Source organism: Enterococcus sp. DIV2385 (genome assembly GCF_051711925.1).
Taxonomy (GTDB): domain Bacteria; phylum Bacillota; class Bacilli; order Lactobacillales; family Enterococcaceae; genus Enterococcus; species Enterococcus faecalis.
In genome coordinates, this window is the sequence record NZ_JBIONV010000001.1 from 1955758 (window position 1) to 2071100 (window position 115343).

General features: G+C 36.4%; 113 protein-coding genes, 1 tRNA gene, 4 pseudogenes, 1 riboswitch and 2 other annotated features (2 of these 121 only partly in view). Of the genes and pseudogenes, 18 read left to right on the forward strand and 100 right to left on the reverse strand.

Features of this window, described 5'->3' with window-relative positions; all coding sequences use genetic code 11:
- The 3 genes in view from IGM04_RS09425 to IGM04_RS09435 are tightly spaced (at most 18 nt apart) and all read right to left on the reverse strand, a layout consistent with a single transcriptional unit that may run on beyond the window.
- Nucleotides 1–542, reverse strand: the 5' portion of a protein-coding gene (locus IGM04_RS09425) for a ChbG/HpnK family deacetylase (protein ID WP_002378549.1). 244 nt of this gene lie to the left of the window's left edge; only the first 542 of its 786 coding nucleotides appear in the window; its start codon is at nucleotides 540–542; the stop codon falls past the left edge of the window.
- 18 nt (nucleotides 543–560) lie between these two features.
- Complete coding sequence (locus IGM04_RS09430) at nucleotides 561–1184, reverse strand: DUF47 domain-containing protein (protein WP_002378551.1); 624 nt, start codon at nucleotides 1182–1184, stop codon at nucleotides 561–563.
- Nucleotides 1185–1196: 12 nt separating this feature from the next.
- Complete coding sequence (locus IGM04_RS09435; protein WP_086318054.1) at nucleotides 1197–2231, reverse strand: inorganic phosphate transporter; 1035 nt, start codon at nucleotides 2229–2231, stop codon at nucleotides 1197–1199.
- A gap of 210 nt (nucleotides 2232–2441) precedes the next feature.
- Here IGM04_RS09435 and rpsT point away from each other — a divergent pair, with 210 nt between their 5' ends.
- Complete coding sequence (rpsT, locus tag IGM04_RS09440) at nucleotides 2442–2693, forward strand: 30S ribosomal protein S20 (RefSeq protein ID WP_002356703.1); 252 nt, start codon at nucleotides 2442–2444, stop codon at nucleotides 2691–2693.
- Between the two features lie 86 nt (nucleotides 2694–2779).
- On the opposite strand, the gene IGM04_RS09445 is transcribed toward rpsT, so the two are convergent.
- Nucleotides 2780–3337: an acyl-CoA thioesterase gene (locus IGM04_RS09445; RefSeq protein ID WP_002391984.1), complete on the reverse strand. Its 558-nt coding sequence runs from the start codon at nucleotides 3335–3337 to the stop codon at nucleotides 2780–2782.
- Nucleotides 3338–3505: 168 nt separating this feature from the next.
- Here IGM04_RS09445 and IGM04_RS09450 point away from each other — a divergent pair, with 168 nt between their 5' ends.
- Complete coding sequence (locus IGM04_RS09450) at nucleotides 3506–4447, forward strand: 2-dehydropantoate 2-reductase (RefSeq protein WP_086318053.1); 942 nt, start codon at nucleotides 3506–3508, stop codon at nucleotides 4445–4447.
- A gap of 51 nt (nucleotides 4448–4498) precedes the next feature.
- On the opposite strand, the gene holA is transcribed toward IGM04_RS09450, so the two are convergent.
- From holA to IGM04_RS09545, 19 genes and pseudogenes are all read right to left on the reverse strand, one after another.
- A complete protein-coding gene (gene holA, locus IGM04_RS09455) occupies nucleotides 4499–5527 on the reverse strand; it encodes a DNA polymerase III subunit delta (RefSeq protein ID WP_086318052.1) in 1029 nt (342 codons plus the stop codon).
- Nucleotides 5528–5584: 57 nt separating this feature from the next.
- Complete coding sequence (locus IGM04_RS09460; RefSeq protein ID WP_179189154.1) at nucleotides 5585–7849, reverse strand: DNA internalization-related competence protein ComEC/Rec2; 2265 nt, start codon at nucleotides 7847–7849, stop codon at nucleotides 5585–5587.
- Nucleotides 7850–7883: 34 nt separating this feature from the next.
- Nucleotides 7884–8387: a ComE operon protein 2 gene (locus IGM04_RS09465; protein ID WP_002395327.1), complete on the reverse strand. Its 504-nt coding sequence runs from the start codon at nucleotides 8385–8387 to the stop codon at nucleotides 7884–7886.
- A gap of 122 nt (nucleotides 8388–8509) precedes the next feature.
- Nucleotides 8510–9187 carry a helix-hairpin-helix domain-containing protein gene (locus IGM04_RS09470; protein WP_179189149.1) on the reverse strand — a complete coding sequence of 226 codons (678 nt, stop codon included), beginning with the start codon at nucleotides 9185–9187 and terminating at the stop codon, nucleotides 8510–8512.
- 62 nt (nucleotides 9188–9249) lie between these two features.
- Complete coding sequence (locus tag IGM04_RS09475; protein WP_002382735.1) at nucleotides 9250–10320, reverse strand: SepM family pheromone-processing serine protease; 1071 nt, start codon at nucleotides 10318–10320, stop codon at nucleotides 9250–9252.
- Complete coding sequence (gene coaD / locus IGM04_RS09480) at nucleotides 10307–10798, reverse strand: pantetheine-phosphate adenylyltransferase (RefSeq protein WP_002356693.1); 492 nt, start codon at nucleotides 10796–10798, stop codon at nucleotides 10307–10309. Before coaD ends, IGM04_RS09475 begins: the two co-directional genes overlap by 14 nt.
- A 1-nt stretch (nucleotide 10799) precedes the next feature.
- Nucleotides 10800–11393: a 16S rRNA (guanine(966)-N(2))-methyltransferase RsmD gene (gene rsmD / locus IGM04_RS09485; protein WP_002414371.1), complete on the reverse strand. Its 594-nt coding sequence runs from the start codon at nucleotides 11391–11393 to the stop codon at nucleotides 10800–10802.
- A gap of 59 nt (nucleotides 11394–11452) precedes the next feature.
- Complete coding sequence (locus IGM04_RS09490) at nucleotides 11453–11803, reverse strand: YlbG family protein (RefSeq protein ID WP_086318049.1); 351 nt, start codon at nucleotides 11801–11803, stop codon at nucleotides 11453–11455.
- Nucleotides 11793–12227, reverse strand: coding sequence for a YlbF family regulator (locus IGM04_RS09495; RefSeq protein WP_002356689.1), 435 nt, complete (start codon nucleotides 12225–12227; stop codon nucleotides 11793–11795). The genes IGM04_RS09490 and IGM04_RS09495 overlap by 11 nt, the downstream gene beginning before the upstream one ends.
- The gene (locus IGM04_RS09500) at nucleotides 12224–13348 is read right to left on the reverse strand and encodes a CAP-associated domain-containing protein (RefSeq protein ID WP_002362648.1); all 1125 of its coding nucleotides are present in this window, start codon (nucleotides 13346–13348) and stop codon (nucleotides 12224–12226) included. The genes IGM04_RS09495 and IGM04_RS09500 overlap by 4 nt, the downstream gene beginning before the upstream one ends.
- Before the next feature lie 16 nt (nucleotides 13349–13364).
- Nucleotides 13365–16793, reverse strand: coding sequence for a pyruvate carboxylase (locus IGM04_RS09505; protein WP_086318048.1), 3429 nt, complete (start codon nucleotides 16791–16793; stop codon nucleotides 13365–13367).
- 32 nt (nucleotides 16794–16825) lie between these two features.
- Entirely contained in the window at nucleotides 16826–18034 is a 1209-nt protein-coding gene (locus tag IGM04_RS09510) for an FtsW/RodA/SpoVE family cell cycle protein (RefSeq protein ID WP_002356686.1), read from the reverse strand.
- A gap of 3 nt (nucleotides 18035–18037) precedes the next feature.
- Nucleotides 18038–18343, reverse strand: a complete 306-nt coding sequence (locus tag IGM04_RS09515) for a YlaN family protein (RefSeq protein WP_002356684.1) — start codon at nucleotides 18341–18343, stop codon at nucleotides 18038–18040.
- 226 nt (nucleotides 18344–18569) lie between these two features.
- Nucleotides 18570–20339: a DNA helicase RecQ gene (recQ, locus tag IGM04_RS09520; RefSeq protein WP_002368957.1), complete on the reverse strand. Its 1770-nt coding sequence runs from the start codon at nucleotides 20337–20339 to the stop codon at nucleotides 18570–18572.
- Nucleotides 20340–20656: 317 nt separating this feature from the next.
- Nucleotides 20657–22492 (reverse strand): translational GTPase TypA, encoded by a 1836-nt coding sequence (gene typA / locus IGM04_RS09525; RefSeq protein ID WP_002356682.1) that lies wholly within the window; start codon nucleotides 22490–22492, stop codon nucleotides 20657–20659.
- Between the two features lie 220 nt (nucleotides 22493–22712).
- Nucleotides 22713–23495 carry an inositol monophosphatase family protein gene (locus tag IGM04_RS09530; protein WP_010823057.1) on the reverse strand — a complete coding sequence of 261 codons (783 nt, stop codon included), beginning with the start codon at nucleotides 23493–23495 and terminating at the stop codon, nucleotides 22713–22715.
- On the reverse strand, nucleotides 23496–23774 hold the full coding sequence (locus IGM04_RS09535) for a UPF0223 family protein (protein WP_002356679.1): 279 nt from the start codon (nucleotides 23772–23774) through the stop codon (nucleotides 23496–23498). It lies immediately after the preceding gene.
- A gap of 49 nt (nucleotides 23775–23823) precedes the next feature.
- Nucleotides 23824–25089, reverse strand: coding sequence for a voltage-gated chloride channel family protein (locus IGM04_RS09540; RefSeq protein ID WP_010823058.1), 1266 nt, complete (start codon nucleotides 25087–25089; stop codon nucleotides 23824–23826).
- Between the two features lie 76 nt (nucleotides 25090–25165).
- A riboswitch (Fluoride riboswitch) is annotated at nucleotides 25166–25235 on the reverse strand.
- Between the two features lie 64 nt (nucleotides 25236–25299).
- A pseudogene (locus tag IGM04_RS09545) lies at nucleotides 25300–25624 on the reverse strand (hypothetical protein).
- Between the two features lie 93 nt (nucleotides 25625–25717).
- Here IGM04_RS09545 and IGM04_RS09550 point away from each other — a divergent pair.
- On the forward strand, nucleotides 25718–26050 hold the full coding sequence (locus tag IGM04_RS09550; protein ID WP_002408770.1) for a helix-turn-helix domain-containing protein: 333 nt from the start codon (nucleotides 25718–25720) through the stop codon (nucleotides 26048–26050).
- Nucleotides 26051–26131: 81 nt separating this feature from the next.
- On the opposite strand, the gene IGM04_RS09555 is transcribed toward IGM04_RS09550, so the two are convergent.
- From IGM04_RS09555 to pbp4, 7 genes are all read right to left on the reverse strand, one after another.
- Nucleotides 26132–26632, reverse strand: coding sequence for an HD domain-containing protein (locus IGM04_RS09555; protein WP_002356666.1), 501 nt, complete (start codon nucleotides 26630–26632; stop codon nucleotides 26132–26134).
- A gap of 155 nt (nucleotides 26633–26787) precedes the next feature.
- Nucleotides 26788–28479, reverse strand: coding sequence for an arginine--tRNA ligase (gene argS / locus IGM04_RS09560; RefSeq protein ID WP_010823060.1), 1692 nt, complete (start codon nucleotides 28477–28479; stop codon nucleotides 26788–26790).
- Nucleotides 28480–28551: 72 nt separating this feature from the next.
- Nucleotides 28552–28755, reverse strand: a binding site (T-box leader).
- 42 nt (nucleotides 28756–28797) lie between these two features.
- The gene (gene tsaD, locus IGM04_RS09565; RefSeq protein WP_086318047.1) at nucleotides 28798–29844 is read right to left on the reverse strand and encodes a tRNA (adenosine(37)-N6)-threonylcarbamoyltransferase complex transferase subunit TsaD; all 1047 of its coding nucleotides are present in this window, start codon (nucleotides 29842–29844) and stop codon (nucleotides 28798–28800) included.
- Nucleotides 29841–30305 (reverse strand): ribosomal protein S18-alanine N-acetyltransferase, encoded by a 465-nt coding sequence (gene rimI / locus IGM04_RS09570; RefSeq protein WP_002356662.1) that lies wholly within the window; start codon nucleotides 30303–30305, stop codon nucleotides 29841–29843. Before rimI (IGM04_RS09570) ends, tsaD begins: the two co-directional genes overlap by 4 nt.
- Before the next feature lie 7 nt (nucleotides 30306–30312).
- Complete coding sequence (gene rimI, locus IGM04_RS09575; RefSeq protein WP_002385747.1) at nucleotides 30313–30867, reverse strand: ribosomal protein S18-alanine N-acetyltransferase; 555 nt, start codon at nucleotides 30865–30867, stop codon at nucleotides 30313–30315.
- Nucleotides 30839–31558, reverse strand: coding sequence for a tRNA (adenosine(37)-N6)-threonylcarbamoyltransferase complex dimerization subunit type 1 TsaB (tsaB, locus tag IGM04_RS09580; protein WP_002356660.1), 720 nt, complete (start codon nucleotides 31556–31558; stop codon nucleotides 30839–30841). Before tsaB ends, rimI (IGM04_RS09575) begins: the two co-directional genes overlap by 29 nt.
- A gap of 115 nt (nucleotides 31559–31673) precedes the next feature.
- Nucleotides 31674–33716: a penicillin-binding protein PBP4(5) gene (gene pbp4 / locus IGM04_RS09585; RefSeq protein WP_002356658.1), complete on the reverse strand. Its 2043-nt coding sequence runs from the start codon at nucleotides 33714–33716 to the stop codon at nucleotides 31674–31676.
- 207 nt (nucleotides 33717–33923) lie between these two features.
- Between pbp4 and IGM04_RS09590 the strand changes: the two genes are divergently transcribed.
- The 4 genes and pseudogenes from IGM04_RS09590 to IGM04_RS09605 form a co-directional block, all read left to right on the forward strand.
- Nucleotides 33924–35156 carry an SPFH domain-containing protein gene (locus IGM04_RS09590; RefSeq protein ID WP_002356656.1) on the forward strand — a complete coding sequence of 411 codons (1233 nt, stop codon included), beginning with the start codon at nucleotides 33924–33926 and terminating at the stop codon, nucleotides 35154–35156.
- 103 nt (nucleotides 35157–35259) lie between these two features.
- Entirely contained in the window at nucleotides 35260–36405 is a 1146-nt protein-coding gene (locus tag IGM04_RS09595) for a hypothetical protein (protein WP_033597286.1), read from the forward strand.
- Nucleotides 36402–37211: a TPM domain-containing protein gene (locus tag IGM04_RS09600; protein WP_086318046.1), complete on the forward strand. Its 810-nt coding sequence runs from the start codon at nucleotides 36402–36404 to the stop codon at nucleotides 37209–37211. The genes IGM04_RS09595 and IGM04_RS09600 overlap by 4 nt, the downstream gene beginning before the upstream one ends.
- Before the next feature lie 10 nt (nucleotides 37212–37221).
- Nucleotides 37222–37416, forward strand: a pseudogene (locus IGM04_RS09605) (SHOCT domain-containing protein); the annotation flags it as partial.
- A gap of 23 nt (nucleotides 37417–37439) precedes the next feature.
- Here IGM04_RS09605 and IGM04_RS09610 read toward each other — a convergent pair.
- The 16 genes from IGM04_RS09610 to IGM04_RS09685 all read right to left on the reverse strand — a co-directional run bounded on the left by IGM04_RS09610 (nucleotide 37440) and on the right by IGM04_RS09685 (nucleotide 55919).
- Nucleotides 37440–38171, reverse strand: coding sequence for an HAD family hydrolase (locus tag IGM04_RS09610; RefSeq protein WP_002390007.1), 732 nt, complete (start codon nucleotides 38169–38171; stop codon nucleotides 37440–37442).
- Nucleotides 38172–38318: 147 nt separating this feature from the next.
- Nucleotides 38319–38546 carry a hypothetical protein gene (locus IGM04_RS09615; RefSeq protein WP_002362220.1) on the reverse strand — a complete coding sequence of 76 codons (228 nt, stop codon included), beginning with the start codon at nucleotides 38544–38546 and terminating at the stop codon, nucleotides 38319–38321.
- An 87-nt stretch (nucleotides 38547–38633) separates the two neighbouring features.
- A complete protein-coding gene (locus IGM04_RS09620) occupies nucleotides 38634–39284 on the reverse strand; it encodes a diphthine--ammonia ligase (RefSeq protein ID WP_086318045.1) in 651 nt (216 codons plus the stop codon).
- A gap of 763 nt (nucleotides 39285–40047) precedes the next feature.
- On the reverse strand, nucleotides 40048–40848 hold the full coding sequence (locus tag IGM04_RS09625; RefSeq protein ID WP_002359680.1) for a phosphatidate cytidylyltransferase: 801 nt from the start codon (nucleotides 40846–40848) through the stop codon (nucleotides 40048–40050).
- The gene (locus IGM04_RS09630) at nucleotides 40845–41660 is read right to left on the reverse strand and encodes an isoprenyl transferase (protein ID WP_002362225.1); all 816 of its coding nucleotides are present in this window, start codon (nucleotides 41658–41660) and stop codon (nucleotides 40845–40847) included. Before IGM04_RS09630 ends, IGM04_RS09625 begins: the two co-directional genes overlap by 4 nt.
- A 347-nt stretch (nucleotides 41661–42007) precedes the next feature.
- Complete coding sequence (locus IGM04_RS09635) at nucleotides 42008–42826, reverse strand: MetQ/NlpA family ABC transporter substrate-binding protein (RefSeq protein WP_086318044.1); 819 nt, start codon at nucleotides 42824–42826, stop codon at nucleotides 42008–42010.
- A 14-nt stretch (nucleotides 42827–42840) separates the two neighbouring features.
- Nucleotides 42841–43527, reverse strand: a complete 687-nt coding sequence (locus IGM04_RS09640) for a methionine ABC transporter permease (RefSeq protein ID WP_002362617.1) — start codon at nucleotides 43525–43527, stop codon at nucleotides 42841–42843.
- Nucleotides 43520–44557 carry a methionine ABC transporter ATP-binding protein gene (locus IGM04_RS09645; protein ID WP_002396218.1) on the reverse strand — a complete coding sequence of 346 codons (1038 nt, stop codon included), beginning with the start codon at nucleotides 44555–44557 and terminating at the stop codon, nucleotides 43520–43522. The genes IGM04_RS09640 and IGM04_RS09645 overlap by 8 nt, the downstream gene beginning before the upstream one ends.
- A 113-nt stretch (nucleotides 44558–44670) precedes the next feature.
- Nucleotides 44671–44918 (reverse strand) — a binding site (T-box leader).
- 53 nt (nucleotides 44919–44971) lie between these two features.
- A complete protein-coding gene (locus IGM04_RS09650) occupies nucleotides 44972–45286 on the reverse strand; it encodes a glycine cleavage system protein H (RefSeq protein WP_011109554.1) in 315 nt (104 codons plus the stop codon).
- A gap of 5 nt (nucleotides 45287–45291) precedes the next feature.
- The gene (locus IGM04_RS09655) at nucleotides 45292–45651 is read right to left on the reverse strand and encodes an arsenate reductase family protein (protein ID WP_002359675.1); all 360 of its coding nucleotides are present in this window, start codon (nucleotides 45649–45651) and stop codon (nucleotides 45292–45294) included.
- 24 nt (nucleotides 45652–45675) lie between these two features.
- Nucleotides 45676–46863 carry an FtsW/RodA/SpoVE family cell cycle protein gene (locus tag IGM04_RS09660; protein ID WP_002367107.1) on the reverse strand — a complete coding sequence of 396 codons (1188 nt, stop codon included), beginning with the start codon at nucleotides 46861–46863 and terminating at the stop codon, nucleotides 45676–45678.
- A 243-nt stretch (nucleotides 46864–47106) separates the two neighbouring features.
- Nucleotides 47107–48543, reverse strand: coding sequence for a helix-turn-helix domain-containing protein (locus tag IGM04_RS09665; RefSeq protein ID WP_002380625.1), 1437 nt, complete (start codon nucleotides 48541–48543; stop codon nucleotides 47107–47109).
- The gene (locus tag IGM04_RS09670) at nucleotides 48544–49245 is read right to left on the reverse strand and encodes a hypothetical protein (RefSeq protein WP_077932778.1); all 702 of its coding nucleotides are present in this window, start codon (nucleotides 49243–49245) and stop codon (nucleotides 48544–48546) included.
- A 198-nt stretch (nucleotides 49246–49443) separates the two neighbouring features.
- The gene (locus tag IGM04_RS09675) at nucleotides 49444–53748 is read right to left on the reverse strand and encodes a bacterial Ig-like domain-containing protein (protein WP_086318043.1); all 4305 of its coding nucleotides are present in this window, start codon (nucleotides 53746–53748) and stop codon (nucleotides 49444–49446) included.
- A 175-nt stretch (nucleotides 53749–53923) separates the two neighbouring features.
- Nucleotides 53924–55255 (reverse strand): hypothetical protein, encoded by a 1332-nt coding sequence (locus tag IGM04_RS09680; protein ID WP_086318042.1) that lies wholly within the window; start codon nucleotides 55253–55255, stop codon nucleotides 53924–53926.
- Between the two features lie 112 nt (nucleotides 55256–55367).
- Entirely contained in the window at nucleotides 55368–55919 is a 552-nt protein-coding gene (locus tag IGM04_RS09685; protein ID WP_002376638.1) for a helix-turn-helix domain-containing protein, read from the reverse strand.
- Between the two features lie 213 nt (nucleotides 55920–56132).
- On the opposite strand from IGM04_RS09685, the gene IGM04_RS09690 reads away from it, so the two are divergent.
- Both IGM04_RS09690 and IGM04_RS09695 read left to right on the forward strand, forming a co-directional pair.
- Nucleotides 56133–56840: an AzlC family ABC transporter permease gene (locus tag IGM04_RS09690; RefSeq protein WP_086318041.1), complete on the forward strand. Its 708-nt coding sequence runs from the start codon at nucleotides 56133–56135 to the stop codon at nucleotides 56838–56840.
- Entirely contained in the window at nucleotides 56827–57153 is a 327-nt protein-coding gene (locus IGM04_RS09695; RefSeq protein WP_077932774.1) for an AzlD domain-containing protein, read from the forward strand. The genes IGM04_RS09690 and IGM04_RS09695 overlap by 14 nt, the downstream gene beginning before the upstream one ends.
- 320 nt (nucleotides 57154–57473) lie before the next feature.
- On the opposite strand, the gene IGM04_RS09700 is transcribed toward IGM04_RS09695, so the two are convergent.
- Both IGM04_RS09700 and IGM04_RS09705 read right to left on the reverse strand, forming a co-directional pair.
- Nucleotides 57474–57743: an AAA domain-containing protein gene (locus IGM04_RS09700; RefSeq protein WP_010828910.1), complete on the reverse strand. Its 270-nt coding sequence runs from the start codon at nucleotides 57741–57743 to the stop codon at nucleotides 57474–57476.
- 76 nt (nucleotides 57744–57819) lie between these two features.
- Nucleotides 57820–58002 carry a hypothetical protein gene (locus tag IGM04_RS09705; protein ID WP_143345911.1) on the reverse strand — a complete coding sequence of 61 codons (183 nt, stop codon included), beginning with the start codon at nucleotides 58000–58002 and terminating at the stop codon, nucleotides 57820–57822.
- Nucleotides 58003–58263: 261 nt separating this feature from the next.
- On the opposite strand from IGM04_RS09705, the pseudogene IGM04_RS09710 reads away from it, so the two are divergent.
- Nucleotides 58264–58536: pseudogene (locus IGM04_RS09710) on the forward strand (transposase); the annotation flags it as partial.
- Between the two features lie 937 nt (nucleotides 58537–59473).
- On the opposite strand, the gene IGM04_RS09715 reads toward IGM04_RS09710, so the two are convergent.
- Nucleotides 59474–60133, reverse strand: coding sequence for a transposase (locus tag IGM04_RS09715; protein WP_438792735.1), 660 nt, complete (start codon nucleotides 60131–60133; stop codon nucleotides 59474–59476).
- 682 nt (nucleotides 60134–60815) lie between these two features.
- Nucleotides 60816–64163 carry a bacterial Ig-like domain-containing protein gene (locus IGM04_RS09720; RefSeq protein WP_438756892.1) on the reverse strand — a complete coding sequence of 1116 codons (3348 nt, stop codon included), beginning with the start codon at nucleotides 64161–64163 and terminating at the stop codon, nucleotides 60816–60818.
- A gap of 609 nt (nucleotides 64164–64772) precedes the next feature.
- On the opposite strand from IGM04_RS09720, the gene IGM04_RS09725 reads away from it, so the two are divergent.
- Both IGM04_RS09725 and IGM04_RS09730 read left to right on the forward strand, forming a co-directional pair.
- Nucleotides 64773–65099 (forward strand): transposase, encoded by a 327-nt coding sequence (locus IGM04_RS09725; protein ID WP_010828914.1) that lies wholly within the window; start codon nucleotides 64773–64775, stop codon nucleotides 65097–65099.
- A gap of 31 nt (nucleotides 65100–65130) precedes the next feature.
- Nucleotides 65131–65238 (forward strand): annotated as a pseudogene (locus IGM04_RS09730) (transposase); the annotation flags it as partial.
- A 296-nt stretch (nucleotides 65239–65534) separates the two neighbouring features.
- Here the strand turns inward: IGM04_RS09730 and IGM04_RS09735 are convergent.
- The 18 genes from IGM04_RS09735 to IGM04_RS09820 all read right to left on the reverse strand — a co-directional run bounded on the left by IGM04_RS09735 (nucleotide 65535) and on the right by IGM04_RS09820 (nucleotide 80724).
- Nucleotides 65535–65648, reverse strand: coding sequence for a putative holin-like toxin (locus tag IGM04_RS09735; RefSeq protein WP_080113493.1), 114 nt, complete (start codon nucleotides 65646–65648; stop codon nucleotides 65535–65537).
- A 159-nt stretch (nucleotides 65649–65807) separates the two neighbouring features.
- Entirely contained in the window at nucleotides 65808–66344 is a 537-nt protein-coding gene (locus tag IGM04_RS09740) for an EF0163 family protein (RefSeq protein WP_025191370.1), read from the reverse strand.
- Nucleotides 66344–67339 (reverse strand): phage tail tip lysozyme, encoded by a 996-nt coding sequence (locus IGM04_RS09745; protein WP_086318105.1) that lies wholly within the window; start codon nucleotides 67337–67339, stop codon nucleotides 66344–66346. Before IGM04_RS09745 ends, IGM04_RS09740 begins: the two co-directional genes overlap by 1 nt.
- Nucleotides 67340–67479: 140 nt before the next feature.
- Entirely contained in the window at nucleotides 67480–67869 is a 390-nt protein-coding gene (locus IGM04_RS09750) for a hypothetical protein (RefSeq protein WP_010828917.1), read from the reverse strand.
- A gap of 66 nt (nucleotides 67870–67935) precedes the next feature.
- Nucleotides 67936–69906 (reverse strand): CD3337/EF1877 family mobilome membrane protein, encoded by a 1971-nt coding sequence (locus tag IGM04_RS09755; RefSeq protein ID WP_086318039.1) that lies wholly within the window; start codon nucleotides 69904–69906, stop codon nucleotides 67936–67938.
- Nucleotides 69907–69921: 15 nt separating this feature from the next.
- Nucleotides 69922–72444 carry an ATP-binding protein gene (locus IGM04_RS09760; protein ID WP_010828919.1) on the reverse strand — a complete coding sequence of 841 codons (2523 nt, stop codon included), beginning with the start codon at nucleotides 72442–72444 and terminating at the stop codon, nucleotides 69922–69924.
- A gap of 39 nt (nucleotides 72445–72483) precedes the next feature.
- Nucleotides 72484–72936, reverse strand: a complete 453-nt coding sequence (locus IGM04_RS09765; RefSeq protein ID WP_010828920.1) for a TcpE family conjugal transfer membrane protein — start codon at nucleotides 72934–72936, stop codon at nucleotides 72484–72486.
- An 8-nt stretch (nucleotides 72937–72944) separates the two neighbouring features.
- The gene (locus IGM04_RS09770) at nucleotides 72945–73298 is read right to left on the reverse strand and encodes a TcpD family membrane protein (protein ID WP_010828921.1); all 354 of its coding nucleotides are present in this window, start codon (nucleotides 73296–73298) and stop codon (nucleotides 72945–72947) included.
- Nucleotides 73295–74311 carry a conjugal transfer protein gene (locus IGM04_RS09775; protein ID WP_010828922.1) on the reverse strand — a complete coding sequence of 339 codons (1017 nt, stop codon included), beginning with the start codon at nucleotides 74309–74311 and terminating at the stop codon, nucleotides 73295–73297. Before IGM04_RS09775 ends, IGM04_RS09770 begins: the two co-directional genes overlap by 4 nt.
- Entirely contained in the window at nucleotides 74298–74732 is a 435-nt protein-coding gene (locus IGM04_RS09780; RefSeq protein ID WP_025191371.1) for a hypothetical protein, read from the reverse strand. Before IGM04_RS09780 ends, IGM04_RS09775 begins: the two co-directional genes overlap by 14 nt.
- Nucleotides 74660–75007: a hypothetical protein gene (locus IGM04_RS09785; RefSeq protein ID WP_010828924.1), complete on the reverse strand. Its 348-nt coding sequence runs from the start codon at nucleotides 75005–75007 to the stop codon at nucleotides 74660–74662. Before IGM04_RS09785 ends, IGM04_RS09780 begins: the two co-directional genes overlap by 73 nt.
- 3 nt (nucleotides 75008–75010) lie before the next feature.
- Nucleotides 75011–75565, reverse strand: coding sequence for a hypothetical protein (locus IGM04_RS09790; protein WP_075583064.1), 555 nt, complete (start codon nucleotides 75563–75565; stop codon nucleotides 75011–75013).
- 88 nt (nucleotides 75566–75653) lie between these two features.
- Entirely contained in the window at nucleotides 75654–75848 is a 195-nt protein-coding gene (locus tag IGM04_RS09795) for a hypothetical protein (RefSeq protein WP_010828926.1), read from the reverse strand.
- A gap of 23 nt (nucleotides 75849–75871) precedes the next feature.
- Nucleotides 75872–76606 (reverse strand): class A sortase, encoded by a 735-nt coding sequence (locus IGM04_RS09800; RefSeq protein WP_086318038.1) that lies wholly within the window; start codon nucleotides 76604–76606, stop codon nucleotides 75872–75874.
- 1 nt (nucleotide 76607) lies between these two features.
- Nucleotides 76608–78608, reverse strand: a complete 2001-nt coding sequence (locus IGM04_RS09805; RefSeq protein WP_025191372.1) for an isopeptide-forming domain-containing fimbrial protein — start codon at nucleotides 78606–78608, stop codon at nucleotides 76608–76610.
- 107 nt (nucleotides 78609–78715) lie between these two features.
- Nucleotides 78716–79264, reverse strand: a complete 549-nt coding sequence (locus IGM04_RS09810; RefSeq protein ID WP_010828929.1) for a hypothetical protein — start codon at nucleotides 79262–79264, stop codon at nucleotides 78716–78718.
- Between the two features lie 6 nt (nucleotides 79265–79270).
- Nucleotides 79271–79531, reverse strand: coding sequence for a hypothetical protein (locus tag IGM04_RS09815; protein WP_010828930.1), 261 nt, complete (start codon nucleotides 79529–79531; stop codon nucleotides 79271–79273).
- A complete protein-coding gene (locus tag IGM04_RS09820; RefSeq protein ID WP_010828931.1) occupies nucleotides 79525–80724 on the reverse strand; it encodes a replication initiation factor domain-containing protein in 1200 nt (399 codons plus the stop codon). Before IGM04_RS09820 ends, IGM04_RS09815 begins: the two co-directional genes overlap by 7 nt.
- Before the next feature lie 80 nt (nucleotides 80725–80804).
- On the opposite strand from IGM04_RS09820, the gene IGM04_RS09825 reads away from it, so the two are divergent.
- Nucleotides 80805–81539, forward strand: coding sequence for a hypothetical protein (locus IGM04_RS09825; protein ID WP_010828932.1), 735 nt, complete (start codon nucleotides 80805–80807; stop codon nucleotides 81537–81539).
- Between the two features lie 573 nt (nucleotides 81540–82112).
- Here the strand turns inward: IGM04_RS09825 and IGM04_RS09830 are convergent.
- The 8 genes from IGM04_RS09830 to IGM04_RS09865 all read right to left on the reverse strand — a co-directional run bounded on the left by IGM04_RS09830 (nucleotide 82113) and on the right by IGM04_RS09865 (nucleotide 86772).
- Complete coding sequence (locus IGM04_RS09830; RefSeq protein ID WP_029677185.1) at nucleotides 82113–83444, reverse strand: FtsK/SpoIIIE domain-containing protein; 1332 nt, start codon at nucleotides 83442–83444, stop codon at nucleotides 82113–82115.
- Between the two features lie 40 nt (nucleotides 83445–83484).
- A complete protein-coding gene (locus IGM04_RS09835; RefSeq protein WP_256924918.1) occupies nucleotides 83485–83613 on the reverse strand; it encodes a hypothetical protein in 129 nt (42 codons plus the stop codon).
- A gap of 22 nt (nucleotides 83614–83635) precedes the next feature.
- Nucleotides 83636–84058, reverse strand: coding sequence for a hypothetical protein (locus IGM04_RS09840; RefSeq protein WP_010828936.1), 423 nt, complete (start codon nucleotides 84056–84058; stop codon nucleotides 83636–83638).
- Nucleotides 84059–84066: 8 nt separating this feature from the next.
- Nucleotides 84067–84558 (reverse strand): hypothetical protein, encoded by a 492-nt coding sequence (locus tag IGM04_RS09845; RefSeq protein WP_025191373.1) that lies wholly within the window; start codon nucleotides 84556–84558, stop codon nucleotides 84067–84069.
- A gap of 67 nt (nucleotides 84559–84625) precedes the next feature.
- Nucleotides 84626–85078 carry a DUF961 family protein gene (locus tag IGM04_RS09850; RefSeq protein WP_010828938.1) on the reverse strand — a complete coding sequence of 151 codons (453 nt, stop codon included), beginning with the start codon at nucleotides 85076–85078 and terminating at the stop codon, nucleotides 84626–84628.
- Entirely contained in the window at nucleotides 85078–85422 is a 345-nt protein-coding gene (locus IGM04_RS09855) for a DUF961 family protein (protein ID WP_010730220.1), read from the reverse strand. The genes IGM04_RS09850 and IGM04_RS09855 overlap by 1 nt, the downstream gene beginning before the upstream one ends.
- Before the next feature lie 39 nt (nucleotides 85423–85461).
- Nucleotides 85462–85725, reverse strand: coding sequence for a hypothetical protein (locus tag IGM04_RS09860; RefSeq protein ID WP_010828939.1), 264 nt, complete (start codon nucleotides 85723–85725; stop codon nucleotides 85462–85464).
- A gap of 867 nt (nucleotides 85726–86592) precedes the next feature.
- On the reverse strand, nucleotides 86593–86772 hold the full coding sequence (locus IGM04_RS09865) for a transcriptional regulator (protein ID WP_010707259.1): 180 nt from the start codon (nucleotides 86770–86772) through the stop codon (nucleotides 86593–86595).
- Between the two features lie 168 nt (nucleotides 86773–86940).
- Here IGM04_RS09865 and IGM04_RS09870 point away from each other — a divergent pair, with 168 nt between their 5' ends.
- Genes IGM04_RS09870 through IGM04_RS09880 form a run of 3 tightly spaced genes read left to right on the forward strand, consistent with a single transcriptional unit; the run spans nucleotide 86941 to nucleotide 88988 of the window.
- Complete coding sequence (locus tag IGM04_RS09870) at nucleotides 86941–87312, forward strand: helix-turn-helix domain-containing protein (RefSeq protein WP_010707258.1); 372 nt, start codon at nucleotides 86941–86943, stop codon at nucleotides 87310–87312.
- A gap of 3 nt (nucleotides 87313–87315) precedes the next feature.
- Nucleotides 87316–87831, forward strand: a complete 516-nt coding sequence (locus tag IGM04_RS09875) for an ImmA/IrrE family metallo-endopeptidase (RefSeq protein WP_010828940.1) — start codon at nucleotides 87316–87318, stop codon at nucleotides 87829–87831.
- A gap of 17 nt (nucleotides 87832–87848) precedes the next feature.
- A complete protein-coding gene (locus IGM04_RS09880; protein ID WP_010828941.1) occupies nucleotides 87849–88988 on the forward strand; it encodes a tyrosine-type recombinase/integrase in 1140 nt (379 codons plus the stop codon).
- A 126-nt stretch (nucleotides 88989–89114) separates the two neighbouring features.
- On the opposite strand, the gene IGM04_RS09885 is transcribed toward IGM04_RS09880, so the two are convergent.
- Nucleotides 89115–89187 (reverse strand) — tRNA-Thr (locus IGM04_RS09885).
- A 158-nt stretch (nucleotides 89188–89345) separates the two neighbouring features.
- Here IGM04_RS09885 and IGM04_RS09890 point away from each other — a divergent pair.
- Nucleotides 89346–89582, forward strand: a complete 237-nt coding sequence (locus IGM04_RS09890) for a hypothetical protein (protein WP_002381528.1) — start codon at nucleotides 89346–89348, stop codon at nucleotides 89580–89582.
- Between the two features lie 73 nt (nucleotides 89583–89655).
- On the opposite strand, the gene IGM04_RS09895 is transcribed toward IGM04_RS09890, so the two are convergent.
- From IGM04_RS09895 to IGM04_RS09930, 8 genes are all read right to left on the reverse strand, one after another.
- On the reverse strand, nucleotides 89656–89928 hold the full coding sequence (locus tag IGM04_RS09895) for a membrane protein (protein ID WP_002356625.1): 273 nt from the start codon (nucleotides 89926–89928) through the stop codon (nucleotides 89656–89658).
- A 105-nt stretch (nucleotides 89929–90033) separates the two neighbouring features.
- The gene (gene upp, locus IGM04_RS09900; protein ID WP_002356624.1) at nucleotides 90034–90663 is read right to left on the reverse strand and encodes a uracil phosphoribosyltransferase; all 630 of its coding nucleotides are present in this window, start codon (nucleotides 90661–90663) and stop codon (nucleotides 90034–90036) included.
- 131 nt (nucleotides 90664–90794) lie between these two features.
- Nucleotides 90795–92033: a serine hydroxymethyltransferase gene (glyA, locus tag IGM04_RS09905; RefSeq protein WP_002356623.1), complete on the reverse strand. Its 1239-nt coding sequence runs from the start codon at nucleotides 92031–92033 to the stop codon at nucleotides 90795–90797.
- A 75-nt stretch (nucleotides 92034–92108) separates the two neighbouring features.
- Nucleotides 92109–93131: an L-threonylcarbamoyladenylate synthase gene (locus IGM04_RS09910; protein WP_077932769.1), complete on the reverse strand. Its 1023-nt coding sequence runs from the start codon at nucleotides 93129–93131 to the stop codon at nucleotides 92109–92111.
- A gap of 43 nt (nucleotides 93132–93174) precedes the next feature.
- A complete protein-coding gene (prmC, locus tag IGM04_RS09915) occupies nucleotides 93175–94008 on the reverse strand; it encodes a peptide chain release factor N(5)-glutamine methyltransferase (protein WP_002362237.1) in 834 nt (277 codons plus the stop codon).
- Nucleotides 94001–95074: a peptide chain release factor 1 gene (prfA, locus tag IGM04_RS09920; protein WP_002356619.1), complete on the reverse strand. Its 1074-nt coding sequence runs from the start codon at nucleotides 95072–95074 to the stop codon at nucleotides 94001–94003. Before prfA ends, prmC begins: the two co-directional genes overlap by 8 nt.
- A gap of 11 nt (nucleotides 95075–95085) precedes the next feature.
- The gene (locus tag IGM04_RS09925) at nucleotides 95086–95670 is read right to left on the reverse strand and encodes a thymidine kinase (protein WP_002356618.1); all 585 of its coding nucleotides are present in this window, start codon (nucleotides 95668–95670) and stop codon (nucleotides 95086–95088) included.
- Between the two features lie 226 nt (nucleotides 95671–95896).
- Nucleotides 95897–97414, reverse strand: coding sequence for a flavocytochrome c (locus IGM04_RS09930; protein ID WP_002356617.1), 1518 nt, complete (start codon nucleotides 97412–97414; stop codon nucleotides 95897–95899).
- A 369-nt stretch (nucleotides 97415–97783) separates the two neighbouring features.
- Here IGM04_RS09930 and IGM04_RS09935 point away from each other — a divergent pair, with 369 nt between their 5' ends.
- The gene (locus IGM04_RS09935) at nucleotides 97784–99199 is read left to right on the forward strand and encodes a TrkH family potassium uptake protein (RefSeq protein ID WP_010712710.1); all 1416 of its coding nucleotides are present in this window, start codon (nucleotides 97784–97786) and stop codon (nucleotides 99197–99199) included.
- A gap of 35 nt (nucleotides 99200–99234) precedes the next feature.
- Here the strand turns inward: IGM04_RS09935 and nifJ are convergent, their stop codons facing one another.
- The 15 genes from nifJ to IGM04_RS10010 all read right to left on the reverse strand — a co-directional run.
- Nucleotides 99235–102768 (reverse strand): pyruvate:ferredoxin (flavodoxin) oxidoreductase, encoded by a 3534-nt coding sequence (gene nifJ, locus IGM04_RS09940; protein WP_086318037.1) that lies wholly within the window; start codon nucleotides 102766–102768, stop codon nucleotides 99235–99237.
- A 20-nt stretch (nucleotides 102769–102788) separates the two neighbouring features.
- Complete coding sequence (gene gltA / locus IGM04_RS09945; protein WP_086318036.1) at nucleotides 102789–104207, reverse strand: NADPH-dependent glutamate synthase; 1419 nt, start codon at nucleotides 104205–104207, stop codon at nucleotides 102789–102791.
- Nucleotides 104200–105057: a sulfide/dihydroorotate dehydrogenase-like FAD/NAD-binding protein gene (locus tag IGM04_RS09950; protein WP_002370486.1), complete on the reverse strand. Its 858-nt coding sequence runs from the start codon at nucleotides 105055–105057 to the stop codon at nucleotides 104200–104202. The genes gltA and IGM04_RS09950 overlap by 8 nt, the downstream gene beginning before the upstream one ends.
- A gap of 37 nt (nucleotides 105058–105094) precedes the next feature.
- Nucleotides 105095–105559, reverse strand: coding sequence for a flavodoxin (locus IGM04_RS09955; protein WP_002384174.1), 465 nt, complete (start codon nucleotides 105557–105559; stop codon nucleotides 105095–105097).
- Between the two features lie 235 nt (nucleotides 105560–105794).
- The gene (gene yqeB, locus IGM04_RS09960; protein WP_164978396.1) at nucleotides 105795–106625 is read right to left on the reverse strand and encodes a selenium-dependent molybdenum cofactor biosynthesis protein YqeB; all 831 of its coding nucleotides are present in this window, start codon (nucleotides 106623–106625) and stop codon (nucleotides 105795–105797) included.
- Nucleotides 106589–107344, reverse strand: a complete 756-nt coding sequence (yqeC, locus tag IGM04_RS09965; RefSeq protein WP_002362599.1) for a selenium cofactor biosynthesis protein YqeC — start codon at nucleotides 107342–107344, stop codon at nucleotides 106589–106591. Before yqeC ends, yqeB begins: the two co-directional genes overlap by 37 nt.
- Nucleotides 107332–107589, reverse strand: a complete 258-nt coding sequence (locus IGM04_RS09970; RefSeq protein WP_086318035.1) for a DUF3343 domain-containing protein — start codon at nucleotides 107587–107589, stop codon at nucleotides 107332–107334. Before IGM04_RS09970 ends, yqeC begins: the two co-directional genes overlap by 13 nt.
- Before the next feature lie 19 nt (nucleotides 107590–107608).
- Nucleotides 107609–108196 (reverse strand): sulfurtransferase-like selenium metabolism protein YedF, encoded by a 588-nt coding sequence (yedF, locus tag IGM04_RS09975; protein ID WP_002356602.1) that lies wholly within the window; start codon nucleotides 108194–108196, stop codon nucleotides 107609–107611.
- Between the two features lie 15 nt (nucleotides 108197–108211).
- Nucleotides 108212–109234: a selenide, water dikinase SelD gene (gene selD, locus IGM04_RS09980; RefSeq protein ID WP_002413288.1), complete on the reverse strand. Its 1023-nt coding sequence runs from the start codon at nucleotides 109232–109234 to the stop codon at nucleotides 108212–108214.
- A gap of 15 nt (nucleotides 109235–109249) precedes the next feature.
- Entirely contained in the window at nucleotides 109250–110398 is a 1149-nt protein-coding gene (sclA, locus tag IGM04_RS09985) for a selenocysteine lyase SclA (protein ID WP_086318034.1), read from the reverse strand.
- Nucleotides 110399–110411: 13 nt separating this feature from the next.
- Nucleotides 110412–110993 (reverse strand): molybdenum cofactor cytidylyltransferase, encoded by a 582-nt coding sequence (gene mocA, locus IGM04_RS09990; protein WP_002359652.1) that lies wholly within the window; start codon nucleotides 110991–110993, stop codon nucleotides 110412–110414.
- A 13-nt stretch (nucleotides 110994–111006) separates the two neighbouring features.
- A complete protein-coding gene (xdh, locus tag IGM04_RS09995) occupies nucleotides 111007–113580 on the reverse strand; it encodes a selenium-dependent xanthine dehydrogenase (RefSeq protein ID WP_086318033.1) in 2574 nt (857 codons plus the stop codon).
- A 120-nt stretch (nucleotides 113581–113700) separates the two neighbouring features.
- Nucleotides 113701–114708, reverse strand: coding sequence for an XdhC family protein (locus tag IGM04_RS10000; RefSeq protein ID WP_002378593.1), 1008 nt, complete (start codon nucleotides 114706–114708; stop codon nucleotides 113701–113703).
- The gene (locus tag IGM04_RS10005) at nucleotides 114705–115064 is read right to left on the reverse strand and encodes a winged helix-turn-helix domain-containing protein (protein WP_002356595.1); all 360 of its coding nucleotides are present in this window, start codon (nucleotides 115062–115064) and stop codon (nucleotides 114705–114707) included. Before IGM04_RS10005 ends, IGM04_RS10000 begins: the two co-directional genes overlap by 4 nt.
- Nucleotides 115065–115157: 93 nt before the next feature.
- A protein-coding gene (locus IGM04_RS10010) for a nucleobase:cation symporter-2 family protein (RefSeq protein ID WP_002356594.1) crosses the window boundary here: on the reverse strand, nucleotides 115158–115343 show its 3' portion. 1134 nt of this gene lie beyond the right edge of the window; 186 of the gene's 1320 nt are visible here — the last part of the coding sequence; its start codon lies off the right edge, out of view — the gene reads right to left on this strand; the stop codon is at nucleotides 115158–115160.

Here is a 115343-nt window from a genome sequence, read left to right on the forward strand (position 1 = left end):
TAAGATAACGCCCCAGACTCTAACAAATGTGTCACCTGGAAATAACCTTGTTGCGGTGGATATTCTTTTTCCCCACTATATTTCAGGGTTGTATGAAGTCCGTACTCTTCTGCTAATTCTAAAAATACTTGATCAACCACTTCATCCCCAATCGAATGGCAATCAAAATGTTGTGGATAATGTCCAGTTAGTTCCTTAAAGCGCGTCAATTGCGCAATCGTTTCAAGTCGTACTTCTTCATATACGAAGGTTACTTGCTTTTGTTGACGATAATAAGAAGAGCGATGAAAATTGCCTTGTTCATCTACCAGTGAAGGAATCATACATGGGTCCGCACAAGGTTTCCCTAACAAAAAATTCGTATGCTGACCTACAAATAAGCCTGGATAATTTTTTGCTAACGCAACGGCGTGTTCTGCTGTTGGTAAATTGGGCATCAAAAGTGTCGACGTTGTTAAACCATCGACATAACTTTTGATAATGCCATGATTAATCGCTTCTGACATCCCAAAATCATCAGCATCAACAATTACTTTAACCAACAGCTCCCCCTCTTTTCTTTACGTATTTTTAATGACAATTCCGACAATAATATTAACAGCTGATTCACAATCATTAATTGTGCGCTCAAGCTGATCGTAAACATCTTTCCACTTGATAACTTTTAATAAATCTTTTTCGTTAGTCATCAAATCTTTCATGGCGCTACTGTATAATTTATCGCCTTGAGATTCAATCGTATTCACTTCATCAATCAATGAAACTAACGTTTTAGAATTCTTAAATTTTGCAAATTCCTTCGTTGCTGATTTAACGCCTTCTGTCGCTTTAACAATATAAGCAGTTAATTCTAGCGCGGGCGTAATCATTTCTTCGACAACTAAATGATCAAGTAAATAAGACAAACTATTAATGCTATCGATAATGTTATCTAAGTGATCCGTAATATCGACAATATCTTCTCGATCAATCGGCGTAATAAAGGAAATATAGAGTTCATTTAAAATTTTGCGAACAATTTCATCATTCTCTTTTTCCAATTGATGAATCACTTCTGATTTTTTTACTAAGTTTTCTAATGAATAATTGTCTACAATTTCTTGCAAAACCTTTGCCGCTTCATAAGCATTTGTTGCTAACTGGTTTAATTCTCCAAAATAATCAAATTGTTTTTTACGTGCCATGTTTTTCTCTCCTTAAAAAATTGCAATAAATAATTTTGACATCACATAAGCGATCAGCCCACATCCTGGGAAAGTTAAAATCCATGCTATCAGCATTTCTTTCACAATACGCCAGTCAACACTTGAGATTCGCTTAGAAGCACCTACTCCCATAATCGCTGTCGTTTTTGTATGAGTAGTTGAAACTGGAATCCCAAAAGCCGATGCTAAAAATAAACAAATAGCCGTGCTTAAATCTGCAGTGAAGCCTTGATAGCGTTCAAGTTTTACCATATCCATCCCGACTGATTTAATGATTCTCATGCCGCCCACAGAAGTTCCAATGCCCATTGTAATGGAACACAGAACCATAACCCATAACGGAATCACAAAACCGCCACCTGTTTTTTCGACTAAATTATTATAAAAAAGCACTAACATGAACACTCCCATAAATTTTTGCCCATCTTGCGCACCATGTAAAAAAGCATTAGCTCCTGCACCAAAGGCTTGCCCTACTGTAAAAAATTTGTTGGCTTTTCTTCTAGGCACAGCCGAGAAAGCTTTCACAACAAGTTTGGCAATCAAATAACCGCCGCCAAAGCCCATAACGGTAGAAACAACTAGACCAACAAGCACTTTGATCCATTCCGAGCCATTGACTGCACCCAAACCACCTAATGCCATAGCCGAACCAGTCAAACCGGCAATTAACGCATGGCTTTCACTCGTGGGAATACCAAAATACCACGCAGCAACTGCCCAAACCACAATTGAAAAAAGCGAAGCAGCCAAAGCCACCTGTGAAGCGTTTCCATTTGCGTCAAAACTAACAATGTTGCTAATCGTTTCAGCTACTTGGGCATTAAAAAAGGTCATGACTAATGCACCTAAAAAGTTCATCACAACAGCCATCCAAATTGCGACATTCGGTTTTAACACCCGAGTCGAGACAGCGGTTGCAATTGCGTTCGGCGCATCCGTCCAACCGTTAACAAAAATTACACCCATTACCAAAGTAATCGTTACCAATAATGCAATACTCACAAAGGCACCACCATTTTTCATTTATCTATTTTATCATAGCATGTTTTAAAAAAAATGTATGCTTTTTTCTTAAGGCTCTGGCAAATTTTCTTATTTTTTTCTTGAAATTGTCTGTTAAGGAAAAAAACTTGTCGTCTTTTATTGCAATGGAACAATGGATTAGGTATAATGATTACTGTTGAATTACATTGGCTGACCAGTGTAAAACCTAAATCATCGGAGGTGAAACAAATGCCAAATATCGAATCTGCAATCAAACGCGTACGTACAAGTGCTAACGCGAATGCGAAAAATTCATCTCAAACAAACGCAATGCGTACAGCAATCAAGAAATTTGAAGAAGCTGTAGCTGCTGGAGCTGATAACGTCGATGCTTTATACAACGAAGCTGTTAAAGCTGTTGATATGGCTGCAACTAAAGGTTTAATCCATAAAAACAAAGCTAACCGCGATAAAATTCGTTTAAGCAAATTAGCTAAATAATGTGAGATAGAAGTTAGCATTCATGTTAGCTTCTTTTTTCATCAAAAAATGTCCAAGTCTGTTTTCACAAAGACTCGGACATTTTTTTATAAAGGTGAATCAATCCACGGTAAATCTGTTGTGAGATGTTGACTAAATAATTTAGTCTCTTCTCGCAAAGCTAAACGTTGTTGTCGTCTCGTTTCATAATTGGAACAAATCAACTTTTCTTCTGCAGTTTCTGGGACGACTGCCGCTAATTGGAAGTCACTTTCAGGATTCATATGAGACGGAATGGCTACAAAAGTTGTAAAACAAGTCGCCGCTAAATAACGCACTCCAGTTGTTAAATCTTCTCCTACAACTTTAACAAATACTTCCATCGATTTATGATGCACGCCAGAAACAAACGTTTCAACACACACTGAGTGATTTTCTTTTAAAGGTTTTAAAAAATTCAAGTTATCTAAAGATGCTGTAACTGCCCCTCTCCGACAATGTCGTGAAACGGAAATGGATGCGGCGTCATCAATTAAAGACATTAATTTCCCACCAAATAGTGCACCAAAGGGATTTAAATCAAAGGGAAATACACGATGTGTTTGAATCACTCGTGATTCTCGACAAAATTTTTCTTTCGTCATTAACGATTCCTCTACTTTCATTTATAAACTTTTCCACGCTTTACTTTAGCTTACTTTACCATTTGATGCAATCCTTACTTTTTAGGAAACATTTAAAAAATAACAAATTTGCAAGTCCCATTTATTCATTTTTAGGAAAGTTGCTGTATAATAATAACGGTTAAAGAACTTTTAAGGAGATGGATACACATGAAAATTGCAATTGCTGGTGCTGGCGCTATGGGCAGCCGTTTAGGAATTATGTTGCATCAAGGCGGAAATGATGTAACTTTAATCGATCAATGGCCCGCGCACATTGAAGCTATTCGTAAAAATGGTTTAATCGCTGATTTTAATGGAGAAGAAGTTGTCGCGAACCTACCAATCTTCTCACCAGAAGAAATTGACCATCAAAATGAACAAGTAGATTTAATTATCGCTTTAACTAAAGCACAACAATTAGATGCAATGTTTAAAGCGATTCAACCAATGATTACTGAAAAAACGTATGTACTATGTTTATTAAATGGCTTAGGTCATGAAGATGTACTAGAAAAATATGTGCCAAAAGAAAACATCTTGGTTGGCATTACCATGTGGACAGCTGGTTTAGAAGGACCGGGACGTGTTAAACTTTTAGGTGATGGCGAAATTGAATTAGAAAATATTGATCCTTCTGGTAAAAAATTTGCTTTAGAAGTCGTTGATGTCTTCCAACAAGCTGGTTTAAATCCAAGCTATAGTAGCAATGTTCGCTACTCTATTTGGCGGAAAGCCTGTGTCAATGGCACGCTAAACGGTTTGTGTACAATCCTTGATTGTAATATTGCCGAATTTGGCGCACTACCTGTTAGTGAATCCCTTGTTAAAACATTAATCAGTGAATTTGCAGCAGTCGCAGAAAAAGAAGCCATTTATTTAGATCAAGCAGAAGTCTATACACATATTGTTCAAACTTATGATCCAAATGGCATTGGCTTGCACTATCCGTCTATGTATCAAGATTTAATTAAAAATCATCGTCTCACAGAAATTGATTACATTAATGGTGCCGTTTGGCGCAAAGGACAAAAATACAACGTAGCAACACCTTTCTGTGCCATGTTGACACAGCTTGTTCACGGAAAAGAAGAACTATTAGGAGCTAAATAATAAGAAAGTGCCAGAGACAATCGTTGTATGACGATTGCCTCTGGCATTTTCTTATTTTGCTTGTGCAGTCAATTTTAAAATAAATAATTGGAATAGTAATTCTTTATCCATTTGGCCCGTTTTCATGCGGTAATCATTTTCAACTAATTCATCATAAAGTCTTTCTAATCGAGACAATTCAAATCGTCGGACTTGTTGTAACGCTAACTTGACTCGATAAGGATGAACCTTTAATGTATCAGCAATATTCGCTTGTTGATAGCCCATCTTAGCCAAAATTTTTGTTTGCAGAAAAAGGCGAATCTGATTCAATAAGATTGCATTTAACTTAATGGTTTCTTCTCCTTGTAAAAGTAAATCTTCATACAATTGAACAGCTTTTTCACTGTTTCCAGAAAGTACTTCGTTGGTTAAGTCAAAAACATTATGTTCCAAAGACTTAGGGACTAATTCTTGAACCGCACCTCGTGTAATTGTCTTCGTTTCAAGGGCATATAAATACAGCTTCTGTAATTCTCCCATAATTTTTGATAAGTTCAAGTCTGTCAATTGAAGTAATAAATCAAAAGCATCGGAGCGAATAGTGTACCCTTCGCTCTCAATTGTTTGAGAAATATACTGACGAACAGCCTTTTCATCCATTGGATTGACGTCAACTACTGTGGCATTTTTTTTCAATGCTTTGGTAATTTTTTTGCGTTCATCTAATTTTTCATAAGAGGCCATAAAAACAAGAACAGTTGTTGGTGATGGACTTTCCAAATAATTCAATAAAAGATTGACATCATGTTCCACACCGTTTGTTTTTCTTTCGGCAGTTAAAAAGTAAGGATTTTCCACAAAGACAAGGCGATAATCACCAAAAAACGGAATTGTTTCCGCTTCAGCAATCGCTGCACTTAAAGGTGTTTCCTCCATATCAAATGAGAAAAAGTTAAATTGATCATCCTCTTCCGTCAACAATTCTTTCATCAATGTTGTTTTAAATAATTCAGTTAAATAAAGTTCTGTTCCTATTAATAAATACACTGGAGCGATTTTTTGCTCTCGCACTTCTTTCAAAGTTTTTTGTAACTCCATTGGCTCGCTCCTTTTCTCGTTTCTCTTGTTTATCCTATCATGTTACTTCTGGAAATACTAGTCTTGTTCTTTAACAAATTTGGCTTTAGAAAGCCCTTGCCAGGGTAACCATTGATAATAAATCATTCCTTGAAGATCGGTCCGATAATAATTTATTTTTTGCTCCTCCAGCGTCGCTAATGTCTCCTGATGAGGATGTTTAAAACGATTATTCAGTCCAGCTGAAATCAATGCTTCTCGCGGATTAAGCTGTTTGATAAATCTTTTAGTAGACGACGTTTTACTACCATGATGACCGACTTTCAAGATGTCGATTTTCAACTGGGGATAGCGAGCCAACACTTGTTCTTCTCCTTCGGCTTCCAAGTCACCAGTAAATAAAAAATGCCGTCCGCCTAATTGTGTGGAAAACACTATCGAGTCATTATTGCCCCCAATACTGCTCTTATTTGGTGATAAAATTTGAAAAGAAACGGGCCCATTAATTCGCTTGGGCGCTAAAATTGGCCGACAGTCTGTCCCGCTTTTTTGGAGTTGTTTCAAGACTTGGCGAAACGAAAAATTGGCTTCAGCTGCTCCTTTAGGAAAATAAAGAACAGAAATTGGAACCTTCTGCGCAATGGCTAATAAATCGCCAAAATGGTCTTCATGTGCGTGTGTGATGATCACTTCATCTAAACGTTTGACCCCTTGACTTTTGAGAAAAGGAATCACTGAATATTCCGCTCCTGATCGACTATTTTTCCGTTGCCGCCAAGCTTCTTTGTCAAAAGACAACCGACCACCTGTATCGATTAGTGTATTTTTTCTGTGAAAAGGCGCTTGGATAAACAAACTATCCCCTTGGCCTACATCGATCATTGCAACAATGCCAATTGGCGAAAGGTATTTACTATTTATCAAAACAATTAGTAGTCCGATTGAGAAAAAAATTTTTTTAGACTTGTCTGCTAAATAAATCATTGAAAGTCCGATTAGTAATAACAAACTAATTTGTATCCAAGAATTTAAATAGCCGATGGTCAGCTTCGGATTTAAGTGAACTAGCACCCACTCAAATAAGCCATTCATTGTTAAAAATAGTGGTTCGAGCAAGGCTGCTAAATAACGTGCTGGCATAATAATCACTAGAAAAAAGCTCAACGTCAAAAGCGGTAACAAGAACCGTTCAAAAATTGGTAACAAGAGAAATGTTAAGAAACTTCCTAACAAGGGCCATTCATAAAATGATTGGACTAAAATAGGTAAGGAAGCCACAGCCAATAGGAAAGAGCCTAAACAATTTTTAATGAAAGGCGAAGAATAACCAACCAATGTTTGCTCTAAAAACAGCAGAACAAAGGAAAGTAAATAACTAAATTGACCGCCGACTGAAAAAAAAAGGGTTGGCTGAACAATCAAGTGCACTAAGAGAGTTAAACTCCAACAATCGAGGGCCGGTACCTGCCAATTAAACCGTCGATTGAACGTATTGAGGTTTGTTTGTAAAAGCGCCCGCATGACACTGACTGAGAATCCTGTTAAACCAGCATATATCAGTGAAAAACCGCATTGCCACAAAAAATAACTTTCTTGCGTTCGGCGAGCAATTCTTAGCATTAGCAAGCGAAATAAACGAAGGAAAAAAGAAACATGCATCCCTGACAAACTAAAAAGATGCAAAATGCCTAATGCTGAAAATTTATCGCTTATTTCAGCAAATTCTTCATTACGAAAACCTAAGAGCAACGCATTCATGTACATTGCACTAGTATCAGCAAAATTTTTCTGAATATGTACCATCGCCCACTTCCGCCAGCCGCTAATGATTTCTTTAAACCGCCAAGAAAAAAAAGGACGCGGTTGTCCTATCTCCTCAATGAATAAAATAGCTTCGATTCCTTGATTCTTTAAAAATAGTTGATAATTGAAGCCATTTTTGTTGGTTTGACCTTGGGGCGAGTCTAAAATACCTACAGCGGTTGCCTGAATGGTTGTGGTTAGTTGTTGCCATTGCTGTTTTTCTTTCACACTTTTTAATTGATAAAATGCCATCACTTTCTGCCTTTTGCCTTTTACGATCCAATTGGCAGGAAATTTTACTTGATCACCATCGACTTGTATTTCATCTGGTAATATCGTTAGCTGTCCTGACAAGCGGACTTCTTTAGGCAACAAAGAGACTGGCTTTAACCACTGGAAAATCAATATGCCCCCTACTATTAAAAAACTGCACAAAAAACCTCCCAATATAACAGGAAAACTTTTTGTACAGACAATACGGATAACAGTGATAGAAAGAAGAAGAGCTCCTAATAGACTAGGTGCGAAAAAACACCACAGCCCACAACTAGTCAGCAGAGCTATGAAGAACCAATTATTCCTCAGCTGAGGAAGGATTGTCCTCAAGTGTGGCAAATTCTTCTCCCCATTGTAATTCGGCAAAATATTTTGGTACTAAAGTCACTTTTTCAACCGTGGCTCCTACTTGTTCAATTAAATTTAGGGCGTACTCATCATTACGGTAATCCTTTAAATAATAAATCTTTTTAATCCCTGCTTGTAAAATCATCTTTGTACATTGCAGACAAGGGAAATGTGTCACATAAATTTCTGCCCCTTCTGTAGGGACGCCAAACTTCGCACATTGTAAAATTGCATTCATTTCTGCGTGGATTGTTCGAACGCAATGATTATCAACAACATAGCATCCTTCATCAATACAATGCGTTCCGCCACTGACTGAACCATTGTAACCTCCTGCAATAATTCGTTTGTCGCGAACAATGGTTGCTCCGACAGTTAACCGTGTGCAAGTACTTCTTAATGATAATAAGACGCTTTGTCCCATAAAATATTGGTCCCATGGAATTCGTTCCATAATAAACCTCCTTTATTTTTAATGACTCCTGTTTTCGATTTGCCAAATCATTTAATCTTATTACAAATAGTATGTTATCCGCATCCCATAGTCAAGAATTCTCAGGAATTTTCTGTTAAAAGTTAGCCAGTCACTGTCAACATGTCTTTTAAACGTTCTACTGTTTTCTCTCCAATACCTGGAACATTTTTCAGTTCCTCGACGGTTTTAAACGGTCCTTGTTCGTCACGAAAACGAATAATCTCTTGTGCTTTTTTCGCACCGATTCCTGAAATCGTTTGTAGCTCTGCTTCTGTTGCCGTATTAAGGTTGATTTTTTCCTCCTGATTTTGCTGAGAAGGTGCTGATTCCTGCAGCGTTTTTAACGACTGTGCCACTGCTTCTCCTTTTTTGGGCACGTAAATAATCATTTGATCTTTTACTTTTTGAGCGTAATTGACCTGGGCAGTATCAGCTTCCTCGCTCACACCTCCAGCTAAAGCTAAAGCATCCCAAATCCGCTGCTGATTTTTTAGTTGATAGATTCCTGGTACTTTCACTGCGCCTTTAATATCAACATAGATCATTGTTTCTGCCCTTTCTTTTGTGGCATCTGTGGCGACCTCTGCCGTAGTGGTCAGACTTGTCTCCTCCCACATTGTGGTGTCTACTCGTGGCTCCTTATTAACCATCAAATAAATGCCCACTAATAGAGTTATCAAAATAACTATAGACGCGCCACTACCTAGCAATAGCCACTTTTTGGGTAACTGTTTCAACCAATCCATCGTTTGTCCTCCCTTCAAAATATAATTACGCATTTTTTAACAAAAAAATGCGCCTGGACCAAAAATCACTAGTAATTTTTGGTCCAGGCACACTTTTATTTTAATTTTTCTAGATAGTTCAAGGCATCTTGAACCGTTTTTACTGGGACAATTTTCATTTTTGTCCCAATTTTTTTCGCAGCTTCTTGTGCTTCTTGATAATTTGATTTGATTTTCGGTTCAACTTTTTTCATTTCTGAAGTTATTTCATCATCGGGTGCAAAGAAAATTTCTGCACCGTTCTCACTGGCAGTTACAACTTTTTTGTCAATACCACCGATTCTACCAACGATTCCTTGACTGTTCATCGTACCTGTTCCAGCAATTTCATGACCTTTACGTAAATCTTTATGACTTAATTGTTCATAGGTCTGCAAAGTAAACATTAACCCAGCCGATGGCCCACCAATATCACCCGCTTCAATAGATACTGGGATAGAAGAATCAATTTCTGTATGATCGGTCAAACCAATACCAATCCCCGCTTTTTTATCTGTTGGCAATTCAATTAATTTGCCGGTCGCTTCTTTTGCTTTGCCATCTTGAATAAATTGAACAGTGACTTTTTGATTCACTTTTTGTGCTTTAATGTAATTCATTAATTCTTCACTGCTTTTAAAAGATTTGCCATCCACGCCTGTCACGGTATCGCCAACTTCAATTTTTCCTTTAAAACTTGAGTTGTCTTCCATCGCTAACACATAGACGCCTTTAAATTTCATCTCATATGGAACCTTCGCTAATTTTAAGGCTTGCTCAATTGCGGCGTTTTTTGAGGAATCCATATAGTATTGTTGAATTCGATTATATTCGCTATTACTACTATCTCCCATTAATTCTTTTTTGGACATAACTTCTTGAAAATCCGAAAAGTTTGCTTTTATGGCAGAAAAAATAGTGGCCGAACGAATGCCCACCGTTGTTAAATAAAAAGCACCAGACTGCGTATCTTTTTTTCCATCAACAGTTACAAACTCTTTTAAATTTTCTGTCGTTCCTGGTCCTTCAATATAATAAGGAATTGGGACGATAAACAAACCAATTAGCAGCAATGCCAATACCATTGGAATGAGTGATTTAAACGAAAATTTTTCTGTTTTTTTATTCATTATTTTAGCTCCAGTCATTCTTCTTTTGTTTTAACGCATGATAAATATTGGGAGGAAGATAGTCAGACACATCGCCCCCAAAACGTAAAACTTCTTTTAGTAAACTGGAGCTTACATGTGCATATGGTTCTTCTGCTAATAGAAAAACCGTTTCAATTTCTGGCGCCAGATGTTGATTCATTTTAGCAATGTCTTTCTCGTACTCGTAGTCTTTGACGTTTCTAATGCCACGAATCAAAAAATTAGCCCCTAATGATTTTGCACTTTCCACAGTTAACTGGGTTTCTTGCATAATAACACGCACATTTGGCATTTCTTTAGTTGCTTCTTCAATTAAATATTTTTTCTCTTCTGGCGTAAATAATGTTTGCTTACTTGTATTTATAAAAACGCCAATAATGACTTCGTCAAATAACTTCGCACTGCGTTCAATCAAATTTAAATGACCATTTGTCATCGGATCAAAACTTCCGGGAAATAGAGCAATTTTACGCATCTTACGCCTCCTGACGATAAATCGTTACTTGAGTGATTCCGTAAACGGTTTCTCTTGTTTTTTCTAGTGTACCAATCGTTTCCGGTAATTTGACAGTTTTATCTGTTTCACAAACGATAACGGCTTCGTTTGTTAATAACTGCCGTTCTAACATCTTTTCTAATTGTGAAACAATTTCTTGTTTGGCATAGGGCGGATCCAATAAGACCAAATCAAATTGTAGCTTCTCTTCATAAAACTGTTCTAAGGCACGATTAGCATCCATTTTTCTAACTTCAAATTTTTCTGGTTCTTTTGTAATCGCAATATTTTCTTTAATTACTTTTAGTGCAGCAAAATTCTTTTCAATACAAATACTTTTGTCCATTCCACGAGAAACGGCTTCAATCGCTAACCCGCCACTTCCTGAATATAAATCCAGCGCCATTCCACCATCGAAATATGGACCAATCATATTAAAAATAGATTCTTTTACTTTATCTGTTGTAGGCCTAGTATTGTCGCCATCTAACGCTTTCAGGCGCCGGCCACCATATTCTCCAGAAATAACACGCATTGTTTCGACTCCTTTATCAATCATTCTTTTATAATTCATTATAACAAAAAGAGTGAAAAATGTTTGAAATTTCTCATAACATTTCTCACTCTTTTGCATTAGATATTCTCTGCTAAGCGAATCTCTGTAGATAATTCCTCTACTACATAGCCGTCGTCTTCTTGTTCTTGATAAGCCGCTTTGGTACCAATTTTTTCAGCAAAATTCATTTCGACATCTGGTCGATACGATTTATCGACACTACGAACAAAATGTAACTGATTAATTTTTTCCATGTTACTTTCAATATTTTCTTCATTCATGTAAATCACCACATATTTCATTTTTCGTGAAACATAGTGAATCAGTCCATATCGGCGTAACTGTTTTAACGGTTTTAATGTGTATACCCAAACAATTAGGCAACGACGCTCTTGAAGCGTAAATTCTTTTTCTTCTTTAGCTTGCATGGCAGCTTCCTCCACAACCTGAATGTTTCTTTCCTCGTTCAAAGAAAGGATTTCCAGCATCTACTTTAATATCTTCAGAAATTAGTTGCGCAATCTTTAAACCAATTGTATCTAGCAACGTTTGAACGTTTGTCTCAGCAAAACGATAATTTGCAACGATTTCATTTAAATCAAGCGCCCGCTTCGCTTTACGTAGGGCTCGCTGTTTCTCCCGAAAATCGGGTGCATGAATTCCATAAGCCTCTACTCGTTCAAAGGCTGACTTAGCTTCTAAAAATGCTTTTTGTAACTGAGCAACTTCCGCCGAAGCATACATAGCTTTTTTTGTTTCTTTATAGTTTTGAACAGCATCACTTTCTAAAAGTGCTGAAATTAAGCATTCTGTTTGATCTTCAATTGCAAATAAATGTTCTGTCACAATCATAACTTTTCACTACTCTCCGTGATTTGCCTATTTTCTGGTCGTTTCTCTAATAAGACTAACACACCTTCATTGGAAAAGGCAACGCCCAATTCTGTCGTTTCTGACTCAGCAAAATAGCTATCATATTGCGGGTCCGAAAACCATGACAAAATAGTAAAGGTACTATCATAAACAGGTTCTTGGAAAATACCTGCTGGTTCTCTCAACGAAAGTTTGCTCGTTTTAACTAATAAAGAAAATTCGTCCTTAGTCAAATGAAAGGGATGAATGGCTGTATGTTCCTCTCTCGTTTGTAACAATTCTGCTTGTCGATTTGCCGACAAAATTGTTGGTGTATGGTTAGCCAGCGTTTGATACAATGTTTGGGCATCTTTTTGGCTTTGTGTAGAAACTGAAAAAGCAGCTTGATTTTCTTGCTGTTTAACCAGATTCATGACATAAATCGCTTGGTTACTTTGAACAGGATCGAAGGTCATTGACTGCGTTATATCAACTGGCAAAGGAGAACCTTCATTTAATTGATACGGCATTTCCGTGAGCAACGTTTCTTTATTGACATAATTGACTGCCATTAAACCGCCTGTCCGCTGATTAAAAAATAACACTGCAAAACTGCCATTATCAAAAGCAACCAGTGGTCGATAGTTCATATCTTCTTCCATCAGCTCGACATCGTAAGCTTCATGATGAAAATTAAATGCAAAATTCGAATAAATCGTCATTAAATCAGACAAGTCTGCAAGCTTCATATCTATCTTAAACGGTTCTATCATTTTGTCATTGTTAAAGACCTTAATTGCGATGACTTTATTTTCTCGAACGTTGACTTCTAAGTAATCATTCATCGTCAAACCGAACGTCCATAATTCATACGTACGACCTGTTTTAATTTTTTCTTTAGGATTGCCAAACTGGCGGATAAAGGTTTCCACATCTTTCCCTATGTATGCTGCGTAGCCAGAAGCTGGCAATTCTTCATGAGGAACAGCGGTGTGAGCGCTGGATAAGCGCCCACTTTGAGCTGTTTCGGTTGGTTTTTCAGCAGGGAAAAAAACTGGCTCTAAATATCCGATGAGTAGAACTGTTAAAAAAACAGCAGTAAAGGCCCAAAATCGCTTCATTTTTTCCCCTCTCATCTTATTTTTCTTTCACTTCTAATAACAAATCACCTGAGCTGATTGCTTCGCCTTCTTCAACATAAATGTGATCTACCGTGCCCGCAAAACGTGCTTCGATAGTCGTTTCCATTTTCATGGCTTCAGTAATCAGCAACGGCTGACCTTTTTCTACTTTATCGCCACGTTTGACCAATACTTGTAGAACAGAACCAGACATCGTTGCGCCGATTTGTTCTTTATTAGTTGGTTCCGCCTTTTGTTTAACTTGAACAGCTGACTTAATAGAGGCATCTTTAACTAAAACCTCACGACGTTGCCCATTCAAATTGAAGAACAAGACACGGTTTCCGTCAATATCAGGTTCGCCAATTTCATCTAAACGAATAATTAACGTTTTTCCTCGTTCAATTTGAACTTCCAATGTCTCTCCTTGACGAATACCATTAAAGAATGTTGGCGTATCTAATAAGGTTATATCTCCAAAGGTTTCGTATTTTTGACGATACTCTAAAAATACTTGTGGATACATTAAATAACTTAAAACTTCTTCCAATTTAGGTTGATACCCAATTTTTTCGGCTAATTCTTCTTGTACTTTCGCAAAATCAACAGGTGCTGCTAAGTCACCTGGCCGCTCTGTGAAGGCTGGACGACCTTTTAGAATAATTCGTTGGAGCTCTTTCGGGAACCCACCAACTGGTTGACCTAAATCACCTTGGAAAAAAGTCACAACGGATTCAGGAAAACTTAGTTCTTCGCCACGCACATAAACATCTTGTTCTGTCAGATGATTTTGAACCATGAAGAGTGCCATGTCTCCCACGACTTTTGAAGATGGCGTCACTTTTACAATATCGCCAAACATCAAATTCACTGTGTGATACATTTTTTTGATTTCATCCCAACGGTGCCCTAAGCCTACCGCTTTTGCTTGCTGCTGTAGATTAGAGTATTGCCCACCAGGCATTTCATGCATATAGACTTCTGTTTGCGGGGCATTTAACCCATTTTCAAATGGTTGATAATACATGCGCACATCTTCCCAATAATGATTGATTTTCTGTGCATTATCAATGTTAATAGTTGGCGTCCGTTCACCATTGACTAAAGCATAATATAGACTGTTCATACTTGGCTGGCTAGTTGCGCCACTCATCGCACTCATTGCGACGTCAACAATATCAACGCCTGCTTTAGTAGCTGCTGAATAAGTGATGATCCCATTGCCGCTAGTATCGTGGGTATGGAGATGAATTGGTAAATCCGTGGCTGCCTTTAATTCACTAATTAAACGATAAGCAGCTTGTGGTTTCAATAAGCCAGCCATATCTTTAATCGCAATGATTTGTGCACCTAAATTTTCCAATTCTTTAGCCATATCAAGGTAATATTGAACATTATATTTTGCTCGGGCTGGATCATTGATGTCCCCAGTATAACAAATTGCTGCTTCCGCAATTTTTCCGGTATCCCGAACGACTTGAATACTTTTTTCCATTTGAGGAATCCAGTTTAAGCTATCAAAAATTCGGAAAACATCGACTCCTTGGCGAGCGGATTCTTTAATGAATTCTTCAATAACATTATCAGGATAATTTTGATAGCCTACCGCATTAGATCCTCTGAACAGCATTTGTAAAAGTGTGTTTGGCATCAACTGACGAATTTTTCTTAAACGTTGCCATGGGTCTTCGGTTAAGAAGCGATAGGCAACATCGAACGTAGCGCCACCCCACATTTCACTAGAAAACAGCTCAGGCAGGGCTGCATCAGTTAGACCAGCAATTGCTTTAAAATCTTGTGTTCTCACACGAGTAGCTAATAAACTTTGGTGCGCATCACGGAACGTGGTATCTGTCATTAACACACTTTCTTGATTCTTAACCCAATCGATGACGGCGGTTGCTCCTTGAGCGTCTAGAATATTTTTAGCTGTGATCACTTTTTCTGGAACTTCAATATCTGTCGGCACGCGCGGGGCTTCAAAATATTTTTTCTCCGTTCGTTCAATGCCAGGGAACCCATTGACCGTTACTTCTCCAATGTATTTCATCGTTTTATTGCCACGATCGCGCATACGAGGAAATTCAAATAATTCAGGTGTATTATCAATAAAGGTTGTTTTGGCTTCGCCAGATTGAAACGCTGGATAGCTCACAACATTTTGTAAAAACGGAATATTTGTTTTCACGCCACGAATCCGAAATTCTTTTAAGCAGCGTTGCATTTTACTGATTGCCTGTTCAAAAGAGAAACCATGCGTACAGACTTTAACCAATAAAGAATCAAAGTAAGGCGTCACAGCGTAGCCAGAATAAGCATTTCCTACATCTAAACGCACACCAAAACCACCTGGTGAACGATACGTATCAATTTTCCCTGTATCTGGCATAAACTGGTTCAGGGGATCTTCAGTCGTAATCCGACATTGAATAGCCGCGCCTTTTAATGTCAATTCGTTTTGTTTTGGCAAATGCATATCTTTATGCAAATCAAGCCCTTGCGCAATTTGTAATTGAGAGATCACAATATCAATATCTGTAATCATTTCTGTGATAGTATGTTCTACCTGAACACGAGGATTCACTTCAATAAAATAAAACTGATCCCCTTCTACTAAAAACTCAACCGTTCCCGCATTCACGTAGCCGACATGCGCCATTAACTGCACAGCAGCCGAACAAATGGCTGCTCGTTGTTCTTCATTCATTGATACACATGGTGCGACTTCTACCACTTTTTGGTGGCGCCGTTGAACGGAACAATCACGTTCAAATAAATGCAAGACGTTCCCATGATGATCGCCTAAAATTTGTACTTCGATATGTTTAGGATTAGAAATATACTTTTCAACATAAACCTCGTCAGAACCAAAGGCTGCTTTCGCTTCACTTTTTGCTCTTTCGTAACCTTCTCGTGCTTCCTTGGCATCGTGGGCAACCCGCATCCCGCGACCGCCGCCACCTAAAGCAGCTTTAATCATGATAGGAAAGCCATGCGTTTCACCAAAGGCTACGACCTCTTCCACCGTTGCTACTGGCCCATCTGAGCCTGGAATCGAAGCAATCCCCGCAGCTACAGCTGCTTCTTTCGCTTTAATTTTATCGCCAAAAATATCTAAATGGTGTGTTTTAGGTCCAACAAAAATGATTCCTTCTTCTTCACAACGTTCGGCGAAGCGTAAGTTCTCTGATAAAAAGCCATAACCAGGATGAATGGCATCTGCTCCCGATTTTTTGGCAATTTGGATAATATTTTCAATGTCTAAATAGGCTTCAATTGGTTTTTTCCCCTTACCAACTAAATACGCTTCATCTGCTTTGAAACGATGAACAGAATACTCATCTTCTGCAGCATAAATCGCTACTGTACGGATATCTAATTCTGTACAAGCTCTAAAAATTCGAATCGCAATTTCGCCACGATTGGCAACTAATACCTTTTTCATAACGTCACTCCTACCATCAATTTCCTTCAAATTTATTGGTTCTGTTCTAAAGATAAATAGTACTCATTTTCTAATTTCTGACGTGTTTCATCTGCACTGATATTCAGGACAAAGGCCACAGCAATCGAAATAATCAGCAAACTATTCCCACCTTGACTCAAGAACGGGAAAGTAATTCCTGTTAATGGAATAATCCCAGTAATCCCACCAACATTAATAAAGACTTGAATTAATAACATTGTACCAATTCCAATACACATTAGTGAATTAAAAGGTTTCTTCGAGCGTACACCGACTAAAATAATTCGCGCAATCATAAACATCAACAATCCTAAAATCGCTAGACCGCCGATAATGCCTAACTCTTCTAAAGTAATCGCAAAGATAAAGTCCGTATGTGCTTCTGGTAAAAAGCCTTTTTTCTGAACACTATTCCCTAGACCTTTGCCAAACCAGCCGCCATTACTGATTGCATAATAAGAATTAGCTAACTGATGGCCTAAGTTCCGTTCATCTAAAAATGGATTTTTAAAAACAGCAAAACGATTATAAATATATTGATAACGCGCTGGGAAAATTTTTCCTTTAGACATAATTAATAACTGAATAGCCGTGATACTACCTAAAATGCCCAAGCCACCGACCAAGTAGGTATACATATAATTAATCCCACTTGCTAAAACCATCACGATGGTAATTAATGTTAGAATGGCCGCATTCCCGAAGTCAGGCTGGATTGCAACTAGAGCAATTAATACAAAAACGAGCATCAACGGGCGCCCGGCAGCTTGTTTAAATTGATCCATGCCTCCATTAATTGTCTTTTGTCGCCGTGCTAAAATATAAGACAGATACCAGACAACCATAATTTTTAAATACTCAGCTGGTTGCATCGAAAATCCACCAATCTCAATCCAACCACGTGCGCCGTTAATTTCTTTCCCGATACCAGGAATCCGAACGGCTAAAACCATAACCGTAATTACTGCAATGGCAAACATGATAAAACTTCGATTCTGGAAAACGGATGTTTTCATCTTATAAATAAAAAACATTGCAACTAACCCTACTACCCAAAAGGCAACCTGGTTAATAACGAATGACGTAGGTGAAAAACCTTTCATTACTTGTAATGCGGATGTGGAACTATATACCATAATCAATCCCACGATACTTAAAATTAAATATGGAATAAAAATACTATAGTCTAGCAAATGCCGTTTCTTTACTTTGTTTGGCAAAGCTTAACCCTCCTTGCCAATCTCGTTTTTTTCTTGTGTTTCTTCATAAACATCTGTATATAATTGATTCAATTCGCGTTCTAAATCACTTAGTAAACGATGTCCTTCATCATTAGTTAAAATCCCCAAACGGGTCGCATAGGTCACTTGTCTTGAAAAACCATACATTTGTGTATCCACCACTTCTTCAAATGCTTTACATTGAGAAATGCACAAACTGTTTTTTTGATTACGAATAAGCATTTTAATGCGTTCTGCATCGTCTTCTAATAATTGAATGGCAAATTTCTTTGAAATTCCTTCGTCCATTTGTACAGAACCTCCCTATCTTAATTAAATAATTATAACATAATTCTCAGTTAGATACATGATGATTTCAGAAAATTTCCTTTAAGAAATTTTCTAAAACCAAGCGATATATTAAGTAAGAAATCTCTTTATATAACAAGCTTATTTTATCAATACAACAACAAATACATTAAAAGACTTTTTCCTTATTTTCTGCTTTTAATTTTAAATAAAATAACAAACTATATCATTTTTTTGTCTCTTGATATTCTTTAATTACTTCTAAAAAGGCGGTGCCATATTTATCTAATTTATTTTGGCCGACCCCTTTTATTTGCAATAATTGAATCGTTGTTTGCGGTAATTTTTCACACATTTCTTTAAGTGTACTATCGGAAAAGACTACATATGGCGGCACGCCTGCCTCTTGAGCCATGTCCATACGTAATTCGCGTAATCGTTCAAACAAGGCATCATCCACTGCTACTTTTCGAACTTTTTGGTCTTCTTTTCGGAAGACTTTCCGTTCCCCTAAAAGCACCTGAACACCTTCTGTCGAGACTGATAACAACGGAAATTGCCCATCAGAAGGAATTAAATAACGTTCTGCTGTCAAATAATCAATCAGCTGTGTGACTTCTTTTTGGGTGCGGCCTTTCATTAGTCCGTATGTTGGCAAACGATCAAAATGCCATTGATCAATTTTTTGATCTTTTGAGCCAGTCAAGACTTTACCAACTAAGCCCTTACCGAAACGTTCTCCCATACGTTTTACACAAGACAAAACTTTTTGGGCATCGACCGTAATATCGACTAATTCTCGATTATCCAGACAATTCGAGCAGCGACCGCAGTCCGTCCCTTCTTCACCAAAATAGCGTAAAATATATTTTTGTAAACACATTTGTGCATTCGCATATTGTGACATCTCCCGTAATTTCAAGTACTCTTTCTGCTTATAATCAATGGTCATTTCAGATTGTTCAATAAAGTATTGTTGAATTTGCAAGTCTTGTGGAGCAAACATTAACACAGCATCACTAGGCAGACCGTCACGACCAGCTCGGCCGGCTTCTTGGTAATAAGATTCAATATTCCCTGGTACTTGTGCGTGAATGACAAAACGAACATTACTCTTATTAATCCCCATACCAAAGGCATTTGTTGCTACCATCACTTGCACTTGATCATACAAGAATGCTTCTTGATTTTCACTACGTAACTGTTCACTCATGCCCCCATGATACATCCCAGCCGCAATTTTTTTATTTTCTAATAAATGATAAATTCGTTCAACTTCCTTCCGCGTGCTTGCATAGATAATACCTGATTGCCCAGTATTCATCTTTAAATATTCCAAAAGAAAAACGTCTCTATTTTGATCTTTCACGACTTGAAAAGATAAATTTTCTCGAGCGAATCCTGTTTTGATTTCATTTTCTGATGGAATTCTTAATTGCTTGACAATATCCTCCGCTACTTGTGGCGTTGCTGTTGCTGTTAGTGCAATCACAGTTGGTTGCTGTTGAAATTGATCGATAATCTCTGCTAAACGCAAATAGCTTGGACGAAAATCATGCCCCCATTGTGAAATACAGTGTGCCTCATCTACTGCCAATAAATCAATCGGTACATGTGTCAGCATCTGTTGAAAATCATAAGATTCTAATCGCTCTGGCGCAACATACAATAGCTTGACTTCTTTGTTAACCGCTAATTGAATACGATGATTCATTTCTTGATAGGAAATGGTACTATTGATATATGTAGCTGGAATCCCCATTAAATTCAGGGCATCTACTTGATCTTTCATTAAAGAAATTAATGGTGAAATCACCAATGTTAAATTATCCAGAAGTAAGGCTGGCAACTGATAACAAATCGATTTGCCTCCACCTGTTGGCATAATGCCTAAGACATTTTCTTGTCGCAATACATGACGAATAATCGTTTCTTGTCCTGGCCGAAAATCATCATAGCCAAATGTATCTTTTAATAATTCTTGTAATGCACTCATTTATTGCGCTCCAATCTTTGTTCTACACGTCATTTTAACACGCTAATCTAACAGGAACAAGGTGTGTTAAAACAAGACATAATCGTGAAACACCAATTAACGTGAAACATCAAAAAGAATGAAAAATTGTGAAAGCTTGCTATCAAAAGCTTTCAAAAATAACGACATTTGCTTGTTGTGGATAACGAGTAGTTATCCACACATAAAAAAATAACCTTATCTTAAAATACGCATTAATTCGTTTTTGCCATCAAAAAAACCAACTATTTTCGTAGTAAAACGAGCATAGTTGGTTTAAATGTTTATTTGTCGAAAAATTATTCAGCTTTTTTCTTTTTCTTGCTTGCTTTTTCGCGTTCGTTTTTGTTAAGAATTTGTTTTCTTAAACGGATGCTTTCTGGTGTTACTTCACAGTATTCATCTTCATTCAAGAATTCTAATGATTCTTCTAACGTTAATTTTTTCGGTTTTTTAATGACTGATGTTTGGTCTTTCGTTGCCGAACGAACGTTAGTCATTTGTTTAGCTTTTGTGATGTTCACAGTTAAATCATTGTCGCGGTTGTTTTCCCCAACAATCATTCCTTCGTAAACTTCTGTCGTTGGTTCAACGAAAACTGTACCACGTTCTTCAATACTCATAATTGAGTAAGTCGTTGCTTTACCAGTATCGATTGAAACTAACGCACCTTGATGACGGCCACCAATCGTTCCTTGAATCATTGGTAAGTATTGATCGAAGGTGTGGTTCATAATACCATAACCACGAGTCATTGATAAGAATTCTGTTGAATAACCAATTAAGCCACGAGCTGGTGCTAAGAAGATTAAACGCATTTGTCCGTTACCGGCATTAATCATATCTTGCATTTCGCCTTTACGTAAACTTAGTGATTCAATCACGCTACCCATGTATTCTTCAGGTGTGTCAATTTGAACACGTTCAAATGGTTCACATTTAACCCCATCAATTTCACGTTCAATAACTTCTGGACGAGAAACTTGTAATTCATAGCCTTCACGACGCATGTTTTCAATTAAAATTGATAAATGCAATTCGCCACGGCCTGATACAGTCCAAGAATCTGGGCCAATTGGATCAACACGTAAAGATACGTCTGTTTGTAACTCAGCCATTAAACGTTCTTCGATTTTACGAGCGGTGATGTATTTTCCTTCACGTCCCGCAAATGGAGAATTGTTAACTAAGAACGTCATTTGTAAGGTTGGCTCATCAATGTGTAGAATTGGTAATGCTTCTTGATTGTGAACATCTACAACTGTTTCCCCAACGAAAATATCTTCCATTCCAGAAACGGCAATTAAATCGCCCGCTTTTGCTTCATCAATTTCCACACGTTGTAGGCCAAAGAAACCTAAAATTTTCGTTACACGGAAATTTTTCACGCTGCCATCTAATTTCATCAACGCAACTTGGTCGCCGACTTTCATTGTGCCACGGAACACACGGCCAATCCCAATACGTCCAACGTAATCGTTGTAGTCTAGTAATGAGACTTGGAATTGAAGTGGTTCGTCTGAATTATCAACTGGAGCTGGCACATGTTCAATAATTTTATCAAAAATTGGGGCCATTGTTGGCTCTTGATCTGCTGGATCATCTGATTCACTTGAAGTTCCGTTTAAAGCAGAAGCATAAACAACTGGGAAATCTAATTGATCGTCGTCTGCGCCTAATTCGATGAATAACTCTAAAACTTCATCTACTACGTGTTCAGGACGAGCAGAAGGTTTGTCAATTTTATTAACAACCACGATTGGTGTTACTTTTTGTTCTAATGCTTTTTTCAATACGAAACGTGTTTGAGGCATTGTTCCTTCATACGCATCGACAACTAAAACAACACCATCTACCATTTTCATGATACGTTCTACTTCACCACCGAAGTCCGCGTGTCCTGGTGTATCTAGAATGTTGATACGTGTACCGTTATAATCTACGGCTGTATTTTTTGCTAAGATAGTAATTCCACGTTCACTTTCAAGTGCATTGGAATCCATTGCACGTTCTTGTAATTGTGTGTGTCCATCTAAAGTGTCAGATTGTTTTAAAAGTTCATCTACTAAGGTTGTTTTACCATGGTCAACGTGGGCGATAATTGCCACGTTACGAATATCATCTCTGTATTTCAATTTAATTGCTCCTTATCTATATACGCTTATGTTACTTAAGTCCATAAAAGCCGACTGCTTATTATAGCAAACTTTTTTCATTAAAAAAAGGCTTTCGCCTGCAAAAATAATGAAAGTTTTAGAAATTATTCGGCTTTTTCTGAAAACAAGGACATTTTTTTACAAATTTTTCTCTTTTAAAAGAGGAAGAGCCTTACCTTTCAGCAACGCTCTTCTTTGATTATTCCGATTCATTTAAATATTGGGTAAATACTTCATCATAGGTTTCAGGAGTTGCTGCAATAAAGTATTCACGACCCGCAAAAGTTAATGGTTTTCCTGTAATACCAGAGTATTTAAACCCAAATTCTTCGAAAAGTACTAAGCCTGCTGCATAATCCCAAGGACTTAGATTAGATAAATAGCCATGATGGTTGCCTTTTAACATGGCAATAATTTCCAAACCTGCACAACCGCTAATACGCACGCCCATGCTTGCTTGTCCGATTTCCGTTGCGTGATGAATATTTTTTCCATGCATGTAAGCATTCATGCCCCATAATCCATCTGCCAAGGCTTTCATAGTAGGCGCTTTTAATAATTGATTATTCCGATAAACGCCAAGCCCTTTGCCGCCCCAATAAAGTTCTTCTCGCATCACATCATAGATAAAACCTAATTTACCAATGCCGTCTTCATAAACAGCTAACATAATACAGAAATTTTCTCTTTCCATCACGAAATTCATTGTGCCATCAATCGGATCGATGATCCACACGCGACCAGCAAAACTTTTTAAAGTATTGTAGCCTTTTTCTTCCCCTAAAATTTGATCTTCGGGAAAATTTGTTTGAATTTTATTCATTAAAAATTCTTGGGTTTGTTCATCCATATTTGTTACTAAATCGGTGCGGCCATTTTTCTGTTGAACGGTTAACTCTGATTCCAAGTTCATTCGAATCACATCGGCTGCTTCAAAAAGCCAACTTTGAATTGTTTGAACAAATTTTTGCGTTTCAGTCATCTAATCATCCCCCAGCTTTAATTTACCGCTTCCCTGTTTTTTAGCTTGTTGAAGCGTACGATATAACGAATATCCTGAAGCATTTTCAAATTCACGACCTAAGCGTTTTTCTTCGCCGATACTTTTAACGACCGTTTTAAATTGTTGATAAGTTGTTAAAAATTTGTCAACAGGCAAGCCTGTTTCGTTGGCTTGCTCAACTGCTGTCCACATATTAGTGACAATCACCATTTCCTCTGTCGTCCAATCTAAATCTAATGGATATTGATAGTCTTTCATGTCTTCACCTCATCTTCTCTAGTTTAGCATATTTTCATAAAAAAACATCTTATTTACGTCGATTTTTTAATGCATTAAAGAGAGGATATTCTGCTGTTCCTTTACGATACAAACTTTGTTGCGAAGCATAAATACCGCTATTTCCTGAACACATAAAACTGATTAAGCAGACCATGAAAAAATAGACTGCCGCTTCACTACCAAATAGTTCAATGCCCATAATGAAACAAGCAATCGGCGTATTCGTGGCGCCAGAAAAAACACCAATAAATCCTAAACCTGCTAAAAAAGGAATTGACAGATGTAACAAAGGGGCCAAAGAACTACCTAACGTAGCCCCAATTTCAAACAATGGCGTCACTTCTCCTCCTTGGAATCCGGCACCCAAGGATAACACCGTAAAGAATAATTTCCCAACAAAATCAAAAGGCTGCGCATTGCCTGCAAATGCATCTTCTAATAAAGGTAAACTCAAGCCTAAATAACGTTGGTTGTTTAAGACGAGCACAAACAGAACGACAATGGACGCCCCAAGAAACGCACGAAGGTAGACATTAGCAAACCAATTTGCATAGGTCTTTTTTAAAAAGACAATGGAACGACTAAAAACCCAACCTGCCAAGCCAAAACAAATCGATGCCAAAAATAATTTTGCGAATAGATCAACCGACCAAGTCGGAATTTTGCCCATCGGATAATGCGTATGTGTTACACCAAAACTTTCAGTCACAAAATTAGCAAATAAGCCTGCAAAAAAACTTGGGAAAAGTGCCTCTGCACGAACTTTTCCAATCGCCAAAACTTCTAATCCGAAAACCGTTCCCGCTAATGGTGTGCCAAAAACAGAACTAAAACCTGCACTAATTCCGCTAATAATAATTACTTGTCGTTCCAAAGCGGACAGTTTAAAGACTTTTCCTACAGCGTTTGCGATTGCGCCCCCCATTTGCACCGCCGTCCCTTCACGACCAACAGAACCACCAAATAAGTGCGTAGTAATCGTACCAAACAATGTTAAAGGAATTAAGCGCAAGGGAATATCTTCTTCCCCGCCATTGCCTTGTTCAATCACTAAGTTATTTCCTCGGCTAGCATTTTTCCCAAAACGCGTATAGAAATACGTAAAAACGACACCGCTAATGGGGAGAATAAAGAGTAACCAAGGGTTTGCTAAACGAACATCTGTTACATAGGTGAGACTCTTTAAGAAAAAGGCGGATAACGCCCCCATAAATAAACCAATAATTGCGGTAATGAGCAACCATTTTGCCATATAACCGCCGATTGATAGTAGTTGCTTTGTTTCTTTTTTCACTTTACATGCTCCTTTACAATTTTCTTATCGCCAATCCTAGCGTACAGAAAAAGCCTACCAAAGGGTACACTTCTCCCGTTTGGTAGGCGTCATTAATTTATTCGTCCAATAAATAGTTCGTGGTGAACACCATCACCATGTTGCTATTAAACTATTAAAAATAATACCACGCAACTCTAGAAAGTGCAATAGAAGAATAACTCATTACCTTTAACAATCTTCACGTGTCTTTTTAGACACTAGTTCATTAAAAAAAATAACCATGATTTCTTCATTATTCAAATCCAACAATTGTGAAATCAATTTAATATCTGAAGCTTTAAATACAACCTCTCCTTTTAATTTCTTATAAATTGTTGAAGCTGAGATTGGTTGACCTGCAGCGGTCATTTCACTTGCTAACCATTCAACATTTTTCCCTTTTAATTTCAATTTTGAATGAATTAAATTTGATTCCATTTTACTCCCCCTTTTCACCCCTTTTTAGTGTCTTATTAGACACTGGAAGTATATCATTTTGTGAAAAAACCGTCAATATATGCCTATTCAATAGTTATTTATCACTCTATGTATAGAGTAAAACATGTTTCTTTTGCGACACTTTTTGTGCTAGAATGTTTTTACGGAGGTGGTTTTTTTGAAAGAAAATTTTTTGAAGCAAAAAAGGATGGAGAAAAATCTTACATTAGAACAAGTTGGAAATTTTGTTGGTGTTGGAAAAAGTACCGTCAGGAAATGGGAAACTGGAATGATTGAAAATATGGGGAGGGATAAAATTGTCGCCTTATCTAAAGTTTTAGATGTATCACCTCTTGAAATCTTAGGTATTCCTGAAACGGAAGAAACGCCATTTGTTGTCCCGACCAATATTATGAATGTTTACAAACAATTGACAACTGAAAATCAAGAAGCAGTCTATCGATATGCTCAAAAGAAATTAACAGAACAAAATTACTTTTAATATTTATTTTAAATAGATGAATGCTAGACTTTTTAGTCAACGTCAAACAAAAAAAGCTTATCCTTACGGATAAGCTTTTTATTAGATTGACTGTTGGCCAAAATACTGACGCCATTTGGTTTTCATGGCTGTCGTCATCGGCAACGCCGCTTCTTTCACAGCACAATATTTGTCAACAAAGGTTACAATGTAACTTTCTTTGTATTTTGGTGGTGCAATAGTTGCGCCCCACATATGTTTAATAATAATGTCTCGTTCTAAATCAGACAACTCTGTAATTTTTTCAGCATTTTTGGCTGCAATTCGTGGATGAACATAGGCATGAGAGCCTTCGTCAAACTTTGTTGTACGCCAATCATAGTAAAACAAATCATGTAACAAACCAGCACGAGCTGTTGCACGAGCATTGCCGTTCCAACGCTTTGCTAATTTATAGCTATGATAAGAAACACTAATTGAATGTTCTAAACGAGTTGAATGCATATGTTGTGTGTATTCTGCTAATTTTTGGACTTCTTCGGTTGCTAATAAATCTTCTACATAAGAAAGATATTCTTCGTCTTCACGCCATTTTTCTGTCATATAATTGGGTGCCACCTTTTCTAATCCTTTTATAACTTGACTCGAGTATAGCACCCCAGCTATTTAATTACTATGAATTTCTCAATCTGTAACTTAACTTTAATATTTGCTTAATAAGTTTAGCGTTCAGCGTAGCAAAATTTTCACAAAAACTTCTACATTTCTTCTGGTGCATGTAACCCTAGTAAACGTAAATCTTCTTTTAGAACAGTAGCTACTGCATAAACTAACGCTAAGCGTGCCTCTTTTTGAGCATCTTCATCCAAAATCCGAACATGGGCATAATATTTATTGAACGCTTGTGCTAAATGAATGCTATGTTTCGCAATAACAGATGGTTCATATTTTTCAGCAGCTTGCATCACGGTTTCAGGGAATTTTTGTAACAACTTCACGACTTCCCAGCTGTCCTTGTCATTTAGTGCATAACGTTGTGTAGCGTCTGGTGTAAAGTTTGCTTTACGTAAAATACTCATCGCACGAGCATGCGTATATTGAACATATGGCCCAGTTTCACCTTCAAAACGAACAACTTCATCTAATACAAAATCGAAATTATTTAGACGATCATTTTTAAGGTCATGGAAAATGACTGCACCTATACCCACTTGTTTCGCCACTTCTTCACGATTTGCTAAGTCTGGGTTTTTCTCGTTAATTTGATTTCCTGCTAAAGTAACAGCTTCATTCAATACTTCTTCTAATAAAACGATTTTCCCTTTACGTGTGGATAATTTTTTACCGCCTTGAGTAATTAAACCAAACGGAATGTGTTCCATATCATCTGACCATTCAAACCCTAGTTCTTTCAAGACTGCTTTTAATTGTTTGAAGTGATTGCTTTGTTCGTTGCCGACTACATAAAGTGATTTGGCAAAATCATACGTCCGTTTACGGTAAAGCGCAGCAGCTAAATCCCGTGTGATATATAACGTCGCACCATCTGATTTACGAATAAGTGCTGGATTTAAATTATATTCTGTCAAATCAACAATTTCTGCACCTTGATTTTCTGTTAATAAATGTTTTTCTTCTAATAAAGTAACAATTTCATCCATTTTATCATTATAAAAGGCTTCGCCATTGTATGAATCAAATTCAACTTCTAACATAGAATAGATTTTATCAAATTCTTTTAGAGACTCGCTACGGAACCATTTCCATAATTCATTAGCTTCTTGGTCTCCTTCTTCTAATTTTTTAAACCATGCACGTGCTTCGTCTTCTAATTCTGGTTTTTCTTCTGCTTCTTCATGAAATTGCACATATAAGCGCAATAATTCATTAATTGGTTGTTGGCGGACTGCTTCTTCAGAACCCCATTTTTTATAAGCTACAATTAACTTACCAAACTGTGTACCCCAGTCACCTAAGTGGTTAATCCGAATTGGCTGATACCCAATTTTTTCTAAAATAAAGGCAATTGAATTCCCGATTACCGTAGAACGTAAGTGCCCCATAGAAATTGGTTTAGCAATGTTTGGTGAAGACATATCAATAGGAACATTGCCATTATTACCAAAGGTACTGTTTCCGTAGTTGTTTTTTTCTTTGACTACTTCGCCAATAACAGCTTGACTGACTGCTTCTTTATTCATGAAGAAGTTTAAATAAGGTCCCACCACTTCAATTTTTTCAAAATTTGTGCCATCAATTTTTTCTGCTAATTCTGCTGCAATTTGTTGTGGTGCTTTACGATAAATTTTAGCTAATGAAAAGGCTGGAAAAGCAACATCTCCATGATCAACAGATTTAGGATTTTCCAATAATTGTTCGATTTGATCCATCGTTAATTCTTCATTTAAAACATCATGTAACGCTTTTGCTACGATTTCTTTGTTGTTCATAAGAACCCTCCTGATTAATTTGTAAGTATAAAAAAACAAAAACGTCTCTGACAAAACAAAATGATTTGTTTTGTCAGAGACGAGAATTTACCCGCGGTACCACTCTAATTGTCTATACTACTTGGATAGACCTGCTTCATCGATAACGGTGATTGCCGTCTGCTTTCAGCAGAATTCTAAAAGTGCGCTTCCTCATTCCGATCACTCTTGGCTCCCACCTTCCCAAGATCGCTAAGCTGACGTTGAAATAAGTACTCTCTTTATCATCGAATGTCATTGTTAAACTGGCTTCATTATAGCAAATTTTTGTCTAGCTGGCTAGCCTTCTTCACTAATTGTCATAAAACTAACGCCAGGTTCTGCATTTAAGTTATACGAAGCAAAGTGATTCTTTTCAGCTTCGATAAAAGCGGCAGCGCCAATCATCGCCGCGTTATCCCCACAAAGTTTTAATGGCGGAATAAGTAATGTTACTGCTGGTAATTGTTCACTGATTGCATGTCTCATTGCTTCTCGTAATCCTTGATTCGCAGCAACGCCCCCAGCAATTAGCAATTGTTTAACAGGATATTCTTGACAAGCACGAATGGTTTTAGTCACTAATACTTCTACCACACTCGCCTGAAAACTTGCGGCTAAATCCTTTGTAGACAGTACTTCACCACGTTGCTCTGCATTATGAACCGTGTTAATAAACGCACTTTTCAAACCACTAAAGCTAAAGTCATAGTTATCCTCTTTTAGCATCGCCCGTGGAAATTGGTAGGTATCTGTGCCTTCATGGGCCAAAACATCAATCTCTTTGCCACTAGGATAAGGCAACCCTAACACACGTCCGACTTTATCATACGCTTCACCAGCTGCATCATCGCGTGTTTCACCAACAATTTCGAAAGAGCCATCTTCTTTCATGTAGACCAATTCCGTATGTCCTCCACTAACGAGTAAGGCCATCAATGGAAATTCGAGCGGTGCCACAAAACGGGCAGCATAAATGTGTCCAGCCATATGATTGACTGGAATAAGTGGTAATTGGTGCGCCCAAGCAAATGCTTTTGCTGCAGAAAGTCCTATTAATAAAGCACCGACTAACCCAGGCCCATAGGTCACAGCAACGCCACTAAGCTCTTCTGGTGTGACTTTTGCTTCTGTTAATGCTTCTTCAATACAGATCGTCACTTGTTCAACATGATGACGACTCGCAACTTCCGGAACGACTCCGCCAAAACGTTGATGGCTCTTAATTTGCGAAGCTACGATATTGGAAAGAATTTTGTCGCCATCTTCAATGACAGCCACACTTGTTTCATCACAGCTACTTTCCACAGCTAATAATAATTTACGTTCTTTTGTAAAAATTGTCATTGGGCTTCCTTCCTTAATTTCGCACACATTACAAAGGCATTTTCTTGAGGTTCTTTATAATAATTTTTTCGAACAGCTACTTTCCGAAATCCTGTTTTCTCATAAAGTTTTTGAGCTAGTGTATTCGATTCTCTGACCTCTAAGAAAATTTGTGTAATGTTACGACTTTTAACATATTCTTTAAAAGCTTTCATTAATTGACAACCAATTCCTTGGTGTTGTTTCTGACCATTCACAACAACGTGACTAATTTCTGCTTCATCTAAAATAAAATGATAGGCAATATAACCTAACCACTGGCCATTTTCAACTAAAAAAAGATATTCGCTATTTTCCTGAGCAAAATCTTCCGCGAATTGTGTTTCTGTCCAAGGGGAGCCAGTTGTATAAGAAGAATTACTAAAACGCCATAATTCTTCACCAATATTTGCTACAGATATTTCTTTTTTTGTTACTAACATTTTTTCTTCACTCTTCTTTTAAATCAATTATCATTTCTAGTGCGTCTTCATTATTTTCGTCATAATAGCCTTTTTTCACCGTTTGTGAGACAAAGCCAATTTTTCGATATAAACGTTGGGCTTTAACATTACTCATTCGTACTTCTAGCGATAAGGTTTCACAACGATTTTTCTTGGCAAAAATTCGCGTTTCTTCTATTAAAGAACGACCTAAACCTAAGCCTTGGTATGCTGTATGGACAGCGACATTCGTAATGTGTGCATCCGTTCCTTGAATCCGACAACCAATAAAGCCAACTGCTTTTCCGTTAATTGCCGCTAACAAATAGAGATGCGGCGCTTTTGAGCCAAGTTCTGCCATGAAAGCAGACATCGTCCAAGGAAGTTCCCCAGCATAAACTTCACGTTCAATTGCTAGTAAATCCTTAATATCTTGGTAGGTGATTTCACGCAATTGAAATTCTTGCTGGTTCATTGCAATGGTTTTAGTTATATACCGTTGCCGTCTTTTTGTAAAGTATTTTGTCACAAAATTAAAGTTTTTCCACATAGCTTTCTCCATTAGGCGTGTGTGTCTTCAACCAATTTTCTTCCGCTTCTACTTTTTTCAAATACGCAGGTAAGAACCCATGAACATTTTCAACAGGTTCAGCCACACTACCTAACGCAGCCAAAACTGCAGCATTAGGAATTTGCCATTGCGGGACATCACAAATTTCTCCATGAGGAATGATTTGAGCTATTTCTTCAGTGAATTTTTCAACATCTTCACCAACAAAAAAAAGATTTGGTTCATTTTTTAGTTGTTCTAATAACTCCCGCAGGGAAATATGTTGGTCCGGTAACTCATTTTGCCACACGCCATTGACAAACCGATAAGCACCAGCATAGACGTTTTTACGACGCGCATCAAAAAGAGGCACAATTAAACCGGTTTGTCCAACACAATTGGCAGCTAACGTTTGTAGACTGGAAATGCCTACTAGCTCTTTCTTTAAAGTATAGGCCAATGTTTTGGCAGTCGTCACGCCTAAACGTAAGCCAGTGTATGATCCAGGTCCTTCTGCTACGACAAAACGATCAATTGCCGTTGGCGCCAAGTTCAATTGACTCATCAAATAGTCAATTGCCGGCATTAATGTTAAGCTATGATTTCTTTTAACCGTTGCTGTATAACTTCCCAGAATTTTTTGATTTTCACACACAGCAATACTCAATGTTTGGTTAGATGTATCTATTGCTAAAATTCGCACACGAATCCCTTTCCTTCTACAATTTAGTCGCTTCATTGTAGCACACTTTCCTTTTTCTAAAAAGGGAAAACGAGGTTTCTTTTTACAGAAACCTCGTTTCGTTCATTTTCTCTTTTTATTTAATGGTTGCTTCTAAGTAATCAATTAATGGTTTACTGATATCTGTTGCAGAACCATTTTCTCCTGAATTTTCAACCATAATCATTGTTAAGAATTTATTGTTACTACGATCTAACGTTAGAAGGAAACTGTTTTCTTTGCCATCTGTATCTTGTTTATCTTTTATTTCAGCTGTTCCTGTTTTAGCAGCCAATGAGAAGTTCGGATTGTACATATTATAAACATAACCTGAAGGATCTTCCACACTACCTAAAAGATCTGTGGCAATTGTATTCGCTGCGTTGGCGCTGATTACATTGTCTTTTTTCTTCGTTTCTTTGTCTAAAACTAGTTTTGGATAGACTAATGTTCCATTATTTTGGAAAACACTATACATGGTAGCTTGCTGGATTGGCGAAATTAACAATTGACCTTGACCGTAGCCCGTATCTGCTAAAAGAATTTCAGAATTAAATTTATCTTCATTTGAAATTTGAGCAGGCGTCATGGCAATTGGTAAATCTAGTTCCTCACCGAAAATGAATTTATTAAGACCCGCTCTAAATTTGTCTTCTCCCATCCGTAATGTTTGTTGGGCAAAATAAATATTATCTGAATTAACTAAAGCGGTACGCAGATTGACTGGACTTGCTTCTTTTACACGTGTCGCAAAATAGCCGCCCCAAGATTTATCTTTTTGCCATTTCAAACCATTAATTTCTAGCTCTTCATCTGGCTTCAATGTCCCTGCATCTAAACCAATGGCACCGGTAATTGTTTTAAAGGTAGAGCCTGGTGCATAGCCTGTCGCAAAACGTGCTGTGAATGGTAAATCTTTGTTGTTATTGTAAGCATCATATTCTTTTTGAGAAATACCATTGGCCATTTTATTAGGATCATACGAAGGTGAACTAACCGTTGCTAATAAATCGCCTTTTTGAGGATCGGTAATGACCGCACTACCAGGACGTTTGTCAAATATAGCGAAGGCTTGTTGTTGTACGCCACTGTCAATCGTTAATTTAATCGTTTGACCATCTTTTTTCTCTTTGGTTTGTAAAGCTTTTTTGACATTCTCTTTGTCATCTAAAATAACTAGTGAGCCACCATCTTGCCCTCTTAATTCTTTATCAAACGCTCGTTCTAAACCAGTTTTACCAATTACGCCCGTACTACTTAACTCTGGATTTTTTTCAATATCTTCTGCAGTAATGGTGCCCGTATACCCGATTAATTGCGCAGCTGCTTCCCCCAGCGGATAATAACGTGACTCTGTATCTTTTGTCGCAGCCCCTGTTGGTAATTCTGTCACTGGTTCAGAAGCGACTGTGATTGGTACAAAGGAGTCTGCTTGGACCCACCCTTGGCTTAACTTTTGATTGATTTCATCAACAGAAACGCCGAACTTATCACTAAAAGCTTTGATATTGGCTGTTTTTTCTGCGCCAGAACCGAGTTTGCCAGGCACTACGCCCACTTCGTCAAACACTTTGTTAATTGCTAGCCCACTACCATTACGATCGACAATTTCTCCACGTTTGGCATTATCTACTTGAATCGAAATTTTATCATTTCCTGACATATCTGGAAAAATTAAAGACGGCTTCCAAGCGATTTGGTAGGTATCGCCTTTCTTGGCGATACTTGATTGATAAGACAAATCTTTCATTTCGCCTAAAGGCGTGCTCATCGATAATTTATAGGTAAATGTGTATTGATTGTCTTTCGCCTTTTTGACTTGAACATCACTAGCTTTGACTCCTTCAGCTTGAATCCCTGAATAAATTGCTTGGTATTTTTCAACAACAGATTTAGTATCATAGCCATTTTTCTTTAAGCTAGCTTCTTGAACAACGGACGGTAACTTATCAAATTCCTGTTTTGACAATACGTTTAAAAATGTAGTAGCTGTTTTCTTCGCTTCGGCTAATTCTTGTTTGGCTTGCCATTGACTATAAGCATAATACCCGCCACCGGCAGCAGCGATTAGAACCAAGGCAGAAACACCAAGAATAAGTGGTTTTTTTGAAGATTTTTTATTACGATTGCTTCGTTCCATTCAATAATCCCCTAACTATATAATATGTCTTTTCTTCTATTATACGTAACTTTTTTTAAAATGCTTGTGTTTCACCTATACTTTTTTTAATTTCTTAATAAAGTTTGATCAAATTTTTCCATTTCATCAGGCTTTCGTTGGATTTCTCTGCATTCATTGTGTGGTATACTAGCTGTAACAATTAGTTTTTTATTAGGAGGAATGAACATGGGACTTATTAAAGCAGCAACAAGTTCAGTTGGCGGTGGCTTGGCCGATCAATGGCTAGAGGTTATTGAACCTGATAATATGGGGGACACAACCGTCATGACAAAAGGTGTTTTTGTGCGTAAAGATGATAAACGTGGTTCTAATCGTAAAGGAACGGACGATGTTTTAACAGATGGATCTGTTGTACATGTCTATCCCAACATGATGATGCTTCTTGTCGATGGTGGCAAAATCATCGATTACACTGCTGAAGAAGGCTATTATACAGTCAAAAATGATTCTGCGCCTTCAATGTTTAACGGTTCTTTAAAAGATGCGATTGCAGAGACCTTCAGTCGTTTCAAATTTGGTGGCGTAACTCCACAAAAACAACAAGTTTTTTATATTAATTTGCAAGAAATTAAAGGCATTAAATTTGGAACACCTGCGCCATTAAACTATTTTGATAATTTTTATAATGCCGAACTTTTCTTACGTGCACACGGAAATTACTCAATTAAAATTACAGATCCTTTGCTATTTTATACTAATGCGATTCCTAAAAACCAAACGCAAGTAGATATTAATGATATTAATGAACAATATTTGGCAGAGTTCATTACAGCATTGCAAGCAGCAATCAATCAAATGTCTGCTGATGGACAACGTATTTCTTATGTTCCCTCAAAAAGTGTTGAATTAAGCAAATATATGCAAACTGCGCTTGACGAGGATTGGCGCACCAATCGCGGCATGGAAATTGTTTCTGTAGCAGTTGCAAGCATTTCTTATACAGATGATTCAACTAAATTAATCAACATGCGAAATGAAGGTGCTATGCTCAGCGATCCAGGTGTTCGCGAAGGCTATGTTCAAGGTTCCTTGGCTCGTGGTATGGAGGCTGCTGGTAAAAATGAAGGTGGCGCTATGAGCGGCTTTATGGGCGTTGGTATGGGCATGAATGCGAATGGCAACTACTTTGCGCAAGCGTCTCAAACAAACCAACAACAAATGCAAGAAAAACAAAACCAGCAAAACGCACAAGGGGCTACAGACACTTGGACTTGCCCACAATGTGGGACTGAAAACACTGGGAAGTTTTGTTCAAACTGTGGTACACCAAAACCAACAAACGAAAAACCAAAATTAGAAATGAAATGTAGTGAATGTAGCGAAATTGTTGACTTAAGTAATGGTATTCCTAAGTTCTGTCCACATTGTGGTAAACCATTCCAAGGGGTTCCTTTATAAGCAAGTAGTGAACAATTAAAGAAAAGGGTCAGGCACAAGTCTACCCTTTTTCTTTGAATCAGATTCCTGTTATTTACTCACTCTATTAGAAAGGACGGTTGCAATGGAAACAACATTTACCCATAAATGCCCCAACTGTGGCGGCCCGCTCTTATTTAATCCCAAAGATCAAAAATTTCATTGTGAATATTGTTTAAATATTTACACGGAAGAAGAAGTGACTCGTTATGAGCAACAGCAACATGAGGCGCATTTAGAGAATCCCACAACAACGACTGACGAGGAAAATTTGACTTTCACGGCGGAAGAAGAATCCTCCGCTACGCAACAAACAGAGACCACTGAGAATGAAGCAGCTGCAGATGCAGGCACAATGGAAATTTTTAATTGTCCCAGCTGTGGCGCTCAAATTGTCACCGATGCAACAACGGCAGCCACATACTGTTATTATTGCCATAATCCAGTTGTCTTGGCTGGTCGATTAAGTGGCGAATTTTTACCAGAAAACGTCTTACCCTTTACAATTGAAAAAGACGAAGCGATTGAAAAATTTCTCGCTTGGACCAAGAAAAAATGGTTCATTCCTCGAGATTTTTTCAGCAAAAATCAAATCGATAAATTAACTGGGGTTTACTTCCCCTATTGGGTCGTTGATGCAGAAGTCGACGGACAACTGCAAGCTACTGGCACAAGTATTCGCATTTGGCGCGTAGGTGATATTGAATACACCGAAACAAAACGTTTCAATGTGGGACGTTCAGGAAAATTATCGTTTAAAGAATTAGTTAAAAATGCCTTGTCAAAAAACGTCCAACAAAAAATGGTGGAAGGCGTTCAACCATTTTTAATTGATCAAGCGGTGCCTTTCAAAAGCCAATACCTAGCAGGTTTCCAAGCAGAAAAACGCGATATTGAATATGAAGCAATCAAAAAACACGTCCAACAAGAATTACAAGATTATTCGGAATCATTGTTACGGGACTCTGCTTCTGGTTATACTACGTTGACAAATGTTCGCACGGATATTTCTCTAAACCAAGAAAATAATCACTATATGCTTTTGCCAATTTGGTTAGTCACCTATCGCAGTCAGGAACAATCAAAAAAAGTTTATTATTATGCCATGAATGGACAAACAGGTAAAGTAAGCGGTGTGCTTCCAATTAGTTACACCCGTTTAGGACTAGCAACGTTAGGCATTTTCGCTGGACTCTTAGCACTCTTTTTATTAGGAGGTTATTTCCTATGAAAAAACGACTTTTACCTATTTTTTTCCTAATACTTCTTACCTTTGGCCTTGCCCTACCCGTTTCGGCGGCTGAAAATTCAATTGATGATGGCGCACAATTACTGACACCTGATCAAATCAACCAACTAAAGCAAGAGATACAACCTTTAGAAGAAAAAACAAAAGCCTCTGTCTTTATTGTGACCACAAATAATAATACCTATGGCGATGAACAAGAATATGCAGATCATTATCTTTTAAATAAAGTTGGCAAGGATCAAAATGCGATTCTTTTTCTCATTGATATGGACTTACGGAAAGTCTACATCTCTACTTCTGGAAACATGATTGATTATATGACGGATGCACGAATTGATGATACCTTAGATAAAGTAATGGATGGGATGAGTCAAGGAAATTATTTTGCGGCTGCTCAAACTTTTGTTCAGGAAACTCAAACATTTGTTGATAAAGGGGTTCCTGGGGGGCACTATCGTGTGGATAGCGAAACAGGTAAAATCACCCGTTATAAAGTCATTACCCCTCTGGAAATGGTAATTGCTTTTGCTGCTGCGCTAATACTCAGCTTGGTCTTCTTAGGCATCAATATTTCTAAATACCAATTAAAATTTTCAAGTTATCAATATCCCTTTAGGGAAAAAACAACTTTAAACTTAACCTCCCGCACAGATCAGTTAACCAACTCTTTCATCACTACGCGTCGTATTCCTAAAAACAATGGCGGCAGTGGCGGAATGGGCGGTAGTGGTAGCACCACCCACTCAACTGGCGGCGGCACATTCGGTGGCGGCGGTCGAAGTTTTTAGATTTTTCGTAGAAATACCAACTCCTATAAAGAGTGATAAAAACCAACCGATTGAACCAAAACTATTTGATTCACAAAAAAACTCACCTAGCACTATTGAAGACGTAATGGCTTAGTTAAGAAATTTAAAACTGTTAGTTGATGAAGGAATTCTAACAGAAGAAGAATTTCAACAAAAGAAACGGCAATTGCTTCAATTAGATTAATAAAAAAATCCTGAAAAGACTCGTCATCTTTTCAGGATTTTTTTCTTCTTGGTATTTTCCCATAATTCTTGATAAGGTATTTCATGGATATCACGAAAATAAGCTACTTCAAACTTTTCAAAATCAGTTGACTGGCAGTTGCCGGTTAAAACACCAATTCCTGCTTTGCCATGACACGTTCCCATGAAAACATCCACGAGCGAATCACCTACCATAATTACTTCTGTCGCCTTCAATTGACATGACTGACAAAAGGCTTGGAGCATGTCCGCATCTGGTTTCGGTAAGTAACGATCTCCTGTCGCAATAAAATCAAACATTTCTGTTAAACCAAGATATTCCATAATCAACATAGTCGCTGGCAAAGTATCTGAAGTTGCTAATCCAATTTTATAGTTCTTCCGTTTTAGCTCAAGAAATAACTGTTTTAAATCACCAATTGGTTCAATCTTTTTCAGATTTTTTCGTAAATAATCATAAAAAAATTGCTCCAGCCATCGACTGCTGATTCCCTGTTCGACTAATTCCTCAAATTGCGCCAATTCCTGATAAAGTTCCTGATAAAGGACTTCATCAAGTAAATGTTTTTGCAAAAAACGTTGCTCCTGAATAGCTAATATCTTTTTTATTTCTGCTGAATGATGAGGGGCTAACATACTTAGTGTTTCAAAACAAGCTTGCAAACCTGCTTGCCAAAGAGTGTCAAAACGAATACACGTACCATCTTTATCAAATAAAATTCCTCGATTTTCCATGAAAGAACACCTCAAAACGTTTGCTTTGCTTCCTATTTGTTTCTTCAAGTATACTAATCATTTATTTGATTTTGATATTCTTTTTGTATCATTTGTGTAAAAAAATATAAAAAAACAACGAATTTAGAAAAATTCGTTGCTTTTTTATTAATCAATCACTTTTTTCACTTTGAATTCTTTTGTTTCAGCAGATGGTTCTGTTTGATCAGCTAATTCAAATAAAATATGGGTACCATTTTCTTCATCTTCAACGATAATCAGTTTTCCTGGAATCTTTCGAGTATCTTTCGCAATTTGGGCTTCTTTAATTAATTCTTTTTGATCTCTTTTTGAAGCAAGGGCATTTCCTAAATTAAAAAAGACAGTTTCTTCCATAATTAACCACTCACTTTCTATACTTTTCTTAAGTTAATTATAGCATATAGCTAGAAAAAGTGGCAGCTTGTGTCCTTTTACTTTCATTTAAGCATCAATAATCAAAGAATAAGCATAAGAACTTTCATAAATTCCTGAAGTATAATAATTGAGCCTCTTTTTAAATAGCGGGCCGTCAATTACCAACGTATGGTACTCCCCGTTTTCTCCGCAAATATCTAATTGATGCTCTTTAAGGTACGTGATAAATGTTTCATCTAACGGTTCTCCTAAAAATTTTATTGGAATACCAGCCTCTTTGCTGACCGTTTTGATAATTGCTGTGTACCCTTTTGCCAAGAATTCTTTGACAAGTGCTTCGCGATTTTCCTGCCAAAGAGGTAATTGTGGTTCAAGTCCAGCACTTAATGCAACTTGGCGATCCCAAGCACCATTTTGTTCAATATCTATATCGCCAAAACAAACCGTTTCTGCACCTAATTTTTTGGTTTCCTGCAGTGCCTCAACCACTTTTTCTGTGTAATTTGTTTCATTGTTATGTGATATAACAAGTGGTAAATCTAACGCTTCAGCCGCTGCTTCTAAGACGGAGATTGGTATGCCGTGACACCAAGAACGATTAATTTCATCACTTAATGTTGTCACTAACGCTACTGGCTGATTTCCTGCTTGTATTAATCGATCCATCGCCAATAAACAATCTTTACCAGAGCTATAACTTAAACAAAATTTTTTCATAAACGTTCCCTCTTTTCTCTATGACTATACCTCAAAACAATACATCCGTATACATATTTATTATTTAAGTATAACTAATACTGAATAGTTATTTGAATCAAAACATGGTATAAAATAGAGGTAAAGCAAGCTTTATTCACTTCTTTATATCTCTTTTCAACGGATGATCAGCTGGCGGAAACCAGCTGATCTTTTTTTCAAAAAACACAGCTATCTTTTGCAGTTTTCTTTTCCTCATGTTATAAAGAGATAGTAGGAAGCATTTATTCACTTCTTTACAAATCTATCTTAATCTTAGACAGTCGGCGGAAAACGGCTGTCTATTTATCTGGAAAAATTATGAACTCGTCAGCTAGTGGTCAGTTGACGAGTTTTATGTTATAATAATTAGAACACGAAAAATATTTTTAAACGAACCATTCAATTGTTTTGATGATTTTATTCAAAACTGGCGTGTCTAGAGAGATACAAGGATGTATTAGAGGTAGGGAATACATCGCTTAAATGAAAAATACTTGAATACTAGAAATAGTCTGATCCAACTTTAAAATAATAATATTGATTCGTTAGATAGCCTTCTCTTTAAAGAGAAGGCTATTGTCAATTAAAGAGTAAAACCACCGTATGTTTAAAGTTAAACTTATCTCAAACATACCCTGTCAGTGTTTCACGCATTATCTCAATAAACAGTAAAAATCCAGAAGAGAGACTCTTCTGGATTTTTGCTTATTTGACGATACTTTTTTAAATTTTGTTAATCAATTTAAAATAATCCACATAAGTGCATAATTGGGAAAACAAATAATAAACTATCAAAACGATCTAAAATACCGCCATGTCCTGGCAAGATGTTACCAGAGTCTTTCACGCCATAATGACGTTTGATAGAAGATTCAACCAAATCACCGAATTGCCCTACTATAGAAAATAGAACCGTCAATACGAGCATCACCGGCATTGGATAAGGAAATAGCCCTTTATTAGCTGTGAAAACTAAAAACAACGCTGCTACAACCACGGCTGATAAAATACCACCAAGTGCACCTTCTATTGTCTTGTTGGGTGAAACATCTGGCATCAATTTATGACGACCAAATCGGCGTCCAAATAGATATGCACCAATATCCGTTGCCCAGACAATGAATAAAGCAAATAACAAGACTTCAAAACCTGCGGAACGGGCACTAATAAAGTTCTGGAACCCCATCCCTACATATAAACTGACAATAACTGGAAAGCCAGCTTCTTCAATCGTATATGTATTTTTAGAAATTACCGAAGCACCTAACAACAACATTACAGTGACATAAAATAAAATGAAATTTGTTTGCATTTCCGGCAAAAAGTTTAACCATTTAATTGTTGGGATAACTAAAAAAACGGCCCCTAATGCTGATAAAACACCTTCAAAACTTAATAACGTTAATCCTTTCATACGGAATAACTCGTACACGCCGACTACTGCCAAAGCAACAGCGGCAATCTCAATTGCAAAACCACCATACCAGATAATTGGAATAAAGATGATTAATGCGACGATAGCTGTGATGACACGTTGTCTCACTGCGGATCGCTCCCTTCTGTTTCTGTAGTTTCTTTTAGACCTCCAAAACGACGATTACGATTTTGGAAAGAAGCAATCGCGGTTTCTAAAGTGTCCCCTGAAAAATCAGGCCATAATGCTTTTGTAAAAAACAACTCGCTATAAGCAATTTGCCATAACAAGAAATTACTAATTCTCTCTTCCCCACTTGTTCGAATCAACAATTCTGGATCACGAAGTTCCGTGGGTAAAAAGCCAGTCATTAAGTGATCTGCGATCGTTTCTTCTGTAATCTCATCTGCCGTATATGCTTTTTCTGAAACCTCTGCAGCAATCTGTTTCATGGCAGTTAGTAGCTCCGCACGCGCCCCATAATTTAAAGCAAAGTTCAAAACCATGCCCGTATTGTCCTTGGTTTGCTCAATGGCCCGCTTAACAGCATCTTGCGTATGGCTTGGTAGAAACTCTTGGTAGCCCATTACATTGACTTTAACATTTTCCTTAATTAATTCAGGCACGAATGTATCAAAAAAATCAACAGGCAATTGCATTAAGAAATTGACTTCATCTGTTGGTCTCTTCCAATTTTCCGTTGAAAATGCATAAAGTGTTAAAACTTTAACGCCTAAATGACTAGCATGCTTCGTTATTTTTTTAACCGTATCCATGCCTTCTTTATGTCCAGCAATTCTCGGCAGTCTTCGATTCTGTGCCCACCGTCCATTTCCGTCCATAATAATGGCAATGTGCTGCGGAATTTGGCCTTCTTTATCAAAGGCGTACTGGCTTGCTTCTTCTACATATTTATTTTTTTGCGGAAAAAAACGTAACATCTTTTTCCCTCCATTCCAAAAAATCTATCTTAATTATTATAACAATAACTAATGCAAATGCCTATGCATAGTCCCTGAATTTTCCTGATAATTAAGAAATTCCTTGTAACTTTATCATTTATAGTCCTTTTTTAAAAGAAAAAAACTTAGACTTGGCAGGTAAATCAACATGATGTATCTGCCTAGCCCTAAAATTTTAAATAAACAACGGGACAGGAGTAGCTTCTTCGGAAATAAGCTGAACGTCCTTGAGAGACAAAAAGCATCTTTCAGAACTTTCTTCTTATTTCTTGAAGCTTAACACGCCTGTCCCGACCTCAAGTTTTTATTCTATTGTCTTTTTCTTTTTATTCATTGACTGGAACAATGGCACCGTTCCATTTTTTCGTAATCCAATCTTGGACTTCTTTGCTACGTAACACTTTGACTAATTTTTTTACATTTTCGTTGTTTTCGTCTTCTTTACGAACCGCAATAATATTGGCATAAGGTGAACTTTCTTTTTCTAAGGCAATCGCATCTTTTTTCGGATTTAATCCTTGATCCACGGCAAAGTTTGAGTTAATTAAAACCGCAGCCCCTTCTTCATTGTCATAAAGAGTGGTCATGATTGCTGGATCACTTTCATGATTGAATTTCAACTTTTTAGTGTTTTTATCAATATCATCGAAAGTAGCAGTTGTCCGGTCTACCCCTTCTTTCAGCGTGATTAAACCATCATCTTCTAAAATCGTTAAAACACGTGGCCAATCTGAAACGGAAGAGCTAACGTAAATCGTTGAACCATCAGGAATTTCTTGTAACGATTTGTATTTTTTCGAGTAAAGCCCTACTGGTTCTAAATGAATCGCACCTGCATTCACAAAGTCATAATCATTTTCTTTAACCGCTTCATTAAAGAACGGCACATGTTGGAAATAGTTGGCATCGATATCGCCACTTTCCAACGCCTTGTTAGGTAGCACGTAATCTGTATAAGTCGTCACTTCTAGTTTTACGCCTTCTTTTTCTAATAAAGGTTTTACATGTTCTAAAATCTCTGCATGTGGAACTGGTGAAGCTCCAACTTTCAAGACCGAGTCATCACTCTTTTTATTGCCGCAAGCCCCTAAAACTAAGACAGCTACTGCAACAGTAATTACTGACCATAATGTACGTTTTTTCATCTTATTCCCTCCATTTATCGTTTATCTATTTTTTTAGCGACTGTATCCCCAATCCATTGAATCGCAAAGACAATAATTAAGATACAAATCGTTGCTACTAAGGTAACTGTATTTTGACCACGTTGGAAGCCATCTTGATACGCCAAACTTCCTAAACCGCCCGCTCCAATAGCAGCTGCCATTGCAGTATAGCCCACTAAGGAAATGGTTGTAACGGTTAAGCCAGAAACAAGCGCTGGCAGACTTTCTGGTAATAGAACTTTCCAAATTATTTGGAAACGATTGGCCCCCATTGCTTTGGCTGCTTCAATCACGCCTTTATCAACTTCACGAAAAGCAATTTCGACCATGCGAGCATAAAAAGGTGCTGCGGAAATAATCAAAGCTGGTAAGGAACCTTTGACACCAGACATACTCCCTAAAATAATTTTTGTAAAAGGAATTAACAGAACGATTAAGATAATAAACGGAATCGAACGGAAAATATTTACAAAAATGGCCACTAGCCAATACAGTAATCGGCTCAAAATCCCTTTTCTGCCTGACGTTTCAAAAAGTAGTAGTCCTAAAATCAGCCCTAAAATGGCGACCACTATGATTGAAATCCCTGTCATATAGAGTGTTTCAATCGTTTTTTCTTGTAGTTTACTTATATCAATTTGCGAAAAATCAAAGAAACTTGCTAAGCCACGATTATTCATTTCCAATCACCTCTGTTTCTACACGAAGTTTACGTAATCCTTCAATGGCTGCTAGAATATTTTGCTCTTCGCCTAATAATTGAATATAAAGAGAACCCACTGCACCCTGCTTTGTTTGCTGAATGTTCCCTTGAATAATACTGACTTCTACTTGATATTCTCGGACAATATGCGAGATAATTGGCAATTTCGCTTGTTCGCCGTGGAAAAGTAGGCGAACAATTTTTCCATTCGGATATTGTTCCAACATTTCTTCAACAACCAGTTCCGTTTCTTCAATGTTTTTATCCGCTTCTTGTTGGATAAAGCGTTTCGCAATTTCTGTTTGAGGCTTTTTGAAAATATCGATTACTTTACCTTCTTCAACAATTTCACCATATTCCATCACGGCTACGCGATTACAAATTTTACGAATCACGTGCATTTCATGGGTAATTAATACAACCGTTAAATTTAATTCTTGGTTGATTTTTAGTAGTAATTCTAGCACCTCATCAGTTGTCTGCGGATCCAAAGCACTCGTTGCTTCATCACAAAGCAAAATATCAGGATTGTTAGCTAAGGCACGGGCAATCCCCACTCGTTGCTTTTGCCCACCAGAGAGTTGACTTGGGTAGGCGGTTTCCCGTCCTTCTAAACCAACCAACTTGATTAACTCTTCTGCGCGGCTTTTCCGATTTTGTTTTGGAACACCAGCAATTTCCAATGGGAGCATGATATTTTCTAGGACCGTCCGTGACCATAATAAATTAAAATGTTGAAAGATCATCCCAATTTTTTTACGGAAGTTTCGTAGTTCTTTATTTGGCAACAATGCAATATCTTGTCCTTGAATTTCTACTTCACCTTCTGTAGGTGTTTCAAGCCCATTCAATAGGCGAACCAACGTACTTTTTCCTGCACCTGAATAGCCAATAATGCCATAAATATCACCTGATTCAACCGTTAAATCAATATCTTTTAAAGCCGTGACTTTACCCGCTTTACCGGAAAACTCTTTTTTTACATGACGTAATTCAATTAATGCCATTTTGTTCTCCTCTTCTTTCTGTTCTACTTTCTTATTTTGAAGGTTTCGCACTTTTTATGAAACGAATTTGCTTAATAAAAACAAAAAAACTTCCATCCTTTTGCTATTACAGCAAAAAGGACGAAAGTTTGTCATTTCGTGATACCACCTTAATTCGCTATTATTTCTCAATAATAACCTCATACGGTACTTGATTCTTCGCATACCGTTGGCTGTAACGGGCGCCCCGTAGTAAGTTCACTGCTTCGCTCACTTACTCTGCTCAAAGACCATCTTCCATCTTAAATCTGTTACCCATTCTCAGCAAACAGGGCTCTCTTCAAACGTCCTTAACATGTACTCTTCTTTTCAAAGCTTTCTTTTGATTAGATTGAGAAAATTATAGCAATAAACATTGGCCTTGTCAACGTAAGACTAAAGATTTTCAAATTCTGTTGGTTCAACATCTGCTAAAACAGCAATCCAGGCATTTTCTTCATCTAACGCACTTGGCTCTTGATCAGCCGCTTCATTAATCGCGACTACTTTACCAGATAATGGACTACTGAATTCACTGACTGCTTTTTCTGCTTCTAATTCAATTAAAGAGTCACCTTTAGCTAATGTTTGTCCGACTTTTGGAAACGTTGCAAAAGTAATCTTTCCTAAATCCTCTTGGGCTTCGGCGGTTAAACCAATTTTATAACCTGCTTCTGTTGGTAAGATCCATAATTGATCAATTTGTTTCATTTCACTCATTTTCCAAGCACTCCTTCGTAATCTGCTTCTTTAAAACCATTCGTTAGAAATGTATTATCTTTTAAGAGAATTGGACGCTTAATCAACATGCCATCCGCAGCTAAACGCTGACTTGCTTCTTCAATAGAAAAACTGTCAACAAGATCTTTTAAGCCTTGTTCTCTATATAAAACCCCACTTGTGTTAAAAAAACGACGAACAGGCAAGCCAGTCTCTTTCATCCATTTTGCTAGTTGTTCACTACTAGGCGGTGTTGCTTTAATATCAATTGCTTGGTATTTAACGCCTTGTTGGTCTAACCACGCTTTCGCTTTTTTACAAGTTGAGCATTTAGGATATTCATAAAGTGTGTACATTTCTACCCCTTCTTTCTTCTTTCTTTAACGACCACTTCTGGTACGAACCGTTTCTTGTTGGTAACGCATGGACATAATTAAGCCCACCCCAATCATGTTACCTAAAATGGAAGAACCACCTTGACTAATAAACGGTAATGGAATCCCAGTTAATGGTAGTAAACCAATATTCGCTCCAATGTTTTCAAAAACATGGAACAAAATCATCATGATAATTCCTGTGGCAATGTAGGCATAGAATTCATTATTTGTATCAAAACAAACGCGAATCATGCGGTAGATTAAAATAAAATACAACAAAATAATGAAACAGCCACCAATAAAGCCAAAGTTTTCACCAACAACTGTAAAAATCATATCTGACTCACGAACAGGGACATACACATCACTCACGTTAAAGCCTTTTCCGAAAAGGCCCCCAGAACCAATTGCTGTTAATGCTAGCGCTGGTTGGAATGAGCGATCTGGATCTGTATGGAAAGGATTTAGCCATAAATCAATCCGATCAAATTGATAAGCTTTAATGCCAATTTTAGACAATAAGTCTCTTCCTGTTTCTGTTGTTACCAAGTAGATGGTTCCAGCTCCGACTAGAGCAGCTATGATAAAGGCGGGCACAATAATTTTCCAAGTAATGCCAGACATTAAGAAAACTCCCCCAAAAATGGCTAAGAAAACTAACATCGTCCCGAAGTCTTTTTGTAAAAGTACTAAAACAATTACCGGAATCGCGACTAATAGCATTTTAGCGATTAGCCAAAAGTCGCTTTTGAGTGTTCGGTCCACATATTTAACATTATGCATGGTCACTATATAGGCCAACATCAAAATAAACGCAATCTTCATCAATTCCGATGGTTGGAATGTGGTGCCACCAAAGCGAATCCAGTTTTTAGAACCTGTTTGCTCTGCTAGTACGGGGTCATAGAATTTCAGTAGTAATCCCATTAATACTAATCCAAGTGCATAAAAAACGGGCGTTAACCGCCAGAGTAATTTTGAGCTAAAATGCATAATAATGACAATACTTAATCCTCCGACTAAATACCACAGTCCTTGTTTCATTAACAAGCTACCAATTTTAGGTTTGCTTGGATCATTGTAAAGCGCTACGTAAAGCGATAGCATACCAATTAGTGATAAAAGAAAAACTGGTAATATCACGCCGTAATCAATTCGACTATCTAAATTTGTTTTCTCTTTTCTATTCATTCGTCATCCCTTTTCCTTTGTTCATACGTTTTTTATTATATCTTTCTCACAGAAGAAAAGAAAGGAATTCTACTATATTTGAGAAAAACTTTAGAGAATTGGTCCTTCACTAGCAATTTTTTCTTTTTCTTCAATCCTATTTGGCTTTTATTTAAAATTTTTTACATCAGTGATAATGAGAAAGTTTACTATAAACATTCAGTAACAAAAAACAGTCGCAACTAAAACACGTTGCGACTGTTTTTATTCGCTTTTTCTTTGTTTTGTTTGTTGTAGCTCTTTATTAATTCGGACAATTTCGTTGCCAAAATTTTGCCAGTCACTGGCTCGCGGGGGCGCTAACCAAATTAAACATTTTACTGAAAATAACGTTTTTGGTAAATAATCCGAAACTACTAAATCAGTATCTGGTCGAATCGCTGAATGAAAGTGAATGCTGAAAGATTCGAATATTTTGATTTGTTCTTTGATAAACTGAGTATATTTTTCTCCTTGCGTAAAATTCACATAAAGATTGATCGTGCTTTTTTCATTCCTTTGGTCATAAAGACGGGATAACACTAATAGCAAATCAAAAAATAAAGAAAGCTTACTAAACTCAAACGCCGAGCAATCCAACGCAAATAAAAACTGACGACAGCTATTAAAAACAATTGGGTAGCGTTCCTGAAAAAATTCTAAATCCATAATTCGTAAGGTGATATCGATGAACGGCGTAATAAAACGATGTTGATAAATAATCGGAACAATTTCTTGATAAAATTCTTCGTCCGAAATTGTAAACGGCATATAAGAAAAAAATAATGTTTTCGTAGCCGTAATTGCCTCATTGTGAGAACTCAGCAGATGTTCCGAGATAAGCTCACTTTGATAAACTGATAAATTGCCGATAATCCCTTGAATTTCTGCGTTTTTCTCTGCATGAGTCGCCTTCATCACTTCGTTGATCCAACATTGAATTTCTTGATAAATCGAACTTTCTTCGTCAAAAACGAATGGATTTTCTTCTTGGGATAAAAAATAATTAGCTTTTCTTTGCGTTCGTTCTAACGCCACCAATACATAATGTTTAAATAAATGAAAATTAGTGATATTTTCATAAGAGCCTTTCAATTGAGCCAATAATTGGTTCACTGCGCGAAGATCTGTTTGATTATATAATTCTTCAGAATCTTTGTAAATTCGGTAATAAAGCATAGTAAAATATTGTCTAATCGCCATTTCATTGCCGCTAAGTTGTAAATTTTTGGATAACTTAATACCGTATTGACCTAATTCTTTCCGGATATGGTCAACAATTTTGTATACAACCGTTCGACTCATCCCGTGCTTTTCGCCATATTTTTTGATTGAGGTAAACTGATGAAAGAAAATCGTTTTTAATAGATTAAATTCTAACGAGTCTTTTAAATAATATTCTTCAATAATACTTGAAGAAATACGAAGGCTTTGAGATAACAAAATTTCATTATTTTTTTCACTGATTTCCATCTCATTAATCAGACCAAAGCGTTGCAAATCTGCATTGATTTCTGTTATGTTCCGTTCTAGCAAATAAGGAGAAATAGCTAATTGCTTACATAAACGATCTTTTCGTTCAGAAAATGAATATTGTTGCTCTAACTTTCTAATAATCGCTAATTTTAAATTTTCCCGATCATCTAATAACAAGAATTCCATTTAAACTCTCCTTGTTCCATACAAAAGTGAGCCTGACAGGAAGCTTAAAGTGGTGCCAAATTGAGAGGACCCACTTGCCGCTCCTCCAGTAATTTCCACTGGGGCTATCGTATCTATTTTTTTCAACAACTCATCATTTAACAGCACTTTTTTATTTACTCGTTCCTGTTCAATTTTATTTTTCTTTTTCTCCTGTTTTGTTTGTTGCTCCTTGTCCTGTCTCGAGGCAATAATTGGTCTTTCTGGGCCAATCATTGCTTGACTATAAGGAAGCTCTGCAAGCATATTCCCCTCTGCAGCAAAATTAGTAGGGTTGACATACACCTTCGCAATAGAAAGGTATGACTCGTAACGGAAGGTTACAAAATAAAGGCCTACTTTTTGAGTATTTACATTATTTTCTATAATTACATTTTCTAAATTTAAAGGGCAACCCTCTTTATCTTTTAGAAAAACGACATTGTCTAATGGGGACCATGCTTGATTAACTCCTAAAAACGTGTCTTTTAATTTAAGTTCCGTTTGATTTTCTTTGACCGTAATGGTTGCTGTTTCAATTTTGCCATCCACTTCATAAGTCACGGTGTATTTGCCTGGTGTTGTCGCTTCGTTTGCATAGCTATTCACTGAAGCAATCAACATTCCTGAAGAAAGAAATAAGGCTGTGCCGATACTACCATAATAAATAGTTCGCTGGTTCATCTCGTTTTTTATTCCTCCAAACTATTTCATAAAAATAACTATCTTAACAGAAAAACCTGCTAATAGGTGTTCTTAAAATAAAAGTCACTTGTAAAACTTCCTATTTTCCAAGGAAACAGCTACCCTCATTCATGCACTTATTCATCTTTTAAGCGTGGAACAAAAGTTACTTTAAACTTTTGCCCCACGCTCATCTAATTATTTTCGTTTCTTCTTGATGACTATACCACTAATAATCACAATAAGTAACACAACAAGTCCTAGCACACGATAGAGACCATTAGTTTGTTCTCCCGTTTTTGGATAACGTCCTTGCTTGTCAGGTTTCACAATATGTGTGACATACTGACTACGTTTTATCGTGGTTTGATTCGTTGAGGAACTAGTCTGGTTGTTCTCATTTTTATCTGGTAGTGGTGTAGGATTACGATCAATCACATGAACAGTTGCTACTGTCGTCAATTGACGAGGTGTTTCGTTTGAAAACATTGAGAAAAGTCGTGACTGCACAGCTGGTTTGGTTTCATTAACTGGCTCAGTGGTATAGGAAATCTGGTACTCTCCTGTTTTCTTTGTATCAACTTCCCCTTTTACTTGAACCTTATCAAAGGATATAGCATGACCGTCACGATCTGTCGCTGAAACGAAATTATCTTCTGGTTTCCACGAATCACCAACATAAATCGTTGTATCTTTAACCTCTAACTTAGATTGGTCGGCTTTGACGGTCACATTAGCTATTTCTTCTTTACCTTCGTAACTGTAAATGATTGGGTAAATACCCGCTTTGCTAGTATCAACTTGACCTGAAACAGTGATTTTTTCGAATGGGACATCTTGGCCTGTTTTATCTGTCGCTGAAACAAAGTTCTCTTCTGGTTTCCATGAATCACCCACATAAATCGTTGAATCTTTGACTTGTAAGCGACTGTCATCACGAACATGAACGATTGCTTTCGCTTCTTTTGTGCCATTTTTATAGACAATTTCATAATCGCCTATTTTATCGACATTCACTGTTCCCTGAACGTCAATTTTTTCAAAAGGAACGTCTTGACCTGTTTTATCTGTTGCTGAAACGAAATTATCTTCAGGTTTCCATTTATCGCCGACATAAATCGTTGTATCTTTGACCTCTAACTTAGATTGGTCGGGTTTGACGGTCACATGGGCTGTTTCTTCTTTACCTTCGTAACTGTATACGATTGGATAAACGCCTGCTTTGCTAGTGTCAACTTGACCTGAAACAGTGATTTTTTCGAAGGGGACATCTTGGCCTGTTTTATCTGTCGCTGAAACAAAGTTCTCTTCTGGTTTCCATGAATCGCCGACATAAATCGTTGAATCTTTGACTTGTAAACGACTGTGATCAATTGTTTTCGTTAATGGAATTTTTAGTTGATTGTCTCCTTTGACCAGCTTAATGGCTTTTCCTGTCAAATACTCTTCATCCACGGAATATTCCTGCGGTACATTCGTTACTCGCAAAGTATAATCACCTGTCATGATGGCATCAAAGGAGTATTGACCTTTTTCATCTGTTGTAAATTCGGTTGCTGTATGCGTGACATTATCAATTAGTTCAAAAGAAACCTTCGCAATTGCTTGGTTTTCATCCTCTATGTTATGCGTATAGAATGTGGCAGTTGCTAAATAAACAATACCTTCCGCATCGCCTTCTGAGAATTTCAATGTGATTGGTGCAGTGGTGACTTTTTTCTTGTTAGCAGACATCTGGTCCAATGTTTCAGAGTCGATTGTTGTTTCTGTATAGATTTGGCCAGAGTTTGCAGAGACAGTATTGTATTCAATCGTAATGTTTTCTGTCAATGTATAGTCTTTAAAAATAATTTTCGCACCGTTTGTAGTCTTCTCTAATGAATAAGCATCTTCTGGCATGCCTTTCACGGTAATAGAATTCAAATCGATTTGAGCATTGGTTGTGCCTTTTGGTGTTAATTCAATCGTTGGATTTTTCACACGATGTGTTTTATTATCAATATTTTTTGTTGTTACTGTTGTTTTTGTTACATTTTTTAATGTTGGATTCGCCGCTTGTGTTGCACTCAAAATGTCTAACGCTTCATTTTGAACAGAAACCGAAGCAGACATTTCATTATTATTCGATTGTGGTTCTTTAGCTGTCCCTGTTATATAAAGAGTTGGCACGTCGATCCAGCCATTGGCGTTTTTATACTCAATAATGTAACGTTTGTTGGTTTTTCCAAAATCAAACGTGTAACTATTGGTATTTTCGTCAAAAGTAATCGTTGGATATCCAGGGCTGTTTGGTGTCATTGGTTTATCAAAGTATTGACCGCGGTCCCAGTATTGTGGATAAATTGAATCTACCTGATCGTTTGAAACATCATAAATGTCAAAAAGAACATCGGCGCCAGCTGGAATTTTTGTACGGACGCTTAGTGAGTCAAAAGAATCATTTCGTGCATTGACAAGGAATTGATTTTTACTACTTTGAAGTGTTCGTTCAGAACCACGCTTACTATTAGTAGTTACTGTCGTATCAACTGGAGTTAAACCTTCAGCACTCATTGTTATCGGTATCGTATCGACTGGGATACTTTTATCTTTTGGCAAACTATCTGGCACATAATTAAAACCTATTGGAATTTGGATTTCATTGGTTATTGGCGTAGTGAACTTAATAACTGAGCCATCTGACGTTGGCGTTACTGTATAATCCGTTCCTAACTTGTAATAAAAATAAATTTCTTTTGTAGCTCGTAATGAAAGATAGTTAGGATGCTTTACTTTAATTTCTAAATTTTGAATCGGTGTCTCTTTGTTTCCCATAACTGAGACAGTTGTTCTTGATGAATAGGCACCATTTTGATCATAATTACCCCAAGCAGTTTCAGCATTCAAAGGATTAACAACACTAATTGGTTCAATATATTGATCAGATACTAATTGAATGGCTTTATTGGGACCAATTACAGGTGTACTTAATGATAGATTGATATCTTTCTTGTCAAAATCCATTGTTAAATCAGAAATATTTATTCTTAAATAGCTATCTTTTGTGGCCGTTAAAGTGAGCTTGCCACCTTCAGTTTTAATATCAAAATAGTCTTCCAATTTTACATTTTCATATAAAGGACCATACGCCGTAAATTTAGGATTCTTAATTTCTTGACCGTTTGTACTCTCTAATACGATTTGTTGACCCACTTTTGTTTCTGTTAACGTGCCATAAATTGTTACATAATATTTCCCTTTGCTTTGAAAACTGATATAGGACATACTACGCATTTCACGATCAGCAATTACTTTACTTGTTTGACTCGTCTTAGCAGTAAAATCGGTTGTTTGTTTAGTTCCTGTCGTACTTTTCAAAGAAATTGACCCAATTTTTGTTGTTGGATACTGCTGCGAATATAAGTAGTTATAGTCCGAAGCACTCTCTAAATAAATTGTCCGATTAATCGATAAGGAATAGGCTTTTTGTTGATTCATGTTTGGAACAGTTACAGCAATCCGCCCTAGTGAATTATCGCTTAATGTATAATCTTTGCCAGGTGTTAACAAGGTTTGCGTTTCTGGTAAAATTTGACCATTAATGTCGACATCGTAACTGAAAACTTGAGGTTCCAAGTTATCTTGTTTTCCAAAGACAGCGCCTGGCGTCTCTGTTGTTAATAATTCTAATGTTTGATTGCCAGTTAACGTCCGGTCTAAATTATAAAAAATTTCGCCATCTAACCCTGTCGTTCTGGTTCGTTCGTTATATTGAATTGGTTCTACTTGTTCATATAAATCAAACGAGTAGGTTTTTTTATTTTTTCCTGGAGTTTCAATTTTGATTAATGGTTCCGCCTCTGTTGTTAGATAACTTTTTAGTTCTACTTTAAAGGAAGTATCTGAAACTCGTTGATTAAACGTAATACTTAATGTTTTGGTTGCCGCATCGACTGCCCAAGTTGCGCCAATGCCCGTCACATCTCCGCTAACAGTTGAATAACCTAAATGTTCTGGTAATTGAACTGTATAAACTGATCCAGGTGCATAACCTGTGTTTCCAACAGCAAATTGGAACGTAGCGGTTACCGGTGTTGTATTTAATTCGCGGTGAACCTCTGTTTGGCTGTATTCTGTTCCACCAATCGGCGCAAGACTCATACTGTCAAGTAGTTCATCTGTAATTGGCGCTTGAACATCTGGTAGGGCTTTTTCATTAAGTGAGGTATCCTTGTCCTCCGTTGTTTGTTGTTCAGATGGTGTAGCAGCATCACTGGAAGCTGTTGTGCTCGCCTCTGTGGTTTGCGATTCAGTTGTTGCAGTTGGTTGATTCATTTCTGAAGTATTCGTTGTTGCTAAAGGTAAAGATGGTGTTGAGTTCGATAACTCTGCCTCTTTTTTTGCTGTATCAGTGGTCTCTGTTTGTGCTTCTGTCGTTGTTACAGCATAGGCATTTGCGGCAAACCCGAAATTTTGTGCGAGAAGTATACTCAACATCACAAAAGAAAAAGTTTTTTTCTTCATACTAATCCCCTTTCAATAAAATTCATATAACCTAATAATAGCTTGTTAAAAATGAAACAATTGATTAATTTTTTTTGAATCTTCGAAAAAAAAAAACAGCTTTTCATAAAAAAATACTTGGAAAATCAGCCACAATCACTGTTTTTCCAAGTATTTTTTTATTAATATTTGTAAATTATCGTTTCTTTTGACGAAAAACGACCACGAAATAAACTGCAATAAACAATAACACTAAGAGCGAGTTACTATTTTTAATGAAAGTTAAAAATTGACTTGTTTGCGTTGAAATACCTTTGCCGCCAGTCAATTCTAATAAAAATTGTGTCGTGCCACCTTTGCCTACTACAGTGACTAACATAAGCGCCATCAAAATAAATTGATGGAATAAACTCCCTTTTGTTTGTGTTGTATATTTGATAAGGATGCGGCTATCTTTTGGCAAATCTGTCTCTTGATAATATCGCCTAGCTAAAAAGCTATTCAATGTGCTTTTGAAAAAACTCAAGAGAAACAGGCCTAAAATAGTCCACGAGGTAAAAAGTAATATTCCCAAACTTCCCGCCAGACCAATCATTGGTATGTTGTTTGACCATTGTTTCGTTTTACTAGCTGCAATCATTGCAAAAATCATCCCTAAAACATAAGGTAAATAGAGATAGATGCCCATATGAGCTCTGCCATAAACCCCTGCAACATAAATGGAACCAAATAAAAATAAATAGTTCCCGACAATCCCGTTAATCAAGGTCGCAAGATTCATTTCTAATGATACTTTATACGCACCGCGTTTGCCATAATGACTAACGAAAAGGACAGCCACCACAAAGAAACAGCAGGCGCCAACAATCGCATAATCAAATTCCACCGCATTCGTTAATAAGCGACCACTTCTTAATAAAAGTAATAACACAAAAAAGATAACAAACAGAATTAATTCTTTTCGTGAAACTTCTGCTGATTCTTCTTCTAGCTCGTTTAATGAAACAGGATAGCTCTTGATTGCTACTAAAGCAACCAGAAAATAGAGCGCGTACACCAATAACGCCAGTCCAATCTCAGTCGCTTTAAAAAATAAAGCGCCAAATAAAACAGCGGTCAATAAGACTGTCGTTAAAAGATTGCTGTGACTAATTTTTTGACCTTCTTCTTTCAAGAAAAAGCGAATTGATTGATTACTTGGTGGCAACAACGCTCCACTAAGTCCTAACAACATTCCTGAAATACTATAAAGCGGGAAAGAAAAAGCGCCGGCGATCCCAATTAAGGATCCTGCCAAGCCTAACAATAGAGAAATCTTTAGTAGACCTAGACTACTTAAAGACAAATTAATTCCTCGAACCAGAAAAATGCCTGTCATACGCAATGTATAAAATAAGACAAATGGTAAAATTGTTAAAAGGTTGTGTCCATCACTCAATTGAATGTAAAGTAAATAAGGCACAACAATAATCGTATTACTTAGTAAACTTATTGCTGTATTACCAAGACTTTCAATTTTTTTATTCATTTTGACCTCTTCTTTTATCTTTCATTTTCTATTATTTTTAGGGTAGCATTGTTTACTTTTTTTGTCTATAAAATAACAGATGCAGCAATTTCCTAATGTTTATTTTCCACTGTTACGTATAATAGTTAATGACGACTGCTTGGACTTTCTCTGTTCCGTCATTTATATACGTGTGTACTTGATTAGCATCAAAATACATAGCAGCGTCTTTTGGAAGAAGATATCTCTGACCGCCCACTTCAATAGCTAATGTTCCTTGAATAACCATGACATATTCTGTCGAACGTTTTGAATGCCCAACAGCTTGATACTTTTTCCCTGGATCTAATTCAAACTGAAAGAGTTCAAAATTTCTTTCCTGGTTGTCTGAGTAGTAATTAAAGACTCGATAGGAGTGATCTTCAGAATGTTGTGTTACCGTCTCAGTTTTTTTTACCACGGGATTTTCTTTAACATAGTCATCTTCTAATAAATACGTATATGGAACATTGAGTCCATTACTTATTTTCCAAATTGTATTTATGGTAGGATTGGTGGTTCCTTTTTCAATCTGCGAAAGCATCCCTTTACTCACTCCGGTTATCCCAGCTAGTTCATCTAACGTAAGTTTTTTTTCTTGTCTAATTTTTTTTAAATTATTGCCAATAATTGTATTAATTTCCAAAATAGTTGCTCCTTCTGTTTCTTTTTATCATCCAAAAGTTTAATATATTGAACAAAAGTATTCTTTATTGTATTATACAATATATATCTTAGTTGTTCAAAAGGAGTGGTTAATAATGAAAACGCTCATTCGCTCGTTGTGTCTCATTATCGAAGGTCTAGATTTTCATACACACGTGTTTAAATTTTATACAGAAAGAAGGAAAAAAAGAGAATGAACCACCAATTAGATGCACGCACTGGCATTCGTGAAGCCTTGCCAACGGTTTTTGGCTATATTGGTATTGGCATTGCTTTTGGTATCGTAGGACAAGCAGCAGGTTTTTCCCCTCTGATTGTTAGTGCGATGTCGTTTTTTATTTTTGCAGGATCTGCTCAGTTTGTAACAGTTAGTATGTTGACTGGTGGCAGCCCTATTTTATCCATTGTGTTAGCGACTTTCTTAGTAAATGCGCGTATGATTCTTATGGGAATGACCATTGGGCCTTACTTTAAAGCCGAATCTCTCGGTAAAAATCTCTGGTTAGGAACCTTACTGACGGATGAAAGTTTTGCACTAGGAATGAATAAATTGAACCACACTAAAGGACGTTTAAGTTTTGAGTGGTTTAATGCTGCCAATTTGATTTCCTATGCGACTTGGGTTTTTTCGACGATCATCGGTGCCTATCTAGGGCGCTTTATTGCAAATCCTCAAGCATTAGGTCTTGAGTTTGCGGTCGTGGCTATGTTCATTGGTTTACTCTATCTGCAGATAATTAGTGATCGTTCCATGAAAATCGTTTTACAACTCATCATGGTCCTGATTACTTTTGGTTTGATGTCTATTGGTCTAATTTTTATTCCCAGTAATTTAATTGTCTTAGTTGTCACGTTAATCGGTTGTGGAATAGGAGTGATGATAAAACATGCCTTCTTCTGAGTATCTCTTTTTAACAATTTTAGGCTGTACCGTTGCAACCTGGCTTTCAAGAATACTGCCATTTTTACTTTTAAAAAAAATCAGTCTGCCACAGAAATTATTAGAATATCTAAGTTTTGTTCCCATTGTGATTATGTCCGCCTTATGGTTTAGTAGCTTATTTGAACAAAGAATAGGGCATTTACCAAGCCTCAATCTTCCTTATTTATTCGCTTCATTTCCTACCATTTTAGCCGCAATACTATCTAAAAACTTATTGATTATTGTACTGGTAGGCATTGCTTCATTTACACTAATCCAAAATTTCATCTAAAAAAACAGACAGGCACTACCAGATGGTAGTGCCTGTCTGTTTTTTTAGATGCCAGCTGCAGGGATCGAACCTGTGACCTACGCGTTACGAGTAAATTATAAAATATATTTTCTGCACAAATGCTTTTATATCAACATTATTTTTACAAATAGTCTATCATTTCCACATAATTCAAAGTATTTTAGTCAAATTTTAGCCACATAAAAATAACAAATTAAGTCACAGATTATGTTATTTAAAATTTCCTGATAAACCTTGAACCAAATTATAACAAAACCTGAGTTAATATTAAAAGTTGATATTGAAAAAACTGTTTTTTCTTAACTAAAATCGTTTGAACTCTCTTCAAAATTTTTCAAGTATTCTTGCATAACTGAAACGAAGGGATTCACTCTCCATAATTGTCGATCACCTATTGTGTACAATCGATATTTTGCTCGTGTAGTTGCAACGTTAACAATATTGTCATTGACCCATCTCACAGCGCCTTTTGCATTCGAGTCGCATCCTAATAGAAAAATAACTTCTTCTGCTTCTTTTCCTTGAAATTTATGAACCGTCCCACAATTTTTATTAATCCATTCTTGCATGACTTCCTCTTCTTTGTATTTAGATTCCTTTAAAAAAGATTTATAAACCTATTAACTACCGTTGTAAAAGGAGAAATTATATATCTGGACAGCCTTCAGCTTTTTCAAAAGCCTTATCTACTATTTCAATAGCCCTTAAAGCTTGTTCTTTCACATGATGATCTTTTTTACCATTCTCTTTTCCTGTTATATTTATCCAGCAAGACTTTGAGTAAATAAATTCTGATTCTACCTTTGGTTCTCTAGTTTGAGATATCATTGTATTAGAATAAGATAATTGATTGTATATGCTGAACATGGGATCTATACATCTTCTATGAACAACTAAAGGACATCAAACCCATAAGTCCTCTTGATCATCTTGTTTCAAATAAGCTACATAAAGATTAACATTATCAGCAAATGTTTGTACTGAAAGTGATTTATCCATATAACCAGCTAACTCATCCGTTCTGAAAATTTTTTTATTGCATTTACATCTGTAGTAACAATAGGTTCGACTTATTTAGGATCTCCCACGGTTGAACAGCTTTTTGACTTTAGCTCATCAATTAAGAAAATCATGTATACAACAAATGCGATTGAGAGTATCCATGCCAGCTTTCGAAAAGTCACTAAAAAAGGGACTTTCCCTAATGAAAATGCCCTGTCAAAGCTTTTGTATCTTCGTGTGTCTAAACTTGAGCGTAAATGAGCCAGTGGCCATATACGCGATTGGCCACTGGTTCTCAGCCAGCTGATGACGAATGATGCCTATTCAAAAAGAATTGAAAAGTATAGTGTCTATTTGTAAATCGGAAAAAGTTTATTTCCTACTTACACACTTTACTTGACAATCACCGATTACACTTGAAATAAAAATTTTAAAATATTACTGTATCATTATATCCTCTTTTCAATTCTTTTAAAATAAATTAAATTGCACATTCAGAAATGTGATAAATTCTTTATTTTGATATAACCACCTACCACTCGTTTAAAGTAACTTCCACATTTTAAGCATACATACTCTTTGTTTCTATATGGCACTAATTGCGCTAATTCCCCACAACTACATTCAATGTAAAAAGGAAATTCATTACAATTTTTTTTGTCTATTTGCATTCCCCATAAATTATATTCTTTTCTTAAAGAAGAGTTTATATACTTTTTTTTATTTCTATCTTTCCTTTTAAAATAAATAGTAATATCCTTCTTTCAAAGCATCAAAATAAAATTATTTATCAATATTATACTTTTTAATCTAATAATAAACTACTAATCAAACCTTCAAAATTGATTATTCAATAAAACAATACAAGCATGTAAAAAAAAGCAAAACTATTGCACTAGTAATGTTTCTGCTTTGGTTTTATAAATTTGAAACACTTCGGAAAATCTCTATTTATACCCTTATTCATCTGACAATTCAATAGTATATCTATACTCTCCAAGCTGGAACTATCCTTCCCATTTCTTCATTGAGTTAGATTTTGTATTTGTACAAAAGTTAATCGTTCTTTATTTTGTGCCAATAATGGATTTTCTGCCTTTATTTCTTTACTGTTACTTCAGCTTTTTTCTTATTTCATAATTTTTATAAGAACTAGAAAATTTAGTAAGTATATCTCTTTCATCATCTTTTAGTTATAAAAAACAAAAAATATTTTAATTATATTTTAAAAAATATAATAATTAACAAGCTATTCTAATACATTATCAAGCAACTATTTTTTATTGACATAAAATTTCTATCTACTTGTAAATACAGACTTTAATACAATTAATGTATTATCTAAATCATCAATATTTATTGGCAATCTACTACAATGTTTTTGTGCTATTACATTATATAACCATTCTAGCGTTTCCGTAGTAAATGTAATCAGCGCTCTCATATCACTCAAAATATTTGAATTTTTTTCTATTATTGTTTTTATAGTGTCAAAGCTCTTAGATTCATTATGAGCATATATTCTATCTCTTTGTGTTTTTAAGTGTTTAAATGTTATTTCAAATTCCCATAACCTTTGATCTATACAATCCAAATTTTCATCTATATATTCTGAAGACACTGTAATGCCAAAATCAAAGGAACCGCCTACTTCTTTCAAGTTCTCTTCATTCATTTTTAGCAATAATTCTCTGTTTTCTTTACAATTTTCTAGAAACTTAAAAAAGTTTGTATTGCTTTTTCTATCGTATATTCTCGACACTTCTGAAAAAGTTGCCAAAATCAGTGCATTATACGTATATTGATAAAATGTAGGTGAAATAGCTATTAAATCAGTATTTAAAGATTTGTTTTTAATAATATTTTGTATAATTTGAAAGTATGCGTTCATTTCTCTTGTACATTCCCAAAGAAAATCAAGATTCTTCTTAATTCTCAATGCTTTTTGTTTTTCCACGTTATTCATATTATTTTTTCCTTCTTTCTTTTTTCTGCAGTAATTCCGTAACTCTGATTGTACTATTGTCTATTTATCCCTATTTGTTCTTCAACTTTTTTTCTGATTCACTTTCAAGAGAAATAGTTTAAAGGCTAACTAAAAGAGTGAATCGTTCTCACTATATTTTTGTTAACTACCTGTATGTCTAACTTTTGTTTTGCTAGCTTAATTATCAATTATTTGTTATATCGATGTTCTTTTCTTCAGCTTGGCACTTTTATACAGTTCGACAATTAAATTATTAAGTAATAGACTTAAATTATCTTTTTTTATGTCTATTAAAACAATTAAATTCAAAACTTCAAGCGTAACTTCTTTAATTAAATTCATTATTTCTTTAAAGTCTTCACGATGAGTGTCTTTTTTACTAGGATTATTTGCAAAAACTTTAATACACTTAAAAAGCGACTCTATTTCGAAATGTACTACTCACGCGTACGTAGTTTTTTTGTATTAAGAATACTCATCATTTCAAAAAAATTTGCTGTCTAACTCTGTTAGCCTCTTATAATTTCAAGCATACTAATATAGCTATATAAAAGAACCAACAAGGGATACCTCGTTGGTTCTTTCTAACTTATCACTATAAAACAATTGTCTATTGTTTTATATCTATTTGTATAAACATATAGCAATTTAATCAATTGCGTCTTCTATATTTTTTTAATCCACCAAATATAGCAAGAGCTAAAAGGATTAGTATTGTTCCTATAACATAAAATAGATTTGATTTTTGTTCTCCCGTACTTGGTAAATTTGCTTTAAAATTATTTGCCTGTTTACTTTGACGAGACAAATGATTATTTTTATCAATGTTTTGGTTAATAGCTTTGTTTTTCTCTTTAATTACTAATTTAACTGTTTTGGTTTGACCATCTGTTGTTTGTAGTGTAACTTCATAGGTTCCCGCTTTTGAGAAGTCTACTTTTGAGAAGTCCGCTGTCACTTCAAGCTCTTTGCCATCTTTATCTGTTGCAGTAGCTTTGAAATCTGATACAGTTGGTGTTTTATCTCCTACATACATACTAAAGTCTGCGCCATTGATAGACTGTTTGTTTTCTTTAATTACTAATTTAACTGTTTTGGTTTGACCATCTGTTGTTTGTAGTGTAACTTCATAGGTTCCCGCTTTTGAGAAGTCTACTTTTGAGAAGTCCGCTGTCACTTCAAGCTCTTTGCCATCTTTATCTGTTGCAGTAGCTTTGAAATCTGATACAGTTGGTGTTTTATCTCCTACATACATACTAAAGTCTGCGCCATTGATAGACTGTTTGTTTTCTTTAATTACTAATTTAACTGTTTTGGTTTGACCATCTGTTGTTTGTAGTGTAACTTCATAGGTTCCCGCTTTTGAGAAGTCTACTTTTGAGAAGTCTGCTGTTACTTCAAGCTCTTTGCCGTCTTTATCTGTTGCAGTAGCTTTGAAATCTGATACAGTTGGTGTTTTATCTCCTACATACATGCTAAAGTCTGCGCCATTGATAGACTGTTTGTTTTCTTTAATTACTAATTTAACTGTTTTGGTTTGACCATCTGTTGTTTGTAGTGTAACTTCATAGGTTCCTGCTTTTGAGAAGTCTACTTTTGAGAAGTCTGCTGTCACTTCAAGCTCTTTGCCATCTTTATCTGTTGCAGTAGCTTTAAAATCTGATACAGTTGGTGTTTTATCTCCTACATACATGCTAAAGTCTGCGCCATTGATAGACTGTTTGTTTTCTTTAATTACTAATTTAACTGTTTTGGTTTGACCATCTGTTGTTTGTAGTGTAACTTCATAGGTTCCTGCTTTTGAGAAGTCTACTTTTGAGAAGTCCGCTGTCACTTCAAGCTCTTTGCCGTCTTTATCTGTTGCAGTAGCTTTGAAATCTGATACAGTTGGTGTTTTATCTCCTACATACATACTAAAGTCTGCGCCATTGATAGACTGTTTGTTTTCTTTAATTACTAATTTAACTGTTTTGGTTTGACCATCTGTTGTTTGTAGTGTAACTTCATAGGTTCCCGCTTTTGAGAAGTCTACTTTTGAGAAGTCTGCTGTCACTTCAAGCTCTTTGCCATCTTTATCTGTTGCAGTAGCTTTGAAATCTGATACAGTTGGTGTTTTATCTCCTACATACATACTAAAGTCTGCGCCATTGATAGACTGTTTGTTTTCTTTAATTACTAATTTAACTGTTTTGGTTTGACCATCTGTTGTTTGTAGTGTAACTTCATAGGTTCCTGCTTTTGAGAAGTCTACTTTTGAGAAGTCCGCTGTCACTTCAAGCTCTTTGCCGTCTTTATCTGTTGCAGTAGCTTTGAAGTCTGATACAGTTGGTGTTTTATCTCCTACATACATGTTAAAGTCTGAGCCACTGATGGATTGTTTGTTTTCTAATACAGTTATTTTTCTAGTAAATTCGCTAGTTTCTCCTGAAGTATTGGTAACACTGTAATGAATAGTATAAATCCCTGCGGTTGGTTGCTTACCATCTGTGGGATAACCATCATAATTTGTAATTTTTATCGCATTTGTAATATTTGTTTGTGCGCTGTAAGCATAAATATCTTGAAGTGGATCATAATTATCTGTAGTATAGATTGTTTTGTCATTTCCTCTAAAATAAGGAATGGATGTCCCAGTTGTGACAGATTGAAACATGGTTGTATAATTCCAAGCACCCTGTGTTGCTATGCCATTGTTCCCATAAGAGCGAACAGCTGTTTGAACTACATTTATTGAGTTAATATCTGCGGCTGGTACATACACCCTAGCAAAAAAATTGCCATTAACGATACCATTGGCTTGCATATAATCAGAAAAAATTACCTCTATAGTTAACTTATCCTCCGAAACATTCCAGACAACTCCGGGTGCATTTGAAATATTTACACCATTATAATAAAGAGTATTCGCTGATGTATCAAATGGAAGATCTGATTTAAAATAGAGACCACCTGTATGAGGATTTGCACTTAAAACAGGTTGAAAATTACCAAGATAACTAAAAAACATGGACCCATTGACCGAACGATTATAAGGATTTTGCAGATAGACTGAACCTGATCTAACAGCAGCTTGATCATCAGGATAGTTACTGTTGTTTACTCCAAGTACTCCCCCAGTTCCAGAAGCTGTCCAACCTGCTGTACCAGGATTCACTGGAGGAGAATATTTTGAAGGTTTAACATAAATTTGATCTGAACTAATAATCGTCGTTGTTTCATCTATTTCAACCAAACTAATTTCCATATTTCCAGAAGCTACTGCTGGATCTGTTTTATTATCTAGCCCATCCCAATTATAGCCTGGATTCTTAACTAAAAAATTGACATTTACTTCTTGTGTACCGGGATAAAAATCATTTTCAATCGTCAAAATTGCCCCATTAGTGGTTGATTCTACAGTAAAATCCCTCATATTTTCAGTTGAATAACTTAAATAAGTTAAAAAATTACTTGCTGATACTCCTGCTACTGGTGTTATAGTAAATTTTATCTTAGTCCCTGCTGGTACTACATTTCCTTTAGTATCTCTATTTGTTAACGTCAGTTTATAAACAACAGAGTCCCCTTGCTTTAGGGGGGTATCAGCAGAGGAAGGACTCAGATTCTTGACAGATACTTCTGGTGTAACGACTGTATCAAGAGTGTCTATCGAACTCGAAGAATTGTTTTCTTCGTCACTACTACTGTTTAAATTGTCTTTCCCAGGCGACATTTGATTCGTCGTACCCTCTGTTTCTTCTTTGCTGAATAGTGACTTTGAAGTTGTTGTTCCTATTTCTTCATGATTATCTGCTGTATCATTTCCTTTATCTGAATTTCCATCAATATCTTTAGTATCCTCAATAGAAACATCACTACTATCTTTAATTACATTATCGTTATCTATATCAGAAATACTAGATTGTGGTTGACTATCTACAGTAACAGCGCTAGCATAACTTGGTAGAATAATGGAGGATACTAGCACTCCTATTGAGATAACATTTGTTATTTTTTTCATTAAAAATCTTCCTTTCAAATATAATTAACAGTTTTAATTACATGAAATAATTTAAAACTATATATATATTATATGAGTATATCGAAAACATTAATAAATTTCAACAACTTTTTTATCAACTACAAACATTATTTTAATCTAATTCACAATAATTTCGCGGTATTAATTTTGAATTTTGAGTAAGAAAAACTTTCTTTTTCTAGAAAGTATTATATATAATAGCAAAAAAATGGAGGAATAGAAATACAAAAATCTTTATTAATAAACTGTTTGAAAAATTCAATATAACAGCGTCGGTTATACCACTTATAAAAAGATTCTGTACCTAATCTGTACGTACGGTTTGCTGGCGCCATCGTAGAACGCCCTACTACTCATATTAATAGGGAGTGTGAAATAAACTGTGTAAGTTGCTAATTCTAGATAAAGCAGCTTCACAGTTTTTCTTTTTGATTTCATCCAAAATTGGATAAAATTAGATGAGGAGTGATTACGCTATGACTAGAAAAAAACGAGAAAAAAATCTGTGGAATTAGCTCAGTCTATTATCGATACGTATCAGCCTGAAAGTGTAGAAGACATGCAGAATGCTTTCCCATATTTGAGCCCATGTTACAGGGAGAGTTCAATCATCATCTAGAGTATGAGGCACACGAAAAAGTAGAAAAGCCTACTGAAAACCGGCGAAATGGCTGTGGCCAAAAACAGATGAAAACCAGCATGGGTGAAGTGCCTATTCAAACACCTAGAGATCGTGATGGCTCTTTCGAGCCTATCTTGATTCCAGAGAGGAAAAAGGATATCTCAGAAATTGAAGGGAAGCTTTTAGCGATGTATGCTCGCGGAATGAGTCAACTCGATATTTCTGATACCATCGAGGATATTTATGGCTTTTCCGTTACTCATGCGATGGTAGCGGAACTTCACTCATGTTGAACAGCTTTTTGACTTTGGCTCATCACTTAAAAAAATCACGTATACAACAAATGCGATTGAGAGTATCCATGCCAGCTTTCGGAAAGTCACTAAAAAAAGGGCTTTCCCTAATGAAAATGCCCTGTTAAAGCTTTTGTATCTTCGTATGTCTAAACTTGAGCGTAAATGAGCCAGCTGATGACGAATGATGCCTATTCAAAAAGAATTGAAAAGTATAGTGTTTATTTGTAAATCGGAAAAAGTTTATTTCCTACTTACACACTTTACTTGACAATCCCCTACGTACAAAAAAATAATTATTCTTCAATGCAATTTTTCTTTTATTGCGGTATTATTAGTATGTAAACAGGACGTGCTACTAACACGCCTCGTGTAGAACCGTTTAAGAGGGTAGCAAGATTTAATTACAAATTGTAACCAGTTAACTCGCCAAAGTTAATGACTGGTTACTTTTTTGTCATTATTTAGCAATTTCACAATCAAACCAATCAATGCAATGGTAAACATACCAAAAGCAAAAATTGTCTGGATTGTTTCATATGCAGACAAAAAGGCATTTCCTTTCTAAAGATATTAGTACTCACTTTCATAAGCACCACCACCTCTCAAAGATAGCCACCGTCATAACTTTTCTACCCACACATTATACCATAAAAAAGCAAAAAAAAGAACCCCGCCCACTAGCAGTGTTCTAAAAAACCGAATATTTCAATACTCTTTTTTAATAGTATTATAGGTCATTTCTGAAACTTTTCCGTCCTTCACACTTGCCAACAACAACACCCGTATCGTTCTACCAGATTGTTTACACGTCAAAATCACCGCATATTTATTATCTCCTGATTGATAAACAGTCTCCACATTTCCCTCACTAGATAATTGAACGGATGTTTTTACATCAATCCCATTCTTTTTAATACATTCGGCAGTCATTAATTTTTTTAATTTCTCGTTGCGATCATTAATGCTACTATAGTTCGCATAAGCTTCCCCAAACGACTGCAACAATTCCTTTTTGTTTACTTGCATTTCTTTAATGCTTGATTCAGTTGTTTCACTAACCGTATCTCTTGTTCGTTCCTCTGAAAAAGCCTTAGAATCACTCTCTGACAACGAAAAATCAGTAGTTTCTGTTGTATTAACAATTTTTACTTGTTTTGAAGGTTCTTTCTCTTTTCCTACTGGCAAAAAAAACACCCCCAACATCAACAAAATAAATCCTACATCAAAAATTACTTTTTTCATCATTTTACATCCTTTCTAACTAAACTTGTTGTAATTGGAAAATCTTTCTGCCATTGACGTAAATATTTTTCTGTCGTCTGTCCTTTTTCTGCATTTTGCTCATAGGTTGTGTATTTCCTATTCCCTTCCACACTTGCCACGATACCTGTATGACCAAATTCACTAATCGCCACGCCACCTTGACCAAAATTAATTACATCACCAGCTTTTAAATCTTCATATTTTGGATTTTGTATAACCGTCCAATGATAATTTTTCCAATCATAATCACTACCAATTTGGCTAGCATACATATGCCCAGAACCCATCAAAACTGGAACGCCCATTTTCTCAACATATAAAGCCGTCAAACCATAACACTGACCACCGTTTATTGTTTGACCTAAAACAGCTTCAAGAACATCAATCTTACCGCCACCAATATTTGCTGAACCATTTCCAGTCGTTAAACGTTTATACCAGTTCATAGCGCTTGTTTTACGTCCAATCTGTTCTATAGGATCGTCTTTTGTTCCTGCACGTTCCCACAATTTCAAAATATCAATTGAAAGACTCTCAACGTCCTTATGTTTTGACATATTTTTCAGCAGAGTACTATCTGATCCGTCATAGTTCCAAGCAAAGTCCATTTGAAATTCTACTGTTTTCCAGTCTTTATCGGTTGTTTTCGCAAGCTTTAATAGGTTCACACGTCGCCCACTATCCCATTGCCCCAAACCCATCGCATAGCCTCCAACACTCGGATTCATAGCGAGTACTTCATCATACAATTTATCCCCTTGAATACGTGAAGGAATAAGTCCGCTCTCATGTTCCATATTACCTATCCAAGCAGCCGCAAATTCCAAGGTACCGCCATGAGAAGTCACGTAGCTTGCTACTTTCTGCGCAATTCGTTCCTGTTCATTTTGAGGATCAAATCCAGAATCATTAGTTGTATCTACTGTAAAAAAGCCAAGAATCATTATAATTGGTATAAAAAACAACGCTAGCATTACATCCACACTAATAAAATATTTCTTCAAACATGCCCCTCCTCGTAAACAAAAAAAGCAATGCATGCTTAGACACTGCTTTCTTTCTATCCATATTTTCAAAAAAAGAAACACTGCATATTTACAGCGTTTCTTTTATGCTACTCTTTAAATTTACCTGATTTATAAACAAGCTCATAGTTTCCACTTGCTTTTTTATCATTAAATTCATAACCTTCAAAAAAATTATCCAATCCTTTACTTTTATCAAACTTATAAAAGCCTTCTCTACTATTTGGCTTCCCTTCAACAGGTACCCAAGAATCTACAATGTAACTCTCTGTATCTTTATAGATTAAAAAACTAAAATCTTTTTCTGTATACTTATAATTTTTTTGACCTTCTTCTAAAGAGTCATTATCTACATTTGTTTTTAATTTTACAACTTCATCAATCACAACTTGTGTACCCTTATCAGCTTTTTCATTACTCCCACACGCTGTAAACACCAACAACATTCCTAAAAAAATAACTGATAAAAACTTTTTCATACTGCACCTCTCTTTTTCTTTTATTGTACCATTTCCACATGCCTATGAACAGTTTTTTCGTTGATTTTACAAGGTTTCTGTCGTTTTCCCGCTCTCTTTTTCAGGAGATAATTCTTCCTGAATCTCGCGGTCTGTTCTCAAATTATCTTCTGTTGAATAACGAACGGTGGAAGAAGATTTTCCTCCTTCTTTTGCTTCTCTTCGTGTTTCCTTCGGCTCTTTTGACAACGGCTCTTCGGGACTGTATGAATAGCTTTGTGTCCATTCTTTTGGTTCTGTTTTAAACTCATCAAAATGTACATCGTACTCATAAGGTTCTCCACGAAGTTTCGCCAAACGTTCCTCAAAACTTTCCGTCGCAACACTCCATGAACTATTACGACGATACTTCTTCTCTTCTTCTTCCGATAGGTGCATACAATTTTTCTCGTTCCCCACACTATCAAAACGAGTCATATTATCAAAATCATCATAAGCCATCGGATCGATAGGTGCTTCCGGATCATTCACAAAACTATGTTTATCGAAAGCCTCAAATTGACCCTCACGATACCCATTCGCCATTGAAGAAAACCGATCTTTAGGATTAAGTCCTTTCACTTTATCAACGCCATTCGCTAATTTTGACTCTTGATACAATTGACTCATACCATCTTTTAAGCTTCCACCTAACCCACGTTCAGAAAAGTAACCTGCTTTTTGTGCTAATTTTTCTGTTCTCGTTAGTTGAACCTCGTCCATTGTTGAGCCTAGAATGATATTATCCATGTAGTCACTTTGACCGTTAGTATCCGAATATCCTATTGGTTCTAATACCTCTTTTGGTGGTCGACTGGATTGAGGCGAAGTTCCTTCTTCTTTTGGTGTCACATCTTTTCTGAAATGAGGGAATTTTTGTTTTAACGGTACCTTATCCACTTTCTGATGTTGAATAACAGATACAAACCAACGCCAATTCTTGTAAATCAAAACAGCTAAAATAACTTTAACAAAAAGTGAAGCAATAACTGTTAAGAAAGTTGTAGCTCCAAACGCTGAATCTAGCCAACCTAAAGTCATAAAAATAAACCCAAAACCAAGACCTAACAATACTTTTCCCGAAAAAGAGCCAAAAATCAGCTTCCCTGCATTCATTAACACATGCTCATTGTCTGGCAATAACGAACGAGCAAGAAAAACAGGCGACAACAGAATTAACATTAGAATGAAAATTTGTAACAAGAAATTCATTACCGCAATAAACAAGATCACGCCTGCCACAATCACAAAATCAATCCCTGAATTAAGCAATACTGCCCACTTCTGGCCCAACTTATTTATGGTTAAATAAGAATTTTTTTCTGCTTTATCCTCCACTTTTTCCTTTATTTCTTTTTCTTTATCAGAATATTCCCCTCGTTTTGCTGTAAATGCTTGAATGTCTTTCGTTGAAACATCTGTTTTCCCAAAATTCATCAGTAAAAAAGGTTCAATCACAAAGCGATAATACATCATGTTTTGCACTTCCCCTGTCACGGTATCAGGTGGTGTTAGTTTTAAATCTTCCACTAGCTGCTCCGCTGGCTTTGACACGTTCGGTGCCATAATACCCACCAATTCTGTTTGCGCATTCGTTGAAACCGTGTTTACTTTCTTTAAAAAGTTTGCGCCATTAGAATAAAATCCTGTTCCAACGACAATCAAACTACCTAAAATCAATAAGCGAATAAACAATCGTTCCATTCCATGACGAAAAAAATCTTTGATCCCGTAAATAAATACCATCATCACAAAAAACGTTCCAAAGGTTTTAAATAGGTTATCCCATACCGCATTACTAGAAGAAAAAGCACTATCAATGCTCTTATTCAAAATATCGACAGAATAAATTTTATCGACTAACACCATGCTAGCTTCCACAATACTTTTTCCAATGGAAAACAAAACATTCAAAATCCCGTTAAATCCACCAACCATTTTCTCATCGAATCCACCTAGCCATGAAGTTTTCTTAATTAATGATAAAATGGAATCAATATCAAAATAATCTGTTAACATACAAAAACCTCCCTTCTATGCCACAAATTTTTCTTCCGCATTCGCACTTTCATTGCGATTAACCGTACGGAAACTTTCTCTTACTTCCTCAAATGGGCAATACACCAACATTCGTCCTACACGACCATAAATATCTAAATACAAGCAATGATATTGAGGCATTTTCCGCAAGAACTCAATATTTTTTTGAGTTACTTCTAACCCAACATGCCGTAAAATCAATTCTCGTTCGTCGTCTTTATCAAACGCAAAAACACGTCCAAAGTTCCCAGAATCGTCCTCCGAATGCGTATCTTTAATCGATTGCGTGATTAAAACCATCATATTATTAAATGTACGCCCTACACGTCGCATGGCTTTAATCACTTTTTTCCCACCTCTAGACGAGCTAAACACCCACGCTTCGTCAAACAAGACAAACGTATTTTCTTCTGAATCTTTCAATCCGAAAGCTTCACAGAACTTCCCTAAACACATCATTAAGGCTAATGATTTTTTCTGACTAGACGTGTAGTTCCGACTATTTTCTTCCGCATCTGGAATATCTAAACCAGCTACTTCTAAAATAGTGACGTGTTTCGTCAAGTTCAATCCGTTATTCTCTCCTCGTGAAAATGCCAATTCTAAGATTGATCCGTCTACTCGTTCTAAAATAGCCTTTCCTGATTTTCTCGCTTCTTCGTTGCTACTTTGAACCATATAATCTAAAACATTTAACAGCCCAACTTGTTGACCTTCTTCTTTTTTTGCAACAACTGACTTAATCCCTTTTAACATTTCTGTTCGAGCGTCCTCTTTTTCTGAAAAATCATAAATCTGCTCAAAGATTGTTTCTAACGTATCTTGTACTTCTGCCCCTGATAAGTAATTCAAGGGATCAAGAACACCTGCATTCTCCTCTTTATTCGGGTCTAACGTCACAAAATGGAACGAACGAATATAGTCAATGAATAACGGGTATTTTTCTTGATAATACGGGTTTTCTACGACTTTCATTAACCATTTTCTATATTCTGATTTCGGATCAATATATAAACCCTTCCCATTTAACAAACTACAGTAAAAGAAAATCAATTTTGCAAGAAATGATTTTCCTCCTCCAGTCGGTCCAGTAATCGCAATATGAGGCGAACTAGAAGCTTTTCCAGCCACTTCGGCTTGATTGGCTAAAAATGGATTAAACAAAACAACTTTCCGGCAGGCGCGTGCTATTTGTTCTGGTGTTAATCCCTTCACGTTCCCCAACGTTGACACCCGACCGATAGGATAACCTACACGATCCCCTATACGATTATCTGTACCAATCATCAGTTCTGTAACACCTTGTGCCGTTGTATAGTGTACCCAATTTTTCATTAAGTAGCTTTCTTGCCCTGCCAAAAACGAATGGAACAAGACGTCTTGATCCGCTAAGCCATTGACTACCTCTACTTTCATTGATTCGCAATAGTCAATGACCTGTGCTGAACGTTTCCTGCATTCGTCCAACGTCGAACCAAAAACTGCAAACAGACCAAACCATTTGATAATCGGCTCTTTTTTTTCAATCTTTTCATCTAAATTCATTAAAATATAGCGATTTAAACGTCCACTTTTCTTTTCAGAATCTCCCATTTCCAGAGATTCTTGCGCAGAGTTCTTCAAACGAGTATTGGCACGCTTGCTTTTTCCTTGAAGTCCATTTGCACCTTTCAAGGGAACAAATTTCCCTTTTAATTGAAATTCTACAGGAAATGGCAACTCCTGAACTCGTGAAACAACATGATTTAACCACATATTGACAGGAAATTTATGAATCGGTAATAACGATACATACGATTTTCCAGCTTTTGTTGACAGCTCAATATATCCTTGATTTTCTTTGGTATCAATAATACTATCTGTCAACGAATGAATGCCTTCGTTCATATCAGACATTTCAGATAAAGCTCTGTCTAAACCACGTACAAATGGATATTCGATATGGTGACGTAATTCTTTCTGCGTTAAACGTGACCCACGAACTGCACCAAATCGTTGGAAGATCATTTCTTCCGTCATGCTGTACCGTTCAAAAAATTCTTTGTCTACGACTATTTCATAATTTCCTAATGCCAACACCCGATACGCTACTTGATCTAACAGCTGAACTGCTTTTCCTTTAAACGTACTCGCTGTAAAACTACTACTTACCTTCACACCAATGATCAATCGTTCACTCGTTAAAAATTTCAATTCATCATTTAAAATCTGTACCGTTCGTTCTTCAATATCTTCTGCTAAACCCTTGTGTTCACTCGCAAAATCTTTTTCCATAGAAGCAACACGTTCTGGTAATTCAAAAGAAACAGGTTCCACACTTAACTCAAATTCTTTGTATTTTTTTAACCCTTGTAAAAACTGTTCCATTGTTTCCTTGTACTCTTCTTGTTTTTCTCGATTTTGACCCGCAATATTTTCTAATGGTACACGATAATATGCCCAAACCTCATTGGTATGTGTCACTAATAGATTGCCAAAAATCTTTCTTGCTGGAATCTTAAATTTTGTTGCGCTCATATCCACACTCCTTTATAAAATAAAGAAAGACAATGAAATTCATTGTCCTTCTTCTTGTTCTTGATACAAACTTCCGTCAATAGAAAGCTCTTCTACTGTCGCTCGTTCATATACAGTTTCTTTTTTGTTTAACGTAATCAATCGTCCATGTTGCAACACTTTCCCTTTTGTTTGATACAAAATAAGGTAATGAATGTAATCCTTCAAAAAGATATGCACTTTCTTTCCGTCAGGTTCTACTCGATTAAATAACTCAACCATTCCCCATGAAAGCCCTAACGTGACAAACACCATCATTTGACTAAAACCACTTACTAGATACCACACAGAACCAACAATTAAGGCAGTACCGAATGCCACGTAAATCGTTTGAGCAGCCACCGCATTTCTCAATTTTAGTTTTTTTGTAATTTCTCGTACCATTTGCGGTGCTTGAAACGGCTCCTTATAATCAAATACTTCTTTTAATGGTTTTTCTGATTGCTTACTCATACAACCACCTAGAAGCCCATTTTCGTTGGAATACTTACTAAACTATCTAAGAAACTTCTCGGATCTTTAATGAAGAAATACCCCACTGCTCCTAAGGCAATCAATCCAATACATTTTACAAATTTTTGAGCAATCCCCTCTTTAAGTGCATAGATTACAACTGCTCCAGTAAAAATAGGCGCTACCCATTTACTTAAAACATAATCCACTAATCCTTGTGCGCTAGGTTCTTTTTCGGCTGCCAAAACTGGTAACGCCCAACAAAAATTCATTACTAATGCAAAAAAAGCAATGCTGACTTTTTGCCAAATACGCATTGCTTTTTTCTTAACTACTGTATTCAGTTTTTTTACTTGTTTCATTCTACTATTCCTCCCAAATCATGTGCGAATTTATCTATATAAAATTTGCCGTCTTGACGAACAACTGTTAATACCACGTATTCTTTATGATTATTTCCACTATCGCCCTCTTGTATCGTTGGCGTATCAACAATCAAATAATTTTTCCCGTCTTTGTAAAAAGCTGGCTCTCCTTGTTTCACAGTAAAGCCTTTACCTAATACCACAGGATTAGCCATTAAATAAGATAGTTGTTTTTTATCATCACTACCATACAATTGATAAAATTGTTTCAAGAAATCTGCTAATTTCGCTTCTTCTTGTTCATCCACACGATCAAATGAATTGTTTTGTATTGTTTTTCCGTCCATATCCCCTGCTTTTAGGCTAGGAATACTTGAATAATAAGGTAATGAAGTAACTTTAAACTGTCCATTTTTTTGAATAAATGGAATCATCAATAAAACAGTTCGTTGACTACTTTCTTGTTCTTTGTACTTTTGTTTTTCTGTCACTGTCTTTTTACCTTCTTTTTTCGTCACTGTTCGTTCTTTTTCTACTGGATAAGAAACAGTATACGTGACTACATATTTTGCGACATATGTCTGTTTTTGCTTTTCAAAGGTAAAAAAAGAAGAAGAATCCAACTTTTGTGTTATAGCCGTTTCTTCCTCTTTAGGTAATTTTTTTACCATATAGGTTGCTAAATTTTTATCACGATCCGCACGTGCTTTTTCATCAGACGGTTTATTCATATAAAGTGGTACAAACTCGCCTAAATAACGTTTTGCTAAATCTTCATTTAACGTTTCCTTTGTATCGCTAGCCAAATCCTTTTGAACAACAGCTAACGCCTCCTTATTTTGTGTTGCATTGACATTGGCATTTTTCGCCATTAGAAACGATAAAGGAACCGTTGCGACTAACAAGCCTAACGCACTTAAAAACACGATACGAGCCGTTTTAGGGCTTATTTCTGCCTTATCCTTTAACAACTGTTGTTTTGGTGGTTTTTTCCGTTTAATAAACTTCATTTCTTCCTCCTTGTTGAAATAATCGTAAATACTTCTCAAAATACTTTAATAATTTACTTTTGTCTGCTCTCTCTAAATAAACATATTCCGCCCCTGTCCTGCTATACCACGAATAAAAGCGATAGTAATAACTACTATACATTTTCTCTCCAGTAGGCAGACGTAAATAATATCCCTGAACAAAGATACTTTTATTTGCTGACAGTGGATATTCACCAATAAATTCTTTCCTAAAAGGTATCGTTACGTTTACAATCCCCATACCCATCAGATATTCTTTGTATTGTTCAATATAAACAATATCTTCATCATCAATCGAGTTTTCAACTACAGAAAATCCATGCTCTCTTAGCAAGTCAGGAACCGACCGCTTGGAATAGTGTTTGTAAAAATCAGAGTGTGGCTTGAATACTGGTAACAAGATTGCCCCTCCTTCCGTAAACGAACCAATAGCGTATAAAAATCTTCTAATGTAAATACACTGTAAACATCAAGAGGACTTTTTAAAACCCACGATTCTTCATGAAAAAATACTTTTCCCGACCCTACCTTGATATAGCCAAAAGCTGAATCTCGTTCAGACAGTAGAACAATATCCCCTTTGGCAATGCCTTGAATTAATACCCATGATAGATTTTCTTTTTTAACTTGAAATGCCAACCAGCCTTCTAAATAAGGCGTTTCTTTTTCATTCATTCGTTATCTCTCCAATCTATACTGCCGATAGTACACTTGATAATTTTCATAAAATTCTTCTAACAACTGTGCTAATCCTTGGTTTACTACATCTAAGGATCGACTAATCATTAACTGTTCATACCCCAACGGATAATCATCATGCTTTCTAAAATACTTACCTGCCACTTGTTCTTCTCGCTCCAAAATATGGTAATAACTATCTGGCAAATAATCCTCCATTCGCATTTCCCTTAATCTTTTTACTCGATCAACATGTGACTGAATAAAATTAGCCTCGTCCATTACCATTGGCGCACGAGCAAAAACAGGCGCACGCTCGATAAAGTTTTTCTTGACTTGTTCGTCCAAGGTTTCTTCATCAGGTGCACGCCCGTGTTGTTTTTTAAATTGTTCATAAAATAAAGCACATAACTCTTTTTCACACGCCAACAAATGCTCTTCACGTGCAGTTAATTCTTTTTCTTTGTCTGACATAAGAACTAAACGTGTAAAATTAGACATATAGCGTGTGATATACACGTCTTTTTCTAGTTCTGTTCCTAATTTTGTTAACATAAACTTTCTCCTCTCTAGTCAATCCTACAGTCACAACAATTAATTCTTTCATTTTTATCGCTTTTTAGGTATCTTAGCTTCTTTTAAATTAACTCAAACCCACCCACCAAAAAACTCGTTCCAAAATCGAAAAAGTAACATTCGTTTTAAAAATTAAATCTAAAATGATAAAAGCTATGACAAAAAGTCCAAACCAACACTTATAAAACTTTTCCATAGAATCAGTTAACAAATTTGAAATAATCATTCCAAATAAAACAGAAACAAAAGCAATTAAAGACACTATTTTCAGAACCCCTCCGTGTATCAAACCATTTCAGCAATCACAACAATTCGTCCATCAGTTTTTGTTGCTTGGTCGCAGGTAATTAAGGTTAAGGTTGGTTTTCTCGTAAGGTTTAAGATACTTGTATCTGTCATGTTCACATGTCGCTGTTCTTTTACTTTATAGTTATAAACATGTCCTGAACGGTCTTTTAACGTGATTGTTTCACCTACTGCTACATTTCCCAAAGAACTAAACATTAATCCGTCTACACCTGCATTATGCGCAGCTAACGTATAATTCCCTTTTCCCATTGTTTGTTTTGGTAACACCGTACAAGCGCCATATAACATTTTTTCAAAACTATCCCCTTCAAGAATTGGCATTTCTAAACCAATAGAAGCAATACGAATCGTTCCTAAAATATCGTCTTTTACTTGTTCAAAATCTTTCTGTGCTTCTTGCAGTGTTTCAACCGTTGGTCGTTCCCCTTCAGATAATGCAACACCAGTAGGAAGAGCTGTTTCTTCTGGTGCAACAGGTATTTCTGCACCAGTCACTGCCTCTGGTTGAGAAGAATTTGTTTTACTCGTTTTTGTTTCCACTTGTTTCTTTGGCTTTTTTGCTTCCTCTAAACCAGAAGAGAGAAGCGTTTTGGCTTCTCTCGTAAATTCTTCTTTCTGATTTAAATTGGCAAAAAAGAAACAAAAAAGAGCAATCATACCAAAACCAATTGCTCCCACAAGATATTTATTCTTTTTTAGCCATGTTTTCATATTATTCTCCTTGCTCTTGTTTACCTTTGCGCTTCACCGCAACCATTGCGCCACTCAAACCAATCACAACCAAGGCACCTACCGCAAGTCCTGTACCATTACCAACATTCAAGTTTGTATTTGGTAAAATTTCAGGTTTTGCTTGCGGCGTTGTCACATTCACTTTGTTAGAATCTGTCGGTTCATCATTAATAACCAATTGTGCCACATTTGGAATCATAATATTTCCTTTATCATCAACATATTGAGAAAAATCTGCGTCTTTCAATTTCCCTTTAATGTACACAAACAATTGTTTTTCTTTTAATTTGTTTGGTTCATTGGCAGTCCAAGAAACTTTTTGTGTTTTTTCATCAACACTAATTTTTCCTTGATCCGTAATATCTGTCCCATCTGAAAGAGTAACTTTTACTCTTTTATTCGCTTCTAAAACATCTTCTAAATCATCTTGAATGACTAAAGACGTCATATCTTTGGTGTTTGGTACTTGCACATCTAATTTGAATGTCACTTCATCGCCCACTTTGGCACTGGTCAAATCCACTTCTTTATCGCCTTCAAGGATTTTCTTCGCGATAGACGGGTCTTTTGGTGTGACAGTGGTAGTTGTTTCATCAGTTAGGACTTCTTTGTTGTTTTGGATAATTTTTGCTTTATTTGGAATTTGTAACTTGCCATCAATAAGGTACTTATCTAAGCTGGCACCTTCACGAATTTTTGTTTGGAAATTGAATTTGTATTCGTGATTATAGAAATCCGCTGTTTTTAATACGTCAGCCTTTGCAACCATACGTACTAAATTGCCTTCATGCTTCGCTTCAAATTTATTGGTAACGTCCTTTCCTGCTTCGTCCGTGACTTTCACATCAGACACACGTTCCAATTCAGGAATCAGTTCGTCTTGCATTTCATAGTTGCTATAATAAAATTCTTTCATTTCATCAGGAACTTTATGTGTGATCGTATAGCTATATACTTCGCCTAATCCTTCTAACGTATTTTTATCAACATTTGTTTCATCACTATCTGTCACCGTTTTAGTAGGAATCATTGGCGCTGTCCGAACTGGTTTTTTGGCACTATAGCCAAAATAGCTGTACTGGTTATTATTTTTTGGCGGTAAAGGATACCCTAAATTCTTTTCACGTGTCGCGAAATCTTCACTGTACGTGAAATCAAATCGAGAACGATTAGAATACAAGAACGTAAAATCACCACGATTGTCACCATCATCTAATGGAATATCGTCAGAATCGTAAAAAGTTTTTCCACCGTCTTTTTCTTCTTTGTATTTAACAATTGTATCTTTCGTTGGTACGTACAATTTATCGATTGCTTTGTACGAATCTTTGTCAATCGTCATTCCTTGTAAATTATCAATATCAATCCATGAATAGTAACCACTGACTGGTTTTTCTTTGTCTGTGCCATGTTCTAGGTACGTCCATGTTTGTTTCACCCATGAGAAACCACCTTGGTAGGTTGCAATTGCGGATACATTGTTAAAGGCAACGATATTATTTGACACCATATTTTGTGCATTTTTATATTGTTCCCAGTCTTGAATGGTAATTTTTAAATCAATCGGTGTCCCATCATCAGCTGTACCAACGTTATTGTAACGAATCCACGATTGCCCTTTCTTCGTTTTCGTTACATCAAGACCGATTTTCCCGTCCCATTTTTGTGGAGGCATATTAACGTAAACATCATTCGTCCACCCATCACCACCTGTTTCAACCGTAGTGACACCTTTAATAAACTTTGCAATAAAGCTATACTTTGAGCCTGCTTCATCATCTGGTGTCACTACAGAAGCATTCGGGGCATTAATGATTGAATTAGCGCTTGCACGTTGGAAAAAGTCAGCTTTAACTGTTTGTGGTACTTGTCCGCCTTCTTGTGCTTGAACCATCATTGGCATTGCCATGCCTGCTAAAATTGTTACAGTTGCTAATCCTTGAATAATCGTTGTTTTCTTCAAAATAGTTCCTCTTTTCATCATTATTTTTTTATTTCTATTTCATTTCTCCTAAATTTTGCATAAAAAAATAGGAGAGCCACGAATACGCTTCATTGGATCACCTCTAAAACAGTTATTCAATTCTATTATTCAAAATCAACCCTTTTCAAAACCTTTAACACATCAGTTGGCGCATGGATAATATAAATTTCTCTTGATACCTTATTCTTTATACGTTTTTCCTCTTTCGCCTTATCTTTGAATTGTGCTTCTTTTACTTCAATAAAAGGATTTTTCCCACCTTCTACGGTTTGATAGAATACATTATTTTTTTCTTTGTCTACATGTATTGTGTCTGATAACTGGTGTTTTTCATAACCAAATTTTGTTTTCGTAAAATAATAAATCTCATTTACACTATATTTTTCTTCTTTCAATGATTCTTCATCACTTAAAAAGAATTTTCCCAACACAGAATTTCCTTCACGACTTGAACTCGTTACTTCCTTATCCACTGACGTTAATTCTTCAATAATTTCTTTTTTTATTGTGACATAAGATATTAAACGATCATCAGCAAGTTCTTTTCTCAAAGAACCTGATTCTGACAAATAAATAAACCCATTCACACCACTAACAAATAGCGCAACAAAAATTACAAACGATATAGTAAACTTAAATATATCTTCAACCATCGACACTCACCTACCCAACTTAAATGTTTCCCAAAGAATAAACTGTGGTCTAAAGCTCAACAGATCATGTGAAATGGCAAATATAAATCGTTCTAACTCATTAATTACTCGATAACATTCTCTAATGTGAACTTCAATGTTTACATTGTCTAAATCACTATCTTTTATCCCTGACAACAAGCTTTCTTGTCTTTTTAACAAAAAAAAACCATAATCTAAAAATTCTTTTCTTTTCAAATCAATCTCATGTTTTTTCTGTCTTAACAAATAATCTCCCCCGTTTCTTTAGCAATTAACCGTCCATTATCGCTTAAAACCTCCATATTTTCTGCCAAATGCCATTCTAAAACTTTTTTATTTTTTTCATTCAATTCCACATCATTTAGCAATTTTCCTAAATAATCAAAACCTTCCTGTTCCCCACCTAACTGAACAACTTTAATTGTTTGTAAACACGTATATGCTAACCAATTCAACTTACGATAAAAACTAGGTTTTACAACTTTCATACTTAAATCTACATACTTTGTTGCACCCAAAAATCGTTCCCATTTTGACCATTTTTTCAAGTCACCTGTACGTGTCTTTTCAAAAAAACAAATTTGTTGAGAAATTACACTTCTTGCCGATCGTAACAAAAACGTATCTTCCATATAATGTTCTATAAACTTATGTGCTTTTTCGTCATGTAACCGTACTTCATAACGATTTTTGACTTCCACTTCCTCAATAGGAATTTTTTCACGATTGGCAATTTCATGATTTTTTTGATAAAAGCAAAAATAAACTAAGCTATTTCTTGTCCCAAAATAAATAGTTGTTCCTTCACTTACACCATCAACAACGTTTCCAGAACCAACCACTCGATACTTCTTAAAATTTGTATCAAAAAGTTCTGTACGAATTTTTTTCGCTACAGTGTCTAAAGAAAAATACTCAATATAATCATCAATTGCTATATCAATACGTTTCATTACCCCATCAACAAATAAACAGCGCCCAAAAAAATCTAGCCACTGTTGATCTAACTCATTCAAAATGTATTCATAGTTTCGGCAACCTTGACCAGATAACTCAATTAATATTCCTCGATCATCACCTTTTTTCGAAAGTAATACTCGAATATTATCGTACTCATACATCAAGCGATAACCAAACAATCCCGTTGGCTTTTCATAAAAACTTTCAAAGTCCATCAGTAAAACATCTTCAACCACACGTTTTACATCATGTGAAGGGATACGAATACGAACATAATCAAAAATTGCTTCCAGTCCCTCGGTTTGGTTCATTGTATTGTAATATTCCATTAATTCTTTATACAGATCATCAGGACATTTCTTCTTTCCATTTTCAATCAAACTTAAATATGTCTTACTTAATTGAAATGTATTGGCTACATCAACTTGTTTTAATCCTAATTTTAGACGTAAATCTTTTAAATTCCTTACCTCTATCAATTTAATATCACATCCTTTTTTTACAAAATAATCCATATAATGTATAATTTATTTAAAACAATATATAAAAGGAGAATTATATGAATATATTTTTAAATTTTTTAGGTTCAGGTATTTTTTCCAACATCTTAGCTATATTAGGAGTTATTCTTGCCCTACTTCCTCAAAAAGATACTATTTCAATAGACAATTCTACAAATTATTATTTTAGAACTACTTACAGTAATTCAAATAGCACAACTTCAAATATGGAATGGTTTTTCGGGTTACTTATTCTCATTGGTACTTATATTTTTTACGCTCTTTTACAACCATACTTTGTTGAAGTATTAATTATTCTTGCTTTTGCGCTCATTGTTAGATATCGCTATTTAAAAATAGCATTCAAAAAACAAATGGTACTTCCATTACTACTTATCATTACTACAGCTATTATTCAACAAACATTACCTGAAGAAATTATAAACTACTGGAAAAATGCTTACAAAATAGACTTCAATCATGTAGATACGCTATCTCAAATTTTACAACAACTTAAAGCTCCAATTACTGAAATATACAACCTTATTAAAACCATAAGTACAAGTCCTTTATCTGTAGCCATTTTATCAAACATAGTTTTTGTAATTTTTTCACTAGTGTTCATGGTTAGCGATCTATTTAGAAAAAAAGAAAATATAAAAGTTGAAAAATTAACTTCATTAATTCCTATAAGTATCATTTTCTTTATCGTTATTTCTTTTATGTTCTATACAAATCCTAATTCGCCAGCAAGAACTATAGTTACATCAATTACACATTTTCTAACAGACTAATTAAAAAGAACAACATACACCAAATACTAAATAAAAATACACTAAAGTTTATTAGCAACCTTACATTGTCATTTTCTGATTGAGGTCTTACACACTCAAAAAAGCTCTTTTGTATTTTAAAACTTTTATCTGAAAAATAGCTTACTGCTATTAATGGTATCCAAGGAAAAACAAGTAACATTATATACATCATTTGAACTAAAAATTTCATTTATTTTATCCTTTCACAAAATTATTTATAAAGGTAAACCTTACAAAAAAGAAACTGCAAAAGTTTACCTTTGTATCAAGGCTTCAAATGCAGTCATATCAAGGTTACACCCTCGTTTTTGAGGGAGAAAGCTAAGAAAGTTACCCCCCTATTAGAATATGGGGGTTGAAGGGCGAGGGGCGCTAACGCGCCCCTCGCTGTTCTTGCACTTATCGCTCAACCGCTCCCACGTGCAAAAGCGCCTACGCTCATTCGCTGTGGGCTTAACGCCCACTTACGGCGCTGTTTCTTGCGAACAGTTCCCCCATTCACTAGGTTTTTCTTACACTTTTTCTAAAATATTTTTCTTTTATCTTCCCTTTTTATGCTACTTTGGGAATCCTTGGATCAGCTTGTTCAGGGAATTTTCCAAATTCAATAAAGACATCAAAAGTTTTCGTATCAATAAATGGTGCATAAAATTCGCCAACTTGTGACGTGCCAACATCAATATATCCTCGTCCTTTTTCATTTGTATTGAAAAAGTCTTTATCATTTGTTGCAGCAGCATTCACCATATCATAACCAGTTGGGGAAATTTTCCCAACAATTGCTCGTAAACCTAATTGATCACGTATCCCACCATCAAAATACTTCTGATCTGGACGTTGCAAGCCCAAAATAACATACACGCCACTTTGACGTCCTTTTAAAGTCAATTGTGACAGCGATTTTAACACTTCACGTAACATTTTCATATCTTTCTCAATCGAATCGTAAAAGGCTGCCCATTCATCAATAACAAGGAAATAAGGTGCAAAATCGTAATCTTCATAATCAGTTAATCCTTTGGTATTGTTGGCTTCCATATATTCATAACGATCGTCCATTAAAGCTTCTGCTTTTTGTAAGGCTTTCACAATCCCCATGTCCCAATAAACTTTATCTTTAAACACAGGTAGCTTATTTAACTGTTTTAAATCTGATTTTTTTGGGTCACAAATTTCTACATGAGCGCCTGCTTTTAACAACGCATGAATAATACTAAAAAGAAGAAACGTTTTTCCTCCACCAGTACCACCAACAATCAATCCATGAGGCGAAGATTTAAAATCCCACCAAAGATTTTTCATTAATTGAATTTTTGTACCAACAACTTGCATATCAACTATATTTATACGATTAACCTTTACGTCATGCAAGAATTTGTAACAAATAAAACCGTCTTCTCTCACTTCTTCGGTTAAATCAAGCTTAAACGCTTGTTCTAATTCTTTCCCCTTTTTAAGAAACTGCTGTTGAAAGTTACTTAAATCCAATGGAAAACGAACATAGATATATCCTTTTTTCCGTTGATAATAAATCTTTGGAAAATAGCTGATTTTATCCTTTGTAACTGTCTTTCCATTATTACTAGTCGTATGCTTTTTCGTTAAATAATAACGATTATTAATGATCATACGACCTAACGTTTGCCGTTGATTGACCCACAACATAAAGCCATGGTGTGTCCGACTAAATCGAAAAAACAGGCCAATCAAAATAGCAGGAACGAAAAGCATTCCTGCCAACACCAAACCATACGGCAATAATACTTTCCAATCATAAACGTTTCTCTCTACCATTGGACGAACAGCTGGATAGATTTTAAAATAACAAAAAAAGCCTATCCCAATTAAAAATGGTAGATACGCCATGAAAAAATATAACTTCACAATAGAATAATGAAGTTTTCGTATTCTTATTCCTCTATATTTAAAACAATGTTCCCACCAATCCTTTAACTTTCATTTCTAATGAATTATTTAAAATTTTAAAAACTTCTTCTTTTGTCAAACAAATTTTAGTCCCATCAGGAACAGCAACTTTATTATAAAAGAACATTAAAACACCTCACTACATAAATTTACTTTTTGTGCATTAATTCCATCAAAACAATTTTTGTTTCAAGTTTCTTTATATCTCCTCTTACAATGGAACAAAATATCACTAACCAGAAAGCACTCACCATCAATAACGATCCCACACCCACATTAACGACTGTCTGAAAAAGTTCCATGTTTTCTTTACTTAACACAGAATGTAATTCATTTCTTACAGCAACCACATTTCCATAAAAAACAAGAAACAAGGTCAACACAAAAAATAATATGGTAAAAAACAACGGTACCCACCGAAAAATAAGCTTTTTCGTTAATGAAGTTTTACTTCTTACATATAAAAAATCAAACGCTTCATTATCTAATGTTTCTAACTCCTTACGAAGTTTTTTAAAAGCAACTAATTTTCTAATTCGAAAAGACGTAAACCAATTGTCTATTTTCTCCATATACTTACCTACATTTCTTTTTGTGATTCCCAATCTTCTGCATAATTCATAACAAATGCTTCAAGATTACCATCAACATACTTTCCTAATTCTTGAACAGATTGTACACGTTGCACTTTTGAATACCAATACTGACTTGGTACATATCCATAAGGCTCTACATTACTCAGCTGTAAAACCAACTCTTCTTTAAGATTTGTAAGAACCTTTTCTGAATCAATACACTTCTCGATTTTTGGCTCAAAATATCCATAATCATAAGATACATGTACAAATTCTTTAATATCAGTTTCTAATGATTCACTTAACACATTCACTTCTTTTACTAAATCATCAAAACCTAAAGCAACTTCTTCATCACGCAATACATACAGATCAATATAAACGAACTTTTCATTCATATGATTTTTTTCTAAATAATTATCTTTTGCTAACTGTAAACTTTTTAACATGACTTCCGAAAAAATTTGTTTTGCTTCTTGTGTTTGCTCTTCATACACCACACTACACCTCTACTCTCTCATAATTCATTTTTTTAATACTTATACAATCAAAAAAGGAAAAGACTTATTTATCCTTTCCTTTTTCTCCTTTATTTTCTGATTTTTGAGGTTGGTTAACAGATGGCGTGTTTGTATTGCTTGACGTATCATTTAAATTCACTTTACGAATCCCTGTTGCAAGTACCGAAAAACCAGTAAATACGTTATTAATATTTTGATCACCTGCTGGCAATTGCGCCCACGGTTCAGCTTCTTCCACCCCTTCAATTTCAATCGTATCTCCAAATTTAAATGGGCTTAAATCAAAATCAGCTGGTACGTCCACATTAAACGTTTCACGTTGCGCCTCACTAGATACTTCAATACTTTGCAATCGAACAATATCCGTATAATTTCCTTCTTCGTCACGTTCAAATTTATTCTCACGTTTTGCAACAAACGTTACTTTTCCAACGGTTTGATTAAATAATACTGGAATTTTATTGTCGTCAAAAATAATTGGTTTTTCTTGTGGCATTATGCTTTTCCTCCTACTAATTCAATTTTATCTGCTTCTAAATACAAACGATTGCGTGCTTCGTTACGCTCAAAAGTTTGATTAAAATAAGGCGCTGGTCGATTAACAATTCGAGGATTAATCAGCCGAATTTCTTTGTCATAAAAATCCCCTTTTAATGCACCAGATACTGGTACCCGTACACTTAAAGAACCTTTCTCATTTTTCAAATCGTAAATCTCATGTGTAGCAACCGTTACAGAACGTCGACCTCTTCGTTGCGACTTTCCAATCGATTCTACATGTTTTACAAAAAATAATTTTCCTAATGCCTCAGGGTTCACTAAAACATATCTTAATCCCATACTTTTACTACCTCTTTCTTCTCATTTATCGTATTTCACTTACAAATTTTCTTGTTTAAAATAAAAGACCGGATAAATCACTCCGTCTGCTCGCTTACGATACATTCGGTATATTTCCGATATTTTCAATAACTTACTCTCCATCAACAAACGTAACATGTTCGTCCATTTTACTGATTTTTTCCCTTGCTTTTTCTGCTCTTTATCATAGGTACGTTCAATATCAGCCAGACAAAATGCTCGTTTTTGTCTCTTCATACGTTCAACAAACTTCTCAACAAAAAGTGATAACTCTTCTTTCATTCTTATCCTCCTTATTAACTTAATAACAAATTCTATTCTTTCAAATAAAAAAAAGCACAACTAGAATATTCCAGTTGTGCATACTTAAATTAAGATTAGTTATTCTTTTAGAAAAAAATCTTTTCCACTCTTACAAATAACAACCTTAATTGTACATCAATTTTAGATTCTAAAATTCATCGTAGTAGAATGTACATTTTTGCAGATAACAGACTAAAAGTTCGCCTTAGCTATGAAATAGTCCCCTTATCCATTCGTTTCATAGAATCATTTTTCAACGGCTAGTAATTAAAATTACATCACGGCACGTTAGATAGACCTACGACATACGGTGTACAGCGCTCCTCCTTTTATTGAGCTTGCATAGATTTTTTTATTCAATCTAATTCAGCAATTATTTCTAACGTGTCATCACGACATGATTATCGGAAATAATCTGATTCTTTTAAATGAACACCCTTCAATCACCAAGCGGAAATAACTCCATTGTTCTAACTGTTAATATTTTACAAATACACAGTATGCGAACCTAGTCCTCGTATGAAAGCTAGAAACTTCCACCTAAAATTCTTCATCAATATGGCTCTAATTAAAGATACTACTGCCACCTTGTGTCCCATTCAACGGCTGGTACACTCCACCTCAACAAGACTTATAACCTCGAATAAAAATTTCATTCTTGTATTATTTCGTCAAATACCGTAGAATAAAAGTGTCTATGTTTTATTTCACGGCGTTTGCGAAACAGAAATTCATTTTCTTCTCGTGAACGCTTTTTTGTTTATTTAATTTTACTAAGGCTTTTTGCCTTATGAGAATATCCGACATATAATCAGATACTCTAATAAAACAAAATATCCAATTTTATTACTCATGCTCAAAACCAAATTTTTTAGCAAAGAATTGTTCATTCACTCTCCCTGCCGAAGTTTTCATTCCTTGTTCTTTTAATTCGCTATTTAATTCTTTGATGATTCCGTACGCTTTAGCTTTTGAACAATTCATTAATTCACTAACTTCATTTGCTGTCAAAAACTTAATCTTCATTCCTATCCCTCCTAATGATTTTAAATGATTTTTTATCAATTTTTATTCTTTATACACATATATTATAGGATTATAATCCTATTGTCAATAGTAATATGGATATTTTATATATATTATTTCTAATTATGATTTAAACTGCTAATATAATTTAAAAGGAGGCGTTCTTTAATGGAGTTCGGACAAATTTTAAGACAACTTAGAAAACAAAAAAAATTAACCCAAAAAGAACTTGCTGATATTATCTTTGTTGAGCAAACAACCATTAGTGGCTATGAAAATGGAAAAATTCAACCTACAGCTAAAGTTATTATAGAACTTGCTGATTATTTCGATGTATCAACTAACTATCTATTAGGTCAACCCGAAAAAAACAAAAACCAACTTGAACAAATTATTGATTCAACCATTGACGAATTAAAAAATGAAGATACATTATTATTTATGAAAAACGGAGAGTTTGACGAAAATACAGCTAGATTATTAAAAGCTGCTATAAAAAATGGTATAAAAACTGTTGACGATATGACGAAAAATGACTAAGGAGTGAGTACGATACGTAGCATCTATTCAAAAATAAAAAGCAAAGTTGAAGGTATAATTAATTTTTATTCATCTAATGATCCAAAAAAAATTTCCGGATTCTTAGGAATTCATATTTTAAAATCTAACTTAGGCAATGTAGAAGGTTTTCTACAATATTACAATCACACTTACATCATTCATATTAATAGCAATATTACTGATGAAACAACACAAGATAAAATAATTGCTCATGAGCTAGGACATTATTTCCTACACAAACATTTAAATATATTTTGTGTAGATATGCACACCCTAGCTTTTGAGGCTACTTTAGAAAATGAAGCAAATATATTCGCAACTGAATTATTATTGAATGATTCAATAATAAAAGAAGAATTACCCTTTATCCAAAATATGAATATTTACGAATTATCTTCTTACTTTAATTTAGACTTCGATATTGTAAAAATGAAATATGATTTATTTTTTTTAAACAAAAAAGAACACATGTTTGTTTTGGATAATATGTATTATTAATAAAAGGAGAACTACATATGATTACAAAAAAAGAAAATGGTTACTTTGTTGACGTTAGCTTGGGGATTGATCCAATATCAGGCAAGCAACGTAGAAAGAGACTTACAGTTTCAACTAAAAAAGAAGCCCAACAAATTGAATCAAAGTATTTAAGGTTATACCACGAAAATAAATTAACAACTAATTCAGACTTAACTTTAAAAGATATTTACGAAATTTACGAAGAAAAATACACGCAAAACCTTAAGCCATCATACAAACAAACACAAGAAAGAATTTTTAAAAACTATATAGAACCTTATTTTAAAAATACTCAAATCAAACTAATAAAAAAACAACAAATCTATGATTTCCAACAGTTTCTATTAACTAGTAAACCTAAGAGAAAAGAGACTTTATCAAATAAGACAATCAATATGATTATTATTCATCTACAAAAATTATTTAACGTAGCTACGAAAGAAGGATTATCCTACGAAAATCCTTGTAACCAAATAGACAAGTTAAAAGTGCAAAAAAAAGAAATTGATTTTTGGACATTAGACGAATTTACAACCTTTATTTCTCATATTGATAAAAATAAACCATTTTTAAAAGTATTCTACCAGTTTGCTTTTTTTACAGGAATGCGTGCAGGAGAAATGATTGCTTTAACGTGGAGTGACATTGATTTTTATAATCAAACAGTCCGTATAAATAAAAGTGCTAAACTAATTAATGGTAATTACGTAACCACCACACCAAAAACGGAAAGCAGTAACAGATATATTACTATCAACACAAAAATTACCACCATGTTAAAAAAATGGCAAGAAATACAACCAAAATTACTAATAGATAATTTTCAAAATATTGATAGTGACAAATTACTTGTTTTTCAATACAGTGAAAAACACCCTTCAAGTGATTATTACTCTAAACAAATAAAAAAAATAATTGCAAAAAACAACTTGAACCTTAAACCTATAAGATTACACGACTTTAGACATTCACACGTAGCTCTTCTTATTCACAATAACGAAAAAAATACTACTATAAAAGAACGATTAGGTCATTCTTCCATTACTACAACAATTGATACTTATGGTCATTTATACCCTAATTCTCAAAAATCAATGAGCGACAAATTTGATAATTATGATATTTTCGAGCTATAAAATAACACGTTTTAAATACTAATTTTTAATAAGTAGGCAATTTTAGACATCGGAAACTTTCAAAACACAAAAAAGACAGATATACCAATTACCTTTAAGGCTTGATATATCTGTCTTTTCAATCTATGCCAGCTATAGGGTTCGAACCTACGACCTACGCGTTACGAGTGCGTTGCTCTACCAACTGAGCTAAGCTGGCCTGAAACAAATCTATTATAGGACTTTCTACTTTATTTGTAAAGTCTGTTTGTTATTTATTTATGCAAAATCTCTTTAAAATAAGCCAAATAGCGACTTTACAAACTTTTTTCTGAAAATGTGGTATAATAGAGATATCAAGAAAGGATGGTTTTTTGTATGTCAAATTTTAATGGTATGGTTACTCCTGTTGTTCCATCGGATGCTGGTAAGGATTTCGCCGTTGACACCCATGTTACTTTTCTTGTTCACGGACAGCCACAAACAGGCGTTGTTACGAAACAATTAAAAAATGCCGCTGTCGTCGAAATTGACGAAACGCAAAAAAACAATCACTTAATGGTGCACAGCAATGGTGTGATTGTTATTAATTACAAACAATTGAAAAAGATTTAATTCTTCAAGCGTGGGAAATTTCCCCCGCTCTTTTTTATGTACAGAATTGGAATACTTTCCAATTCGTCGGAAACTATAATGCTGTAATAAACGCAAAAAAACCAAAAATAATTCCAGGAACATTAGCAAAAATAATGGACTTATCTCGTGTCTCTCCATCGTCTCCATATAACCCATGAATCGTCCAAAAAATACAATTAATCATTGCCACTAATGGTTGCGTCGGATTGCCTTTTTCCCCATGTAAATTTCCATAAATTTGTGGAATATATGAAACATACATCAAAACTGACATCACACTAGCAATCACAGCGATAGCGTGTAAGACTTTTTTATTCTTTTTCATAGCTACTCCTTTGTTTTTTTATTTTTTATTATACACCTAGAAAAGTTCTTTAAGCAAAAGAAAACCGTTAGTAACCATAATCGGTTATCTAACGGTTTTTTGTTATTATTTTGTTCCAAATAAACGGTCACCAGCATCCCCTAAACCAGGAACGATATAGCCGTCTTCGTTTAAGCGCTCATCTAAAGCTGCTGTATAAATATCTACATCTGGGTGCGCTTCTTGTAAAGCTTTCACACCTTCTGGAACGGCCACTAGACATACAAATTTAATGTTGCTAGCACCACGTTCTTTTAATGAATCGATGGCCATAATTGCGGAACCACCTGTTGCTAGCATTGGGTCAACAACAAATAATTGACGACTTGCAATGTCTTCAGGTAATTTCACGAAGTATTCATGTGGTTGCAATGTTTCTTCATCACGGTAAAGTCCAACGTGTCCAACTTTCGCTGCTGGAATTAATTCTAAAATCCCATCAACCATGCCAATGCCGGCACGTAAAATAGGAATGATTGCTACTTTTTTCCCTGAAAGTGTTTTTTGTGTTGATTTACCCATCGGTGTTTCGATGACAACATCCTCTAAAGGCATATCCCGTGATACTTCATAAGCCATTAACATAGCAATTTCGTTGACAACTTCGCGGAAAACCTTTGTCCCACAGTTCTTTTCGCGAATCATTGTTAGTTTGTGTTGAATTAGCGGATGATCAATTACTTGAAATTTTCCCATATCTATTCTCCTTCATTATTTTATTCTTTCTTATTGTAAAACAAAAGAGCCTAGGACACAAGTTGAATTCCTTAAATCCTAAGCTCCGACTCTTATTTGTACAGAGAATCGCGCTTCAGCTATCCCTGATGTTAGTTATATAATGGATATTTTTTAGTTAGCGCTGCTACAGCTGCTTTGACTTCATCATGAACTGCTGTATTTTCTGGATCTTTTAAGACTTGAACGATTAATTTAGCAACTTCTACCGCATCTTCTTCTTTAAAACCACGTGAAGTAATCGCAGGCGTTCCAATACGGATACCACTTGTTTTAAATGGACTTAATTGTTCAAACGGAATTGAATTTTTATTGACAGTAATATTTACACTATCTAAAATAGCTTCTGCTTCTTTTCCATTTAAACCAAAACCTGTCACTTCAATCAGTAATAAGTGGTTATCTGTTGCCCCACTAATTAAACGAGCTTCTGGCGCTTGATTGAAAACTTTCGTCATCGCTTGCGCATTTGCAATCACTTGCTGACTATATTCAGCAAAACTTGGATCCAATGCTTCTTTAAAAGCTGCGGCTTTTCCGGCAATCACATGTTCCAATGGGCCACCTTGAATGCCTGGGAAAATACTACTATTTACTTTTTTCGCCAATTCTTCGCTATTTGTCAAAATTAAACCGCCACGAGGACCACGCAATGTTTTATGGGTCGTACTTGTTACGATATCAGCATACGGAACTGGATTTGGGTGCAAGCCTGAAGCTACCAAGCCTGCAATATGCGCCATATCAACCATTAACTTGGCATCTACTTCATCAGCGATTTCACGGAAACGTTTGAAATCAATCGTTCGTGAATACGCACTTGCGCCAGCAACAATTAATTTTGGACGATGTTCTCTTGCTAAAATTCGCACAACATCGTAATCGATTACTTCTGTTGAAGGATCCACTCCATAACTGACAAAATTATAGGTTTTGCCACTAAAGTTAACGGGCGAACCATGTGTTAAGTGACCACCAGCTGATAAATCCATCCCCAAAATGGTATCACCTGGTTCAACCAATGAAAGGTATGCCGCTGTATTGGCTTGAGAACCTGAATGGGCTTGTACATTCGCGAATTTTGCACCAAATAATTCTTTGGCACGATCGATAGCTAAATTTTCTACGATATCGATAAATTCACAACCACCATAGTACCGTTTACCAGGGTAACCTTCTGCATATTTATTCGTTAAAATACTTCCTTGGGCAGCCATAACCGCTTTTGACACGACATTCTCAGATGCGATTAGTTCCAAGTTATTTTCTTGGCGCTCTTCTTCTCTTGCAATTGCATTCCATAAATCTGGGTCATACGTTTTGTAATCCATTCAAACAACACTCCATTTTGTTTTCTTTTGTCTGATTGTATCATACTTCTGTGTCAGCTTCGTTACAAATACCTCTTATTTTTCAAAAAATTTTTGATTAGCTGATTTTTTCAAGCGATTCATGTAAGCAGTGCCTAAACCAGTTTCTGCAAATCCTTGCGCAAAAATCGTGGTAGCTCCTTGCTCATCTAACGCTCTTAACCCTGCAAATAGTTCTTTCGTGGCATTTTCAACCGTTTCTGCACCATAAGAATAAACAAATACATTTTCTGTATCTAGTTGTGCTGCCTGTTTATCACTTAAAAATAAGCCGATTTTTTCCTGTTGTTCTGTTGCTTGCTGAATCGCCGCTTGCCATTCTACTGTTTGACCGCTTATAATCCAAACTTCCGCATCAGGAGAATAGTGTTTGTATTTCATCCCTGGCGCTTTGGGTGCTGCAGTTTCACTAATCAAATGTGTATCGATTTTCACTTGGGGAATAATGCTTTCCAACTGCTCTTTGGTAATTGCTCCTGGTCGTAAAATAACTGGCACACCATCTTCCGCCGTTAAATCTAAGACCGTTGACTCCACCCCAATCTGCGTTGGGCCATCATCTAATATGGCAGCAATTTTCCCCTGCAAATCATGATAAACATGCTCTGCAGATGTTGGACTAGGCTTGCCAGAAGTGTTCGCACTTGGTCCAACCAACGGAACATTGGCTTGTTCAATCAAAGCTAAGGTCGCTTGGTTATCTGGCATACGAAAAGCGACTGTCTCTAAACCACCTGTTACTGTTTTAGAAAATGTATCGCTAGGCACATTAAAAATTAAAGTTAATGGTCCCGGCCAAAAGGCAGACACCAATTTTGTAGCGACTTCTGGTAAGGTCGCTACGTATTTTTTGACCATTTCAACGTTGTTCACATGAACAATCAATGGATTATCACTGGGGCGGCCTTTTACTTGGTAAACTTTTTTTACTGCCGCTTCATTTAAGGCATCGGCACCTAAGCCATAAACAGTTTCTGTTGGAAAAGCCACTAGCTCGCCTGCTTGAATGGCTGCTGCTGCTTGGGCTATTTCTTGTTTGGTTAATTTTTTTGTTTCCATTGCAAATCGCTCCTTCTAGAAAAGTGGCGACGAAGAACCTTAGTTACTCGGCTATCGCGAGGCGATCGTTGCCAGATAAATCTTTTTCAATTTTAATTGTTTTTTGTGGATAGGCGGCGCTCAATAATTCTTGGAGGGCCGCGCCTTGTTGAAACCCTATTTCAAAATAAATTTTACCGTCTGCTTTAAGCATCGTTTGACTTTCATGAATTAATTGTTGGTATAAAGCCAAACCGTTATTTTCAGCGAATAAAGCGGTTTTAGGTTCATACGTTCGGACACTTGCATCCATTAAATGCCATTCTTGTTCACTAATATAGGGCGGATTAGAAATAAGCAGATCAATTTTTTCAGAAGCAACTGGCTGTAAGCCATTCCCATGATAAAATTCGATGCCAGCACCTAATGCTTGCGCGTTTTGTTTAGCGACAGTCAACGCTTCCTCTGAAAGATCAATGGCAATAACTCGCCAGTTGGGCCGTGCCAGTTTCAAGCTAATCGCAATGGCACCTGTCCCTGTTCCGACATCCACGACCGTCAAAGGAGTATCTGGATTGGCTTTTAAGCAACGCTCGACTAATTCTTCTGTTTCTGGCCTAGGAATCAAAGTATGTTCATTAACAATAAAGGAATGTCCATAAAATTCAGCTTGCCCTAGTAAATATTGTGCTGGGTAATCTGTCAATAATTGGGCTAAATCCGTTTTTAATTGTTCCTCTTCTTCTTTGGGCATTTCCTCTTGCATGTGCAGGAGCCACTGCGTTTTATCCCAACCTTTACGTTCTAAAAAAACATAGTGAATAGCATAGCCTTCTTTGCCTTGCGCCTCTAAAAAAGAAGAAGCCCAGTTAAGGACTTCAAAGTAACGTTTAGCCATTTTGCATCTCTTCTAATTTCGATGTTTGATCATATAAGACTAATGCGTCAATGATTTCATCTAATTTGCCAGCAAGAATCTGGTCTAGTTTTTGGATGGTTAAACCAATACGATGATCCGTTACTCGATTTTGTGGGAAGTTATACGTTCTGATTCGTTCTGAACGATCTCCGGTCCCCACCGCCGATTTACGGTTAGCATCATATTCACTTTGTGCTTCTTGTTGAATTTGGTCATATACACGAGCACGCAAAACTTTCATTGCTTTTTCACGGTTTTTTAGCTGTGAACGTTCATCTTGCATTGCGACCACGATTCCTGTTGGTAAATGGGTTAAACGAACAGCCGAAGCGGTTTTATTGACGTGCTGTCCACCAGCGCCACTTGCATGATAAATATCGACACGGATATCTTTATCAGCTAATTCGATTTCGACTTCTTCCGCTTCCGGCATAACTACAACGGTTGCTGTCGATGTATGAATCCGTCCTTGTGATTCTGTTGAAGGAACTCGTTGCACGCGGTGAGCGCCACTTTCGTATTTTAATTTTGAAAAGACGTTATCTCCTGAAATCATCATAATTACTTCTTTATATCCACCGATTCCAGTGACGTTCGCTTCTAAAACTTCCGCTTTCCACCCTTGTGCTTCTGCATATTTTTGGTACATATTAAATAAGTCGCCAGCAAAAAGTGCGGCTTCATCACCACCGGCTGCACCACGGATTTCCATGATGATATTTTTATCATCATTTGGGTCTTTTGGTAATAATAAAATTTTAATGCGGTCTTCTAACACTTCTTTTTCTTTTTTCAAATCAGAAAGTTCTTCTTTCGCCATTTCGGCCATTTCCGCATCTAAGTTTTCACTTAAAAGTTCTTCGGCATCGCTAATCCCTTCAACAACTTGTTTATATCGGCGATAAACCTCAACCGTCTCACGTGTATTAGCTTCTTCCTTCGATAATTCCATGAAACGTTTTGTATCACTAATGACTGCTGGGTCACTTAATAATTCGCCCAATTCCTCATAGCGATCTTCAATAGATTGTAATTGATCGTACATAGTGTCTCTCCTTACTGTTCTTCATTCACTGTTTTTGGATGAAAATAATGTTTGCGACAAACAGGATAGTAGGCTTCATTCCCACCAATTTGGACTTGATCCCCTTCATAAACGGGTTTGCCATCAATATAGTGCAAGTTCATAGTTGCTTTTTTATGACAGAACCAGCAAATCGTTTTTAATTCTTCTAATTTGTCTGCATATAAAAGTAAATACTTTGAGCCTTCAAATAATTCATTTCTAAAATCATTCTTTAGCCCAAATGCCATTACTGGAATATCTAATTCGTCAACAATTCGTGCAAATTCAATGACATGATGCTTGTTTAAAAATTGACATTCATCGACTAATACGCAAAAAGGTTTGTAAGACAAATCATTAATCAAGTCAAAAACATTGGTTTCTTCAAAAATTGGAATAGCATCTCTGCGTAATCCGATGCGACTGGATACTTTCCCAACACCATCACGTGTATCTAGTCCACTGGTCATCAAAACAACTGGTTTGTCTTGTTCTTCGTAATTGTGTGCTACTTTTAAGATTTCAATGGTTTTACCACTGTTCATTGCGCCATACTTGAAAAATAATTGAGCCATGTTCACTACACCTTTCCGTTAGTTCCTTACGTATTTTACTATATTTTCAGCAAAAAAGCAGTATTTTTAGCTAAAATGGTCGTGCATTTTTCTGAAAAAAACAGAATCTACGCCAAAGTCATTTTAGCAGGGCTGTTTATACTCCAACTAATGATCCTGCTAGTATGCAATAAAAAAGCCCGAAATTGTAGTTATTTGACTACAATTTCAGACTTTTTAATGCTAGTTATTTTTGAGCAGAGGCAAATTCTGCTGATTGCGTACCTGCTTGACGACCATAAATGATAATATCGGCGATGGCATTGCCTCCAATACGGTTTTGACCATGTAAGCCACCTGTTAATTCACCAGCAGCATATAGACCTTTAATTGGTGTGCCATCTTCACGTAAAACTTCTGTTTTCGTGTTGATTTTCACGCCACCCATTGTGTGGTGAATCCCTGGTGCAATTTTAATTGCGTAGTAAGGCGCTGTGCTTAAGTCAGCTTCCATTCCAGTTGTCCGGCCAAATTGTTTGTCATCTTTGGCATTAACATCTTGGTTCCAAGTATCAATCGTTGCTTTCAATGTATCGGCAGGCATGCCAATTTTTTCAGCTAATTCTTCAATCGTTTCACCTTTTTCCACGAAACCTTTTTGATCATAGAAATCAATGGCTTTTGCACGGTCGCGAACGCCTTGGTCAAAGACTAAATAAGCTGATTTTTCTGGTAAGGCATTGATTGCTGCAGAAACTTTGTCACGTGTATCTAACTCATTAACAAAACGTTCTCCTTTTTGAGAAGCCAAGATTGCGCCTTCTCCACGAACTGCTTCACCAATTAAGAAAGCATCGCTTTGTTGAACAGTTGGGTGAATTTGAATTTCTTTCATATCTACTAACGCACCGCCAACTTTTTGAATCATTTGGATACCGTCACCTGTTGTTCCTTCTTGGTTCGTTGTAACATAGTTTTTCAATTCTGGTTTGTATTGTGTAATTAATTTTTCGTTGGCACCGAAACCACCTGTTGTGACAACGACTGCTTTTGCTTTAACTGTTTTTTCTTTATCATCTTTCATTTTCACTTTTACGCCATCGATTTGACCGTTTTCTTCAACTAAGTCTGTGACGTCAGCATCAACAAACAATGGAATTTTTTCTTCGCGAACGTTACGTACTAAACCGTCAACTAGATAGCCCCCAATTGCTGATCCGTCAGCAGGACGGTGTGTGCGTTTTTCGCTCATTCCACCTGTAATCGTTAAATTGCTCAATGTAATTCCTTTTGTATCTAACCAATCAATTGCTTCAGCTGAATGATCAACAAAATAACGTAGTAATTCTTGATCGTTGGTTCCTTTACCGCCTTTTAGTGTTTCTTCAAAGAATTTATCGTTGCTATCTTTAATGCCTTCTTTTTCTTGGAATTTTGTTTGTGAAGCATTCATTCCTGAAGACGATTTAATTGTATTCCCACCTGCAACAGGCATTTTTTCTAAAATAACTGGATTCATGCCAGCTTCTTTGGCTTGTAATGCAGCGGTCATCCCCGCACCACCTGAACCAACAATAACAACATCATAACTGTCTTTTAGTTCACTTGGATCTGTATAACCATTAGCAGAGGCACCAGATGTTGCTTCTGTTTTTTCAGAAGATGCTTTTGTTTTACCAGCGGCTTTTTCTTGATCGCTTGTACAACCTGTTGCTGCACCTAATAATAACCCTAGGGAAAGAACTCCCATTAACACTTTTTTCATTGTTTTCCCACCTTATAAACTATTGATTTCTACCAACACAATTTCTTATTTTTCATTTGAATAAAAATAACAGTTTGTTACATAAAGTGAACACATTCACATATCAACCGAAATAAAAAAGCTACCACTACTTTTTAAAGTTGTATCGTTAGACAAACTGACCAATTAGCAATAAGTTGTTTGGGGAACAACCTATTTTTCTATTCTTTCATAAAATATCATGTTCTCGCTTGTTTGTGGATGTTTTCCAATTATTTCTAACGAATTTCTTATTTTTATTTGTCATTTCAAGGATTTTCTGGCAGAATTATTCGTTTGAGGCGAAAAGTTTTGGTATACTTAGTTTAATTAGAATTGGGAGGTTATCTAGTGAACCATACACGTTTGCTGTGGCTGGCACAGCGAAAAAGCGATCGATTTATTCGCAAAAATTTTTCATCTATTCAAATCATCGTCGCTTACTACATATTAATGACGGTTATTTCTTATTTATTGTTTTGCCTCCCTATTTTCAGAGAACCTGACTCGCATGTTCCTTTTATTGATTTATTTTTCTTAGCAATCAGTACAGTCAGTGTTACTGGACTCACCACAGTCGATATTAATTCGGTTTTTAATGATCGTGGGATCGTCTTATTGGAGGTTCTTTTCCAAGTTGGTGGCTTAGGGATTATGATGATTTCAACGGTCTTTTTTATTTTATCAAAACGGCGAATCACATTAAAGCAACGTCAGTTAATTATGACTGACATGAATCAGCCGCGACTGAGCGGAATTGTTCGACTGATCCGCACCACTTTTTTGATTTTAATTTGGTTTCAAGTAATATTCGGCTCGCTCTTTTCGCTTTATTTTTATATAAATGGTTATTATACGAACTGGCGAGATGCGATATTTTATGGCTTTTATCAAGCTATTTCTGCAGTAACTAATTCAGGCTTTGATATTTCAGGTGATTCAATTATTCCTTTTGCTCATGATTATCTCTTTTTACTGGCAATTATGTTCTTGATTTTTATTGGCGGAATTGGATTTCCCGTTTTACTGGAAATTCATGAGTGGTTACATTTTAAGAAAAAGAACTTTCGTAAGAAGAAACGAGGCTTGCCTTTCCGCTTTTCATTGTTTAGTAAAATTGCTTTGCTAGCGTTTATTGTTCTGTTTATTGGGGGGACTATTTTGATTTACTTATTAGAAAAAGATCACCTATTTTTGACAATGAATGAAAGTGGCCGTTGGGTAAGTTCGATGTTTTATTCGATGACTACACGAAACGCTGGCCTCCAAATTAATGATTTAGGGGACTTCCAAATCACAACATTGATTATTTTTTCTGTGTTAATGTTTATTGGTTGTAGTCCTAGCTCTGTTGGTGGTGGTGTCCGAACAACGACTGTTGCGATTATTGGCTTGTATTTGTTAGCTTTTTTAAAAAGTGAAGATGATATTAGCGTCTTTAGCCGTAAAATAGATGACGATGATGTCAAAAAATCGATTGTCGTCTTCATGTTATCTTTGATTATGTGCTTTTTCGCTGTCGTCTTTTTGTCAGCCACTGAAAATCTGCCCTTGATTTCAATCATTGTGGAAGTCGCTTCTGCCTTTGGAACAACCGGTCTTTCTTTGGGCATTACAGACGATTTAACAACAGTAGGTAAATTAATGATTGCCTTATTAATGTTTATTGGACGTATTGGTATGCTTTATACCTTAATGATTTTTGTACCAAAAGAAACACGTGACTTAGGCTACGAATACCCTTCAGAAAAAATTATTATTGGATAAAAAAACAAAGCCTCTCAAGTAAGAGGCTTTGTTTTTTATTTTTTCATATGTGTGGCTAGTTTGTTATAACTTTCAGAGCGTTCAATTGCATCTTCTTTAGTTTTATCAAGTAAATGTTCGACTACTTCTTGATTCTCTTTAATTGTATGCAACGCAGAGTAACGTGTTTGTTTTTCAAGGAAATCACGCATTTTGTCAAAATCTGTTTTCTTGTAGTCAATGACCATCGGATCTTTGCCTTTCTTAACTAACTCTGGATTATAACGATAAAGTGGCCAATAGCCAGATTCAACGGCTTCTTTGGCTTGATCTAACGTCCGAACCATTCCGCCTTTGACCCCGTGATTAATACATGGGGTATAACCGATGATAATTGATGGGCCTGGGTACCGCTCCGCTTCGTCAATTGCTTTAATCGTTTGCATTGAGTTTGCGCCTAAAGCCACTTGTGCAACATAGACATTCCCATAAGTGATTGCCATCATCCCTAAATCTTTTTTAGAGGTATGTTTCCCACCCGCTGAGAATTTGGCAATGGCAGAAGCTGGTGTAGCTTTAGATGTTTGTCCGCCTGTATTGGCATACACTTCGTTATCCATAACAAAAATATTAACATCTTCCCCACTAGCAAGAACATGATCAATGCCGCTAAACCCGATATCATAGGCCCAACCATCGCCGCCGACAATCCATTGACTCGTTTTCACTAGTAAATCTTTTTGTTCGTAAATTTTTGTTAGAAGTGGATCTTCATCGGCTTCTTCACTTAATGCTGCCGCTAGTTTGGTGGCTCGCTGTTGTGTTCCTTCCCCTTCAGCCATGTGTTCCAACCAATCATTTAACAAGGCTTGAAGTGAATCTGATCCGACGTTTTTAGCAAGACTTTCTTCAACCAGACTAGCTAAATGTTGACGTTTCGTTCGATTGGCAATATACATACCATAACCATATTCCGCATTATCTTCAAACAGCGAATTACTCCAAGCTGGTCCTTGGCCACATTCGTTCGTTGTATAAGGCGTCACCGGTGACGAACCACCCCAAATTGATGAACAGCCTGTTGCGTTAGCAATCATCATTCGATCACCAAATAATTGCGTCAACAACTTAATATAAGGTGTTTCGCCACAGCCTTCACAAGCACCTGAAAATTCCATCAATGGCTGGTTAAATTGGGAACCTTTAACAGAAAGTTTTTTGACTGGGTTGGCTTTTTGTTTAAGAGTCATCGCAAAGGCCCAATTCATCGCTTGCTCTTTCTGAGTTTCATAAGGTTTCATTAAAATCGCCTTGTCTTTCACGGGACATGCCTGAACACAAAGACCACAACCTGTACAGTCTTCTAAAGAAACTTGGATACGATACATCAACCCATCTGTGCCACGCATTTCGCGCATGGCAAAACCTGCAGGTGCTTCTTTCAGTTCTTCTTCATCCGCTAAAAACGGTCGAATAGCCGCATGTGGACAAACAAAGGCACATTCATTACACATCGTACACTTATCCATTTGCCACTCAGGCACTTCTAACGCAATGCCACGTTTTTCATAAGCCGCAGTGCCCATAGGAATGGCACCGCCTTTCATTCCGTTTTCAATCAAATCTGAAACGGTCAGCTGATCCCCTTCTTGACGATTGATTGGTTCTAAAATATTTGTCACAAAAGCTGGAGCTTCCGACTCTTGATTTTCTGGCTCTAAAACAATGGTTGCCCAATCTTCTGGAACTACGATTTCTTGCAGCGATTCAAAGGTAGCATCAATCGCTTGGTAATTTTTTTCAACAATTTCCATTGATTTTTTTCCATAAGTCTTTTTCACTTCTTCTTTAAGTAACGGTAAATATTGCTCTTTCGTTAAAATATCTGTTACTTCAAAAAAGGCAGTAGACATCACTGTATTGATCCGACGACCTAAGCCTACTTTGCGAGCTAACTCAACCGCATTGATAATGTAAAATTTGATTTGGTGCTCCCCAATATATTTTTTTAACTTAGCCGGTAATAAACGGTGAACCTTTTCTTGATCCCAAATAGTATTCAGTAAAAAAGTTCCGCCATCTTTTAAACCTTTTAACAGGTCGTATTTATGCAAATAGGAAGCATTATGACAAGCGATGAAATCTGCTTGTTCAATTAAATACGTGGAAGTAATTGGCTCTTTACCAAAACGCAGATGCGAAACGGTTAAACCGCCTGATTTTTTAGAATCATAACTAAAGTAAGCTTGTGCATAAAGGTCGGTATGATCTCCGATAATTTTAATCGCTTGCTTGTTTGCTCCCACAGTTCCGTCAGAACCAAAGCCCCAAAATTTTGCTTGGAAGGTAGTATCTGGCGTTAAATCTAAAGTAGGTTCTTCTGGCAATGATTGATAGGTTACATCATCAACGATTCCCACCGTAAAGCGTTGTTTTAATTCTTTAAATGGCAATAACAAATGATCATAGATCGCTTTAATTTGATTAGGCGCTACGTCTTTAGAGCCTAACCCATAACGTCCACCAATCACAATTGGTCGATTTTCATGTTGATAAAGAGCGCTTTGAACATCTAGCAATAACGGTTCCCCTTCGGCTCCTGATTCTTTTGTTCGATCTAAAACCGCAACCTTTTCTACTGTAGCTGGTAATTTTTCAAGAAGGTTTTCGGTAGGAAATGGACGATATAAATGAATATTGATAAAACCAACTTTGCGTCCTTGTTGATTGAGATAATCGACTGTTTGTTTGATTACTGGTGAAGCCGACCCCATTGAAATAATGACTTCTGTTGCATCTTCACCCCCATAATAATCGGTTAAATCATACGTTGTTCCACGAAGATTGTTAATTTTTTTCATGTATTTTTGAACAATTTTTGGCATTTCTTCGTAATTTTTATTGACTGTTTCTCTTTGTTGAAAATGAATGTCAGTATTTTGAGCGGTCCCTGAAACAGTGGGATGATTAGGATTCATGCCTCCCATTCTAAAACGAGTTACAGCTTCCTGATTCACCATTTCTTTCAGGTCATCATAATCAATCACTTCGATTTTTTGTAGTTCATGGCTCGTTCTAAAACCATCAAAAAAGTTTACAAAAGGTAAACTACCTTCTAAGCTAGCTAAATGAGCAACTGCCGACAAATCCATCACTTCTTGAACACTTGATTCTGCTAACATACAAAAACCTGTTTGTCGGGTAGCCATTACATCGCCATGATCACCAAAAATACTCAACGCACTTGTCGTTACTGCCCGAGCCGCCACGTGGAACACAGAAGGCAGCAATTCTCCTGCGATTTTATACATATTGGGAATCATCAACAGTAAACCTTGTGAAGCAGTATAAGTAGTGGTTAACGCACCTGTTTTTAACGAACCATGAACTACTCCCGCTGCCCCAGCTTCTGATTGCATTTCAATAACTTGAACTTTTTGACCATAAATATTTTTTAAACCACTTTCCGCCCATTCATCTACCAACTCAGCCATTGTTGAACTTGGTGTGATAGGATAAATAGCGGCAACTTCTGTAAACGCATATGAAATATAAGCCGCTGCGGTGTTTCCATCCATTGTTTTTTTCATTTTTTCACCTTTTATCTTTCCTAAACATTGCTTGTGACTGTTGTTTTTTGTGTTTTGACATACTGATCAATTGCATTAGCTGCGATTTTCCCAGCGCCCATCGCTAAAATAACGGTGGCAGCACCTGTGACTATATCGCCCCCAGCAAAAACGCCAGGTATTGAGGTTGCTCCTGTTTTAGGATCAGCTTGAATGTAACCCCATTGGTTTAGTTCTATTTCTGGATATGTTGATAACAAGACTCGATTTGCCCCTTGGCCAATTGCCTCGATTACTGCATCAGCAGGAATGGTAAACGTGCTGTCTGGAACCGGTTCTGGCCGTCGTCTTCCAGACACATCTGGTTCACCTAAAACCATTTTGACACATTCAACACCAGCTAGATTTCCTTGTTGGTCATCTAAATAAGCAATTGGATTCGTTAACCAATAATAGTTAATTCCTTCTTCAAGGGAATGGTGGTATTCTTCAATTCTTGCTGGTAATTCTTCTAACGAACGACGATACACAATGTTCACATTTTCAGCGCCTAATCGTTTGGCTGAACGAGCGGCATCCATTGCAACATTCCCGCCGCCAATCACAACAACATTTTTAGCACGTTTAATCGGTGTATCATATTCTGGAAACTCATAGCTATGCATTAAATTGATTCGTGTTAAAAATTCACTAGAAGAATAAACCCCATTTAAACTAGTTCCTGGGATTCCCATAAAGTTTGGTGCCCCTGCACCAACCGATAGATAACAGGCATCAAACTCTGACATTATTTCTTCCATCGTAATCGTTTTACCTACTACCACATTGGTTTCTATTGTTACACCTAAGGCTTCAATACTCGCAATTTCTTGTTTAACAATTTTTTTCGGTAATCGAAATTCAGGTATGCCATAGGTTAATACGCCGCCAGCTTCATGAAGCGCTTCAAAAATAATTACTTCGTAGCCGAGCTTTGCCAAATCCCCCGCAACTGTTAACCCAGAAGGACCAGAACCGACCACTGCGATTTTCCCTTTTGTTGGTTCCGCTGTTTTCTTAGGAAACTTGTGATTTTCTAATGCCCAATCGGCAACTAAACGTTCTAATTTGCCAATTGCCACTGGTTCAAAGTTTTTGGCTTTCCCTAATTTACAAACTTGTTCACATTGTTTCTCTTGCGGACAAACGCGTCCACAAATAGCAGGTAAATTCGTATATTTACTTAAAATATCGGCTGCTTGTTCCATGTTTCCTTCACGAATAGCTAAAATAAATCCAGGAATATCAATCATCACGGGGCATTTAGCAATACAAGGTGCATTTTTACATTGTAAACAGCGAATCGCTTCTTCTTGCCCTTCTGCTAATGTATAGCCTAAGCAAACCTCTTCAAAATTACTCTTTCTGATACTAGGTGCTTGTTCCGCAATCGGTGTTTTTATACGACTTTTTCTAGCCATTTTTCTCCACCTGCTCTTTCAAACGATCTGTAAAGCAAACTGCTTCTTCTTCCTGATATTGCTTCATTCGATTAATGAATTCATCCCAATTTACTTCATTGCCTTTAAACTCAGGTCCATCAACACAGGCAAATTTCATGGTGCCATCAACAGTGACCCGACAACCGCCACACATGCCTGTTCCGTCAATCATAATAGGATTCAAGGAAACATAAATTGGTAATTGATGTTTTTCAGCTGTCAAGGTACAAAATTTCATCATGATGCTGGGCCCAATCGCCCAACTGCACGCTACAGATTCACGTGCAATAACTTCTTCCATCGCTTCTGTTACTAAGCCCTTTTTACCTAATGAACCATCATCCGTTGTAATGATTAGCTCATCTGAATAACGACGGCATTCTTCTTGTAACAGAACTAACTCAGCTGTTCGTGCTCCCAAAATCGTAATCACTCGGTTGCCTGCTTCTTTTAAAGCCTTGATAATTGGATAAATAGCCGCGATACCAACCCCGCCACCGACAACCATCACCGTTCCATATTGCTTCACTTCTGTGGGCATACCTAAAGGTCCAGTGACATCTAACAAAGAGTCGGAAGTTTTAAGTTGGGAAAGTGCAGCTGTTGTCTTACCAATTACTTGGAAAATAATTCGAATACTGCCTGCTTGTGGATTTGTCTCCGCAATCGTTAAAGGGATCCGCTCTCCTTTTTCGTCAATTCTTAAAATAACAAACTGTCCAGCCTGGGCATGTGTCGCTATTCTTGGCGCTTCCAGCCAAAAATCAAATGTATTACTAGATAATTGAGTCGACTGAAGAATATTAAACATTGAAATACCTACCTTCATCATTCCTTTTCATTCTGACTCCTACTTTCTTAAACCTTTAGGCAACGCTATCAGATAAAGTTGTGGCAACACTTTTAACAAATGTTTTTAGCATTTCGATGTCTTCTTCTTCTGCATTGTTTTCAATTTCAACTGTTTCAGCTACTTTTTTAGCACCAGCTTTTTCAAAAGCTCCTACAAAATCATGCGCTGATTTACAGAAAAATTCACCATATTCACGATCACCGGAACCAACAACGCCAAATGGCTTACCTGTTAAATCCTTTTCAGTTAATTCATCAAAGAAATCTTCAAATTCAAAAGGCAGTTCCCCATCACCATAAGTATACGTTGCGATAATACAAGCATCTGCATCATCAAAGAAGTCTACATCAACTTCTGAACACTCTTCACGTTCTACTTCAACTCCAGCTTCTTGAAACTGTTCTTCCAAAATCTCGGAAATTTCTTCTGTGTTTCCAGTCATACTTGCATAAACAATTTTTACTAGTGCCATCTTCATTCATTTCCTTTCTTTTTCCTAAATATTTCAATGCATTCAAATGCAATTGTAACCCCTTACATTAATTCCTAAAAAAATAACTTTTACAAATGATTTTATTCACAAACTAATCTAAATAAGTATGTACTCTTCCCCTTTCGAGATAGAGTATTTTTTACTACGTCTTTACTATACCACATTCCAAACCTTTTTAACAATATTTTTAAGGTAAAAAAAATATTATTTAGGTTCTTTTTTATAAAACGTTTTTCCTTCTTCCAATCATAAAAATTGCTTCTAAAACCGCTCCCCCTAATGCACGAGCTTTGTCGGAGATCGTCAAGCAATCGACTTTCTCAACTGGTCGAGGATCTACATCTGCACACTTCAACCCTTGACAACATATTACCTTTTCTGAGATCAATCCTCTCAAAGTCCCTGTCAGAGGCGAATAAACTGGAACCTGATCGATAAAAAATAATGCTTCCCCTTTCAACACAAAATCCCCTATGTTTTTAAGGTGGGTAACTTGTCCTGAAGCAGGGGCATGGACAACTCGTTCCGCACTTTTTCCGCCAATTTCACCTGGAATACCTGTATTAGGTAAAGCTGTTCCTTCAAAGTATAAACGCCCCAGCCCATGTCCACGCATTGTCTCAATCACAACATCGACATCTTGCGGTGCTGAAAATCCTGGTCCTAAAGCAATCGTAATCGGTGCCATTCCTCGATGCGTACCTAAATTTTTCTTAGCCAAAATCGCATCGATAACAATCAGTGGTTTCAATTGTTGAATAGCACTTGCTGTTTGATCGACAAAAACAGGCAGCTTATTTTGCTGCCAACATTTCGCGCAATCCTTTAATGAAGTAATTCGAACAGCAACCAAATCTTCCACTCTTTGTTCTTTCTGGAAAATAGCATCACAAACTGAAACAGTCCGCCGAATGGCCAGAGGACATTCTGTTTCTAATACTAGTATTTTAAAGCCAACGTGCCATAATTTTTGGATAACGCCTGTCGCTAGATCGCCCCCTCCGCGAACAATCACTAATTTTTCTTGGATGTTTTGACTGATTTCTCCCATAAAATAAGTCCTTTCTCTAATTCCATATTGCAAGCAATAATCTTGTCTAATTTTTCAAAACAGCTTTTGGGTAATTGAAGACAGACATTCATCGCTTGAACGAACTCTCTTCGCGTATGGGTTTGATTTAAACACAAAATTCGTTTGCCTTGGCTCTCTTTAAACAATCCTTTTGGATGAGCAATGAGTTGAGCTAACAATGTTTCTGTGATTGGTTCTTGTTGTTGCGCATCGGTTAATTCCAAAAAAAGCGGCAACCGATGAATGGTCGTTTCATCTATCTTTTGACCAATCACAGAAATCGGAAGCACACCAATTGTGGTGGTTGTTTCTTTTAATATCACGGGTTCATAAGAGGACCAGCCTTTCAAAGGTCGTTGTTTGGATCCATCCGCTTCTAAAAAAACTTTCGTGAAGTGCTGAAACAATGTTTGAAACGAGGTCATTGCAGGCATCGTTAGTTTTGTTTGGTTGTTGATAGCGGTTCCTGCTAAAGTGATTCCGCAGATATTCGGCGTTATTTTTTCAAAATGGTTTGTATAAAAATAATCATACAATTGACGTTGGGGAAACCCAATTTTTGTGGTTGTACTAACCAGAACAGCTTCCTTTCGATATGTTTTTGCTAGCGCCCACATTAAGCTTGTTTTCCCACCACTACCAACAATCGACACAATTTCCTTCCCTTGTAAATCAAAACACTTTTTTAAGGACTCCACAGTTGGTACCTCCTTTCCCCAAGGTCATTTTTCACAGAAAAAATAGAGGCTACGCGTACTTTTGCTTCTTCTAAAAAACATACACTGTGAGTTATTTCTGCTTCATTAATGAGTAAACCGACCCCACAGCCATCCGTCAATGATGGTGGCAAAGTAAAGACGCGAACAGCCACCTTTCTTGCCAACAGTACTTGTTCCGCCTGAACAGCATAATGTGTATTCGGAAAGGTTAGCAAATACTCCATCTTTTCACCTTCTTTTTTGTTAAAGCGTAATTACTTTAGCCGCTTGATTCATTGTTTCAACAATTTCGTACATATTAGTAATAGAGCCGATAGCTAAGGTGTCTGTTAAATGATAAAAATCTAAACAGGCCCCACACGTTTGAATCGTGGTTCCCTTCTCCGCTAATTGTTGCAAATCAGCTAAGGTATTCGCTGCTTGATTCGTTAAAAACGCCCCTCGATTAAAGAATAATAGCTGTGTAGGAACAGTTTCTGCTTCTGATAATGATTGAAGATAACTTTTCATTAATAGTCGTCCTAGCTGCTCGTCTCCAGTACCTAATTGATCGGAGCCAATCGTAATTACTAAATCTGTTGCTGACTGACTTGTTTGTTGCGTCGCTTCTTCAGGTACCGTAATTTTGACAGAGAAAACCGTGGCTTCTATCTGCTTCGCAGTCAAAGTGGCTTGTTTTTTAGTAGCTAATTTTTTTAAATTTTCAATGGCTACTTCGTTATCGACTAAAACCTCGATAGTGCCTCCAGCCAAACCTAGCTCCGCCAAGGCTTTTTTCGTTTCAATCACAGGTATTGGGCAAGGTTTTCCCAATGCATCTACTAATTTCATATTTGGCCCTTCTCTCTATAAAAGTACTACTGCTTGTTGTTCTTTTGGCAGAACCTCGCCAATAATTTTGGCAACAGGGTCCTCTTTTTGAATAGCTGCTAAACAGGCTGCCGCTTCGTCAGCAGCGACACTAATTAACAGTCCGCCAGATGTTTGTGGATCAAACAAAAGTTCTTGCATTTCCATAGAAATTTTTGAATAATCGATTGTCGTTCCGATTGTTTGTCGGTTTCTTTGCCCAGCTGCAGTGACTAAACATTCTGCGGCGTAGGCCAACGCTCCTGTAATGGTTGGTAATACTTCTGTATCAATCAGTAATGTTACCTGATTATCAGCCATTTCTTTTGCATGAATTAATAGACCAAACCCAGTCACATCAGTACAAGCATGTACTGCGTAGGATCGAGCATTCGCAGCGGCATATTTATTTAAACGTTCCATCGAATCTTGCGCGATTTTTTGTTCCGTCTGCTTCGCTAATTGCCCCCGAACAGCCGCTTGAATAATTCCTACACCTAATGCTTTAGTTAAAATCAAGACATCCCCCACCTGTGGCGTATTATTATGCCACAAATTTTCTGGATGAACTTCTCCAGTTACCGCTAAGCCATACTTGGGTTCATGGTCATAAATCGAATGACCTCCCGCCAGTAAAGCGCCCGCTTCCTTTAATTTTAAGCTGCCACCCAAGAGCATTTGTTCCAACCATTCTTTTGACATCTTTTGTGGAAAACAAACAAGATTTAGCGCATAAAGGACTGTTCCGCCCATGGCATAGACATCACTTAAAGCATTAGCGACCGCAATTTTTCCAAATGATAACGGATCATTGACCATTGGTGAAAAAAAATCAACCGTTGAAATCAAAGCTTTTTCAGGCGTTATTTGGTAAACCGCGGCGTCGTCGGCATGTTCAAACCCGACGAGTAGCCGCTCATTTGCCGGTGTTTCAGGTAAGTGTTGCAACAATTGGTTCAGTACACGGGATTCAATTTTTGCCCCGCAGCCACCTGATGTACATTGTGATAAAAAATCCATGCTGTCCGCTCCTTCTCAAATTAGTAGTTCTTGTAAAGCGTGAATTGTCCAAGTAATTTCTTCAGGCGTTGTCTGCCAACCAAAGCTAAAACGTAAGGTGCCAGTTGCTAAAGTCCCAGCTGTTTCATGGGCTAATGGTGCACAATGCAAACCTGCGCGCGTCATAATGCCATATTGTTCTGCTAGTTGCTGTGCCACCACTGTTTCTTCCTGATTCCACAGTGTGATAGAAACAACAGGGACAGTTTGTGCCACGTCCTTGGTTCCTAAAATTGTGACAGGTAACCCTGATAAACCATTTAAAAAATTCTGCATTAAGGTTCGTTCATGCTTTTGAATCGCTGCTAAACCAATTTTATTCAACTCTTTAATAGAACTATTTAAGCTTAGAATACCTAAACTGTTTAACGTACCAGCTTCAAATTTATCTGGTAAAAAAGAGGGTTGATCAAAGGAATTAGAATGGCTACCAGTGCCGCCCGCCATCAGTGGTTTGACCGCTTCAGCCCCTCGCTCACTAAAAGCTAACCCACCAATACCTGCTAATCCATATAAGCTTTTATGTCCAGTAAAGGCTAACACATCAATGGCCATCTGGGTCATTTTTATTGGTAAAAATCCCGCCGTTTGAGCCGCATCCAAAACGGTTAATAATCCTTTCTGTTGAGCCCATTGAAAACATTCTTCAATGGGTAAAATGGTGCCTAAGACATTGGATGCGTGTGTCATCACCAAGGCTTTTGTATTCGTTCGCCAAGCTCGCTGAATATCTTCTACATCTAACAGGCCAGTTTTTTGACAAGCAACATACGTCACTGAAATGCCTCGTTCTTTCTCAAGCGAGTGAAGAGGTCTGGCTACTGCATGATGTTCTAACATAGTCGTAATCACATGGTCGCCAGGTTGTAAAATCCCCGCTAATGCAAGATTTAAGGAAGTTGTTGCGTTATTCGTAAACGTAATCTGAGCCGCACTGGGTGCCTGAAAAAAGTCTGCTAACAATTGACGTGTCTCTAAAAGAGGAAGCCCCTCTCTAAGCAAAGGGGCATTTCTTCCGTAATTCATGAACTGATTTTCTGCTAAATAGGCAGTCAAAGCCTCAATGGTTGCTGGAAATTTTTTATAGGAAGTCGCTGCATAATTTAAATAAACCAAGTCCTTCATACGTTTTTCCTCTCTAACTATTGGTTTCTTGAATTAGTTTTCTGTACTCTTCTGGCGTATCGATATCTTTTAAACGGCCAGGAGTCGCTATTCTCAGCATCTGAACTGCTTCTGGAAAGCGTTCATAAATCATGCGTCCGCCTGTTTCACCAGTCAATGTTAATAGTTCTTGTCGAAATTGATTACCGAATAATACTGGACTACTAGGACAGCCATCTTTTTGTAATGGCACTACAATTTTATTTCTCTGACATTTATCTAACACGGGTTGTAGCATTTTAGGTGTTAACAATGGTTGATCACTAGGTAAGTATAAATAGCCAGCTCCCCGAGCTTGTTCGGTTCCTAAACGAATACTGCTACTTTGTCCTTCTTGCCATTGATGATTGAGAATCAACTGAATGTTCTTAGGTAAAGGAAACGCTGGCTGATTCTCAGGCGAAACAACTAAAATCCGTTCTAATACGTCTAATTGATTCACTAAGGTTAACGTGTGCTCTAAAAATGTTTTGCCTTGATATTTTAAGAACAATTTATTTTGGCCCATTCGTTGTGAATTGCCCGATGCTAGAATAATGACACTAACGAGTGACATGAGTTGTCTCCTTTTATCTTTTTTTCTTTTGATAAGGGGTATTTTCTAAAGGCAGACTTGGTCGGAGCTGACCATCCAAGGCAAAATATGCGCCTGCTAAAGCTGGTGCGGTAGGGATCGTTGCTAACTCACCTACGCCTTTAATTCCATAGGCTAAACCTTCGTGAAGATTGTCAGCATGAACCAAAATTGTTTCGATTGGTGGTACTTGAGTGGCGTTCACTAATCCTAGCGTTGCATATTTTGCTTTAACATAGCCTTCTTCTAAGGCAAATTTTTCAGTTAAAGCATACCCCATGCCCATTGCAATCCCACCTTCAATTTGACCTTCAGCAGCTCGTGGATTCACCACTTGCCCCATATCATACGCAGCCACAAATTTAGCTACTTTTCCTTTGTCATCTAGAATAGCTACTTCAGCAGCATAACCATATCCAGCATGACTAACTGGACTTTTTTTATCATTAATTAACGGATCCGTTTTCGCTGAATATTCCCCATAAAATTCTTCGCCTTCCAAATCGCTTAAAGCACGTCCCATATCAAGTTCATACCGTAATTGCATTGCCGCTCTTCTAGTAGCTTCTCCTGTGAAGAGTGACTGCCTCGAAGCCGTTGTTGTTCCTGAATTCGGCGTTCTTCTCGTATCAGGTGCTTCCGCAACAATCATTTCTGGTGGTAAATTTAATGTTTCACAGGCAATTTGCGTCGTAACGGTTGCCATCCCTTGACCGATACAAGCAGCACTTGTGCGGACATGTATTTTTCCTTCTTCAACAGAAATAATACAACGCCCTGTATCAGGTAGCCCCACACCCACACCACTATTTTTAAAGAAACTAGAAATTCCAGCAACTTCCGCTTGTTCATAGACGTCTTTAACCGCTAACAAGGCTTCTTTTAACGCCGCATTTTTCGAGACCAATTGTCCATTCGGTAAAGTATCTCCTGGGGCGACGGCATTTTTAAAGCGTATTTCCCATGGTGATAGTCCGACTTTTTCTGCTAACAAGTTTAAATTACTTTCAATTGCAAAAGCCGTTTGGCAAACACCAAATCCGCGAAATGCACCTGCTGGCGGATTATTAGTATATACAGCAAACCCTTCCACATCAATCGTTTGATACTTGTAGGGACCTGCCGCATGTGTACAAGCCCGTTGCAATACCGGTCCTCCTAAAGAAGCATAGGCCCCAGTATCCGCATAAATCACTGCTTTCATTGCAGTTAAATTGCCTTCTTCATCACAGCCGGTCGTAAAGTCCATTTCCATGCCATGGCGTTTGGGATGAACCATCAAACTTTCTTCACGGCTTAGCAGTACTTTTACTGGTTTCTTCAATAACCAAGCGGCTAAGGATGCATGATGCTGAACACTCATGTCTTCTTTTCCACCAAAACCACCACCAACAAGTTTTGATTGAACATGAATTTTTTCCTTGTCTAGCCCTAGCATCCGAGCCACTTCCCGTTGTTCATCATAGATACTTTGACCCGCACTAAAGAGTAAAATGCCCTCACCTTCAGGTTGTGCAATCGCACATTCGGGCTCCATAAAGGCATGTTCATTAATTGGTACGGAATAATGTTCTGTCACTACAAACGCAGAATTTTCTAACACTTCCTCTGCATTGCCACGTACCAAGTGTTCATGAGACAAGATATTGCCCTTTTCATGAATAGCTGGTGCACCTTCTGCTAAAGCAGCTTCACAAGAAGTAAGCGGTATCATTTCTTCGTAATCAACTTCCACTAAATTTTTTATCTCTGGTAAGGTTTCTTTTCTTTTTGAAACAACGAGTGCTACTGCATCCCCAACATACCGCGTTATTTCTCCTTCTGGAATCATTACATCCCAATCGGAAATAAATTCTAAATGACCAATTTTATTATTTCCTGGAACGTCTTTAGCTGTGAACACAGCCACACAGTCAGGATGCGCCAATGCTTGGGTACTATCGATTGATAGAACTTTTGCGCGAGGATAGGCACTCCGCAAAGCAGATGCATGAAGCATTCCTTCTATGTCAATGTCATCTACATAAATCCCTATTCCTAAGGTTTTCTCCACTGCATCGACCCGTTGGAAGTCTTCCCCTAATTTACCATTTGAATGTTCTTCTGGAATGCTCGTTTCTTCACAAAACATTTTAGCAGCTAACTGAATGGCTTCTATTATTTTCACATATCCTGTACAACGACAAATGTTTCCTCGTATAGCTTTCTGAATGTCTTCTTTTGTGGGTTCGGGTTTCTTGTTCAATAATCCTTGTGCCGAAATAACCATCCCAGGGATGCAATACCCGCACTGAACTGCACCCGTTTTTGCAAACGCATAGGCATAGACATCTTTTTGCCGTTGGCTTAAACCTTCGATTGTCGTGACTTCTTTACCAGCTAATTTTTCTAGAGTAAACAAACATGCTTTGGAAGCCTTTCCATTTACTAACACCGTACATGCACCGCAAGAGCCTTGGTTACAGCCATCTTTTGTTCCAGTTAGGCCCAGATCCTCCCGCAAAAAGTCCATTAATTTTTTGTTTGTTTCACAGGTTTCACTTTGACCATTTACAATAATTGAATACATTTCTTGCACCTCGATTTCTGATATAGTTTAGTGTTCAATCACCTAGATTATACCACAAATCTTCGTTCTAAAAATTATTTTTTAGCAAAAAAAGTTTTTTGTTTAATTTAAAGGTCCTCATTATTGATAGCGCTGTTGAATTAATTCTCCCGCGATGCTAATCGCTAACTCTTCTGGTGTTTCGGCTGCAATATCTAAGCCAATTGGCATGAAAATTCTTTCAATTTCAGTCATTGTATAACCGACCTCTTTTAACCGTCGAACTTGTGAAGCAATTTTGTGTTTGCTCCCCATCACACCAATATATTTGGCTGGTGTTTCCAATAACTGTTTGGCAACGATGAAATCAAAATTGTGTCCTCTGGTAATCACTATACCATAATCGTCCGCCGTTATTTCAATAAACGCAGCTAAATTTTCTAAAGGAATCACCCGTAGTTCCTCAGCTTGTGGAAAAGCTTGTGCCGTCAAAAATTCTGGACGATCGTCCACTACAACGCAATAAAACGATAAATAGTTTAAAATAGGTACCAATGCGCGTGCGACATGACCACTTCCAAAAATATACACTTTCCCTACTTGGAGGATCGCTTCTGTTAAAAAAGTTGTTTCCTCTTTTTGCACACAATGGATACCTTTAGGTAGCAAACTTAATTCCCCCTCCCAAGAAGTGGAACCAATCAATTCGCCTGTTTCACTATAAAAGGATACTTTTCCTAAATTGTTTTGATCTAGTTCAGTCATTAACCAACCTTGTTGATTATTTTGAAAATGCGTTTCTATGGACTCACACAACTCTTTTAAAAATGGCGTTTCCCATGAAAGATAATGGAAAAAAATCGTGACATTTCCGCCACAGACCATGCCTAAATCAGCAATATTATTCGGTGCTAAAATAAATTGACGTTGTGCATTTTCTTTCTCAATAAGTAGCTTTTTTGCCACTTGTTCAGCCTGAAATTCAACCGCCCCACCACCAACAGTTCCGGCTATTCTACCTTCGGCGGAAACCAGCATTCTAGCCCCTTGACTTCGTGGTGTAGATCCTGAACTTGTACCAATCGTTAATAACATCGTGTCTTGCTTTTCCAATATTGCCTGTTTCAAACGCTGAAATACTTCTCTCATTTCAGTTCCTCCGATACTACATCCTGTTCTTTAAATATTTCTTCAAAGCATGCCTCTACCTGTTGATACACTTTTTTCTCAAATAAAAGATATTGATCAATCAATTCTTTTCCTTGGTCCGTAACAATTGACCCGCCACCATTACAACCACCAACACTTTTGATAATTAATGGAAAAGATAGCTCTTCTTCAGCTACCCGCACAATCCGCCATGCCTTATTATAAGACATTTTCATCTCTTTTGCCGCTAAGTTTAGTGAACCAGTTTGCTGAATTTTTTGTAAAACTTCGACAACGCCAGGACCAAAAAAGTTCCGATCTGTTTTTAATTTTAAGTTTAGGGAATACGTAAACATCTTCTCCTCCTTTATTCGTTCATTTTTTTATAGATAACGTAAGGGAAAAAGGATACGAAAGCTTACTCACTTTCGTATCAAAAAAAGCAATCTTCACTCAAGTGCTACGCGCTTTTTTGGTTTTAAAATGACATTTAAAAGGACTGCTACCAAAGTGGTTAAGATAACTTCCGAATTACCGAAAATCGTTGTTACCCAAGTTGGAAAACCAGCTAAGCTTCCAGTAGACAATGTGACACCAATTCCAAATGCTAGAGCTGTTCCGACAACCCCAGTATT

What these genes read in the sequence shown, in the direction of transcription:
- IGM04_RS09430 (WP_002378551.1), bottom strand. Translation starts at nt 1,184, where the DNA reads ATGGCACGTAAAAAACAATTTGATTATTTTGGAGAATTAAACCAGTTA.
- IGM04_RS09435 (WP_086318054.1), bottom strand. Translation starts at nt 2,231, where the DNA reads ATGAAAAATGGTGGTGCCTTTGTGAGTATTGCATTATTGGTAACGATT.
- rpsT (WP_002356703.1), top strand. Translation starts at nt 2,442, where the DNA reads ATGCCAAATATCGAATCTGCAATCAAACGCGTACGTACAAGTGCTAAC.
- IGM04_RS09445 (WP_002391984.1), bottom strand. Translation starts at nt 3,337, where the DNA reads ATGAAAGTAGAGGAATCGTTAATGACGAAAGAAAAATTTTGTCGAGAA.
- IGM04_RS09450 (WP_086318053.1), top strand. Translation starts at nt 3,506, where the DNA reads ATGAAAATTGCAATTGCTGGTGCTGGCGCTATGGGCAGCCGTTTAGGA.
- holA (WP_086318052.1), bottom strand. Translation starts at nt 5,527, where the DNA reads ATGGAGTTACAAAAAACTTTGAAAGAAGTGCGAGAGCAAAAAATCGCT.
- IGM04_RS09465 (WP_002395327.1), bottom strand. Translation starts at nt 8,387, where the DNA reads ATGGAACGAATTCCATGGGACCAATATTTTATGGGACAAAGCGTCTTA.
- IGM04_RS09470 (WP_179189149.1), bottom strand. Translation starts at nt 9,187, where the DNA reads ATGCGTAATTATATTTTGAAGGGAGGACAAACGATGGATTGGTTGAAA.
- IGM04_RS09475 (WP_002382735.1), bottom strand. Translation starts at nt 10,320, where the DNA reads ATGACTGGAGCTAAAATAATGAATAAAAAAACAGAAAAATTTTCGTTT.
- coaD (WP_002356693.1), bottom strand. Translation starts at nt 10,798, where the DNA reads ATGCGTAAAATTGCTCTATTTCCCGGAAGTTTTGATCCGATGACAAAT.
- rsmD (WP_002414371.1), bottom strand. Translation starts at nt 11,393, where the DNA reads ATGAATTATAAAAGAATGATTGATAAAGGAGTCGAAACAATGCGTGTT.
- IGM04_RS09490 (WP_086318049.1), bottom strand. Translation starts at nt 11,803, where the DNA reads ATGCAAGCTAAAGAAGAAAAAGAATTTACGCTTCAAGAGCGTCGTTGC.
- IGM04_RS09495 (WP_002356689.1), bottom strand. Translation starts at nt 12,227, where the DNA reads ATGATTGTGACAGAACATTTATTTGCAATTGAAGATCAAACAGAATGC.
- IGM04_RS09500 (WP_002362648.1), bottom strand. Translation starts at nt 13,348, where the DNA reads ATGAAGCGATTTTGGGCCTTTACTGCTGTTTTTTTAACAGTTCTACTC.
- IGM04_RS09505 (WP_086318048.1), bottom strand. Translation starts at nt 16,793, where the DNA reads ATGAAAAAGGTATTAGTTGCCAATCGTGGCGAAATTGCGATTCGAATT.
- IGM04_RS09515 (WP_002356684.1), bottom strand. Translation starts at nt 18,343, where the DNA reads ATGGACGAAGGAATTTCAAAGAAATTTGCCATTCAATTATTAGAAGAC.
- recQ (WP_002368957.1), bottom strand. Translation starts at nt 20,339, where the DNA reads ATGAGTGCATTACAAGAATTATTAAAAGATACATTTGGCTATGATGAT.
- IGM04_RS09530 (WP_010823057.1), bottom strand. Translation starts at nt 23,495, where the DNA reads ATGACTGAAACGCAAAAATTTGTTCAAACAATTCAAAGTTGGCTTTTT.
- IGM04_RS09535 (WP_002356679.1), bottom strand. Translation starts at nt 23,774, where the DNA reads ATGAAAGACTATCAATATCCATTAGATTTAGATTGGACGACAGAGGAA.
- IGM04_RS09555 (WP_002356666.1), bottom strand. Translation starts at nt 26,632, where the DNA reads ATGACAGAAAAATGGCGTGAAGACGAAGAATATCTTTCTTATGTAGAA.
- argS (WP_010823060.1), bottom strand. Translation starts at nt 28,479, where the DNA reads ATGAACAACAAAGAAATCGTAGCAAAAGCGTTACATGATGTTTTAAAT.
- tsaD (WP_086318047.1), bottom strand. Translation starts at nt 29,844, where the DNA reads ATGACAATTTTTACAAAAGAACGTAAATTATTATTAGCTGTGGAAAGT.
- rimI (WP_002356662.1), bottom strand. Translation starts at nt 30,305, where the DNA reads ATGTTAGTAACAAAAAAAGAAATATCTGTAGCAAATATTGGTGAAGAA.
- rimI (WP_002385747.1), bottom strand. Translation starts at nt 30,867, where the DNA reads ATGGAGAAAGCTATGTGGAAAAACTTTAATTTTGTGACAAAATACTTT.
- pbp4 (WP_002356658.1), bottom strand. Translation starts at nt 33,716, where the DNA reads ATGGAACGAAGCAATCGTAATAAAAAATCTTCAAAAAAACCACTTATT.
- IGM04_RS09590 (WP_002356656.1), top strand. Translation starts at nt 33,924, where the DNA reads ATGGGACTTATTAAAGCAGCAACAAGTTCAGTTGGCGGTGGCTTGGCC.
- IGM04_RS09595 (WP_033597286.1), top strand. Translation starts at nt 35,260, where the DNA reads ATGGAAACAACATTTACCCATAAATGCCCCAACTGTGGCGGCCCGCTC.
- IGM04_RS09600 (WP_086318046.1), top strand. Translation starts at nt 36,402, where the DNA reads ATGAAAAAACGACTTTTACCTATTTTTTTCCTAATACTTCTTACCTTT.
- IGM04_RS09610 (WP_002390007.1), bottom strand. Translation starts at nt 38,171, where the DNA reads ATGGAAAATCGAGGAATTTTATTTGATAAAGATGGTACGTGTATTCGT.
- IGM04_RS09615 (WP_002362220.1), bottom strand. Translation starts at nt 38,546, where the DNA reads ATGGAAGAAACTGTCTTTTTTAATTTAGGAAATGCCCTTGCTTCAAAA.
- IGM04_RS09620 (WP_086318045.1), bottom strand. Translation starts at nt 39,284, where the DNA reads ATGAAAAAATTTTGTTTAAGTTATAGCTCTGGTAAAGATTGTTTATTG.
- IGM04_RS09630 (WP_002362225.1), bottom strand. Translation starts at nt 41,660, where the DNA reads ATGTTACGTTTTTTTCCGCAAAAAAATAAATATGTAGAAGAAGCAAGC.
- IGM04_RS09635 (WP_086318044.1), bottom strand. Translation starts at nt 42,826, where the DNA reads ATGAAAAAACGTACATTATGGTCAGTAATTACTGTTGCAGTAGCTGTC.
- IGM04_RS09640 (WP_002362617.1), bottom strand. Translation starts at nt 43,527, where the DNA reads ATGAATAATCGTGGCTTAGCAAGTTTCTTTGATTTTTCGCAAATTGAT.
- IGM04_RS09645 (WP_002396218.1), bottom strand. Translation starts at nt 44,557, where the DNA reads ATGGCATTAATTGAATTACGTCATGTAAAAAAAGAGTTTTCCGGTAAA.
- IGM04_RS09650 (WP_011109554.1), bottom strand. Translation starts at nt 45,286, where the DNA reads ATGAAACAAATTGATCAATTATGGATCTTACCAACAGAAGCAGGTTAT.
- IGM04_RS09655 (WP_002359675.1), bottom strand. Translation starts at nt 45,651, where the DNA reads ATGTACACACTTTATGAATATCCTAAATGCTCAACTTGTAAAAAAGCG.
- IGM04_RS09660 (WP_002367107.1), bottom strand. Translation starts at nt 46,863, where the DNA reads ATGAATAGAAAAGAGAAAACAAATTTAGATAGTCGAATTGATTACGGC.
- IGM04_RS09665 (WP_002380625.1), bottom strand. Translation starts at nt 48,543, where the DNA reads ATGGAATTCTTGTTATTAGATGATCGGGAAAATTTAAAATTAGCGATT.
- IGM04_RS09670 (WP_077932778.1), bottom strand. Translation starts at nt 49,245, where the DNA reads ATGAACCAGCGAACTATTTATTATGGTAGTATCGGCACAGCCTTATTT.
- IGM04_RS09675 (WP_086318043.1), bottom strand. Translation starts at nt 53,748, where the DNA reads ATGAAGAAAAAAACTTTTTCTTTTGTGATGTTGAGTATACTTCTCGCA.
- IGM04_RS09680 (WP_086318042.1), bottom strand. Translation starts at nt 55,255, where the DNA reads ATGAATAAAAAAATTGAAAGTCTTGGTAATACAGCAATAAGTTTACTA.
- IGM04_RS09690 (WP_086318041.1), top strand. Translation starts at nt 56,133, where the DNA reads ATGAACCACCAATTAGATGCACGCACTGGCATTCGTGAAGCCTTGCCA.
- IGM04_RS09695 (WP_077932774.1), top strand. Translation starts at nt 56,827, where the DNA reads ATGCCTTCTTCTGAGTATCTCTTTTTAACAATTTTAGGCTGTACCGTT.
- IGM04_RS09700 (WP_010828910.1), bottom strand. Translation starts at nt 57,743, where the DNA reads ATGCAAGAATGGATTAATAAAAATTGTGGGACGGTTCATAAATTTCAA.
- IGM04_RS09705 (WP_143345911.1), bottom strand. Translation starts at nt 58,002, where the DNA reads ATGATATCTCAAACTAGAGAACCAAAGGTAGAATCAGAATTTATTTAC.
- IGM04_RS09720 (WP_438756892.1), bottom strand. Translation starts at nt 64,163, where the DNA reads ATGAAAAAAATAACAAATGTTATCTCAATAGGAGTGCTAGTATCCTCC.
- IGM04_RS09725 (WP_010828914.1), top strand. Translation starts at nt 64,773, where the DNA reads ATGTTACAGGGAGAGTTCAATCATCATCTAGAGTATGAGGCACACGAA.
- IGM04_RS09740 (WP_025191370.1), bottom strand. Translation starts at nt 66,344, where the DNA reads ATGAAAAAAGTAATTTTTGATGTAGGATTTATTTTGTTGATGTTGGGG.
- IGM04_RS09745 (WP_086318105.1), bottom strand. Translation starts at nt 67,339, where the DNA reads ATGCTAGCGTTGTTTTTTATACCAATTATAATGATTCTTGGCTTTTTT.
- IGM04_RS09750 (WP_010828917.1), bottom strand. Translation starts at nt 67,869, where the DNA reads ATGAAAAAGTTTTTATCAGTTATTTTTTTAGGAATGTTGTTGGTGTTT.
- IGM04_RS09755 (WP_086318039.1), bottom strand. Translation starts at nt 69,906, where the DNA reads ATGTTAACAGATTATTTTGATATTGATTCCATTTTATCATTAATTAAG.
- IGM04_RS09760 (WP_010828919.1), bottom strand. Translation starts at nt 72,444, where the DNA reads ATGAGCGCAACAAAATTTAAGATTCCAGCAAGAAAGATTTTTGGCAAT.
- IGM04_RS09765 (WP_010828920.1), bottom strand. Translation starts at nt 72,936, where the DNA reads ATGAGTAAGCAATCAGAAAAACCATTAAAAGAAGTATTTGATTATAAG.
- IGM04_RS09770 (WP_010828921.1), bottom strand. Translation starts at nt 73,298, where the DNA reads ATGAAACAAGTAAAAAAACTGAATACAGTAGTTAAGAAAAAAGCAATG.
- IGM04_RS09775 (WP_010828922.1), bottom strand. Translation starts at nt 74,311, where the DNA reads ATGAAGTTTATTAAACGGAAAAAACCACCAAAACAACAGTTGTTAAAG.
- IGM04_RS09785 (WP_010828924.1), bottom strand. Translation starts at nt 75,007, where the DNA reads ATGAATGAAAAAGAAACGCCTTATTTAGAAGGCTGGTTGGCATTTCAA.
- IGM04_RS09790 (WP_075583064.1), bottom strand. Translation starts at nt 75,565, where the DNA reads ATGTTAACAAAATTAGGAACAGAACTAGAAAAAGACGTGTATATCACA.
- IGM04_RS09800 (WP_086318038.1), bottom strand. Translation starts at nt 76,606, where the DNA reads ATGAAAACATGGCTAAAAAAGAATAAATATCTTGTGGGAGCAATTGGT.
- IGM04_RS09805 (WP_025191372.1), bottom strand. Translation starts at nt 78,608, where the DNA reads ATGAAAAGAGGAACTATTTTGAAGAAAACAACGATTATTCAAGGATTA.
- IGM04_RS09810 (WP_010828929.1), bottom strand. Translation starts at nt 79,264, where the DNA reads ATGGTTGAAGATATATTTAAGTTTACTATATCGTTTGTAATTTTTGTT.
- IGM04_RS09825 (WP_010828932.1), top strand. Translation starts at nt 80,805, where the DNA reads ATGAATATATTTTTAAATTTTTTAGGTTCAGGTATTTTTTCCAACATC.
- IGM04_RS09835 (WP_256924918.1), bottom strand. Translation starts at nt 83,613, where the DNA reads ATGTTCTTTTATAATAAAGTTGCTGTTCCTGATGGGACTAAAATTTGT.
- IGM04_RS09840 (WP_010828936.1), bottom strand. Translation starts at nt 84,058, where the DNA reads ATGGAGAAAATAGACAATTGGTTTACGTCTTTTCGAATTAGAAAATTA.
- IGM04_RS09850 (WP_010828938.1), bottom strand. Translation starts at nt 85,078, where the DNA reads ATGCCACAAGAAAAACCAATTATTTTTGACGACAATAAAATTCCAGTA.
- IGM04_RS09855 (WP_010730220.1), bottom strand. Translation starts at nt 85,422, where the DNA reads ATGGGATTAAGATATGTTTTAGTGAACCCTGAGGCATTAGGAAAATTA.
- IGM04_RS09860 (WP_010828939.1), bottom strand. Translation starts at nt 85,725, where the DNA reads ATGAAAGAAGAGTTATCACTTTTTGTTGAGAAGTTTGTTGAACGTATG.
- IGM04_RS09865 (WP_010707259.1), bottom strand. Translation starts at nt 86,772, where the DNA reads ATGAAGATTAAGTTTTTGACAGCAAATGAAGTTAGTGAATTAATGAAT.
- IGM04_RS09870 (WP_010707258.1), top strand. Translation starts at nt 86,941, where the DNA reads ATGGAGTTCGGACAAATTTTAAGACAACTTAGAAAACAAAAAAAATTA.
- IGM04_RS09880 (WP_010828941.1), top strand. Translation starts at nt 87,849, where the DNA reads ATGATTACAAAAAAAGAAAATGGTTACTTTGTTGACGTTAGCTTGGGG.
- IGM04_RS09890 (WP_002381528.1), top strand. Translation starts at nt 89,346, where the DNA reads ATGTCAAATTTTAATGGTATGGTTACTCCTGTTGTTCCATCGGATGCT.
- IGM04_RS09895 (WP_002356625.1), bottom strand. Translation starts at nt 89,928, where the DNA reads ATGAAAAAGAATAAAAAAGTCTTACACGCTATCGCTGTGATTGCTAGT.
- upp (WP_002356624.1), bottom strand. Translation starts at nt 90,663, where the DNA reads ATGGGAAAATTTCAAGTAATTGATCATCCGCTAATTCAACACAAACTA.
- glyA (WP_002356623.1), bottom strand. Translation starts at nt 92,033, where the DNA reads ATGGATTACAAAACGTATGACCCAGATTTATGGAATGCAATTGCAAGA.
- IGM04_RS09910 (WP_077932769.1), bottom strand. Translation starts at nt 93,131, where the DNA reads ATGGAAACAAAAAAATTAACCAAACAAGAAATAGCCCAAGCAGCAGCA.
- prmC (WP_002362237.1), bottom strand. Translation starts at nt 94,008, where the DNA reads ATGGCTAAACGTTACTTTGAAGTCCTTAACTGGGCTTCTTCTTTTTTA.
- prfA (WP_002356619.1), bottom strand. Translation starts at nt 95,074, where the DNA reads ATGTACGATCAATTACAATCTATTGAAGATCGCTATGAGGAATTGGGC.
- IGM04_RS09925 (WP_002356618.1), bottom strand. Translation starts at nt 95,670, where the DNA reads ATGGCTCAATTATTTTTCAAGTATGGCGCAATGAACAGTGGTAAAACC.
- IGM04_RS09930 (WP_002356617.1), bottom strand. Translation starts at nt 97,414, where the DNA reads ATGAAAAAAGTGTTAATGGGAGTTCTTTCCCTAGGGTTATTATTAGGT.
- nifJ (WP_086318037.1), bottom strand. Translation starts at nt 102,768, where the DNA reads ATGAAAAAAACAATGGATGGAAACACCGCAGCGGCTTATATTTCATAT.
- gltA (WP_086318036.1), bottom strand. Translation starts at nt 104,207, where the DNA reads ATGGCTAGAAAAAGTCGTATAAAAACACCGATTGCGGAACAAGCACCT.
- IGM04_RS09950 (WP_002370486.1), bottom strand. Translation starts at nt 105,057, where the DNA reads ATGAAGGTAGGTATTTCAATGTTTAATATTCTTCAGTCGACTCAATTA.
- IGM04_RS09955 (WP_002384174.1), bottom strand. Translation starts at nt 105,559, where the DNA reads ATGAAGATGGCACTAGTAAAAATTGTTTATGCAAGTATGACTGGAAAC.
- yqeB (WP_164978396.1), bottom strand. Translation starts at nt 106,625, where the DNA reads ATGGGAGAAATCAGTCAAAACATCCAAGAAAAATTAGTGATTGTTCGC.
- IGM04_RS09970 (WP_086318035.1), bottom strand. Translation starts at nt 107,589, where the DNA reads ATGGAGTATTTGCTAACCTTTCCGAATACACATTATGCTGTTCAGGCG.
- yedF (WP_002356602.1), bottom strand. Translation starts at nt 108,196, where the DNA reads ATGAAATTAGTAGATGCATTGGGAAAACCTTGCCCAATACCTGTGATT.
- selD (WP_002413288.1), bottom strand. Translation starts at nt 109,234, where the DNA reads ATGGATTTTTTATCACAATGTACATCAGGTGGCTGCGGGGCAAAAATT.
- sclA (WP_086318034.1), bottom strand. Translation starts at nt 110,398, where the DNA reads ATGAAGGACTTGGTTTATTTAAATTATGCAGCGACTTCCTATAAAAAA.
- mocA (WP_002359652.1), bottom strand. Translation starts at nt 110,993, where the DNA reads ATGTCACTCGTTAGTGTCATTATTCTAGCATCGGGCAATTCACAACGA.
- xdh (WP_086318033.1), bottom strand. Translation starts at nt 113,580, where the DNA reads ATGTATTCAATTATTGTAAATGGTCAAAGTGAAACCTGTGAAACAAAC.
- IGM04_RS10000 (WP_002378593.1), bottom strand. Translation starts at nt 114,708, where the DNA reads ATGAGAGAAGTATTTCAGCGTTTGAAACAGGCAATATTGGAAAAGCAA.
- IGM04_RS10005 (WP_002356595.1), bottom strand. Translation starts at nt 115,064, where the DNA reads ATGTTTACGTATTCCCTAAACTTAAAATTAAAAACAGATCGGAACTTT.